Source organism: Bacillus sp. NTK034, from assembly GCF_017303275.1.
In the GTDB taxonomy this organism is placed as follows: Bacteria; Bacillota; Bacilli; order Bacillales; family Cytobacillaceae; genus Cytobacillus.
This window is the reverse complement of sequence record NZ_JAFKOJ010000005.1, coordinates 1-115,343: the sequence shown is the minus strand read 5'-3', so window position 1 is coordinate 115,343 and position 115,343 is coordinate 1. Positions and strand designations below refer to the sequence as shown.

Below are 115,343 nucleotides of genomic sequence, written 5' to 3'. Positions count from 1 at the left end.
ACAGAATGAGTTTTTGCGGATTCAGAAGGAAATGAAAAAAACCATTCTATTTGTAAGCCATGATATAGATGAGGCAATTAAATTAGGCGACAAAGTAGCCATCTTTGATGCCGGGAAATTGAAGCAAATTGGCACGCCTGATGAAATTCTGTCTAATCCGAAGAACGACTTTGTTCGTGATTTCGTTGGAGATGATCGTGCCCTGAAAAGGTTAACTTTGTTAAAAGTAAGAGATTTAATGGTCTTAAGTGACGGATTTAGAAAAAGCCGATTGAACAGCGAGTGGCATGGACAGGTGATTTCTGTAAATGAGAACCTGAAAACAGCTTTATCACACTTATTGTCTGCTCCAAATGGAGAAGTCTGTGTGGTAGATGATCATAATAAGAAGTTAGGTGTACTGTGTGTCTCTGATTTTAATTTATTCACAGAAGTGCACCCAAAAGATATATCAATTGTAAGGTAAGGGGGTGACAGTTTGTCTGGGAAAAAGACCGAAAAAATAGTGAAGGCAGGTCTATACTTAGTCGTAATCTCCATTTTAGGCTGGGCATACTTTACTGGGGCATTTCAATTCATCATCGACAACCCAAAGGACCTTCTGTATTTAACTGGCCAGCATCTTAAACTGGTAGGAATATCCGCAGCACTTGCAATTGCGACCGCAGTACCTCTTGGAATCTTAATAACCAGGCCAAAGTTCAAGAAGCTTGATTGGATCGTATTAAATTTTGCGAATATAGGTCAAACGGTTCCGAGTCTAGCCATATTGGCTTTAGTAATGAGCTACTTTGGATTAGGCTGGCAAACGGCTATTTTTGCATTATGGTTCAATTCTCTTCTGCCTATCCTGAGAAATACGGTTGCAGGAATTGAGAATGTAAATCCGCAAATCATAGATGCTGGAAAAGGGATGGGTATGACATCTAAGCAAATCTTTTTTAAGCTTGAATTACCAAACGCCCTATATGCCATCATGGCTGGTATCCGTACCTCTGTTGTTATTAATGTGGGAACAGGCGCTTTAGCATTTTTAATTGGAGGTGGCGGTTTAGGGGATCTAATATTTACGGGAATTTCATTATATGATACTGGCATAATGCTTTCAGGAGCAGTTCCAGTCATATTATTAGCCGTCCTTCTTGATGTTTTATTGGGGAAGTTAGAAAAAATAATCGTTCCGCGCGGGCTTCAAAGAACACTGGAAGCAGCATAGCGATGAGAGTTAAGGGAGGAAATTCAGTGAAGAGATTTGTCTATTTGCTTCTAGCAATTATTGTGGCGGCAACACTAACCGCTTGTGGAAGTTCATCAGCAAACAGTGAAGACGGTGGAGGTGATTCAAAGGGAAAAGTGGCAGTAGGCGGTAAAGATTTTACTGAGCAGCAGATTCTGTCCAAAATTACGTCAATTTATTTAAAAGAAAACGGTTTTGATGTAGAGGAAGCAAGCAATATGGGAAGTGCTGTTGTCCGGTCTGCTTTGGAAAATGGGCAAATTGATATTTATTGGGAATATACTGGCACTGGATTAGTCGTTTATCAAAAACAGGAAGTAGAAACAGATCCGGACGAAGCATATGAAAAAGTTAAAGAAAATGATAAGGAACACGGAATCACCTGGTTAAATAAAGCGAATTTCAATAATACCTATGCGATCTTGATGAAGAAAGATACTGCAGAAAAAATGGGTGTAAAAACTATTTCGGATCTAGCCAAAATGGTAAATGATGATCCTGATAAATTAAAGTTTGCTTCGAATGCTGAATTTTATGCACGAGAAGATGGAGTGAAAGGCTTACAGAAACTTTACGGATTTAAATTCCCTTCCAAAAATGTTGTGAAAATGGATTCCGGATTGCTATATAACGCACTAAAGGATGGGCAAGTTGATGTATCCGTGGGCTTTGCTACAGATGGCCGCATTAAGGGCTTCGATCTTGTAATTCTAGAAGATGATCAGCAATTTTTCCCGGCATATAATGGGGTTCCTGTTGTGAGACAGGAAGTTGCTGAAAAATCTCCTGAGATTTCTGAACTGATGAACAAATTAGCCGGCCTTCTGGATAATGAAACGATGATGTCTTTAAATTACTCGGTTGATGTGGAACATAAGGATATCACGGAAGTAAGCCGCAGCTGGCTGGAAGAGCAGGGGTTAGTGAAATAAAAACCCACTATATAGGAAGTGATTTCATTGGCGGATTTCTCTGGAAAGCTTGAGGAATATTTGAGGGCTGAATCATTTAGCTCCGTTCATGCAAATAGCAAACAAGCCTTAAAAGAGGCTCTTGCTGACATTATTGCCTGCACTCTTGCAGGGACACAGACTGCTGCATTTGAAATGGTGAAAAAATTTGCGGACAGCCAGTGGGGAACCGGAAGAAGTTCTGTGCTTTCAGTTCCTGAAAAAATGAGTGCATCAGGAGCTGCATTAGTCAATGCTACCGCTGCGAATGCGCTGGACATGGATGACGGTCATCGCCTTGTAAAAGGCCATCCGGGTGCAATTGTTTTTCCAGCTGTTCTTGCAGCCGCAGAGGAGTACAATATTTCCGGTGAAGAATTCATGACTGCACTGCTGATAAGCTATGAAATCGCAATAAGGGCAGGCATTCTTACACATCAGCTCCGTCCTGAATACCATTGTACAGGCTCCTGGGGCGCCATCGGAGCTGCAGCAGGACCAGGGCGGATCATGGGGTTAACAGGAAATGAAATATGCCATGCATTGGGTATTGCCGAATACCAATCAACTTATTCCCCAATGATGCGCTGCATCGAAAACCCTTCTATGCTCAAAGATGGGATTGGATGGGGAAGCATGACAGGAATAAGTGCTGCCTATCTTGCGAAGGAGGGGTTTACCGGTATTCCTTCACTTTTTGAAACAGTGGAGGCGGAGCCTTATTTGCAGGAATTGGGAAAGGTATATCGGGTAGAGGAGCTTTATTATAAGCCTTATGCATGCTGCAGGTGGGCGCAGCCGGGAATAGAGGCTTTGAAGGAGTTAATGCTGAAGCATACGTTAACAAATTCGGAAATTAATAAAGTTAAAATTTATACATTTACTGAAGCAGCCTCTTTAAGCAGAAAGCATCCAAATAATACGGAAGAAGCTCAATATAATCTCACTTTTCCGTTCGCAGCCTATTTAGTAACAGGAGAAGTTGGACCTGACCAGGTATTGAACGAATTAGGCAATCCAGAGATTTTAAATACGATGGACAGGATTGAAATCTATATTAGTGATGTATTAGATCAGCAATTCCCTAAAAAAGCTCTTAGCAGGATAGAAATTGAAGATAGCAGGGGCCATATCTTTTCCTCAAGTGTTCATCAAGCAAAGGGAGACTATGATTTTCCGCTATCATCAATTGAAAAAAAGAATAAGTTTTATAATCTGGTAGAGCCAATTGCAGGACATGAAATTTGTGATGAAATATACCGATGTATACAAGAAATGGAAAACCTTTTGAACATTCATGAGTTAACTTCATTATTAAACATAAATAAAAAATATGGAGGGATTTATCATGCAAGAACGTCAAATTAGCTTTTATAGTGAAGGGTTAAAACTGGATGGGACTATTTATCTGCCAGATGATTATCAGCAGGGTGAGAAACGGCCGGCTATTATTCCGAATTCTGGATATCAGGGCTTTAATCAATTTTACCCCCGGTTATTTGCGCGAAGCCTGACTGAGCTCGGGTATGTATGCCTGGGATTTGACTATCGGGGTTTTGCAGGAAGTGAAGGACAGCAAGGAAGAGTTATTTTGGATGAGCAAATGCAGGATGTAAGGAATGCGATTACATTTTTACAAACCCAGGAAGAAGTAGATCCTGAAAATATCGGGTTAATTGGCTGGGGCATGGGTGCTTCGAACGTTGTCCGAGTTGCAGCAGCAGATAAACGTGTAAAAGCGGTGGCAGCTCTAAACGGTTTTTACAATGGGGAAAGATGGCTGAAGTCCATCCATTCCTATGTTGAATGGATGGAAATCAAAAACATGATCGAAGCAGACCGTATTCTTCGCGTTACAACTGGAAGTTCAAAATATGAGGATCCATTTATTCATTATCCGCTGGATCCTGCCACAAATGATTATGTACAAAAAGAACTTGCACCGCTATCACCATTTGGCAAACAAACTCAATTACAGTTCACCGAATCTATCATTGAGCTGAACGCAGATAAAACAGCCTCTTCTATCGAATGCCCATTATTTATTGGACATGGAAAAGACAATCTTCTTCATCCGGTAGAAGAATCCCTCCATTTTTATGATGCAGCAACAGAACCGAAGCAGCTTTTCATCATCGATGGAAAACACAATGACTTTATGTATCATGAACACCCGATATTCCAGGACTTAATTGGACAGCTTGAACAATTTTTTAAGAAGAGTCTGCAATATGAAAGTTTAGAGAAAATCAGTTAATTTCTCATCTGAGAGAAATTTCTCAAAATAGTAGGGTTTAATTGAAATAATCGAGTAAAAATCCTTAAAGGTTTATACTCGATTATTTCGTTGCCTTTAAATAAGACGAAGTAATTGGAGAAATACAGACTAACAGAGAACCCCTTATGGAATGTCAGTAAAATGAATTTGCGAGATATCAAAAGTAATGTCTAAAAGCATTCGTGAGTTAAGCCTCCTCAGCTAAAATAATCTAATGGTAAAACTTTAAATAATTCCCTGAAATATACAACTCCATGAAAAAAGTCCTTCATTATTTCAACCTAACGGGGATCCCGTTCCTGCCCCGTTTTCAGATCAATAACCATAACCGGGTTTTCCGGAGCATTGACCGTTTTGCTCTCAGGAGCAGCATTTCCGTTTTCCACCCAGTCGATAAGCAGGTCGAATGACTGGTGAGCGTAAGGCAATAGAGGCTGAAGTTCTTTATCCGGATCGGTGGAGCTGTTCCAGACAAGGCTGTCAACATGGTTGCCGTTCTCGATGGTATACATTCGATGCAGATCCTGCTTCCCTGCTTTCTTGACCAGCTTTTGATATCCCTTTGCATGAATCTCCGGGAATATCAGCGAATCAAGGGAACCAGTGAAAGAGATGAGCGGCACATCTATATCTCCAGTATTGGCCACTTCCTTAATATTTTCTTTCACTTCCTTCGGCCGGGTCATATACTTATAATCTTCAAAGATATAATCATAGGATCGGTCTCTCACGCCATTAACAAAGTTCAGGTAATTCCTCCATTGCGTACGGCCTGGGGCTTCCGGATCGAAATGGTCCCGATAGATATTCAGCGATATAAACCAGTATACCTGGTCATGATAGGCCCACAGTTTTTCCGATCCTTTAGGCAATCCTGCTTTGTATAGCTCTTTCATGGCTTTCTGCTGTTTTTTGCCGCTTCCATACAAAGCTTCCTCCGCATGATTCACAACGGTGGTCAGGGAACTGATTAAATTAGGCTTTTTCTCCGTCCATAACACGCCCTCCCAATCAACTCCTCCATCAAAAAGGCGAGGTTCGCCGGTTTTCTCCGGATGGTCATTTTCAAGGGCATAGCGCACGACGTATCCGCCATTGGAAATTCCCATCGCATATGTAGGGATTTTATGCTCTGCCGATACTAAATCGCTCGCCGGGTCAGAAGAATCTGCCGGATCGATCAGCCCATCAGAATGGTGGCTGACTAAGTACTTCTCTGCGGCTTTCGTAACCTGCCGGAACCGCTGATGCCATTCTGCTACACTATCATCTTCATCGGCTAAGGCATTCTTTGCTTTTGCAAATGGATCAGCTGAATCAGCCTCACCCTGTGTACCTTTATCAATCGCTGCAAAAGCATATCCTTTTTCCAGGACATAATCGCTGAAAAGCAGGTCTGTCGACGTTTCATTTCTTGTAGCCGGGATTCCCGAAACAACAAGCCGGCCATTCCAGTGATCTGGAACTCTTATGACAAACTGGGCATCTTCAAAAATACCATTTACCTGAGTTCCCGTTACAGAAGAAGGTTTGTACATTTGATGCCATCCAGTTCCTTCCGCAGCATTTCCCCAAAGATAAGGGGCAAGACCAATGTTGCCGTAAAGGGTTGCCTGCTGATATTGGAGGGGATTCCTGGTGGTAAGCCAGTTGTTGTCTACACCGTCAAAGTATTGTTCCGTTACTGTGTGCGCACCAGGTATTATAGCCTGGTTTTCCGCAGCAGCTTGCTCCGCAAAACTTCTTTCCGGAAAAAGTGAAAAGCTTAAAGCAGATGCCAATGATAACGCAATCAGCTTGTTTTTCAGATAAATCCATCCCTTCTTTATTATCTCTTACAGTTCCATTCTACTTTTACTAATTATGGGAATCATGGGTCTTAGTAATTAATTATTTGAATTTTCAGTATAAGGAAAAGCAGAGCATTGAAAATTGTGATGCCAGACCGGTGCTAGTACTATAGTCTTATAGACGGAACAAGTTGGAAGCAATGAGAATTCAAGGGGAATTGGGCGCTTTAATGAATTCGAGCTAGTAGCGCAACCGGCCAGCACTTACAGGGGACCAGTCCTCTTGTAGGGATATGTTCTGACAATCTTTTTTGAAAAGAGGAAGAGCATGCTAACAACTTATCAGCCTAATCACTTTAAAAGCACACAGGCTTTAGAAAAAGAGGCTGTTTTGGCAGCCATTGAAAATTCTCTGGCCATGATTGAATTTGATGGGAACGGGAAAGTGCTGTGGGCAAATGAAAATTTTGCCCTTACTATGAAATATCGGGCAGAAGAGATGCCAAATATGATGCATAAGCAATTTTGCATCCGTGAATTTGCTGCGAGCAGGGAATATCAGGAGCTTTGGAGAAATCTGCGCAATGGCAAAAGCTTTCAGGAAGCGTGTCACCAAGCAAGGAGATCTTATCTGGCTCGAAGCAACATACACACCGGTATTTGGGAATGATGGCAGAGTAGAAGGTGTTGTAAAGGTTGCTACAGATATTACAGAAAGGGAAACGAATACAGCGCAGGGAGTATTCCAGCTTCAGGCAATGTCAGAAGCCCTTAGTGAAAGAGCAAAGGCTGGAATTGAAAGAAGCGAAGAGGCCGCTCAGGCAATAGGCAAGCTCATTCGTGAGTCCAAAGGGAATCTGGAAATCCTCCATTCTCTCAAATCACAGGCACAATCCATCGGCAGCATCGTAAAAACAATCCGTGAAATAGCGGCACAAACCAACCTGCTGGCATTAAATGCAGCAATTGAAGCTGCGCGTGCCGGCGAACATGGCAGAGGCTTCAGCGTCGTTGCCGGAGAAGTGCGAAAGCTCGCAAACCGGGTACAGGACTCTATACAGGAAGTCAATGCCCACATCGAAGGAATATCAGATGGAATTAACAAAATTAGTGACGCAACTCTGCAATCACAATCAGGCATAACTGAAAACCAGGTTCTTAATGAGCAGGCTGTATCTGCATTTAAAGATATTGGGGAAGCTGTAAGAAAGCTGGATGAGCAGGCGAGGGGTTTTAAGAGTATTTTATAGGAAAATGGATTAAACGGGGGCTGCTTTTTTAGCAGCTCTATTATTTTGATAAAGAACTGGGTGACAGGTACCTGTACCAGTTTATAGACCACTAATCCCTATTCCTATGGCGAAAAACTAATTATTATTTATTGAGATGTTCAATCTTAATGTCTTTTACCATCCATCTACAGTAATTTTGTTTTTGCTTATTTTCGTTTCTTCCTGAAAAAAGTTCAGTTATTGGTTTGAGGTTAAAATAATCAGGAGTTCTTTGCTGTGAGTAATAATAAAAGGGGAAGCTTGACCAGCGGTAGTTTTGAGGAGCATCTGTAATTTTTGCTTCAACAGGATTTAAGTGAATGTAGCGGCTAACCTCCAGCAGCCCATAAAGATCATAAATAGGTTTACTGAAGAAGCGTTTCTCAAATAAATGTCCCTGTACTTGATATTTTTTATTGTAGTAATCAGCATAGTATTTATTAACGTTTCTCATTACCTTTGAAAGGGATGCTTCATGAGTTTTTAGCATGAGATGATAGTGGTTTGACATTAAACAGTAGCTTGCAATTTCGAAGTTGGTAGAACGATGAGTGTAGTGAAGGATATTCAAAAATGAGATAAAATCTAACTCGTCTTCAAACAATTTTGCTCTCCAATTACCACGGCTGACCACATGGTGGTAATGGTTTGGACTCCAAATTCTTTTCGCGCGGGTCATCCTATATTCTCCTTTCCTAATTATCCCTGTATGTATTCTCTTCATAGAGGGAGAATTCCTTTAAATCGACAAAATTCGGGTGGTGCCTGTCACCCGTTTTTATATTTTTTAGAAAACTCTTGAATTAACAAACCATTACAGCTAAACTTATAATATACAGTTTTTTGTATATTGATCAAAGGTAAAGAGGTATTACAATATGAGCCGTATTTGGGAAAGTTTATATTCAAAGAATGGGCTGGCTGCCAAGTTTATTGCAAAGGAGCTCATTCAGTTTTCAGAGGGAGAGAGAATCCCGAGGGTAAGTGATTTTACGGAAAAGCTATCATTGGGCCGCGGGACTGTGCAGGGGGCATTAAGAGTGCTGGAGGATTTGCATGCCATATCTCTTGAATCCAGGGGGCATCTTGGGACCTTTCTGAAAAAAAGGGACATCAACCTGCTGTATGAGATTGCCGGCATCGGACCGGTGATGGGCGTAATGCCGCTGCCTTATTCCCGAAAGTATGAGGGATTGGCGACTGGTATTGTCGAAGGGTTTGAGGAAATCAATAAAAAGTCAGGCCTTGCTTATATGAGAGGGGCGAGAAGGCGCATCGAATCATTAAAAACCCGGCGCTACGATTTTGCGATCATGTCCCAGCTGGCGGCAGAAGAGGCAGTACAGGAATTTGAGGGCCTGGAAATCCTCCATACACTTGGACCGGAGACCTATGTAACATCCCATAAAGTCTTTTTTTCAGATAGCAAAAACAGAGAGATTTCAGATGGCATGAAAATCGGAATTGACTATTCATCTGCCGACCAGGCTAACATTACCCTCCTTGAATGTGAAAAGCACAAGGTTGAACTGATAAAGGTGGACTATATGCAGCTTTTCAACATGCTGAAAAACGGCAGTATTGATGCAGCAGTCTGGAACGCGGATGAAGCGAGGGCACTAAAAACGTTTGCCTCCTCTGACTTTAAATCGAAAAAGGCAAAGGAACTGGCCATAAAAGCAACCAGAGCAGCTATTGTTATAGAAAGTGAAAGAACAAATATCAGGGAACAAATCCAGCTCCTCCAGTTTAATAAAGTGGAAGAGACCCAAAGGCTGGTGGAGGAAGGAAACAAGTATCCTCACTATTAAGAAACTGAAGTTCTAGTTTCTTATCAGCACTAATATACTAAATACTGTATTCTGGAGGGATTTAAATATGGATTTAAATCAATTGAAAGAAAGAATGGACATTCTTTTAGCTTCATCTGTTGTCAGTACCAAAGCAGCTGATATAAGCACGTTAGCATTTATGCAATTACAGTCACACTTGAAAAAAGATGACATAGATGGAGCTGAAATGCTTTTCACCCATTTGCCGACAGCGCTGGCGAGAATTGAAAAGGGTGAACAGGTCGAGGCTCCCCATCCTGCCTTGCTGGATGAAGTTAAACAGTCACCGGAAGCATCCATAGCAATGAAGGAAATCGATTTTGTACAGCAGCAATGGAAGAATCAGCTCCCCCAAGAGGAAATCGATTTTCTGCTCATACATTACACTAATGTACTGCAAATCAACAAAGGAGGAAATTAAGATGAAAATTGTAGTTGGCGGTCAGGTGGATAAAAAAGAGATTGAGGGCTTAATATAAGAGATTGACAGCAGCATAACGACGATGGTCAAGTCAGATCTGGAAGCAGCGATGGCCGTTAAGACAGGACAGGCAGATTATTATGTCGGTGCCTGCCACACAGGAGGCGGCGGAGCTTTAGCCATGGCGATTGCGCTTCTCGGCAAGCCAAATTGCGAGACTGTCTCCATGCCGGGAAAAAAGCCTGTTGAAGAGAAAATTGTAACCGCTGTCAGCGAAGGGAAGAAAGCTTTTGGATTTACAGCTGATCATAAAGAGACTGCAGTGCCTATGATTATCAAAGCTTTAAAGAATAAAAGCTAATCCATTTTAATTGAGGGGGAAATAGAAATGGAAATGACATTAATTATCCTGATTGGTGCCGTTGCTGCTGTTTTGGCCAATATGAACATTGCGGTTTTCAATGATGGGCTTCGTCCAATTGTCTCCGAACACGTGGAGGGACGGATGACGAGACGGGATCTTGCCTTCACTGCCTTTGCGATGAGTTTCGGTCTTGTAATCGGATTTGGAATACCTTTTACACTCTCGGCCAGTATTATCCTCGTTCACAGTATCCTGCTGGGAACAGATATTATCGGTTTGCTGACTCCGAAAAATAAATGGGGAACCCCGCTTGCGGCAGTGATTGGCGGTGCTTATGGAGCAGGACTGTTAATCGGACTCGAAGGATTTGTGAAGCTGTTCGATTATCTGCCGCTTAATTTCCTTGAAGCAATGGGAGCGGTTGGAACACCGGTTGTCGTAACATTTATGGCATTCCCGGCGCTTGCGGTTGCTTTGCAGTTCAGCGTTAAAAAAGGGGTCATAACGTTTATCGTTTCCGCATTGATCCGACAGCTCGCTGTCTGGCTGAATGAAAGCGAAGTCCTTACGATTTCAGGAACGACGGTAACACTGAACCAGGAAGGAATGGCCCTTATTACAGGAATGATCTTCCTTCTTGTATTTGCCATGAAGGAAAAGGCAGAAGAGGGCTCTTCCATCGACCTTGCCGCAGTATTCAGTGACAAAGTGGCTAAAATCAGAAAAAATGTTGTGTTCTTTATGATTATTGGCGGTCTTATTGCTGCTGCTACAAATCTATGGATCATGGCAGGAGATCCGATTTCTCTTAATCTATTAGCGGAAGGCAAAGCAACAGATGCCGGAATTGCTGCGGCTGCCCGTGCGCTCGGTTTTATTCCGCTTGTCGCCAGTACAGCGATCGCAACAGGTGTATACAGCCCGGTCGGATTTACACTCATCTTCGTCGTTGGATTTTTCTCCCCGAATGTTTGGGTAGCCTTAATCGGCGGTGTCATTATTATTTTCATTGAAGTTATGCTATTAAGCTCAATTGCGAGATTCCTTGATAAATATCCCGGTGTCCGTAATTCCGGAGAAAATATCCGCAGTGCGATGACCAAGCTTCTGGAAGTAGCCCTATTAATCGGCGGGGCGAACGCTGCCAATGCGATTGCACCAGGGTTCGGCTTCTTCTTCATTGCCGGCTTCTATTTGCTGAATGAAGCGGCAGGACGCCCGATTGTCCGCATTGCGGTCGGCCCTGTGGGTGCCATTGCAGTCGGAATCATTGCCAATATTCTGGTTGCACTTGGAATCATGAACATTCCTCAGTAAAAAAACAAATAAAGAGAACGGAGCGAACAGCCATGATACAAACCGTACTTGGAAAAATTGCTCCGGAAGAGTTGGGGATTTGCTCGGCTCACGAGCATCTCTCCATTGATCTTTCGCGAGTAAAAAAAGATCCGGATACGATTCTGGATGATGAACAGGGCATGCGTAAGGAACTGGAGGATTTCTATTGTCTCGGCGGAAGGTCAATGGTTGAAGTGACGAATGACGGTATGGGCCGGGATGCTCTTGCCTTAAAAAGGCTGAGCGAGGCAACAGGGGTTCACCTTATTACATGTACAGGCTTCTATAAAGATCCTTATATCCCCCATTTTGCCGACGGCTGGAAAGCAGAGCAGTTTGCACAGCATTTTATCAAAGAAGCCAGGGAAGGGATTGCTGATACGGGCATTCTCCCAGGTGTCATCGGGGAAGTGGGCACAAGCAAAAATGAAATGAAACCAATCGAACGTGAGCTCCTAATTGGTGCCGCTATGGCCGGTGTCGAAACCGGGCTTCCGGTGACCACTCATACAACGCTCGGAACACTCGGGCTTGAACAGGTGCAGCTGCTGACAAAGTATGGACTTCCGGCTGATCAGATCATCATCGGCCATCAGGACCTCAACCCGAATAAAGACGAGGTTCTGGCTGTTTTGGAAACAGGAGCCTATATCGCGTTTGATACGATCGGAAAAAATAATTACCGTCCCGATGAAGAGAGAGCCGCTTTCCTCCTGGATTTCATAAACCGCGGGCTTGAAAAGCAAATTCTTCTTTCAGCAGACTTAACCCGCAAATCGCATTGGAAGAAGCACGGAGGCCCTGGCTACGGTCTTGTGCTTGAGACGTTTATTCCAGAATTGAAGAAGTCCGGAGTTCCGGATAGCGTTCTTCATCAATTCCTGACCGTTAATCCATCCAGAGCTTTTTCAATAAGGGAGCGATCATAGTGTCCACATACAACCGAGCTGAATTAAAGTATGCAAATTCAGTTTTGCCAAGCTTATCCATACAGGAAGCACAGGAAAAACAATTTAAACTGGTAGACAGAATGAGCCGCTATTTCAAGGGCAAGCAATTTCTTTCGATGGGAGACCTTGGTGTTTCTCCGAAATATAAGCGCCCGGAACAGACGTATCTTGTGGAAAGAGTTCTGGCGGATTTCTTTGAAACAGAAGACTGTGCCCTTGTCAGGGGAGCCGGAACAGGTGCAATCCGCAATATTCTAAGCATGCTTCTGACTCCTGGAGATGAAATGTTCATTCACACGGCACCTGTTTATACGACGACAAAGGAAACGTTAAGGATATTGGGCATTAAAACAGTCCAGGCAGATTACAACCATCTTGAGGAAATCAGAACGGCCATCAGAACTAATCAAAATCCTAAAGTATTCTACATTCAGCATGCCCGTCAGCAGCCGACAGATCACTATCAATTGGCCGAAGTCATCAAAGCCGTGAAGGAAGAACGCCCGGATCTTCCAATCGTAGTGGATGACAATTATTGCGCATTGAAGACAAAGGGAATTGGCGTGGAATTAGGAGCGGATTATTCAACCTTTTCCGGGTTCAAGCTTCTCGGGCCGGAAGGGATTGCGGTCATTGCCGGCAAAAAAGACGCCATCGAACGGGTGCATCACTATAACTACTCGGGCGGAGGCCAGGTTCAGGGCTATGAAGCCATGGAGCTTTTAAGAATGATGACCTTTGCACCTGTATCGCTGGCTATTCAAAACGAGCAGGTGGAAGAGCTCTGCCGCCGTCTGAATGAAGGCGCTGTGAACGGAATTCGCGCCGCCTATATGACGAATGCCCAATCCAAAAATGTCATTGTAGAGCTGGAAGATCCGATTGCCCAAAGTGTGATCAGCATCAGTGACGAGCATGGAGCGGCCACCCATCCGGTTGGGGCGGAATCAAAATATGAAATTATCCCGATGATTTACCGCGTTTCCGGCAGCTTTTTGGAAGCACAGCCCGAGCTGAAGGAATATGGACTGCGCATCAATCCGATGAAATCAGGAGCGGACACGATCATCGGCATTCTGGAAAAAGTGATACCTCTTGCAAAAGAAGTGCACCATCGTTGATACCCGTAAATAAAGGGGGAAACTTCAATGTTTTTAGATGTAACAAAGCGCAGAAATCCTAAGCTGATTCAATCAGGTGTCATCTTGCATCAAAGCGGGCAAATACCCCCGAATACGTACGTGATTGACCTCGATATACTCGGAGAAAATGTAGAAGCACTGGCAAAAACGGCGAAAAATCATGACTTTACGCTTTATTTCATGAGCAAGCAGCTTGGGAGGCTTCCTTTTATAGGTCAGCTTATTGCAGAGCACGGCATCGAAAAGGCAGTGGCTGTTGAATTCGACGAAGCCAAAACATTGGCAGAAGGCGGAGTTAAAATCGGAAATGTCGGCCATCTGGTACAGCCGGGGAAAAATCAGTGGCCGGAAGTGCTATCGTGGAATCCGGAAGTCATTACCTTATTTTCCCTTGAACGTGCCAGACAGCTTTCTGAGGCGGCTGTTCAATCAGGAATGGTACAGAATGTACTTCTCAGGGTGTATGCAGAAGGCGATATGATTTATCCCGGTCAGCAGGGTGGTTTTCAATTGGAAAAGCTGGATGAAGAGCTTCTCCAACTGGCCGAGCTTCCAGGGATTAACATAGCAGGTGTCACAACCTTCCCGAACTTTCAGCTATCAAAGGAAAGGAGAAGCATGGAGCCAACTCCTAACTTTAAAACCCTTTTAAAGGCAAAAGAGGTTCTGGAGAAAAAGGGCATAACAGTCAAACAGGTAAACGGTCCAAGTGCGACCAGCTGTGAAACCATTCCGTTCCTGGCAGAACAGGGCGTGACACATGGGGAGCCGGGACATGCCCTCACCGGAACAACCCCGCTGCATGCTTACCGGGATCTCCCCGAGAAACCGGCCATTGTATATGTAACGGAAGTGTCCCACCAGGATCACGAGCATTATTACGTCATTGGCGGCGGCTATTACGGACGCTCCCATTTAACCGGTTGCCTGGTTGGAAGCGATGAAAAAGAAGTATTGAACCAGTATGTAAAAGCATTCGAACCGGCTCCTGAAGCGATTGATTACTATGGTGCGATTGAGAAACCGGAGGGCTTTCAGGTTTCTGAAGGAGATACAGCTGTTTTCTCTTTCCGTACCCAGGTGTTCGTCACAAGGGCCCATATTGCCCTGGTAAAAGGAATTCAAAGTGGAAAGCCGGAACTGGTTCACTTTGAAAGGAAGTGGTAAGGATGGCAAAAGCAATTCTGCTGGTGATTGACAGCTTTGGCATCGGCGCAATGGAGGATTGCGGAGAGTTCAGCCCTTCTGACTGCAGTGCCAATACCTATAAACATATCCGGGAATCGGTGGATTTTTTAAACATACCAACTCTATATAGCCTTGGGCTGGGAACGCTTGTTGATGGCAAGGCTGCCCCTGCCAATGCTTACGGCTTCTCGGCACTTGCCCATCACGGGGCAGATACGTACCTCGGGCATCAGGAAATTGCCGGAAGCTGCCCGAAGCGCTCAAATAAAAGGCTGATGAAAGATATTCATCGAGACCTGGCGCAGGCATTAACAGAAGCGGGCTACGGGGTTGAATACCCATGGAAAGACCGTCCAGTGCTATTAGTAAACGGCGCCTGTGTCATCGGGGATAATCTTGAGTCCTCACTGGGAAACATCATCAATTTAACCGCTGATTTTAATAGAATGCCTTTCAAGGAATTAAAGGAAGTCGGAAAAATTGTCCGCCAGAATGTCGACACCAGCCGGGTCATTGCATTTGGAGGACCCTATACAACCATTGAGCATATCCTGTCAGTTGTCCATGAAAAAAATCCCGGCCAGTGGGGAGTAGATGCCCCGAAGGCGCAGGTATACGGCAAAGGCTATGAAGTCTATCACATGGGCTACGGTGTAAACATAGACGGACAATTTCCGATGATAGCAGCCAGACATGGCCTCAAAGTACATCGGATTGGCAAAACGGCAGATGTTTTGCATGGTGAAGGGCCTGCAGATCCCATTGTGGATACCGAAAAAGTTTTACGAGTTTTAGAGAAGTCTTATTTGGAAGAAAAGGAGGATGCCGCATTTCTGGTAAATGTGCAGGAAACAGACCTGGCAGGACATGCTGAGGATGCCGAATGGTATGCCAGACTGCTGAATACAACGGACCAGTGGCTCACAGAATTCCTGCCCAAGATGGCAGAGGAAGATCTAATAATTATTATGGCCGACCATGGCAACGACCCGACCATCGGCCATTCCAACCATACGAGGGAATACGTTCCAATACTTGCTGCCGGGAAGCGGGTAAATCCGGTTAACATAGGGAAGCGCCATTCGATGGCTGACGTTGGAGCGACATTTAGCGAGTTTTTTGGACTGCCTGCCACTGAGGAAGGCGAGAGTTTTTTGGAAATGATTATAGATTGATAGAGATGCTGGAGCCAAAATGGTTTCAGTATTTTTGTGTATTTCCTGATTTTTCTAGTGCTATTTAACCGGGTTAAAAGTTATAATCCAAATAAGAAATATTTACTAACGGAGTGAAATATATGAAAAAACTCAGCACTAGAATTGCAATGGTTATGGCTATTGGAATGGCAATTGTTTTACTCGGGAATATTGCTATGCTCTACTTAAGTACGAAAAATTCAGTAGAGTCGTCTATTGAAAATTTTAGTCTAAGCATTGCAGACAATATAGCTTCAAAAATGGAAACAGAGAAGTATGAGGATTTTTTGAAGAATCCCGAACAGACTGAGGCTTATTGGGACCTTAGGGAACAGCTGAATGATTTTCGGGAGAAAACGGGTGCGTTCTACGTTTATACTTTAATGGCTGACTCCGAGAAGAAAGAACTCTTTATCATGGTGGATGGCCTGCCGAATGACTCCGATATTGCTGCAGACATTAAAACACCGACAACTGCTGCAACATATGAAGATATTTCTCCTGTTCTGGATGGGAAAGCATCGAGTTCACCGATCGTTCATGATCCGGAATATGGAGACTATCTATCCGCGTTTGTACCAATTAAAGCAGATGGAAAAGTAATCGGGATATTGGGTGTCGACATTAATGCAGAGAATGTTAATAGCATTGCAGATCAAGTACTCCTGGAAGTGCTGCCGATGAACCTGGTGATAAATATACTGTTAATCCTTGCAGTTGTTGCCATTCTGGCCTGGTTCGTCAAAAAAAGACTGCACCCGCTTCAGAATATCAGTTCAGCAGCCCAATTGATGGCTGATGGAGACCTCCGGGGAGCAGAAGAGAAGGCTAATTCCATTAAGGTAAAAGGGAATGACGAAATTGGTCTAGTTACAGAGTCATTCAAAAAGATGACGCATCATACAAAAGTGATGGTTGAAGATATAAAAGCATCTTCAGAAGCACTACTGGTTTCTTCGGGTAAAATAGAAAACAAGATGGAAGAAATCAGCCAGGCAAGCAGCCTGATTGTCAGAGGGATTCAGGAAGTGGCAGGGGCTACTGATACACAGCTGATCAGAAGTGAGGAATCTGCAAAAGCAATAGAAGAAATGGCCATAGGCATACAGCGTATCGCGGAAGCTTCGACAGATGTGAGCGAACAATCCAATACAGTTTCACAGCAGGTAAAAGAAGGATTTGATGAAATCCAATCCATCATCCGGCAGATCAATGAGATTAAAAAGATTGTAAATGAATCTTCCGTATTCATCGAAGAACTGGGAACTCAGGCAATTGAAATTGAGGGTATTGTGAACCTGATTTCAGGCATAGCGGAGCAAACCAATCTGCTTGCGCTAAACGCAGCCATTGAAGCAGCGCGGGCAGGCGAACATGGCAAAGGCTTTGCCGTTGTATCCCAGGAGGTTAAAAAGCTGGCAGAGGGCTCCAAAGCATCTGCTGGACAAATTGCCGAAAAGTTAAATTACTTCAGATTATCCATTGAACAGGCAGTCGGAAATATGCATGCGAGCTCAGGTAAAGTGGAAGAAGGCACTGTACTGGTCAATAGTGCCGGCGAGAAATTCAATCAGATCCTGCATGCGGTTGAAGGAGTTACTGGGGAAATTCAGGAGGTTTCTGCTGTAACAGAAGAGCTCTCAGCCGGGTCAGAAGAGATTTCTGCATCCATTGATGAATTTGCGGGTCTATCTAAAGACACAGCGCAAATTTCCCGCCAGGTCGCAGCCTCAACAGACCAGCAGGAGGATGCGGTAGAAAAGATATCAGAGCTGACCGTTCAGCTGAGCAGTCTTTCTAAACAGCTGGAACAGTCGGTGGAAAAGTTTAAAATATAAAATGTGAGCCGTTCTCTATAGAGAGCGGTTTTTTCCTTTTCCAAAAAGTGAGTTTCAATTGAAAGAAATATTCAAGAAGGGACCTCCAAATGTCCCTTAGTCCCATCTGAGAAAATAAACCATTTGACCGAGTTTTCTAACGGACCATCTAGGGAAACAAGCAAAGGGGAACATATTACCTTATCAAAAGGAGGGCAGCCTGGCACTAAAATAATACATAAAGAGGAGTGTTCAAATGAATTACATAAAGTGGATTGCGGCAGCTGCCGCAATGGTATTTGTGCTGAGCTTCAGCCAGCCCAAAGCAGATGCCGCTGTTCTAAAGAATGGCTCTGAAGGTCCGGAAGTTACATATATTCAATCAGCATTACAAAAGCTTGGTTATTTTAATACAGACAATACAGGGTATTATGGAACGGTAACAGAGAATGCAGTAAGAAACTTTCAATATGATTTTGGTTTAGCAGCTGATGGCATTGTGGGAGTTAACACGGCAGAAATGCTTAGGAATGTGGACATGCTGGCTCATGTGGTTTATGGGGAAGCGCGCGGGGAAAGCTATGAAGGCCAAGTGGCAGTGGCGGCTGTCGTTCTTAATCGTATGGAGTCCAATGAATTCCCGGATACTCTCTCCAATGTTATTTTTCAAAAGAATGCCATTACAGCTGTGAATGACGGTCAGTACTGGCTGCAGCCCGATGCTGAAGCTTATCAGGCAGTAAGAGATGCTTTTGATGGATGGGATCCTACTGGCGGTGCAGTCTATTATTACAATCCTTACACAGCTAAAGATCAATGGATATTTACTAGAACAGTCATTAAACAAATCGGCAGTCACAATTTTGCCTACTAAATTGAGGCACCTTTCCTGTTCAAGCGGGAAAAGGTGCCTTATTTAGTTCTGTTGGAAAGTTAGAATGAAAATCTGGTAATTTATATTACAAATATATTAAATACCATCTAATCTGTAACATAAAAAGAGTTTTACTGAAACCTTTCTGTTATCTTATGGTGTTAATATGTTCCTATCAAGGGACATAAAGGAGATATCATGAAAAAACTAGTAATCTATCTGGTAACAGCTGTTTTTCTATCGTTTGGATTTTCCAATGTCACTTCAGCCGCTGGAAATACGTATACAGTTAAACAAGGAGATACGCTTTGGGCTATCTCTAAAAAACATAAAGTTACTGTACAGCAAATTAAATCATGGAATAAACTAACTTCAGATAATATCAAACCAAAGCAGGTTCTAAAGATTTCCGGAGCTTCCGCAAAAGCTGCAGCACCTAAAAAGACAGCTGTAAAGGCTGCATCAACGAAAGCCTATAAAGAAATTACAGTGAAAGCGACTGCCTACACTGCCAGCTGCAAAGGCTGCAGCGGCATTACTTATACAGGAATCAACCTGAAGAAGAACCCGAATGCAAAAGTTATTTCAGTAGATCCAAAGGTTATTCCACTAGGGTCAAAAGTATATGTGCCTGGCTATGGAGAGGCGATTGCAGGGGACAAAGGCTCAGCAGTAAGAGGAAACAAAATTGATGTTTTTATCCCAAACAAGCAGCGTGCGCTTCAATGGGGAAGCAAGACAGTGACTATAAAGGTTTATAAGTAATAGAATTTAAGAGAATCTCCCAGGTGGAGGTTCTTTTTTTTTTTGGGGGATATTGATTAATTTTTCAGTAATTTATTAATTTAAAGCGTGAATGAGTCGATATACTAAGAGGAGCATATTATTGATATTTGTTATAAAACAGAAGAAAAGGGGACAGTCAGAAAGTGAGGAAATTTAAACACAAGCTATTGCTGGTATTCTTGGCGATTTTTGTGATATTGGCAGGTACAGTCAGCTCGTATAATATCATCACTGCCATCAATAGCAACAGCATCCAGTTAAAGAACTTCAAAGAAAATTTGATTAAGGATTATGATGCCAATGTCAGAAACCAGGTGGAATCTGCTTATTCGCTTTTGAATTATGCGTATGAAAAATATCAATCAGGAGAATTATCAGAAGCTGAAGCGAAATCACTTGGTGGAGAGCTAATAAAAGAACTCAGGTATGGAGAATCGGGTTATTTTTGGATTGATGATACGGAGGGCAATCTTGTGGCACATCCTATTACACCAGATGCTGAAGGATCAAACCGGCTGGAAATCCAGGACCCCGACGGCACCTATTTAATAAAAAATATCCTTTCAGCAGCTGATAACGATGGATTTTCCGAGTATATGTGGGAAAAGCCGGGAACAGAGGGACTGGTAAAAAAGCGTGTTTACTCCAAACTGTTTGAGCCCTGGGACTATGTAGTCAGTACAGGAAACTATTTGGATGATATAGATTCCATAGTAGCGGAAACAGAGCAGTATTATAAACAGGAAATGATTAAAAATGTAAGAAACCAACTCATTATTATTGGCATTTTATTGCTGGCGGCTGGTATTATCGCTTATATATTCAGTAATCGGGTGTCTAAACATATTGAAGCGATTTCAGCACATGTCAAAAGAATCGCTAATAATGATCTCTCTGCTGAAGACCTTGCTATAACAGCAAAGGATGAAATCGGCCAATTAAGCAAGGGTGTTAATGGCATGGCAGCAAATCTCAGAAAGATCATTCAAGATGTTGTAAAAGCATCGGATGAAGTAAGCAGCCACAGCGAAGAGTTGAATCAGTCTTCAAACGAGGTGACAGAGGGAACGAGCCAGGTAGCATCTACAATGCAGGAATTATCATCCGGTTCTGAGACGCAGGCGAGTTCAGCTTCAGATTTATCCGAGGCCATGAATGAATTTGTCGAGTACATAAGAACAGCCAATGAAAACAGCGGACAGGTTTCAAACCTGTCAGAAGAAGTCTTGTGTTTAACATCAGAAGGAAACAAGGCAATGACCACCTCCATACAGCAAATGAATACGATTGATCAAATTGTTAAGAGAGCAGTTGAAAAAGTCCAGGGTCTTGATAAACAGTCACAGGAAATCGCCAAGCTCATCTCCGTCATTAAGGAAATTGCAGATCAAACCAACCTTCTAGCGTTAAATGCGGCCATTGAGGCTGCACGGGCCGGAGAACACGGCAAGGGATTCTCTGTCGTAGCGGAAGAAGTGCGTAAACTGGCTGAGCAAGTATCGCATTCTGTCTCAGATATTACAATGATCGTAACCGGGATAAAAGATGAATCCAATGATGTTGTCATATCACTTCAAAACGGATACGGAGAGGTCACAAAAGGAACAGAACAAATGAGAGTGACAGAAGGAACCTTCCATCAAATTAATGGGGCAGTTACAGATATGGTCAACCGTCTGCAGGCAGTTACACAGCAACTCTCGCAAATTACTGAAAACAGCACGAAGGTCAGCCAATCAATCGAAGACATAGCAGCCATATCAGAGGAATCTGCTGCTGGTATTGAGCAGATTGCAGCATCCATCCAGCAAACGAACAGCTCTATGGAAGAAGTGACAGGAAGTTCGAAACGACTGTCTGAACTTGCTGATGGGCTTAATGATATGGTGAAGGTATTTAAGATATAGGTTAAGCCCCAAAATAAGAAATTGAAACCTTGCTGTTTATCTGCGGCAAGGTTTTAGCTATTTTTAGATAGCTATGTGAGATGCAAGTTTTCTTTTTTGTTTGGGCGATGTTGTTGAGTTGTATATGATGCAAATAGATGAAGAAAACTGCAGTTAGAACACCATGTTTGCAAATAGAATTGAAATCCTGCAATAGACTCCTTCAGTTTTCAAGTATTTCGGAACTCGTAATACTCATAGTAAAAGGGGACTATTATTATCTAATTTTTTCAATTCCCGCCTTAAAATTTCTTTTATTATGATTTGTCTGGAAAAACTCTATAAACATAGTACATATAGAGTGGTGATCTGTTCTTTTAAAGGTCTTTTTTCCTGATTGGAGAGCGTGATAATTTACCCGTTTTTACTTATTTACTCAATTTTTACAAATATCAGATTGTATGCCTAAAAGATGAGTGATTTACTAGAATGGTAGTCTTATGTAAACGTTTAAAATAAGGAAATAGGAGAGGATTACATGATTGGTAAGCAGCGCATAAAGTTACTGAGCTTTATTAGTGTTTTTGCTTTGATTCTTAGTCTATTCAGTCCTTTTGCCACGGCTGGTGCAGAAGAAGTGAAGTCTGTGGCAGAAGCAATAGCCAATAATAACGGTACAGCGACAGTTGAAGGATATATTGTAGGAACGACAGCAAATGGACCGAAATATACACATAATGCTCCATTCGCGGTTGAAACAAATTTGGCAATTGCAGATTCCGCAAGTGAAACAGACCCAAGTAAAATACTTCCGGTTCAATTGCCGAATAATTCTATAAGGGCAGAGCTGAATTTAGCAGATAACCCGGAGAACCTTGGGAAGAAAGTACAAATTACAGGCTCACTTGAAGCATACTTTACAGTTCCAGGTTTAAAAAGCCCAACAGCTTACACGTTTGCAGAAGATACGGGTACACCTCAGGTATCAGCGGTTACAGCTTCCCCTGAAGCAGGACCAGTTAAAGCTGGAACGGCAGTTGAACTATCAACCTCCACTGATGGCGCTGCAATCCATTATACAGTTGATGGATCAGAGCCAACGGCTGAAAGCGAAGTATATTCTAATCCAATCGTCATTAATGATGAGACAACTATTAAAGCCATAGCTGTAAAAGAAGGCTTAACTGACAGCAAGGTGTCTGTATTTCAATACATGATTGGGCTTGAAGGTTTGCACATTCATGATATCCAGGGTGTGGGACACTATTCCCAATATGCCAACCAGCAGGTTTCAGACGTTGAAGGAATTGTCACCAAGGTGGTAGACAGCAGCAATTTCTACATGCAGGATCAGCAGCCTGACGATGATGAGAGAACTTCTGAAGGAATCCTGGTTTATAAAAAGGGACATGGTGTATCTGTTGGAGATGTGGTATCCGTTTCTGGCCAGGTGAAAGAATGGGTGCTTGACGGATATGCTGAAAAACTGGAGACAGATTTGCCAGTCACCGAAATTAATGCTTCAGCAATTAATAAAATTGCTTCAGGCCAGGAGCTTCCTGCTCCAGTCACTCTGAATAATGAGAACCTGCCAACTGAAGTGATCGATGATGACAGCTTTGGGGAGTTTGATCCGGAGCAGGACGGCATTGATTTTTATGAAAGCCTGGAAGGCATGCTTGTTCAAGTGGACAACCCTAAAGTGGTGGCACCGCAAAAATACGGTGAGCTTATAGTCGTTCCGGAAGATGTGGAAACAAACACAACAGCAGGCGGCCTTCGCATCTCGGAAAATGATTTTAACCCTGAGAGGATCACTATTGATATTAATGATGAAAATTTTGCAGCTAAAATGGGCGACAGCTTCAACGGCAGTGTCCAGGGGGTTGTCAGCTACGGCTTCAGCAACTATAAAGTGTTAAGTGATGCAGACTCATTGCCAGAATTTGTAGAAGGCCCTGCAGTAAGAGAGGAAACAAGTCTTATTCCTGAAGAGGATCAATTAACCATCGCATCTTATAATGTTGAAAACTTCTCAACCAAAACGGATGCTGAAAAGGTTACGAGATTAGCAGAAGCTATTGTTGATAATATGAAGCAGCCGGATATCATTGGTCTGACAGAGGTTCAGGATAATGACGGGCCAACGGATAGCGGCACAACAGAAGCAGATCTAAGTGCAGCATTATTAATTGAAAAAATAAAAGAACTGGGCGGTCCAGCTTACACATATACTGACATCGCTCCAGAAGATAAACAGGATGGCGGCCAGCCGGGAGGAAACATCCGTGTGGGCTTCCTTTATAACGCTGAAAGGGTAACATTATCCGAAGGTGAAAAGGGCTCTGCAACTGATGCAGTTGATTTTGAAAATGGCAAATTGACGCTAAACCCGGGACGCATTGATCCAACAAATGAAGCATTTGAAGATAGCCGCAAAGCACTGGCGGCCCAGTTCGAATTCCAGGGGGAAAGCGTAATTGTCGTGGCCAACCATTTTAACTCGAAAGGCGGAGATCTTCCGTTATTCGGAAAAGTGCAGCCCCCTGTCTTAAACAGTGAAATTCAGCGCATGAAAATCGCTAACGTGGTTAACGGTTTTGTAAAGGATGTCAAAGCGGAAGACCCAAATGCCAATATCGTCCTGCTTGGTGACTTTAACGATTTTGAATTCTCCAATCCTTTAAAGGCTTTAAAGGGCGATGAATTAACAAACATGATCGAAAAAGTGCAGCTAGAAGAGCGCTATACGTATAACTACCAGGGAAATGCGCAGGTTCTGGATCACATTTTAGTATCCAACAACCTCGCCAAGAAAACAGAAGTCGATATTCTTCACATCAACTCAGGCTTCATGGAAGAGCATGGCCGGGCAAGTGACCATGACCCTGTCATGATTCAGACAAGCTTAAAGCCGGCAGTTAAACCGGAAGAGCCTAAATATGATCATGTTTTCAATCTAGTAAACTACCATGCGAAGAAATTCGTGGTTGGACCACATAATGCTTTGGTAGTAATGGATGGAACATCCAGCCTCTCGCAAGGTCTATGGCTGAAGAAATCAGCAGCAGTTAAAGGAGAAGGCCTGAAAAATACAAAAGTGGTCATTAGCTCTGCCAACAAAGGAGCAATTGTCGATCTAACAGGATCAGAAATTAAAGAAGTCATGATCGAAAGCAGCAAAGTCTCAGAAATCCGCGGTGCCAAAAATGTACAGAAATGGACACTTGGGAAAAAAGCGAATCCGTCTCATATTATTTTCAAAGATTCGGATGGGGAGGAAATAGAGTCTCCATATGAGGAAGAGGAAGCATCATAGAAGTTGAAGCCGGAGTTTAATACTCCGGCTTTCAATCTCTCACTTTATAAAACAATTCACCCTGAAAGGAGCAGTTTTTATGAAATTGCCTATTAAAGTATTATCTGCTTTAACCTTATCATCAGCATTAACCATCTCTACAGCCGTTCCGGCAGGTTTGGTTTCAGCAAATGAATCATCAGCTGCAGATTTTACACTATCATTAATGCATACCAATGACTCACACGCCAATATGGACAGCGCCGCTAAAAAAGTGACGGCAGTAAAGGAAGTAAGAGAAGCTAATCCGGATGCCCTGCTTGTTGATGCAGGAGATGTTTTTTCCGGAACGTTATATTTTAATAAATTCCTTGGACAAGCTGACCTGGAATTTATGAACCTGATGGGCTATGACATTATGACTTTCGGAAATCATGAATTCGACTTAGGTTCAAGTGCGGAGGGGCACAAAGCGCTGGCTGACTTTGTAAAAGGTGCACAATTCCCATTTGTCAGTTCAAACATAGATTTTTCTGAAGATGCAAGCCTGCAGGGCTTGTTCAGTGATGTTATTTCAAGCGAACCTGCTAATGGAAAAATATATAATGGCATCATCAAAGAGGTTAACGGTGAAAAGGTAGGATTTTTTGGCTTGACTACAGCCGAAACGGCCAGTATTTCCAGTCCGGGTAATGTTACATTCGAAGACTATATCGAAGAAGCAGAAAAAGCAGTAAAAGCTTTCGAGGGCATGGGAATTAATAAAATTGTAGCAGTAACTCATATTGGTTATGATGATAATCCGAATGTGGATAATGATTTAGCCTTGGCTGCTCAGGTAGATGGGATCGATGTGATTGTTGGAGGGCATAGCCATACGCAATTAAATGAGCCAGTGGTTGTGGCAGCTGATGAAACAGGAGCAGCAAAGGCCCCTACTGTCATTGTTCAAGCCGGCCAGTACAATAATTATCTCGGAACACTGGATGTACAATTTGATGAGGCAGGCACAGTAATTGGGCAAGCTGGAGAGCTTGTTAAAATATCGGATAAAGCAGAGGATCCTGATGCCGCAGTGCTTCTTGAAAAATACTCCTCACAAATAGAGGAATTAAAGAACACAGAAATTGGCGCAGAAACGGTGACTGCACTCGAAAATCCGCGGACAAGCGGAGACAGCACAGGACCAAGTGTACGGAAAAATGAAACAGCGCTAGGAAACCTAATTACAGACGGCATGCTTGCAAAAGCCAAGCAGTATAACAGCAATGTCATCATGGCTCTCCAAAATGGAGGAGGTATTCGTGCAGGCATTGATGCAGGGCCAATCACTGTTGGAGAAGTGATTACTGTTCTTCCATTTGGCAACACATTAGCAACTATGGAGCTGACGGGAGCTGAACTAAAAGATGCTTTTGAAATCAGTGTAGGTCAGTATCCAGCGGAAAACGGCGGCTTCCTGCATGTGTCCGGTGCAAAAGCAGAATTTGACTCCACAAAGCCTGCAGGTGAGCGAATAGTTTCGATCGCTTATAAAAATGACCAGGGCACTTACACAGAAATCCAGGATAATCAAACATACACAATCGCTACCAATGCCTTCACTGCCAAAGGCGGAGATGGCTATACAGTCTTCGCAAAAGCTTATCAGGAGGGCAGAGTAACAGATCTTGGACTTTCCGACTGGGAAAACTTTGCCGAACACTTATCCAGCCTGGGCACAATCACACCAGCAGTGGAAGGGCGCATTGTAGATGTTGACAGTCTGCCGCCAGTAACAGAGCTGGATTTTGAAAAGAAATATAATCTTACTGATGATAAAAAGAAGAAGCTAGTAGTTAACAAGGTTTCTTTTATTAATGTAGAAGAATCCGCAGAAATCAGAAACGGCATCTGGCTCAAAAATTCTGCTGTTTTGCAAGGCAATGGCCTTAAGGACGTGAGTGTCCGTGTAACACCAAAGAAAGAGCCGATCATCATAGACTTTAGCGGTGCAGAAGTGAAGGAATTAGTTGTTGAGCAGAGTAAATTGGTAGAACTTAGAGGTATAGAAAATGTTCAGAAGCTTATTGTACAGAACTAGTAATCAATTTTAACCCGTCCTATCTATTCCTCCCAATGATAGTTCAGTTTGGGTCAAACATTTCATTATCAAGGAAACCGCCGGTGTTTTACATCGGCGGTTTTTTTAATGAAAAAAGACACCTGAATCAGGTGCCTAATAAAATCTCTTAAATCCATCAAAATGTTTCTTATAATAAGAATTTTCCAGGCTTGTAATTTCCACGCCATTGGAGCTGGCATGAATAAACTGGTTATTCCCCAGGTAAAAGCCCATATGGGAAATGCCCTGTCTGTATGTATTTTCGAAAAATACTAAATCACCGGGCTGAGGCTGACTAATATAATAAGAGCGGCTGTAGTAGCCGTCTGTTGAATACCTTCCCAGCGAGGATCCGGTTTTATTCAGTACATAATAGATAAATCCGCTGCAGTCAAATCCATCAGGAGCGGTGCCTGCCCACTTGTAAGGGACGCCGATATATTTTTGAGCCTCAGCCAATACAGTTGATACAGAACTATTTTCTTCCTTCACTTCTTCAGTGGGTTTTTCAGTTGAAGGCTTCAGGCCTGCTGCGCTTATTATGAGCTTTTGTCCTATTAAAATTAGGTCTGAACTGAGTTTGTTCCATTCTTTTACCTGCTGAACGGTTATATTATTTCTGCTGGCAATCAGGCTTAGTGTATCACCTTTAACAACGGTATAATTGCCAGAACTTCCAGAAGGTGCAGTGGCTGGCGGAGGTGCAGGGGCAGAAGGCTCCTTATCATTATTGCCTGAAGCTGTTTTTGAAACCTTTAAGACTTGTCCAGGATGAATAATATGATGAGTAAGCTGATTCCAGCTCATTAAATCTTTTAAACTGATTTTATGATTCAGAGCAATTTTAGACAAAGAATCGCCTGATTTGACTATATATGTATTGGCTGCACTTGGAATAGCCGGAGATGGCGGTTTAACAGATGGAACGCTATTTGCAGTGCCGGGCACTTGGAGTGATTGATTAATATATAGGGAATCTGAACTTAATTTGTTAATAGATTTAAGCTCTGTCACAGTGGTTTTGTATTTTATGGCTAATTGGTATAAAGTATCTCCCTTTTTCACCACATGTGTATCAGCCGAAGCCTTAGCTGCAAAACCTGAAGAAAGCATAGCCGCGGCTGCTAATGTGACAATCTGTTTTTTCACTTTTCCGATCCACTCCCGTCGACATATTTTAGATAATTTTACCACAAAAATTGTCCAAAAGAATCATATTTTTACATTCTTATACAATATATTTGTAAAAAACAGTGTCTGTCGACCTATGTCGAATCGCATGCTGTCAACAGATGAGATCTGATGTCGAAATACTGGTGAATATGTATATTAATAGAAACAAAGAGTATTTAAAGTACTAATTTGCTGAAAATTCATTATTTATATTAGTTAGTTATTGAACGAATGTGATATAGTAAATTTAGTAACAGGTCATAATATTTAGTCACAAATTTTGGAATAGCAAACCATTTGTAATGGAGGTCTAAACTTGTTAACAAATCATCTCGATTTTCGACTGGAGCCTAAGGTAAGGGAATTGTATGAAGAGCACAAAAAACGTGCTGAAAAAATAGACTGGGGCTATCACGAATTTCTCCCATGGGATAAAGCGCAGGATTTCCGGCGTGTTCCCTGGGATGAGAGCCAGGTGACACTTCCGGAGTCCGTCATTACGGCAGTGGAGACAGCGCTATTAACAGAAGTGAATCTCCCATGGTTCACCTCTTATTTGGACCAGACATTTAAAGGTTCATTGAGTGTCATTAAGGAATTTGTGCATACCTGGACAGCGGAAGAGGACCAGCACTCCAATCTGCTTGAAACCTATCTATTAATTACGCGCAATGTCCATCCGGGAAGGCTTCACCAGCTTCATAAGCAAACAGTGGAAAATGGCTGGAATCCTGATTTCCATACGCCTTTTGAAACAATGGTTTATACCTCCATGCAGGAGCTGGCCACCATGGTGTTTTACTATAATGTGGCGAAGGTAGCGGGCCCCCATGATAAGGATTTGAGCAGCTTGCTTAGGAGATTGGCTAAGGATGAGACCCTGCATTATGCTTTTTACAGAGACGTTATAAAATATCATCTGCAATTAGAACCTAATTACTGCTATTACCTCGGGAACGTCATCATGAACTTTAAAATGCCAGGTGCTGTTATGCCGGACTTTGAAGATCGAATGGCTATCATTGCAAAAGAGGCCAACTATGGCCCGCTTGAATATTTTGATCAGGTCCTGGATGTCATTATAGAGTATTGGGAGATAGAAAAGCTGAGGCCGATTGCACCTGAGGCAGAGAAAGCAAGACTTGATATTTTAAACTATCATGCTCGCTTGAAAAGAGTTAGGGATCGGTTTTACAGCAAGAAGTAATTTATAGAACCGGCGCGGCTGGTTCTATTTTTGCTGGAAATGAACCGATTTGTGAACGCTGCAAATAAAACCTGTATTTCTGCAAATAGAATAGTTAAACTTGCAAATAGAATAGCTAATCTTGCAAAGAAAATGCAAAATCTGCAAATGACACTCACTATTTCCAATAAAAACTCCTCACCTATAGTTTTGCAGCTCCCTTAATCGGGAAATTACCTCAATAAAACCACTTGGAGGTAAAGATTATGCTTCAATTTATAGAATCCCGCTCTCCCTCTACTATTGCCCTCGCCTTCAATGGCAATGCAACCAAGGAAGATGCAGAAAAACTGGATCAGCACGTGAGAGAAAATTTTAAAGATGGCCAGAAGTTCAATATTCTGGCCATAATGACGGATGTAGACGGGACCACTTTCCAAGGTGCCACGGAAGGACTGGAATTTGATATTAAAAGGTGGAAACAGTTTAATAAATTCGCTGTTGTCAGTGATAAAGACTGGATAGGCACTATATCAAAGCTCACGAACTACCTGCCTGGGATCAAGGTTGAATACTTTGAAGGCCATCAGCTGGAAGAAGCTTGGTTGTGGATTAAAGAATAGTTCCAAGTAGAACCCGAAAGTAATGCGACCCGCATAGTTGAATAAATTGTAAATTTAGAGAGCTGCCCCAAATTATCCGGCAGCTCTGTTTTGTTTTAATATAGTGGTGATGAAACTTCTTACTTAACTCTGTAACCCTCTTATAGCTTGAACGGATGGAACCCTATTACTATTTTCATATTTGCAGTGAAAAGGGTTGCTTCTTTTTACTTATTTTTCCTTTTGGAAAAGGGTGAATAGTTAGTAAGGTAGAATAAAGCCAAATGTAAGTGTTTTCTTTATATTCAGAATAATAAACCTGGCAACGAAAAGGGGGAGTCTTGCTCGGATTAAATTCACTTTGTTTATAGGAATTGATGGGTTTAGGAGAATATTTTAAGGCTGTAATAACTTTTGCAAAAAAAAAATTTTAGGAGGCGTAGGCATGTTCAATAGTAAAACTTTGTTTGTTTTTGTTTTATTGTTAGCCATGTTGATTCCCAGTCTTTCTTTTGCCGATAATATTACACCGCCAAAATCGGGCAACAGCCAGATCATTCATCAAAGCTTTAGTTCTGAAGCCTTGGGGCGGGATTATAATTACAATATCTATTTGCCAGGCGAATATAAAAATTCAGGTGAAGAATATCCTGTTCTGTATCTTCTCCATGGATCTGGAGGAAACGAATATGATTGGGTACAAAACGGGAATGTAAAGAAAACAGCTGATAAATTGATTTCGAAAGGAGTCATACCTCCATCGATTATTGTCATGCCGGGCAGCAAAAGCTGGTGGGTTGATGGCCACAATGAAGCTGCAGAAACTGCATTCATCAATGAATTGATCCCTCATATTGATGAAACCTGGAGAACGATTGAGGAAAAAGAAGGCCGATTGGTTGCGGGTCTATCAGCTGGAGGCTATGGAACCGTTAACTTTGTTTTAAAACATCCTGAAATGTTTGCTGCAGGAGCAGCCTTAAGCCCTGCAGTTTATGTACCTGAGCCTCCAAGCCATTCATCAGGAAGAACGCACCCCACCTTCCAAAAGGATGGACAGTTTGACCCTGAGAAATGGGCTGAATTGAACTATACACAATATATCGATGCCTACAAGCAAAAGGGTATTAAGGTACCTTTATACATCAACTCCGGAGACCATGATACATTTGATATCGCTTACCATGCTGCTGTTCTTTACCAGAATCTAAGAGAGCACCAGCCTGAGCTCGTTGAATTTAGAGTGGTAGATGGCGACCATGAATGGAGGGTCTGGAGAGAAACCTTGCCGGAAGCGATGGAGTACATGTATCAATTTATAGAATAGTATAAAGGAGAATGACAGTGTCATTGTTAAAATATCCATTGATTTACAATTGACACCTGCCTATTTTTCTGAAATAATAATAGATAACTAAATACTGGTACCTTTAAATCAGTCCCGTGAGGCTGACAAGGACAGCGGAAGTATGATGCCAATGGGTGAGGTGCAGCCTGCCCATGGGTTCTTCATGCAGGAAAAGGCTTCTTGTCGGAAAACGGCGAGAAGCCTTTTCTTTTTCCATCCCCTTACTATCGAAAATCCTTCGGTACCAGTCCAAAAAATGAATGGAGGAATTGGTATGAAAAAAGTAGATTTGGATTTTTCGTTAGAGGCGGTACCCCAGGGGCATCGCAACGGTTTTTGGAAAATGCTTGTGGTGATGCTCGGTCTGACCTTCTTCTCAGCCAGTATGTGGTCAGGCGGAACACTTGGAACAGGATTAACGTTTATTCAATTTATCGGGATCGTTCTCGCAGGCAACTTGATTTTAGGTGCTTATACAGGAGCCCTTGCTTATATCGCTGCAAAAACTGGCTTATCAACACACCTGCTTACCCGCTATGCCTTCGGTGAAAAGGGATCTTACCTATCATCCTTTTTGCTGGCTGCGACTCAGGTTGGGTGGTTTGGCGTCGGGGTAGCGATGTTTGCGCTGCCGGTTCAGAAAGTAACAGGAATTGATGCGTATCTCCTGATTGCAGTTGCAGGTCTGCTGATGACAGGCACAGCCTTCTTTGGCATGAAGGCACTGGCAATCCTGAGTTTCGTAGCTGTCCCTTTAATCACTATTCTAGGAAGCTTCTCGGTTTTTAAAGCGACAGAAACAGCAGGCGGTCTGGAAGGGCTTATGCAATATCAGCCAACTGAGGCCATTAGTCTGGCAGCGGCTTTAACCATTTGCGTAGGTTCATTTATCAGTGCAGGTACGCTGACTCCAGACTTCGCGCGATTCTCAAATACAAAGCGTTCAGCAGTAGTATCAACAGTCATCGCCTTCTTCATCGGAAATTCTATCATGTTCCTCTTCGGTGCAATCGGTGCGATCGCAACAGGGCAATCTGATATCTCAGAAGTCATGTTCATCCAAAAGCTGATTTTCCCGGCAATTCTGGTTCTTGGCTTAAATATCTGGACAACGAACGATAACGCTTTATATGCATCAGGCTTAGGGTTTGCGAGCATTTTAAAGATCCGAAAAGGAAAGGTTGTCATCTTCAACGGGATTGTGGGAACAATTGCGGCCATGTGGCTGTACAACAACTTTGTCGGGTTCCTGACGATTCTGGGATCGACGCTGCCGTCCATCGGGGCTATCATCTTAGCAGATTACTTTATCGTGAATCGCGGAGAGTATAAGAAGTTTGCAGATATGAAGTTTAAGGCGGTTAACTGGATTGCCATCTTAGCATGGGCGGCCGGCGTGGCTGCGGCTAATTTTGTGCCGGGAATCCCGCCCATCAACTCACTTTTAGGATCAGCCGTAGTATTTGTCCTAGTATCAAAACTGGCTGCTTCTTTACAAGGCAAAAATTCAGTCAGGGAAGGGGAATTAAGAAGTGATTATTAAAAATGCAAAACTAAGAGGCCGGGAAGGCTTATGGAATATAGCGATACAAGGCGGAAAGATTCATAGCTTATCACAAGGGGAAGTGGAAGCAGGTCAGGGAATCCTTGATGCTGAAGGATCCCTGGTGTCGGCACCCTTCATCGAGCCCCATATTCACCTGGATACTACCCTGACAGCAGGCGAGCCGGAATGGAACCAGAGCGGAACATTATTCGAAGGCATCCAAAGATGGGCACAAAGAAAAGAAACCCTGACACATGAAGATGTAAAAACAAGGGCCAAAACGGCACTGAAATGGCAAATTGCACAGGGTATCCAGCATGTCCGCACACATGTGGATGTAACAGATCCCAGTCTGACTGCTTTAAAAGCACTTTTGGAAGTAAAAGAAGAAATGGCTGACTATGTGGATCTCCAGCTTGTAGCTTTTCCGCAGGAGGGAATCAATTCTTATCCAAGCGGCGCTGAGCTCATGGAGGAAGCGCTGAAAATGGGGGCAGATGTGGTAGGAGGCATTCCTCATTTCGAGTTCACAAGGGAGTACGGCGTTGCTTCTATGAAAACGGCCTTTGATCTTGCTGAAAAGTATGACCGCCTTGTCGATATCCATTGCGATGAAATCGATGATGAACAGTCGCGCTTTGTGGAAGTTGTAGCTGCGGAAGCCTATGAACGCGGATTGGGCAGCCGGGTAACAGCCAGCCATACAACGGCAATGGGCTCGTATAATGATGCTTATACCTACAAGCTGTTCAGACTGTTAAAGCTATCAAACATTAATTTTGTCGCGAACCCGCTCGTAAACATTCATCTGCAGGGGCGCTTTGATACGTATCCGAAGCGCAGGGGAATTACAAGAGTAAAAGAACTGCTCGAAGCAGGACTTAACGTAAGCTTCGGCCATGACGATATCTTCGACCCTTGGTATCCGCTTGGCACCGGCAATATGCTGCAGGTGCTCCACATGGGCATTCATGTGTCACAGCTGATGGGCTATGAGCAAATTGTTAACTCCTTTGATCTGATTACAAATAACAGTGCCAAAACATTAAACATTGAAGAGAAATATGGAATTGCAGCCGGAAAACCGGCTAACCTGATCATTCTTGATGCGGAAAATGAGTATGAAGCGATCAGGCGTCAGGCTGCTGTCAGGTATTCTATAAGAAATGGAAAAGTAATTGCCGAAACGAAACCCAGCCAGACATCTGTGATGTTTGGGGAGGCAAAAGAGAATGTGAACTTTCATAAATGATAGATGAAAGACTGGCTCAGGCTGACTGGGTCAGTCTTTTTATGTTGTGAGGGAAATGAAATTTATTTTTATATTAATAGTTTTCTTTAACTATTAAACGTAAAAAAAATTATTATAAAACACAGGAATTGGATGTAAACGTTTACAAATAGAGTAACAAAGGATAAATCCCGATCCTATATATTTCGACTCTAAAAATATAGTAGAATATTTCGCTAATCTAAGATATACTAATTTTTATTAAAAAATACGAAAAATCTAAAAATAAATTCTAGTCAGTTATTTTGCTTTTTACTAAGGGAAATAGCGGGCTGAACTCCTTCAGCTCCGCTTACATAAAAACACAAGGGGGAAAATACAGATGAAAGGCAAGTCTTCACTAGTTTTAAGCATTTTACTGATTCTTTCATTGCTGCTTTCAGCATGTTCCGGCAGCGGTGAAGAAGCTTCAGGCGGCGGCAGCAGTGAACCAAAAGAGGGAGGTTCATTAATTTATGCCCGCGGTGCTGACGCTATTGGGCTGGACCCAATCAATGTAACAGATGGAGAATCCATCCGTGTAACAAGCAATATCTTTGAAACATTGTTTGTATATGACGAAAATCTTGAAGTCCAGCCAGGATTAGCGGAGTCTTACAAAGTCTCTGATGATGGAATGACCTGGACCATTACCCTTAAAAAGGACATTAAGTTCCAGGATGGAACAGATTTTAATGCAGATGCAGTCGTGTTTAACTTCGACCGGTGGATGGATCCACAAAACCCCTACCATAAAGGGGATTTTCCATACTATCCGTTCTTATATGGGGGCTTTAAAGGCGATCCAAACCATAAAATCGAGTATGTAAAAGCAGTGGATGAATCGACAGTTGAGTTTAAATTAACTGAAAAGACAGCTCCGTTTATCAGCTACTTAGCTATTCCTATGTTTGGAATTGCCAGTCCGGCCGCGATTGAAAAGCACGGTGACAAGTTCTCTGAAAATCCGGTAGGAACAGGTCCTTTCGTATTCGATAGCTGGAAGCACAATGACAAAATAGTACTGAAGAAAAATGAAAATTATGCAGGTGAAGGGCCATATCTTGATGAGCTGATCTTCAGGGTTATCCCTGAGAATTCTTCACGCCTGACTGCACTTCAAGCTGGTGAGGTGGATATCATCGATGGCTTAAACCCCGATGATGCGACAACTATAGAAGCTGATTCACAGCTTAGTCTTGTAAAGCGCCCAAGCTTTAACATTGGCTACATGGTTCTCAATACGCAAATGGAACCTTTCGATGATGTAAAAGTACGTCAGGCAGTCAATATGGCCATTGATAAACAGGCCATTGTGGATGCATTTTATAATGGATATGCCGAAGTAGCAAAAAATCCATTCCCATCTGTGCTTTGGGGCTATAATGACAGCATTGAAGACTACAAATTCAATGTGGAAGAAGCGAAAAAACTATTGGCGGAAGCAGGATATCCAGATGGATTCAAGACCCAGCTTTGGGCGATGAGCAACCCAAGACCGTATATGCCACAGCCAATGAAGGTGGCAGAAGCCATCCAGTCAGATCTGAAGAAAATCGGCATTGAAGCCGAAATCGTTACCTATGAATGGGCAACGTATCTTCAAAAGTCAGGAAACGGGGAGCACCCAATGGGATTATACGGCTGGACAGGTGTAATGGCCGATCCGGATAACTTCCTTTTCCCGAATCTGAGTGCAACCAATACGGATAAACCTGCCAGCAACCGTGCGTTCTATGAGAACGAAGAATTCACGAAGCTTTTGCAGGATGCCCGTGTAACATTTGATCAGGACGAACGTGCAAAGCTTTACCAGCAGGCACAGGAAATTTTCCACAAGGATGCCCCATGGGTGACTCTTGCACATACAACACCGCCAATCGCAATGGCGGGCTATGTCCAGGGATTCACTGCACACCCAATGGAGGATGATGATTTTACAAAGGTTTACCTGACGAATTAACAGGGACGAGGGGACAGGTTCCTTGTCCCAAGGAAGGACTTTGGGGACAGTTAACCTGTCCCTGTGTCCCCGTTTTCAAATCTAAGGGAGGGTTTCGCTGTGTATGAATTATTGAAAGGCCTGTGTGATATTGTGGGTCCCAGCGGTTTTGAACAGGATGTTCAAAGATTTATCTTAAATGAAGTGAAGGATTATGTGGATGAATACCGCGTCGATCCGGTAGGAAACCTGATTGTGAAAAAGAAAGGGAATAACCCGGATTTCCCTTCTTTAGTCATTGCAGCTCACACCGATGAAATTGGGTTTATTGTCAAAAAGATTGAGAACAATGGGTTAATTCGATTTGAAAAATTAGGCGGATTCGATGACCGTATTCTTTTATCATTGCCAGTTAAGGTTCGTTCTGAAAAAGGCACTGTGGATGGAGTGATTGGAACCATTTCAGCCCACTATGTGAAATGGGATGATCCAAAACGCATTTCCAGCCACCGCGATCTTTATATTGATATCGGAGCCCGTACGGCAGAAGAAGCTATTGAAATGGGAATAAAGGTTGGGCAGCCCATCAGCTATGGCACAGAGTTCAAAAAAATAGGAAATAACCGTGTTATTGGCAAAGCCTTGGACGACCGGGCAGGCTGCGCACTATTGATCCGCTTACTTCAAAACATCGGAGGAAATGGGGCACAGCATGGCGACATCTACGGGGCATTTACGGTTCAGGAGGAAGTAGGATTGAGAGGGGCTTCCGTTGTATCTGCTGCCGTAGATCCTGACTTTGCACTGGCACTTGATACTACGCCAACCAGCGACACATTTGATGTCCTGATGACAGGCACGAGAAGCCTTGGCAGCGGACCTTGCATCAAAATCGCTGATAAATCACTAATTGCCCACCCGCTTGTCACGCAGCACCTCGAAAAAGTGGCAGCAGAAGGGAATATTCCGTATCAGCATGAAGTCTTCATGGGAATCGGAACGGATGCCGGAGCCATACATATGACAAATAAAGGCGTCACAACGGGTGTTATCTCAATCCCATCCCGTTATACTCATACTCCTATTGAAGTAGTCGACCTAGATGATATGGAGAACTCCTACAAACTGCTGCATGACTTTGTTGTGACATTGGATAAGCTGAAGGGAAAGACGTTTTTAGATACATAATCATATAAGAGAAGACAGGGGGATCAAGCTCTCTGTCTTTTTTTAATAAAAGCAGCCGTGCGAAACGGCCTATTTGCGAAATTCTCCCCTCTATATGCAGGTTTGGTTATTCTATTTACAGATTCAAGCAATCTATTTGCAAAATGAACTTCTCTATTTACAGGTTTCCCGTTTCTATTAGTAATGTTCACATTCACGGGACAAGGGACAGTCAACCTGTCCCCCAAGCAGCGGCCTGGCAGGGATTGTACTCTCAGTCAATTTGTTAAAATCAATCAAATGTTTGATTGATTTCTCAGCTGAAAACAAATGAATATTTTAACAATTAATAATTTTAAGTTGAAATTACAGCGCTTACATAGTATATTGAATACGTATTCAAAAAGTAGAAATTTCAGAAAGTTGGTGAGCGATTGGAGAGAATAGCTGTATTGGGGTGCGGCACGATGGGCCATTCCATTGCGCTTAATGCGGCCTGGGCCGGACTGAGTGTGAAAATGCAGGGCATCAGCGACGCCGACCTGGAACAGGGCTGGACCAATATGCTGAAAAAGCTCGAGGTTATGCTCGATAACGGTATTTTATCCGATTCGGAAGCTGCCCAAATTCAGGAAAATATTAAAATGACCGTATCTGTTGAAGAAGCGGTCACGGATGCTACTTTTGTAATTGAAGCTGTACCGGAAAACATTCAATTAAAGATTGACTTATTTAAGCGTCTTGACGCTCTTTGTGCTCCCGATGTCATTCTGGCCAGCAATACTTCCGGTCTCAGTCCAACAGAGATTGCTTCTGAGACAGCATATCCTGAACGGACAGTGGTGACACACTTCTGGAATCCGGCTCATCTGATTCCTCTCGTAGAGGTCGTTCCCGGTGAGAAGACTGGCGATGAAGCAGTGGAAAGATCTTTTCAGCTTTTAAAGCAAATGAAGAAAAAGCCGATTGAAGTGAAAAAAGAGGTTCCCGGTTTTGTCGGCAATCGCCTTCAATATGCACTCTTTCGCGAAGCCCAGTATCTTCTGGAGGAAGGCATCGCGAGCAAAGAAGATATTGATGATGCCGTTACTTACGGTATTGGACGCAGGCTGCCGGTTTCAGGCCCATTGATGACGGCCGATATGGGCGGACTGGATGTCTTCTCGGCCATCTCTGATTATCTGTTCCAGCATTTATCAAGTGCTGAGGGATCCCTGCCGATTTTAAAGAAGCTTGTAGAGGAACAGAAGCTCGGCGATAAAACGGGTGAAGGCTACTACAAGTGGGATGAGGCTTTTTCCAGACAGTACAACCAGGAGAGGGAAGCTGAGCTGATCCGCTTTTTAAAGAAGGATTTAGGAATCCAATTAATCTGATGGAGGAACGTTATGAAGAACTTTCCCGATCTGGAGAATAAATCGGTGCTTGTGACAGGCGGAAGCAAAGGAATCGGAAGGGATATCGCCCTTTCCTTTGCGGAAAACGGAGCGAAGGTAGTAATTGTGGGGAGAAATGAAGAGGCTTTACAGCAAACAACCGAAGAACTGAGAAAACTCAATCGCAGCAGCTTCTATGTTTCCGCTGATTTAAATAAAGTTTCAGAGATTCAAAGAATGACAGAAGCGGCCGTAGATTATATGGGCTCAATTGATGTGCTGGTCAATAACGCGGGAATTAACCGGGCCAAGCCTGCCATGGAAGTGACGGAAGAGGATTGGGACCTGACGCTTGACACCAATTTGAAGGCAGCCTTTTTCTGCAGCCAGAAAGCAGCCGAATATATGATCCCGAATCAATCCGGCAAGATTGTCAACATTGCTTCCCAAATGGCATTTGTCGGCTATTTCAAGCGGGCAGCATATTGTGCCAGCAAGGGGGGTATGGTGCAGCTGACAAAAGCGCTTGCAGTGGAATGGGCATCTCATGGCATTAATGTAAACGCAGTGGCTCCAACCTTTATTGAAACGGAGCTGACTTCGAAAATGTTCGAAGACAAGGAATTTGAGAAGGAAGTCTACAGCAGGATTCCGCTTGGAAAGCTTGCGGATGCCGGGGATGTCTCAGCTGCTACACTATTCCTTTCTTCTAATCTATCAAAGTTTATTACAGGCGATACGATAAAAGTAGATGGCGGATGGACAGCCATTTAATTTTTTACAGATTTTTGCATACGTATTCAAAAATAAAAATTTGGAGTGATATCAAATGGCAACTTTCTTAAAGCAGGGAAAAAATGATCAAGAGGTACAGGAAGCAGATGTTAAAGTTAGAGAATCGGTAAGCGAGATTCTTAAAAATATCGAAGAAAACGGAGATGCAGAGGTCCGCAAGCTTTCCGAGCAGTTTGATAAGTGGTCACCGGAACAATTCAGATTATCTGAAGAGCAAATCAAGGAAATTGTGGCATCTGTACCTGAACAAACGATTAATGATATCAAGTTTGCACAGGAACAAATCCGCAATTTCGCTGAACATCAAAAAGCAGCATTGCAGGACATTGAAGTAGAAACATTGCCTGGCGTGTTCCTTGGACACAAGAACATCCCGGTAAACAGTGTCGGCTGCTATATTCCCGGCGGACGCTACCCGATGGTTGCTTCCTCCCACATGAGTGTTTTGACTGCAAAAGTGGCAGGCGTTAAGCGCGTGATTGCCTGCACACCTCCAATTAAAGGGGAGATCCCTTCTGCAACTGTCGCAGCTATGCATCTTGCAGGCGCTGACGAGATTTACCTACTTGGCGGAATCCAGGCGATGGGTGCAATGGCAATCGGAACAGAAACAATCGAACCAGTTGATATGCTGGTTGGACCAGGTAATGCATTTGTTGCGGAAGCAAAGCGCCAATTATACGGCAGAGTGGGAATCGACTTGTTTGCGGGACCGACTGAGGTTCTTGTCATAGCGGATGAAACATCCGATGCTGAAATAATTGCAACGGATTTATTAGGACAGGCTGAGCATGGACCTAACTCTCCGGCATGCCTGATTACAACTTCAGAGAAACTGGCGAACGAAACAGTGGCAGAAATTGAACGCCAGCTTGAGACACTTCCAACAGCAGATGTTGCGGGCGCGGCATGGAAAGATTACGGTTCTATCATTCTTGTTGACAGCCTGGAAGAAGCCGTAGTAGAAGCGGATAAATTGGCTTATGAGCACGTAGAGGTTTTGACTGAGGATCCAAGCTACTTCCTTGAAAACATGACAAACTATGGTGCGCTTTTCCTTGGGCCGGAAACGAACGTTGCTTACGGGGATAAAGTCATTGGCACAAACCATACGCTTCCTACTAAAAAGGCAGCACGCTACACTGGAGGACTATGGGTTGGAAAATTCCTGAAAACGTGCACGTACCAGAGAACAACACCTGAAGCAAGTGCAAAGATTGGTGAATATGCATCCCGTCTATGTGACCTTGAAGGCTTTAAGGGACACCAGGCACAGGCTGATCTTCGCGTGAAGCGCTACAGCAGCCTCGTGAAGTAAGCAAAATCTGTTATAATTTCTCTGTCTAGATTCAGGCAGGAGGAACAAGCGTTGAAAAATAAAAAAGTGACAGCCATGGATGTCGCCCGGCTGGCAGGCGTTTCGCAATCGAGCGTGTCCAGGGCTTTTAGTGAAAATTCAAGTATCTCATCAAAAAAGAAGAAGCTTATTCTGGAGGCTGCTGAACAGCTGGGATATCAGCCGAATGCCATTGCCCGCGGCCTGATCACGAATCAGTCCCGCATCATTGGGATTGTCATGCGGAATATCCAGAACCCTTTTTATCCGGAAATCCTCGATAAGTTTTACAGCAGGCTGGCTGAAAAAGGGTACAAGGTAATGTTTATCAACTCCCAGAATAACGAAATCCAAGAGGATGAAGTGAGCCATTTAATTGAGTACAGCGTTGAGGGAGCCATCATCACAGATGCGCTATTGACCTCTTCGACTGTGCAGAAGTTTACCCGCAATGGCATCTCGGTCGTCCTGTTTAACCGATATGTGAACGATTCCTTAAGCAGTGCTGTTGTGTGTGATAACTTTGCTGCCGGCAAAAGGATAGGGTACTACTTGATAGAAAAAGGACATGAAAATCCCGCCTTTATCTCCGGACCGATGAATACATCAACAACAGTGGATCGGAAAAATGGGTTCCAGGAAGCTTTGAAAGAACACGGCATCTCTTCCTTTTTAACCGAAAACGGCCTTTATTCGTATGATGGAGGATTTGCAGCAGCGGAAAAATTGCTGGAACAGGATAAAAAGATAGATGCCATCTTCTGTGCAAATGATATATCCGCTTTTGGTGCAATGGATTATCTGAAAAAACGGGGTATCAGAATCCCTGAGGATATTTCTGTCATAGGCTTTGACAATGTGGCTATGTCAGATTGGTCTTCTTATGAATTAACCACCTGGCATCAGCCGGTTGATGAAATGGTCGATTATTCGATAAACCTACTTTTGGAGCATATTAACGGGGACACGGACGCCCCTGAAATCCAAAGAATAGAAGGGCATTTGGTGGAAAGAGGATCAGTAGCGGACAGAAGGTGATGAAGTGAAGGCAGGGGTTATAGTAAAACCAATTTTACATCTTTGAAATTCGATAAGTGTCTAGCTCCAGGCGCCATCGGATCTCGGGTCTAAGCCAATCCGTCCAAAAGGTTAAAGAACAACCTTTCAGCCGGCTTGTCTTATGCTTGAGGCCCGCAGGACAAGGAAGGCTTCGTCAGCATTGCATCGCACGACCGAAAGCGGCAGCTTTTGGGAGGATGCGGGTCATGCAGACGTTGCCACAGGACGTGGCGGTTTTAGTCTGCGTTCCTAGATAGGCGGGCGCCTTGCGCTTTTCTGATAGGAGGCTTTTTATGCTAAGTATGATTGGATTGCTTGGGGGTATCGGGCTTCTCATCTATTTAACGATGAGAGGGATGAATCTGCTGCTTGCTGCCCCTCTTGCTGCATTTATTGTTGCAATATTCAGTGGATTACCGATTTTTCCTCAGCTGGCAGGCGAGGGTGAAGTCAACTTTTTAACCAACTATATGAATGGATTTGCCGGGTTTATTACATCCTGGTATTTGATGTTCTTATTTGGTGCCATTTTTGGAAAGCTAATGGAGGACAGCGGAGCTGCTGACAGTGTTTCCAAATGGATTATCGACAAGATTGGCATGAAGCGGGCGGCGTTAGCTGTTGTCATTGCCTGTGCGGTCTTAACCTATGGCGGTGTAAGTCTGTTTGTTGTTGCTTTCTCCGTCTATCCAATGGCCTTGAGCCTATTTAAAGAAGCTAACCTGCCAAGAAGGTTTATACCGGCAGCTCTTGCCTTCGGTTCGACTACATTTACCATGACGTCAGCGGGTTCACCGGAAATCCAGAACTGGATTCCGATTGAATTCCTGGGAACTTCCCCATATGCCGCCTGGGAAGTCAGCTTCATTGTTGCTGTCTTTATGATGGCATTTGGATACTGGTGGCTGAAGAAAATGATTAACAAGGCGATCCGCAATGGAGAAAAATTTGAGGCAAGAGAAACGGATTCTGCTTTGATCCGTGAAAACCTGCCAAGCCCGATGTTAAGTTTGATTCCGCTTTTGGTCGTCCTTGTGATTTCATTTATCTTCCATGATTCATTGGCCCAGTCAGCCCTGATTATCGCGTTATTGAGCGGCTGCTTTGCCACCTATTTTCTTAACCGCAAGTATTTTACAAATGTATGGGGAGCCGTGTCTGAAGGAACAATTGGAGCATTAATTGCCATTGCCAATACATCCGCGGTTGTCGGCTTTGGCGGTGTGGCTAAAGCTACACCTGCCTTTGCAAGTGCAGTAGATGCCATGACAAGCATTCCGGGAAGTCCTTTAATAGGTGGAGCTCTGGCTGTTGCTGTCATTGCAGGTCTGACCGGATCTGCTTCAGGTGGCCAATCCATCGCCCTGCCACTGCTTGCCCCGCATTATCTGGATATGGGAGTCAATGCAAGTGAACTCCATCGTGTTGTGGCGATATCATCCGGATCGATTGATTCCTTGCCGCATGGCGGTTACGTTGTGACAACCATCCGTGCAATCTGCGGTGAATCACATAAGGATGCCTACCCGGCATTTGGTGCATTGACAGTTATTGTTCCGATACTTGGTGTTATTTTAGCGGTCATTTTATTTTCGATTTTCTAAATGGCTTTTGCAGAAAGACAGAGGGGTTAGGCTCTCTGTCTTTCTTTTTATAAAAACTGCTATGTGCAGTGGTCTATTTGCAAAAATTCCGCCTTTATTTGCAGCATTGGCCATTTATTTGCAGGTTCTAACAGTCTATTTGCAAAATTAACATCTTAATTTGCAGGTTACCCGCTTTTATTTGCAAAGTTCACAATCGGCAATACAGAAAGCAACGCTCGTGCGTAGTTCGGAATTGACCTTTCCTCTCTATTTGTCTAAGAGTGTTATAATTTAGAAAATTAAGATATGTGGAGGGATCCTATATGCCTCAAATACATATAGATGAACTGCTAAAAGTGAAAAATTGGATGACCCCGAGCCCTTTTTGTATTCAGCCGGGGCAAACACTGGGAGAAGCTGCAAAAATGATGGTGGATCTTCACCTGGAAAGTCTGCCGGTATTGGATGAGAAGAATGGGTTAGTCGGTATGATCACATCAAGAAAGCTGCTTAACTACTTTGCCCAGGGCAACTCAGGGGACACCTTAATTGGCAGTATCCCTAAATCCAATCTGGCTGCTGTCCGGCCAGATGATTCGATCCTTGATATTTTGTCGCTTCCATATGATCAGCTTCCTGTCATAGGTGAAGATGGAAAACTGCTTGGCATATTGACAACCAGGGATATTCTGGATGGCCTCTCCAAATATCTGTATAAGCTGAAGCAGCAGCATAATTCCGAGGGTGCCCTTGGCGCCATTTTGGAAAGTGCCTATGAGGGAATAGCGGTTGTTGATGAAAATGGCATCCTGCAGGAATTCAATGAAGCATACAGCCGTTTTATCGGAATTAAAAGGGAGGATGCCATTGGCAGGCATGTGACAGAGGTAATCGATAACACTCATCTTCATGAGACCGTCAAGACCGGAATCGCCGAACGCGGGGTTCTCCAGAACATCCAGGGACATGACATGGTGGTTCACCGGATTCCGCTATGGAAGGAAGGCAGGATTGCCGGGGCCATTGGAATGCTGATTTTTGAGGGAGTAACCGAAGTATATAAAATCTATGAAAAGCTGCAGGAAAATCAAACGGCTATGCCGGATCTTTTCACAAAGAAAAAGGAAAGCGATAGCCGGATTACGATTGATCAGATCATTGGGACAAGTGAAGGCATCGCAAATGTAAAGCGGCTGGCACGGAAGGCGGCAAGGACTGCGGCAACTGTTCTGATTACTGGTGAAAGCGGGACGGGAAAAGAGATGTTCGCAAAAAGCATCCACCATCTCAGCCCCTTTTCGACTGGGCCGTTCATCAGTGTGAACTGCGGGGCCATTCCAGAGCACTTATTCGAATCCGAACTGTTTGGCTATGAAGAAGGTGCATTTACCGGCGCGAAAAAGGGCGGCAAGCCCGGAAAATTCGAATTGGCAGACAACGGTACTATTTTTCTCGATGAAATCGGGGAGATGCCGCTTGTCATGCAAACCAAGCTCCTGCGGGTTCTTCAGGAAAAAGAAGCTGAACGGGTCGGGAGCGTTAAAAAATATCAAATCAATGTGAGAGTCATCGCCGCGACAAATCGTGACTTGAAGCAGATGATCGATGACGGAGATTTTCGGGAGGACCTATTCTACCGGCTAAACATCATCCAGCTCCACATCCCTCCGCTGCGCGAGAGAAAAAAAGATATTCCGGTCCTGCTGGTTCATTATCTGAGGGAAATTTGCGGCAAGTACCAGATACCTGGAAAGATATTCACATCTGAAGCAGTGAATGCTTTTGTCCAGCATCCCTGGAGAGGGAATATCCGGGAGATGGTAAATACGGTAGAGCAGCTTGTGACGCTGGCGGACGGGAAGGTCATTGACTATCATCATTTGCCGGATCCGCTGAAAACGGCGGAACCATCCAGTGAAAAAGCAAAGGAAGTACGATCGGCAGCAGGATCTATTGAGGAAGCCAAGGTTCTAGGGAACCAAAGAGAATCGGAATTGATTCTTGATGCCTTAAGAAATGCGGGCGGGAATAAATCGAAGGCGGCTGATTTACTGGGGATCCATCGGACAACCCTCTACCAAAAGCTGAAAAAGCATGGAATAACCTGAACAAAGTGTAGTATTTTCACTACAAAAAATCTACATCTGTAGTGTAGTGGCTACACATTTGCAGAAATAAAACACTGATTTTTCTGGATTTTGAAGTTGGCACGCTCCTTGCAAGTATAGTAGCAACAGAACAAAAGGGGTGGAGTATCCAATGGAGAAACCAGCAGTTTTCCGTGTGCCGGAAGCGATTTTTTATGGAAGGGGATCTTCCGAAAAAGTTGGAAGTGAAGCGGCGCTTAGAGGGAAAAACGCATTAATAATCAGTGACAAGATAATGGATCAGCTTGGTTATGTAAGCGAATGCAGAACCTATCTTCAGGAAGCCGGAGTTAAAAGCGAGGTATACCTTGGGGTAGCATCTGAACCAACTGATGAGTATGTGGCAGAAGCATTGGCGCTTTTTGAAAAAGAACAATGTGACCTGGTTATCTCAGTAGGGGGAGGAAGCTGTATTGATACGGCGAAAGCCATCGCCGTTCTCGCAACAAATGGCGGCTATATCGGCGATTATATGGGAGGAAGGAAACTGGCCCAGAATGCACCTGTACCTCACATTGCCATTCCGACAACAGCTGGGACAGGCTCTGAGGCAACAGATGTAACAGTCATCACGAACTCAGCCAATGATGTAAAAATGATGATTAAGCAGCCTGCCTTCATGCCGAGTGTAGCGATTGTGGATCCTTTACTCACGATATCTTCACCGAAGAATGTTACATCCGCAACAGGGGTGGATGCACTAAGCCATGCCATAGAAGCGTATCTGTCCAAAAAAGCACATCCGATGACCGATACGATGGCCATATCGGCTATGAAATTGATTGTGGAAAATATTTTAACCGCTTACAATGAGGGGCAAAATATCGATGCCCGTGAGGCGATGAGCCTTGGTTCTCTCCAGGCGGGAATGGCATTCTCGAATGCATCCGTATGTCTTGTGCACGGAATGAGCCGTCCCATTGGAGCCCTATTCCATGTGCCGCATGGAATCTCGAATGCCATGCTTTTGCCGGCCGTATTGGAATTCAGCCAGGAAGCATGTGTGGATCGCTTAGCAGATATCGGACGAATTTTTCAGCCTGATAATGAAAGCCTTACCAGAGAAGAGGCAGCTGAAATCGCTGTTCAATCCGTTAAGAATTTGTGCTTGAAATTAAATATTCCTAACTTAAGAGGATGGGGAATTGACGAAGAAGCTTTTAAGGCTGCGGTAGGAAAAATGGCAACAGATGCGATTGACAGCGGCAGCCCTGGCAACAATCCAAGAGTCCCGACTCAGAGCGAGCTGGAAGAGCTATACCATGTTTGCTATGAATATCAGTTTTCCTCTGAAACAGAAAAAGTGTAACAGGAGGACAATCAGATGCTTGGAATGCTGGGCTTAATCGCTTCACTGATTCTATTAATGTATTTAACAATGAAGGGCGTAAATATAATTATTGCCGCCATCATTAGCGCCGTTGTGGTTGCTCTTACAGGAGGACTTAATCTTGAGACCGCCCTGACAGAGCATTATATGACAGGCTTTACAAATTATTTTTACTCCTGGTTCTTAATCTTTCTGCTTGGGGCAGTTTTCGGAAAAATTATGCAGGTAACCAGGGCGGCTGACAGCATTGCGAATTGGGTTAAGGATACACTGGGCCCTTCCAGAGCTGTATTTGCTGTCGTGGCCGCAGCAGCGATTATGACATATGGCGGCGTCAGCTTGTTTGTCGTAGGCTTCGCAGTATACCCAATTGCTGTTTCCTTATTTAAAGTGGCCAATCTGCCGCATCGTTTTATCCCGGCCGCTTTGGTGTTTGGTTCGATTTCGTTTACGATGACAGCACCGGGCTCACCGGAAATCCAAAACCTGATTCCAACTGAGTTTTTCGGAACAAAGCCGACCGCAGGCGGGATCATTGGGGTGTTAATGGCATTAATCATCATGATAACAGGCGGTATTTTACTAAGCCGAATGGTGAAAAAAGCGGTTCAAAATGGAGAGGTATTTTCTTTGCCGAATCAGCCGGCTGGTGCTGCAAATGAGTCGGCGGCAGCTCTGGAAACGGAGCTGTCCATGCAAGGGCCTGATGCTGCTCCTGGAGGGAAGGAATTCCCGCATGTCTTGATGGCAATATTGCCGCTTGCTTCCGTTATTGCCATATTAAACACAGCAGCCAACTTTACGTCGTCAACGGCTTCCGCTTTAATTTCCCTGACGAGCGGAATCATTTTGGCGTGTGTATTGATGATTAAATATCTGATTGGTTTTTGGGAGGCTTTGGCAAAAGGTGCCCAGGATGCTTTAGTCGCCGCGGCTAATACGTGTGCCGTTGTGGGCTTCGGCAGTGTTGCCGCCCAGGTAGCTGCCTTTGATACATTTGTCGATGCCCTGGTCAATATTCCGGGACCTCCCTTAATGGGACTGGCGATAGCTGTTACGCTGATTTGCGGGATTACAGGTTCGGCTTCAGGCGGTTTGGGTATTGCCCTTCCGATTCTGGCTCCCATGTATATGGCCCAAGGCCTGGACCCTGGCGCGATGCACAGGATTTCAGCACTGGCTTCGGGCGGGCTGGACTCACTTCCGCATAATGGCTATGTCGTTACGACAATCCGGGCGATATCCGGGGAAACCCATAAACGCGCCTACTGGCCAATTTTTATTTTGAGTGTAGCGATGCCAACGGCTGTATTATTCCTGGCTGTGATTTTATATTCAATTTTTTAAAATAATAGACTTCTAATTTTGAAAGGGGATTTTACTCATGACAGCGACAACAACAAAGGTATTAAAGAACTTTATCAATGGCGAATGGGTGGATGCAAACACGGATAAATTCGAATTGGTGCCAAACCCGGCAACAGGCGAGGAGCTTGCACGCACACCGATTTCCACCCGCGAAGATGTCGATAAAGCTGTTCAGGCTGCGAAAGAAGCGTTTAAAACCTGGAGCAAAACGCCGGTCCCAAAGAGAGCGAGAATTCTATTTAAATATCAGCAATTATTAGTAGATAACTGGGATGAACTTGCGAAATTGATTACACAGGAAAACGGAAAAAACTATAAAGAAGCATACGGAGAGGTTCAGCGCGGCATTGAATGTGTTGAATTCGCTGCAGGCGCACCATCTCTTATGATGGGCAAGCAGCTTCCTGACATTGCGACGAATATCGAATCGGGCATGTACCGCTACCCGGTTGGCGTTATCGGCGGCATCACGCCTTTCAACTTCCCGATGATGGTTCCGTGCTGGATGTTCCCGCTTGCAATTGCGTGCGGTAATACATTTGTGTTAAAGCCATCTGAAAGAACGCCAATCCTGGCTAACCGCCTGGCAGAGCTGTTCGCTGAAGCCGGACTTCCAGCTGGTGTATTCAATATCGTTCACGGTGCGCATGATGTGGTAAACAGCCTGATTGATCATAAGGATGTACCGGCAATTTCATTTGTGGGCTCCCAGCCTGTTGCCGAGTATATCTACAAATCTGCTACTGCAAACGGTAAACGTGTTCAGGCGCTTGCCGGAGCTAAGAACCACTCAATCGTGATGCCTGATGCAGACCTTGATGGTGCGGTTAAGGAAATTATTGCTGCCGCTTACGGGTCAGCAGGTGAAAGGTGCATGGCCTGCTCTGTGGTAGTAGCCGTGGATTCTGTTGCCGATGAGCTGGTAGCGAAATTAAATGAGCAGGCGGGCCAGCTGACAATCGGAAATGGCCTGGACGAAGAAGTTTTCTTAGGGCCAGTCATCCGGCAGGAAAACAAGGAGCGTACAAGCGGCTATATTGAAATTGGCGAAAAAGAAGGAGCAACCCTTGTCCGCGATGGCCGCAAAGATGAAGCTTACCATGAAAATGGATACTTTATCGGACCGACAATTTTTGATCATGTCAATCCATCAATGAAAATTTGGAAGGAAGAAATCTTCGCACCGGTACTTTCTGTTGTGCGTGTAAAAAATCTTGAAGAAGCGATCGAGCTTACGAACAAATCAGACTTCGGAAATGGAGCATGCCTATTCACTGACAGCGGAAGCAGTGTCCGCTACTTCAGAGAAAACATCGAGGTCGGCATGCTCGGCGTTAACATCGGCGTACCGGCTCCAATGGCCTTCTTCCCATTCTCCGGCTGGAAAAATTCGTTCTACGGAGACCTTCACGCAAACGGAACAGATGGTGTGGAATTCTATACGAGAAGAAAGATGCTGACTGCACGCTGGTAAGTGAAGAATTGACGAAAGAGTGTCCATTTATGGGCACTTTTTTTTATTCATAGTAGATTAGAAAATCGTCTCTTTATTGTGGCTTCACAAAAAAATATTAGATAACCAGTGTTAAAATAATCAACTGATTACATATCCCGTTTTATCCCCCATATCGAAGTAAAACTTTTGCATATATTGTTTGCCATAAGTTCTCTGTAAGCCTGAGTATGTACGGTATTTTCTATGGCGAAAAGAGCTGGAAAATAGGTTTATTTGAAATTTTGCACTGAGATAGAAAAGCCTTACTTTATTAGTTATAGTCTTACTTCTTGAGACTATTGAAGGATATAAATAAGAATGAAAGTAAAATATTATTAAAACATGTTTATGACTTAGTTAAGCGGGTATTAAAATCCTGGAGAATTATTGATTCTTGATTTTTCGGAATATTTTTATTAATAATTATCACCTCTAAAAAATTTAATTTGTTCCGATAAGGTAAATAAAGGGCAAAATTGCTGAAAAGCAATGACGCAAAGCTAGAGGGGCTTCCATCGCAGGTTATCAAAGTTACATACATCTTTCGATAAAGCCAGCCAGCTGCCATCAGATTGTAAAGGAGAATATTGATGTCAAATCAAACTTGGATTACGCCAGAGGAAATCGCAAAAAAGAAACAACTTAAAAGGAAGGTTCTTTATATTTCCTTACCTTTCATTACAATACTTATTAGTGCGCTTGTGACTATTTTGGCTAATCAGATATAAAATAACTACATAAATTTGAGAAATGACTTTGGCAGCCTGGCCAAAGTCATTTTTTGTTTATAATTCTAAAAACTAGCTATATAGAACTATATGTTTATTGGATATTTAAAAAAAGAGTGCAAAAGGTCACAAAATTTCACGTTTTCTGTCGATATAATAAAGGAGTATATAGGAGATGAGGAGATCAATGATGTTCGGAAAAGGAAAGTTGAGGCAGCTCGAGGATGAAAAGCGGGAACTTGAAGCCAAACTGCAGTTTGCTGAAGAAGAGTTTCAGCGCAGGGAAAAATATTATCAGACACTGATCCATTCTTTTAATGAAGATTTGTCGAATACGGTGAGTCAGCATGAAATGGTCAATGGGCAGCATTACATGCTGGGAGACCTGGTTCTAAAAATTAAAGACGGATTTGAAAACGTAAAAAGACATAGTGAAGCCACTTTTACAAACAGCCTCACTTTATCGGATAAAGGGGGAAATCTGATCCAGTCTGCAAAAGAGATGGTGAAAAGCTCGGAGGAAGGCCGCGGATCCGTCAGCAAGTCTGAACAGCTGATTAAGCAGCTGGGAGATCAATTAGAAGTGAATTCGCAGAAGATGGAGGCACTGAGCAAAAGGTCAAAAGAAATTGAGATGATTGTCCAGGTCATTAAAGATATCGCGGAACAAACAAATCTCCTGGCACTAAATGCATCCATCGAAGCAGCGCGCGCAGGCGAGCAGGGAAAAGGATTTGCAGTGGTGGCGGATGAGGTCCGGAAACTGGCTGAAAGTACAGCGACGAGCACCGCTAATATCAGTTCCCTGACGAAAAATATTCAGGATGATATTGAAGCAACATTGAACTCAACAGTCGCAAGCACCGAATTAATTAAAGATGGCATGTCCCTCAGCGGTCAAACTACCAGCAAAATTGATTCAATCACAAACATCATCCATTCGGTGGAAGCTGAAGTCAGTGAAGTGATTGAAATGATAAACATTCAGAAGGGGTATTCCCAAGAGGTGGCCGATGAGATTTCCGAAACAAAGTATGTTTTTGATCAAGTAAACGAACTGATCCAGAGGCATATTGACGATGCGAGGGTCGTTGATGAGAAGCTGGAAGGCGCCATCTCGCAGGTTAAGGCAGTAAACTACTAAGTTTCCAAGAGGGGTCAATTATGAAAAAGAAAAAACAGAAGAAGCAGAGAGAAAAAGGGTCGCTGTTTTCATTTACAATTAGGAAGAAATTATTGCTCTCATTCATTATTATTCTATTAATTCCTTCCATTTCAATCGGATACATATCCTATCAGAAGGCACATGATGAGATTAAAAACCAGATTGAGATGAGTGCAAATGAGAATGTAAAAATCCTTGACCAGTTTATTATGAACTTTATTAAACCCAAGATGGGGGATACAAATTATTTTTCCAAGCAGATCAAGAAGGATTTTTATACAGATGAAGAATTAGATAAAACAACAAATGCCTTTAGCCAGTATAAAGAGCTCCATCCGGAGGCAGTCGCTATTTATGCTGGTTCTGAAGAGGGTGATTTAGTCATCTATCCGCGGGCAGATCTGCCGGCTGACTTTGATGCAACCACACGCCCCTGGTATCAGGGAGCCATGGAGGCAAAGGGAAAAGCCTTTATCACAGAGCCATATGTTGATGCTGTAAGTGGAAATATCCTTATTACAGTAGCCCAAAAGCTTGGCGACAGCTCCGGCGTTATCGGAATTGATTTAAGTCTCTCTGCTCTAAGCGAGCTATCCAATAACATTAAGATTGGGAAAGAAGGCTATCCCGCTATCTTAAGTGCGGAGGGAAGCTTTTTAGTGCACCCTCAGGAGAAGCCAGGCACAGAGGCAGAGGGAAGCTGGCTGCCGGAAGTCCTGGAAAAGGAAAAAGGGCAGGTAGAATACACTCTTGATGGCGAAAAGAAGGAAATGCACTTTACCACCAATGGGCTGACAGGCATGAAGGTGCTTGGCACAATGAATCTGGAAGAAGTAACATCAGCCGTACAGCCTATCTTCATGTCGACGATTATATTCATAGCCATTTTCGTCCTTATAGGTGCACTTATTTCTTATTTTATTGTCCGCTCGATTACACGCCCGCTCAATCAGCTGATTGCAGCAACAGATAAAGTCAGCGAAGGAGATCTGACCCAGAAGTTTGAGGTTAAAAATAACGATGAAATCAGCAAACTGGGTATTAGCTTCAATAAAATGGTCCTTTCACTGCAGCAGCTTATCAACCATGTGAGCGAAAAAGCGGTTCACCTTGCTTCCTCATCAGAACAGCTGACGGCAAGCTCTGAGCAGAATAATATGGCAACAGAACAGGTGGCCAACTCTATTCAGGAAGTAGCATCAGCTACTGAGCAGCAGACAGAAAAAGTGAAAGAAAGCACTTCTGTTGTAAAAGAGATGTCCGGACGCATTCAGCAGATCATGCTGAATACAAACGTTGTGGCCCAAACCGCTAATGAGACAAATGAAGTGGTAGTAAAAGGAAATGAAGCAATCGATCTTTCAACGAATCAGATGAAAAATATTAATTTAACAGTTTCTGAATTAGGTTCCATTGTTCATACGTTAGGAAAGCGCTCGGAGGAAATTGGCCAGATTGTCAATGTTATTTCCGAAATTGCCGCTCAGACGAATTTGCTCGCGCTTAATGCAGCCATTGAAGCAGCAAGAGCAGGCGAGCACGGAAGGGGATTTGCAGTTGTAGCCGATGAAGTCCGCAAGCTGGCAGAACAATCATCCAAATCAACTGAAAGCATCCGCGAACTGATCTCAACGATCCAAACGGATACAGGCAAAGCCATCTCTTCCATGGAAAAAGGAACAGCTGAAGTGGAAAAAGGAATTGACCTGGTTAACAATGCAGGAGATGCCTTCAGCCACATCCAGCAATTTGCCGACACCGTTTCGGGCCAGATTGCAGAAGTTTCCTCATCCATAAAGGACATGGCTGAAGGTGCCGACCAGGTGGTAGAACTCGTAAGCGCAATCGAAGAAATTGCCGCTGTCACCACAGCCGAAAGCCAGGATGTATCCGCTGCTACAGAAGAGCAGCTGGCGTCCATGGAAGAAATTGCGGCATCTGCTGCTTCACTTTCGGGAATGGCGGAGGAGCTGCTGGATTCTATTAAGAAGTTTAAAGTGAGTTAAATAGAAGGACCCGCCGGTTTGGCGGGTCTGTTTTTATGTGGCCGCGGGTTCAGAATGTGAACCCTGCAAAAAGAGCACGGAAACATACAAATAGATGCTTAACCCTGCAAATAGGGCTGGAAAATCTGCAAATAGAATAGGTAATTTACAAATAGTTAGCTGGATTCTGCAAATAGATGAACTGCATAAGAACGGGAAACGGCTCGCTTAGTTGATTGGCAAATAGAACCGGGGATTCTGCAAATAAAACGGAGTATGCTGCAAATAGCAGGATGAATTCGGCAAATAGAACTGGAAAAGTACAAATACCAGGCTGCTACCTGCAAATAGACGAGAAGCAATAGATCGGGGATCAGTCTAGGATTATCAAATTGAAAATAGAATCTTAGATTTTGCAAAAAGAACTCGGAACTCGCAAATAGATTCAGGCTACCTGCAAATAGATATATTCCTCCCAAATAAAAAAAGCTGCAAAAGCGTATCCAGCGCTTTCGCAGCTCCTTTTAAGGAAAATAGATATCAAGACGATTCTTATCTCTCCGCATAATATAGTAATTTTGAAAATCCTCGCCTATCAATTTATTACGATATTTCTTCGAATTGATGGTTACGATCCGTTTTCTGTTTTTGATAAAGTAAATTGTCCCCTGGTAAACGTAAATCTCATTAAAGCTGGTTCCATCCCGATCAATAAGCTCCTCTTCATAATAATAATTCAAAATGACATGCCTGTTCTTATAATCACACAAAATCGTCAGGTCCCTCACTTGTTTTTCCATACCCTCAAAACATACCCCCCGCATCCGCATTGATCGATAAATTGAGGGTCCACTTTATTTCCGAAGTATATGAGCAGTGCTTCAGTCAGATAGTTATCGGGATTACCTAACTCAGCTGGAGTGACTATATTGACATAATATCCTTTAGCTGTCTGGCTGACTGCCGCCATCGCATCGTTGATCAGAAGCTCCAAATCACTAGTGTAATTACCATGCTCCAGTGAAATAGACCAGTTCTTTTCCATATTAGCACCTCAATTCAGCCTGATTATAAATTAAATTATTGGGAAAATTTGTGAGGTTAATCACTGTTTAGGGGATTTTTCGTAAATTCGGTGTCTTTTATTTCTTTTAAAAGAAAGGTTCATCCTGGAGAGTAATCTTGAAGCCGTATAGGGTGAGGGTATATGGGTGAATGAGCGGAATTGCGAGTTGGTAATTGACGGCTTAATAAGCCGGAAGTAGTCTTGGATAGCTGCTTCATGTGCCAGGGGGGAGGAAAACAAACACTTTGGGCAGTGCCATTTCCCCCAATGGAAAATCATCGGAAGGGAAGTGCATTTAGGACAGCTAACACCAGTGAGAATTTCTTCAGCTGAAACATTGAAGTGCTCGAGAATCTCGGATTGTGCAGGGTTATGTTTTTTTAACAAAGTCCGGCATAGCTTCCGTATCTCTTTAGGGTCAGTTTTTTCTTGAGGGTACTTATTTTCAATGCCATTCATTTTGGATAAAAGGTGATGAGAGTGTAAGACTCTCTTAGATATTTGCAGCGGGTCTGTCTCTGCCTTAATAATGGTAGAAGGATGGCTGATTACAACTAAAAATTCCAGTGGAATATCAGGAAATCCATTAAGACCAAGCCAGTTTCTAAACTGATTCGTCTGATGCCGCGCTTGTGAAAGGGGGTCCGGAAATCCTTCCTCTTTATCATTTTGTATGCGGATGACCTGCTGGAAATGAGGGCTGAAAATCAAGGTTCCTGTCCAATTTTTAACTTCCAATATGAGTGCAAAATTTGCAGTGAGCAGCAATGCATCGATTTGAAAAAAATGCGATCCGTTTGATAACCTCAAATCATGAAAAATCCAATACTTTTTAGATTCAAGAAAGCTTAAGTAATAAAATAATCTTTCTTCTCCCTTAAAACCCGCGTTTCTCTTTTTATATTCTGAGATTACTTTCTCACGGGCGGGATGATGTTCGGGGATTCTTCTTAACAACACTTCAAGCTGTAGGTTAATTTCGGGGACTTTCAGGCTTTTAATAATCAAGTGTGTCTCTCCTTTCAATGATAATTAGTTATTTTCGATATAAATGTCTATATACCCTCCTTATAAGGGAGCCTATTTGCAAATTTTCATGCTCTAATTGCAGAACTTCCACTCTATTTGCGAGTGTTAATCATAGGCTTTTCCTCAAATAATCAAGCGGCTAAGTCCCCTTCTATTTGCAAAACCGCCAATCTATTTGCAAGTTCCACTGCCCAATTTGCAAAGTTCGCATTCGACAAGGGACAAAGGGACGTGTTCCATATCCCAAATGTACTTTGGGGACAGTTAACCTGTCCCCATGTCCCGCCCATGTCCCGATCAAAAAGAACAGCCGCATCCGCAGCTGTCCCTAATAAGTTATTCATTTTGACCGTGCTGATCAGGTTCGTGAAAATGCGGTAGCCTCCCGGAACCTGGCCTTGAATTTGGCGATAGAATACCAGGTTGGTATAAAGGTAGGTGCCTTCTCCGTAATCGGCCATGAGAATGCCGCCATCAAATGGCTCCTCGTTAGGATCCCCCATGCGCACGAAGGTTTCAAAGCGGTCATCCCACTGCATTGGATAGTATAATCCTCTTTCCTGTATCCAGTTGGCCCAGTCGTCTTGAGTGATGTTATTTGGATAGTTGAAGAGCGGCGATTCAGGCTGCAGAACGGTAACAGGTGCATTTTCATCGGTTACCCTCCACTTGATGGATGGGTTTCCGATGGTCAGCGGGTATGGAGCAGTGCCTTCCGTCACCCAGCCATCGTTCGGCTTATGGTACTGGACCACCATATGCCCGCCATTTGCGACGTATTCTTTTAAACGTTCATTATTTGCTGTTAAGTCTTCACGTGAAAGGTAGGCACGGATACCAACAATGATTGTATCGTATTGGCTTAAGTCCCCTGAAGCAAGATCGGTCTCAGTAAGCTTTGTCACATCAAGTCCTGCATTGGACAAGTAATCTGCCACTTTATCAAAACCGCTTTCAATGTAGCCGACCTTTAACCCTTCTGGTGCCAGCAATTCAAAGGCTACTCCATTGACCTGGGCTGGATACAGGTAATAAAATGTTCCGATATGGTCATATTGAATTTCTTGAACTGTTGAATCAAAGGTCTTTCCATTTACAGCTGCCTCGGCGGATAGTTTAAAGTCGCCTTCCTGAATATCCGCAGGCGGGCTCAGTGTAAAGGTAACCTCTTTTTCCTCCAATGAAGCTCCGAAGTTAACTTCTGCTTTTTCCGGGCTTACTGACCAGCCTTCCGGAACATTTAAGGATACGGAAGCCTGTGCAGCTCCTTCACGGTAATTTTTCACTTTTACATTGACAGGCACTTCTTCCTGAACGTCAGCGGTATTAATAACCAGATCTTCAGGAGAAAGAGTAAGGCCAACGTCCGGCAGAACGGCAATGGTGCCATCCAGCTCAGAGACAGTCACTGTCTTTGCGCCGGCAGATTCATAGCTGACCTTTGCCTGTATAGCAGGGGTTTCGTATGCGTGATAATACGCTGCATCACCTGGAACTTGAACCTTAAAGGTAACTTCAGCCGTTTTACCGGGTGCAAGGTCAGCTGCCTTGGATTTATTAGAAACCTTCCAGCCCTCAGGAGTGATCAGTTCAACATCAGCTTTCTTCAGCTTCTGACTGCCATTATTGGTTAACGTGACAGTAACAGACGTTTTCTGCCCTTTTGTCAGGATGTTGGACTCCGCCTGTGCATTAATCTCAAGGTCGGAGGATACAAGGCTCACATTCAGCAGCTGTTCTTTTTTCACTTCAAGCTTATGAAGCAGATCTGACTTCAGCTGGGAATCAAGCTTGGATTTCTCCGTTTTCTTTACTAAACGGTCTGCTTCTTTTAATGCTTGCTGCGTTTTGCTGAATACCTGGCTATGGCTGGGATAGCTGGAGATAATTCTGTCCAGGCTTTTTTGGAATTTTGTAAAGTGCACCTGCAATGCTTTTTCTTTCTTAGGGAGTGTTTTTGCCCATTCGTTAAAATCATATGGGATACCGGCAAAAAGATCATTGCTGCCATTTGTTTCTACTGCGCTATCCACTAACTCCAAATCTGTTTGTCTTGGGGCGACAGGGATGTCATTTCCCATTCCCTGGCTTTTGTGCATATAGCGTGATTCCTCGCCGATTTGCGGATAGGACATGCCGTAGATAGGATCAAACATGCCTATTTCAATCGAAGTATCAGCTGTATCTTTACTTTCTGCCGGCAAATAGAACTTTTTAGTCTGCCAGACGGATAATCCTTCTTTTAATTGTTCAGGAAATACGTTAGGATCTGCGGCATCTTTAAAGGCTTCCTGGCTGAGAATGGTCATTGTGCGGTGGTGTCCGTGCTGGGTATCCGAGTCTCTGAAGGATGGCATGATAATATCCGGCTGGTAAGTACGAATAAATCGGATTAATCTTTCATAAGTAAGGTCCTTGCCCCAGTGGCTTAGAGTTTCATCCTTTGTCTTGGAGAAGCCGAAATCATAGATGGTGTCAGAGGTTGTTTCACTCAAATGGTAGGCTTTAACTCCAGTGATTTTCGCTGCTTCAATCATTTCGCGGGAGCGGATAATTCCAAGGCCGTTCCCAAGCTCCTGCCCGATTTCATTCTGGCCGCCCTCGCCGCGGTTGGCTATTAGGCTTGAGGTTTTAACTCCAAGTCCTCGTGATAGGTAAGCAAGAAAGTCACTGCGCTCATCGTCAGGATGTGCGCCTGTATTCAAAAAGCTGACCGTTGTGTCCAGCGGCTTCACTGCACTCCACAGGTCGGGGTCATGCTCTTCTGACTGGGCACTTCCGCTGAGAGGCAGCAGGGAGAGAATTAACAATAGGGACAAAAAGTAAACAAAGATTTTTTTCAATTTGTGTAACCCCTTTCAAAATGGTATGACAGCGCTCCTCTTACACTCCTTTCATCATAGGTCTAAAGCAGGTTAGTTAAACGTCCTAACTAACTACTGGCAACTACCCGCCTAATAAATTTCATAATAGGGTAAAATTGTTAATATTTCAATATTCGAAAAATTAATTTTATTAAAATCGTCCTTTAGTCATAGAAATAATCGCAATTATCATAAAATTAAAAATAATAGGTTGTAAACGGTTACCAGTTAGGTTATATTGAAGTTAATTAGTAATATTTACTAACCAAATCAATTAAGGCCGTGATGTGATGAATTTTAATGGGACACCGATGCAAATGAAATCAATCAATAAAAAGAGAGTACTTCAATGGATTCAGGAAAATTCACCGACTTCAAGGGCCGAGATTGCTGCGAAGATTTCCATAAGCAAGCCGACTGTTTCTTTGCTGGTAGATGAATTGATAGGGGAAAAGTGGGTGTATGAAAAGGGGATAGGCGAATCGTCTTCACAAGGCGGAAGGAGACCGATACATCTTTATTTCAACGAAAAAGCGGCTTATGTAATCGGAACAGATATCGGCGGCACGAAAGTAAAGATAGTCATTAGCGATCTCGGAGGCAACATCGTCCATTCCAGCAGTTTTTCAACCTGTCAATTTTTAGAATCTGGACTTTTAAAACAAATCGGCAAAGATGTACAGTCTATGCTGGATGAATGCCAAATCCCATTGGAACAGGTGCTTGGAATGGGAGCAGGGGTTCCGGGGATTACACAAACATCCAGCGGAGTCGTCCTGGAAGCACCGAGCCTCAACTGGATTCGATACCCGTTCTTAGCGGAAGCAAATAAATACTTCTCTTTCCCGGTTCATGTAGACAATGATGTGAATGTTGCAGCACTTGGGGAGCAATGGCTCGGAAACGCGAAGAATAAACAGAATGTTCTGTTTATGGCGGTCGGAACAGGGGTTGGAAGCGGAATTATTATCAATAATCAGCTGTACCGCGGGTATTCAAATGCTGCTGGCGAGATGGGCTATATGGTGACGGATAAAACAGATATGAAAAGAGACTTTAAGCCAATCTTTCAACGCTACGGTTATTTGGAAAGCGTTGCCGGCGGAAAATCCATCGGGAAAAAACTGACGGAAGTCATTCAGCAGAGTTCGGACCACCCTGCCTACTCTCAGGCAATAAAGGGAGAACTGCCGGGGGAAATGGCCTTTGCGCTTGCAAAAAAAGGCGACAAGTTAGCCATTGAGGTCATTGAAGAAGCCATTGAACATCTGGCCTATGGAATCATTAATGCCGCGAGCTTATTGAATCCTGAAGTCATTATTTTAGGAGGTGGTGTTCTAAAATCATCTGATTACATTTTGCCTAAATTGGACAGGATCGTGAATCACTATCTTCCAAGTTCAGTAGAATTAAAGACTTCAAGATTAGGTGATAATGCGGGAGTCCTTGGAGCTGTTTCACTCTTTTTGCGGGAGCATGAAAGTATTATCAAATTTTCTTAATGAGGGGGATTTTTCAAATGAAAAATAAGAAAAGGGCATCGATTTTAACCACTTTATCCATTTCGGCTGCACTAATGCTTTCAGCTTGCAGTTCTGAACAGGGATCCAGCTCAAGCTCTGAGAATGAGCAGGGAGAGAAAGAGAATAAGCTGGAAGAAAAGGTAGTTATCTATTCACCGCATGGAAAGGATATTCTATCAAAGTTTGAACAGCAATTCGAGGAAAAATATCAGATTGATGTGGAATGGCTTGATATGGGATCACAGGAAATCCTGGACCGGATCCGCTCCGAGAAAAACAATCCACAGGCTGATGTCTGGTGGGGAGCGCCATCTGTAAACTTCGATCAGGCAAAGGATGAAGGACTGTTAAAGCCATATGAGCCTTCATATGCAGGAAGTCTGGCAGAAGGCTTCCACGATCCTGAGTGGCACTGGTCCGGAACAAGCCAAACACCGGAAGTCATTATGTATAACAGCAAAGAATTATCAGAAGATGAAGCGCCTAAAGACTGGGATGAGCTTCTTGATCCGAAGTGGAAGGATGAAATCATCATCCGCTACCCGCTGGCATCGGGAACGATGAGAACGATCTTTTCAGCCATGATTTACCGCGACTTTAAGGACTCCAGCGATACAGCGGCCGGTTACGAATGGCTTGAAAAATTGGATGCCAACACGAAAGAATACGTAGCAAACCCTGAAATGATGTACAACAAGGTAGCCAAAGGGGAAGGAAAGCTATCTGTCTGGGCAATGCCTGATGTTGTCATGTTAAAGGAAAATAAAAATTATCCATTTGAATTCATCATTCCGGAAAGCGGCACACCGGTCCTGACGGAAGGCATTGCTGTTGTGAATGATGCTCCGCATCCAAAGGCGGCTGAAGCATTCTATGAGTTTGTCAACACACCTGAAGCAGCCAAAATCCTTGCTGAGGAATTTTACCGCATTCCAACAAGGGATGATGTGGAAGGGCTCCCTGAATGGATTACAGAAACAGAGATTAAGAGCATGGATATTGACTGGAAGGTATTCCAGGAGAACAGCGACAGCTGGATGAAGTATTGGGATGAAAACATAAAGAGCGGAGAAAAAGAAATTAAAGAATAGGAAGTGTAATAGGTATGGCGTCCATAAACATAGATAATGTCCAAAAAGCCTTTGGAAGGGTTATTGCAGTCGATCATTTAAATCTGGATATAAAGGATGGGGAATTCTTCACCTTCCTTGGACCAAGTGGGTGCGGAAAGACAACCACACTGCGGATGATTGCTGGATTCTATTATCCTACTAAAGGTGTTGTCCGTTTCGGCGATAAGGATATGACGCGTGTACCTCCTGAAAAGAGAAATACGGGCATGGTTTTCCAAAACTATGCCCTTTTTCCTCACATGACGGTGTTTGAGAATGTCGCTTTTGGATTAAGGGTCAGGAAACTTGGCTCCAAGGAGCTCAAAATAAAAGTCAAGGATGTATTGCAAAAGGTGAGGCTTGAGCAATACGCCGATCGTCAGGTGAGCCAGTTAAGCGGAGGTCAGCAGCAGCGTGTCGCGCTGGCAAGGGCATTGGTGATTGAACCGGAGATTTTGCTCCTGGATGAGCCACTCAGCAACCTGGATGCCAAGCTGCGCGATGAAATGAGAAGCGAAATACTGAGATTGCAAAAGGATTATAATATCACCACCATCTATGTTACCCATGATCAGGCAGAAGCTTTATCCATGAGCGATCGGATTGCGGTATTTAACTTTGGGGTCTGCCACCAGGTGGGAACACCCTCAGAAATCTATAATGAACCAGCCAATGATTTCGTAGCGGGTTTTATTGGAGAAATCAATCTGCTGCCTGTGAAGATCAGCAGGATAGAAGATGAACACATTCTGGTACATGTGCAGAACGATGAAAGTGCCAATGGGATTTTCGTCCGAAATGCCCCATTTAATTATAATCAGGAAAACAAAGGGAACCTGGCATTATCCGTTCGTCCTGAATCTATTAAAATACTGGAAAAAGAGATGGAAGGGAAAAATATCTTCAAAGGAATGGTGGAAGAGGTACATTTCTTTGGCTCCCTCATCAATGTTGTGGTCAGGGCTGCAGGCCTTAAGCTTCAGGTGAATGCCCTGAATAGCGGCTTATCCAGAAGCCTGCAGGAGGGTGCAGAGATTTGGGTGGAATTGCCTGAAGAGCAGATGCGGATCATTCCTGTGGTGACAGGTGATGCATCATGATTAAAAATCGGGATACGAGGCTGACCCTGCTCCTCCTTATTCCGGTCCTGCTGGTACTCATAGCTTATGTTCTGTATCCCTCTTTACGGACCATAATGGAGAGCCTTCAAAAAGACGGTAGCATGAACTTCGGGAATTACAGTGACTTCTTTACCCAGGAATCCAAGACCAATCTGGAAGCCCTGTGGAATTCTGTATATATTTCGGTATTAAGTGTCCTGGTCAGTGCCCTGATCGGCATCCCGCTTGCATTCATTTTCAACCGGTATGATTTTCCGGGCAGAGGCTTCTTTGCATCGGCTGCCATCATGCCGATCGTCCTGCCGTCACTGGTAGGAGTAATGGCGTTCATGTTCCTGTATGGGGAAACCGGATTGATTCCCAATGCCATTAAGGACCTGTTCGGGCTGGATGAAGTGCCGTTCAAAATAGGCGGCATATCAGGCATTTTGATAGTCCATGCATATACTATGTATGTGTATTTCTATATGACTGTTTCATCAGCCATTAATAAAATTGATCCATCTCTTGAAGAAGCTGCGTACAATCTGGGGGCCAACCGTTTTAAAGTGTTCTGGAAAGTAACCTTTCCATTATTGACACCGGCTATTGTAGCCGCATCTTTATTGGTGTTTATGATCTCAATGGCATCCTTCAGTGCGCCGTTTCTCCTGGCAGGAGGATTCAGGGTGCTGAGCCTGCAGATTTATTTTTCGAAAATTAATGGCGATATGGAAGTGGCCGCCACACAATCGGTTATTTTATCGGTTGTATCGATCAGCTTCCTGCTGTTTATGCGCTGGTACCAAAACCGCAAGGATTACCGGATGGCATCTAAAGGAATTGGCGCCCATCGCAGTGAAGTCAATAATCCTGTTTTGAAGTGGATACTGGTCTTTACAGGAATCGTGGGAGTCATCATTCTGCTGCTTCCGCACTTCACGATTCTCCTGCTATCGCTCGTGCCGGACGGAACGTGGACATGGCAGACCTATCCATCGGTATTTAATTTTGAAAACTACCGTTTATTGTTCCAGGATCCGAACATATTCAAGCCATTGAAAAATAGCTTGCTCCTGTCGGTTATTGCTACAGCCGGGAATCTGGTCTTTGGGGTATTGGCATCCTATGTACTCGTTAAACGGAAATTTGTCGGAAAAAGCTTTGTGGATATTTTAGTTATGATTCCATGGGCATTGCCGGCTACCGTTATCGGGATGAATTTGATTTTTGCTTTTAATGAGCCGACCATCTTCTCGTTTGGCAACATTCTCGTCGGTACATTCTGGATTTTGCCGCTTGCCTATTTTATCCGCCATATTCCATTAGTCGTCAGATCCACCAATGCTGTATTGGAGCAATTGGATGATTCCATAGAAGAAGCCTCAAGAAGCCTTGGGGCAAAGTGGTTCTATACGTTCAGAAAAGTAATCCTTCCGATTATTATGCCAGGGGTTTTATCAGGGACATTACTGGCTTTTGTGGAGTCTGTCGGTGAATTTCCCACTTCGGTATTGCTGTACACTCTTTCAAACCGCCCTATTTCCATCGAGATTATGAATCAGCTGAGAATGTTCAATATGGGCCAGGCGGCAGCTTACGGTATGATCCAGATTACTTTAATCGCACTGGTTCTGTTCATTTCAAACAAGTTTTTTGGAGTTAAGGCTGAAAAATCATTGTCTTAAAAAGGAGTTGAAAAGATGAGCAAATTAGAAGAGTTTATTAAAAATGAAGGCCATGCCTTTCCCGGCAAAACATATGCAGAAGAACTGCTGATGCCCGTTTTTAATGATCAGCGGGACTATCTGTTCCATGTCATGTTCGATATTCACCGGGCACATGTGATCATGCTGGCGGAAAAGGGGATCATTCCTGAAGAAGAAGCAAAAACCATGCTGGAAGGCATCAATAAAGTGGCCATGTCAGATACCGGTTCAATATCGTATCAGCCTCAATTTGAAGATCTCTTCTTTATGATGGAAGCGAAAATTGGAGAAGTGATCGGCGATGAATTGGCCGGGAAAATCCATATTGCCCGGAGCCGGAATGATATGGGCATTGCCATGTACAGACTGGTCCTAAGAGAACATCTGCTGCAGCTTCTGGGAAGTGCCTATCAGCTTAGTGAGGCATTGCTGGAGCAGGCTGAAGAGCATAATGAAACCTATATGACCGGCTATACCCATACACAGCCGGCCCAGCCGACCACTTTAGGGCATTATCTACTCGCTGTCTATGATGTCCTCCAGAGGGATATTAAACGGCTGTGGGCTGCCTATAAAACCGTTAACAAATCCTCGCTGGGTGCAGCTGCCCTTACTACGACCGGCTTTCCGATTTGCAGGGATCGCACCCGTGACTTACTGGGGTTTGAAGGAATTATTGAAAACTCGTATGACTCGATTGCGGGAGCCGATTACCTGCTGGAGACGTCATCCGCCCTTATGACCTGCATGGTGAATACAGGCAGATGGATTCAGGATTTCCTTCAGCATGTAACAAGAGAGTTTGGCACCTTCCAGGTGGCGGATCCTTACGTGCAGGTGAGCAGCATTATGCCTCAAAAAAGGAACCCGGTTTCCATTGAGCATTCCAGGTCCATTGCGAGCAGCGCCTACGGTGAAGCATATGCAGCCATGAACATGGTTCATAACACGCCATTCGGCGATATCGTTGATACGGAAGACGACCTGCAGCCCCATCTGTACCGTTCTTTTACGAATGCGAATCGGGTATTAAAGCTGATGTATGCCGTGATTGCCACATTAAAAGTCAATAAAGACCATGCGAAAGAAATGGCAAAAAAGTCGTGCATCACGATCACAGAATTGGCCGACACCCTGGCAAGAGACTATAGCATCCCATTCCGGAAGGCCCACTCCATTGCCAGCTATATTTCGAAACAAACCGTGAAAGAACAGAAAGAGCTGTGCGACTGGAAAGTGGAGGATGTAAATGAAGTCATTCGGGGATATGTTCCCGTTTCCCTGACAGAGGAGGAGTGGAAGAAAATCATCTCTCCTGAATACTTTGTGCAGATCCGCAGCCTCCAGGGAGGACCGAATCCGGATGAGGTCTCGAGAATGATCAAGGATCGGAATGAAACCCTCACAGGGGATCTGCTGAGCTATGAGGGGACTGTGAGAGGGCTTAAGGAGAAGCGGGAGAATTTGATTAACTTTAGGTTTTGACTAGTGTTTTTTTTAAAAGCGAAATTCGCCAATTGCGAGTTCGCTTTTTTTATTGTCCCGCTAATATGAGTCCAACTCTTGCAAAAACACCCTTACAGAATTCGGACTTCATTTTCTGTAATACAGGAGTATAATACCTATTAAGCAGACAATTCGATGAATTTAGAGTCTGACTTTTTGCAAACTTACTATTTAGAATCAGTTAAAGGAGGAGCGCTCCCGATGATTCTTGACCAGCGCTGCATGGCGATTTTGACGAAAATGGTCCATGCGCCTTCACATGTTTCTCCGCAGGAGCTAATGGAAGAATTACAGATTTCCAAGCGGACTGTTTATTATGATGTTGAAAAAATTAATAGCTGGCTGAAAAACCAGGGTTTAGATGAGCTGAAGTATGTCCGGGCTGCTGGATTTTTTCTCGATGAAGAAGAAAAGCGGCAGATTAAACAGCGGCTGCATTCATTTGATAAAGCTGCCGGTTATGAGTTTTCACGAAAAGAAAGAATGGCCTGGACTGCCATCCTCATCCTGACCCGCGAGAAAACCATTTATCTGCAGGATCTGATGGATAAGCTGGGTGTCAGCAGGAGTACGCTTCTGGCAGATATCAAGGAATTAAAAAAGCAGCTTAACCAGTTTAAGGTTCAGTTGAATTTCCATAAACCTTCTGGCTACTATATTGCCGGCGATGAGCAGGATAAACGGAAAATGCTGATTTACTGCTTAACACAGGTTTTAACCAATCGAGGGTGGAACGATTTATTATCCGAAGTTCAGTTAACCATCCAGGACACGCCGGGCCTGTCGCCAGAAATGTTTCAGCGTACGGATTTAGAAACGATCTATGAGATTCTGAATGAAAGTGAATCCTATTCCGGTGTTCATTACACAGATGAAGTGATGGAGACGCTAAGCGCCCATATATTTATGCTCATCAAAAGGTTTAACCAGGGGAAATACATTAAGATGGATCCTGTTGAAAAACAGGTCATTAAAGAAACGAAAGAGTACAATGCTGCTCGATTTATTTGCAGGAAAATTGAAAGCGGTTTCCAGCTTGAGGTTCCTGACGATGAAGCCTGCTATCTTGCAACCTACCTGTTAGGTGCGAAAATAAGCGACTATGATACACATGAGCTGGAAAATCAGGACCTTGATATCCTCAAATCAATGGCAGTAAGAATGGTCGATGATTTTCAAAAATATGCCTGTGTGTTTTTTCAAAATCGGAAGGATCTTGAACGGAATTTATTGATTCATTTAAAACCGGCTTATTTCCGAATCAAGTATGGGATTGAACTGGAGAATCCATTATCCAAATCTGTACAGGATTCTTATCAGGATCTGTTTATACTAACCAAAAAAGTGGTTCATCATTTTGAGTACGTACTTGGGAAGAAAGTATCGGATGATGAAGCGGCCTATATTGCGATGCACTTTGGAGGCTGGATTGATAAAGAAGGTGTAAGGGTGGAAGCCCGCAAAAAAGCGGCTGTGGTGTGTGCCAGCGGAATCGGTACGTCCCGAATCCTGCAGAAGCAAATTGAAGATCTCATGCCGTTTGTCGATGTGGCGAATGTATACACCGTCCGTGAATATGAGAAAGCGTCCCTGGCTGATTTGGACTTTGTCATTTCGACCACGCCAGTATCCCGGAAAAATGTACCGGTGTTTATTGTAAATCCGATTCTTAACCCGTCCGAGAAGGAATCTCTGCTTAAGCAGGTTCAGGCATCAGAAAAAAGGCCGAAATCAGAAAACATAGAGGCATTGATGGACATTATCCGGAAGCATGCAGATATAAAAGACGAAAGCATGCTGATCCAGGAATTGAAAGCCTACCATCAATCGAATAAAGAAGCCAAAAGTGAGGTGGACCAAAAGCCAATGTTAAATGAAGTTTTAACCGCCGATAAAATTCAATTTGCAGATTCGGCTGCAAGCTGGCAGGAAGCACTGCAAATGGCGTCACAGCCGTTATTGGCCGATCAATCCATCAGCCGGAATTACATTGATGCCATGATTGAAAACGTAAATGAAATGGGACCATATATCGTCATCGCGCCTGGAATTGCCCTTCCTCATGCCCGCCCTGAAGCTGGCGTGAACAAGCTGGGAATGAGCTTCCTGCAATTAAAGGAAAGCTGTGCTTTTTCGGAAAAGCCGGAGCATCAGGTAAGATTATTCTTTGTGCTGGCAGCCATCGATAATGAAACCCATTTAAAAGCATTATCCCAGCTTTCCAAAATGCTGTCTGACAGCGATAACCTTGAAAAGCTGCAGAATGTGGATACAGCAGCTGGCGTAATAGAAATTATTAATCAATATTCACAAGACTAAGGAGGAAATAAAAATGAAAAAAATTCTGGTAGTATGCGGAAACGGACTTGGAAGCAGCTTTATCGTAGAAATGAATGTGAAAACAGTTTTAAGCCAGCTGGGAGTGGAAGCAGACGTTTCACATACCGATTTAACAACGGCTAAATCTGAAAAAGCGGATATCTATCTGGGATCTAAAGACCTGATTTCCACTTTGGATGACGGAACAAGAACAATCATTGGTCTGACAAACATCCTTGACCAGAACGAGCTAAAAGCCGCATTGGAATCACATTTATCATAATAGAGAAAAAAAGAGCAGGCGATAGACTCGCCCGCTGAAAAATAAAAAGAACAAATACATTATAACCTGTAAACTGGTTAGATGAAAGATAGATACAGAGGATTTAAAAAGGAGGGGTAAACATGTTTGATTTCATCATGAATGATATATTGGGCACGCCCGCCATCCTGGTTGGTTTATTCGCCTTGTTTGGCTTGCTTTTGCAGAAGAAGGGAATTGCTGATGTTATATCAGGCACGCTTAAAACGATCATGGGTTTTCTCATCCTCAATGGAGGAGCAAGCATCTTAATAGGTTCACTTGATATTTTCGGAAAAATGTTTGAAAAAGCCTTTCATATTCAGGGCGTTATTCCGAACAACGAAGCCATCGTTGCGATCGCCCAGCAGACATTTGGGAAGGAAACCGCGATGATCATGCTTTTCGGGATGGTCATGAACATAATAATTGCCCGTTTTACACCGTTTAAATATATTTTCCTAACCGGCCATCATACTTTATTCATGGCCTGCCTGATTTCAGCAGTATTTGCAACCGGCGGAGTGACAGGGCTTCCGCTGATCATTATCGGGTCTATTATTCTGGGACTATTAATGGTATTCATGCCTGCGCTTGTCCAGCCGTATGTACGCGAGATCACTGGCAATGACAGCATAGCGGTCGGCCACTTTGGATCTTTCGGCTACTTTGTTTCCGGCTTTATTGGAAAGCGTGTAGGGGATAAATCCAAATCGACGGAGGATATCAAAGTGCCAAAATCACTTGGATTCCTGCGCGATACTTCGGTTGCGATGTCTCTGACAATGACGATTCTCTTCCTGGTTGTGGCGCCGATCGCCGGAAAAGGCTATGTAGAATCTGAATTGAGCGGCGGAGTTAACTTCCTTGTATTCTCGCTCATGCAGGCCATTACCTTTGCAGCTGGTGTATATGTGGTCCTTGCCGGTGTGCGGATGCTGATTGCAGAAATCGTTCCAGCTTTTAAAGGAATCGCTGATAAGGTGGTAAAAGATGCGAAGCCTGCCCTTGATTGCCCGGCAGTGTTCCCTTTTGCTCCAAATGCAGTTATTATCGGATTCCTATTCAGCTTCGTAGCTGGCTTGCTTTCCATGTTCCTTCTTCCATTATTCGGCCTGAAAATAATTGTGCCAGGCCTGATTCCGCACTTCTTCACAGGTGCGGCGGCAGGGGTATTCGGAAATGCAACTGGGGGCAGACGTGGAGCGATGATCGGTTCATTTGCCAACGGTCTATTAATCTCTTTCCTTCCGGCCTTATTGCTTCCGGTTCTTGGGTCACTTGGATTTGAAGGAACTACCTTTGGAGACTCGGACTTTGGGGTAGTAGGGATTTTATTGAGCTTCCTTATTAAACTATTTTCTTAATTTATAACCTTTTGGGGACTTCACTTAGATGTGAGGTCCCCTTTTGGATTTCGACAAAATTCGGGTGGTACCTGTCACTAGGAAATTTCTCCAATTAAATGATAATATAGTAACAGGGAGGGTGATTTATGAGAAAGGTTCTGTATTTTGTTTTTACTGTCCTGGTTTTGGCCGCTTTGAGCGGATGCAATAAGGAAATTAAGCCGCAGGATCGCTTTTCGCAGTATGTGGAGCACTGGAATAAGCAGGAGTTTGAGAAGATGTATGAATTCCTGTCGAAGGATGCAAAGCAGTCGATCAGTAAAAAGGATTTTGCAGCCCGTTATGAAAAGGTTTATAAGGATTTAGAGATAAATAATCTGAAGGTGGCATACAAGCCGGATATGGAAAAGGAATATAAAAAAGAAGAAAATGCAAGTTTTCCTTTTTCAGCAAGCATGGATAGTGCAGCCGGCAAGATAGAATTTACCCATGATGCCAAGCTTGTGAAGGAAGAAAAGGAAGAGGTAGACAATTGGTTTGTTGCCTGGGATACGACTTATATTTTCCCGGAGCTGGGGCAGGAGGATAAAATCAGTTATTCAACTGTTCCGGCACAGCGCGGGGATATTGTCGACCGGACAGGTGACCCGCTTGCTTTAAATGGCACCCTATACGAAATTGGTGTTGTTCCAGAACAAATGGGTGATCAAAAGGAGCAGACTATCAAAGGTTTGTCTTCAGCCCTGGGAATGTCTGAAGAGCAGATTAATAAAAGCCTGAATGCCAGCTGGGTGCAGCCGGGCTACTTTGTGCCTATTAAAAAGGTATCCCCGGATGATCAGGCAACGCTCAGCAAGGTCTTTGCGCTAAAAGGCGTGCTGAAACAGGATGTAAAAGGCAGAGTCTACCCTATGGGTGAATCAGCAGCCCATCTAATCGGTTATGTTGGACAGATTACAGCAGATGAAATGAAAGAGCGTGAAGGTTATTCAAGCACTGATATAATTGGAAAAAGAGGGCTTGAACAGGTCCTTGAGGAGCGCTTGAAGGGTTCGAACGGAATCAAAATCGGCATCCAAAAGAAAGACGGTTCTGAAGTGGTTCTCGCTGAAAAGCCGGTAGAGAATGGTGAAACTATTCAGCTTACCATCGACATGAACCTGCAGAGGTCACTCTACACAGAGCTGGGAGGAAAGCCGGGAACCGCAGCAGCGATTGATCCGGTTACCGGAAATACACTGGCTCTCGTCAGCAGCCCGAGCTTTGACCCGAACCAGGCTTCACTTGGATTTACCGCGGATGAGTGGAAGGCAATTGAAGGCAATAAGGACATGCCGCTTCTGACGCGATTTAAGCAAACCTATGCGCCAGGTTCAGTGATGAAGCCGCTGACAGGCGCAGTCGGACTGACAGAAGGGACACTAACGCTTGATGAAACGATTAAGGTCAGCGGCCTCCAATGGCAGAAGGACAGTTCATGGGGCGGCTATAAAGTCACCCGTGTCAAAGATCCGGGCGGGCCGGTTAACTTTGAAAAAGCGATGATGTATTCGGATAATATCTATTTTGCCCAGCAGGCCCTTGAGCTGGGAAAAGAAAAGTTTTCAGCCGGGCTCAAGAAATTCGCGTTTGAAGAGGAAATTCCATACGCATTCCCGCTTGAACAATCCAAGATTGGCGGCCTGGACACAGAAATCCTGCTGGCTGATTCCGGCTATGGCCAGGGCCAGGTGGAAATGAGCATTGTCCATCTTGCTGCTTCATATACACCTTTTATCAATAAAGGCTCCATGATCAAGCCTGTTCTCCTGGAAGAAGAGGAAAAAGGACAGGTGCTGAAAGAAGGCGTGATGAGCGAAGAAACTGCGAATACGGTGGCAGCCGCAATGGCTAAAGTCATTCAGGATCCCAGCGGAACCGGCCGTACGGCTTATATGAAAGATTACCCGCTGGCTGGGAAAACCGGAACCGCCGAGCTGAAGAAAAGTGCGGATGAAAAAGGCCAGGAGAATGGTCTGTTCGTTGCCTACAATCCGCAGTCTCCTAAGCTGCTCATTGCGATGATGATGGAGGGCGTTGAAAACAGCGGCGGATCGAAAGTGGTAGTGGAAAAAGTGAAGAAGGTATTTGAGGAGCATAAAGGGCGGTTTTAATAACCAATAAAGAAGTAAGGAAAGTGTCTGTACCCTGATAGAGTGCAGACACTTTTTTGTGGCCTGGGTGGATTGAATAACATATACCATCGTACTAGAAAGTGCTTTGTATAGCAAAATAAAGTAATCCGAACGCAAAAGTCCGGCTCATTTTAAACGGGCCCCCAATTTATCAGTACCCCAATACTCAGCATGACAATAGCGATGACACACCAAATCAGAAAGAGGGGCATCATCCATTTTGCCCATTTGATCCAAGGTACCCCTGCTACGGCAAGGCTGGCCATGAGTGGACCGGATGTCGGAAAGATACTATTAGTGAATCCATCTCCAAACTGGTAGGCTTGGACCGCAACTTGACGAGTGATGCCAATCATATCTGCCAAAGGTGCCAGGATTGGCATGGATATCATTGCTTGCCCGCTTCCGGATGGAACAAGGAAATTTAGAAGAGCATTGGATACAAACATGCCAATTGTCGCCAGTATGGGGGATAATCCTTCCAGAGGAATAGACAGAGCGTGAACAAATGTATCCAGGATGCTGGCGTTTTCCATGACAATAAGAATGGCTCTGGCAACGCCAATAATTAAAGCCCCGTATACAAGCTTTTGGCAGCCTTCCAAAAAGGTTAATGCAACTTGATTATAGTTCATACCCGCAATAACACCTGAAATAAGTCCAATAATAATAAAAAAGGCAGCCATGTGATCAATAGTCCATTTAAATTGAATGGTGGCAAAAATAAAAAATAGCAGTGAGAACCCTACAAAGCTGAGAATCAGTTTATGCCGGGCTGTAAAAGGGGCTTCAAGGTTATCGTCTAAAGAGGATGTTTCAATGGATACTCCGACCAGACTTTTAGATGGATCTGCAAGGACCTTTTTGGCATATCGCCAGGTGTAGAGAATGGTTACACCCACAATCACAGCAAATGCTATAAGCCGTAGGGCCATTCCGGAGAATAAGGGGATATCGGCAATCGATTGCGCGATGCCAACTGTATAAGGATTCAGGAACCCGACATTAAAGCCGGCAAAGGTAGCCCCGAAAGTAATGGAAACTGCCACAAGCGCATCAAGCTTGAGAGCACGTGTGATAATAAGTCCGATGGCGACAAAAGGGATAACCGAATTGGCTACTGCCCCAACGGCTCCTCCCAATGCAAATAAGATAGATACAATAGCAATAAGCCAAAACTCTTTTCCCTGTGTCTTAGTAACGGCACGCAAAATGCCTGCTTTAATAGCGCCTGACCGTTCCACGACCTCAAAGGCTCCGCCTGCAAATAGAACAAGGAAAATCAGCCCTCCAGACTGAACCATTCCTTCCTGAAGTGCCAGGAATATATCCATAAAGCCAGTTGGATTGCCCTCTGTTTCTCCATATGTACCTGGTATGACTCGTTCTACCTCATCGACTAGTTCTCTTTCGAATGCTCCTGCCGGCACGAAGTATGTAGCTGCCACTGCCATTAATAAAACAGCGAAGAGGATGACATAAGTATCCGGCATCTCCCATTTTCTTTGCTGATTAGTTTCTAATCCTGTTTCTTGCGTCGTCTGTGGTTTCAATATTCTTAAATCCCTCCATTCGTTTTTTTCCTTTATACAATTACAGTATTACCATGTAAAAGGAAGTTGCTGTCTATTATAAAGTTATATATATAAAATTTCAAATTGTTAGAATTTATCAGGTTGATCCCATTGTAAATTTCAATCAAAAAGGCTCTGCATTTCTTCTATTAAATGAAATACTGCCGGTGTTAGATTTCGATTTTTCCAAAAGGCAATATAAACAGGCCTTTGGAGAAACCCTGAATTAATAGAGCGGGTCACTAGATTTGGGTTGGAGTAATATTTAACATAGCTTTCCGGAAGGATAGCGATTCCAAGGCCGTGTTCAACCAGGCTGCAGGCTGTTTCTAAACGCTCAATTTCATATTTAATGGTTGGAGTAAGATTTTCATGATGAAATGCATTTAAAACATCATCTCTCGTCTGGAAGCCGGCTGTGCTGATAATAAAATCGTGTTCCGTAAGATCCTTCAATGATATGGAAACCTGATCATTAAGCTTGTCATCTTTATGCATGACCAAGAGCAGTTTTTCAATATAAATGGGAATAACCTCTATTTCATTGTTATGAATCAGCTGGTTTGTGATTGTTATATGCACATCATAATTGGAAAGAGACTCTATAACCTGTTTGTGGCCAAGCAGTTCTTTAAAATGTATTTCTATATTAGGATACCTTTTCTTAAATTGTTTTATGGTTTTTGGTATCCAGTATTTAGAAGACTCAATCAATCCGATTGAGATCATGCCGCTTCCTGTCTGCCTAATTTCCTCGAGATCCTTTAACATATACTCATGCCTTTTGATAAGATCCATGGCACGTGTATAGAATATTTCTCCTGATTCGGTAAGAGTGAGGCTTCTCGTGTTCCTTTCCAAAAGCTGAATCCCAATTTCATTTTCTAATTTCATAATGCTGCTGCTTAAAGAAGGCTGGGAAATATGAAGTATTCCAGCTGCTTTAGAGAAATTTTTTTCCTGTACCACGGTAGTAAAATAACGAAGCTGCCGAAGATCCAATTGTATACACCTCTCATTTATAGCTAAAAACTATTAATATATATAAATTTGATATTGGTAATTATATATTAACTTAAATATACTTTTTATAGGATAAAAATTCAGAATTAATAAACAGCAGGAGGAATTATGTATATTAAGCCTTCGGGGAATCATTGGTGCGGAAGAATTGATAGTGAAACAGACCCTCTAAGTTATCGGGTTCATCAGCAGGTAAAATTGCTAGATCTAACTGCTGAAACTAAGGAAGCGGGAACTGGCAAATCGTTTGGCCTAATTGGCTTTAAGTGTGATGAAGGAGTTAGAAGGAATCAGGGCAGGAGAGGAGCGGCAAAAGCACCGGAAGAAGTTAGGCGGGCTATGGCAAAACTCCCCTGGCACCTGCCGATGAATGCAAAAGTGTTTGATGCAGGAGATATTGAATGTATTGGGGGAAACATGGAAGAGGCTCAGGCTGAGCTCGGAAAAGCCGTTTCCTTTCTATTAAAAAAAGGAGTAACTCCTTTCATTATAGGCGGCGGACATGAGACCTTTTATGGCCACTATCTCGGGGCCAGGGAGTACTTAGGAACTGATGCGCGTATTGGAATCATTAATATTGATGCACATTTTGATATGAGGCAGTACGAGCAGCAGCCTTCCTCCGGTACGATGTTTAAGCAGATTTTGGATCAGGATCAAAATTGCGGATACTTAGCCGCTGGCATTCAAAAGCTGGGAAACACGGCAGCCTTATTTGAGACAGCCCGCAAGTATAATGTGAGTTACATAGTAGAGGAGCAGCTGTCAGCCCCAGATCCTTCTGGTGTCTTAAAGCAGCTGGACGATTTTGCTGCAAAATATGACAATCTTATTCTCACTTTATGTACAGATGTCATTAATTCTTCTTTTGCTCCTGGAGTAAGTGCGCCTTCCCCATTTGGACTTGAACCGAAAAAAGTGCGGGAGTTAGTAAGGTATATTGTTTCAAAGGAGAAAACGATTTCCTTTGATGTGTGTGAAGTGAATCCTGATTTTGATAATGGAAATAAAACAATTGCATTAGCAGCACATTTCATAAAGGAAGGACTAATGAATTTTCATAAATAATCTAGGAGGTATAATATGGAATTGGCATTAAATAATGTTACCACCATCTTTTTGGCGGTTGCTTTACTCATAGGCGGAGGATTCCTGATTAATAAAGTTTCATTATTAAGACGGTTTTGCATTCCTGCACCAGTGGTTGGCGGTTTGTTATTTGCTATTTTAGTAACAATATTAAAACAGACAGGGCTTGTAATAATAACATTAGATACTTCACTGCAGGGTTTATTCATGCTGGCCTTCTTCACGACGGTCGGGCTGGGAGCGAGCTTTCAGTTGGTAAAGCTCGGCGGGAAACTGCTGGTTATATATTGGCTTGCATGCGGGGTATTGGCATTATGCCAGAGTGTTATTGGAATTTCTCTGGCCAGTGTGTTGGGGCTTGACCCTTTATTAGGAGTAATGGTTGGTGCTGTGTCCATGGAAGGGGGGCATGGAGCTGCCACTGCATTTGGCGGAACCATTGAGGAATTAGGAGTAAACTCTGCTCTTTCAGTGGGCCTTGCAGCAGCTACATTTGGGTTAATTGCTGGGGGCTTGGTCGGAGGACCTACAGTTAAATTTCTTATTACGAAGTACAAATTAAATCCATCAGAAGCTGATGCATCAGTAGAGGCTGCAGCGGCTAATGAAGACGCAACGAGGAGATCTGCCTTTGACTTCAATTCCCAACAATTTATGGTGCAGATCTTAATCATAACTTTTTGTATGGCTGCAGGTTCCTATTTGGGTGAGCTATTCTCCAGCGTTACTGGCTTTGTACTTCCCAGCTATGTTGGGGCAATGTTTGTAGCCGTTATCGTCAGGAATATTCTGGATAGCTTTAATAAAAGCATTGTGGATATGAAAGGTATTAGCTTAATTGGTGATGTAACGCTTGGCATTTTCCTTTCCATGGCATTAATGAGCATTAAGCTTTGGGAAGTGGCGGGTTTAGCACTTCCAATGTTAATTATTGTGTTAATCCAAGTTGTATTCATTGTGGCTGCAGGAGTATTTGTTCTATTTAAGTTACTGGGTAAAGATTATGATGCTGCTGTTATGGTGGGAGGCTTCACTGGTCATGGCCTAGGAGCTACTCCGAATGCAATGGCCAATATGGGTGCCATTACTGAACGCTTTGGTCCATCCCCAAAAGCCTTTCTAATTGTGCCAATTGTTGGAGCGTTCCTTATCGATGTATTCGCCATGCCAATCATTATTACAAGCATTAATTTATTAAAATAATAAAAACTGGGGGCTGAAGCAAATTCAGCTCCTGGTTTATTTTTTCGACAAAAATTGAAGGAATAAAAAAGATATAATTTTGGGAAAATTCACATATAATTTACCGCATAAAAGCATAAAAGGTGTTATAATTGCCTGTATATTCTAATATTTTTAAAAATAAAGGGGGATTTAGAGAGATGAGAAAAAGATTTTTGTGGTTAGTGCCAATGCTGGTACTTAGTCTGATTTTGTCAGCTTGCGGAGGAGGTGGTTCCAGTTCGGCCGGAGCTGATGGCGAATCAGCAGAAAAAGATGATGGAAAAACATTTAGTTTGAAAGCGGGCCACTCTTTAACAGAGGATCATCCGTATCATATTGGATTAATGGAGCTTGCTAAGAATGTCGAGAAGCGCACGGAAGGCAAGGTAAAGATTGAAGTGTTCCCGCTGTCACAGCTTGGAGCAGAGAGAGAACTGACTGAGGCCCTTACCCTTGGAACTGCTGATATGTCTGTTTCATCCACAGCACCAATTGCAAACTTCTATCCGGAAATTGGTATCGTGGACATGCCTTTTTTATTTGAATCACGTGAACACGCTTACAAGATTCTTGATGGGGAAATTGGGCAGGAGCTTTTAAAAGGGATGGAAGATGTAGGGATTGTTGGCCTGGCGTGGGGTGAAAATGGTTTCCGCCATATTACAAATGCCAAGAAGCCAATCAATAAGCCTGAAGATCTAAAAGGCTTAAAGATCCGTACGCAGGAGAATCCTATCCACCTTGACGCGTTTAATGCATTGGGTGCAAAGCCGACTCCAATGGCGTGGACTGAAGCATTAACAGCTCTTCAGCAAGGGGTGGTTGACGCTCAGGAAAACCCAATCGTCGTAGCTGATACGTACAAGCTTTATGAAGCAAACCAGAAATACATGACATTAACCGGCCACCTGTATTCACCGGCTGTAATTATGTTCAGTAAATCTGTATGGGATACGCTTCCAGCGGAATATCAAGATATCCTGCGGGAGGAATCGAAAAAGGCCGGTGACCAAATCCGTGATCTGATCACAAAGTCTGATGAAGAATCCTTAAAGGTTTTGAAAGAGCAGGGAATGGAAATCGTTGAGGAAGTGGACGTCACTCCTTTCCGCGAAGCCATCCAGCCTGTATATGAAAAATATGAATCCCAATTTGGCAAGGAAAAGCTTGACGCCATTTTAAACACAAAATAATAAAAGGAGAACTTGGCGAGTGCCGGATTAGAGATGCCGGCACAGACCAGGTTTTTTACACATAAGGGGAATCTATGGTGGTTAAAAAATTAGTAGATTCATTGAATGCTTTCATTAAATGGGTACTGATCCTTCTATTTTTCTTTATGGTTATTGTGGTTTTCCTGCAGGTGCTTTTCCGGTTTGTGCTTGATCAGCCGCTTGCATGGACAGAGGAATTGTCGCGTTACCTGCTTGTTTGGATCACCTTTTTGGGCGCTGGCTATGCCGTTAGTGTCAAAGCGCATCCAAGCATCGAGCTGCTTTTTGAAAAAGCCAATCAGGCGGTGAGAAAAGTGATGCTGCTTTTATCGACAGTTTTAGTTGTGTTCTTCTTTTATCAGATAATCGTCAACTCATTCGTTTTTATCGAGCGAAGCATGATGCAGACCTCTCCGGCCCTGCAGCTGCCAATGGGGATTGTTTATACGGTCATACCGATTTCAAGTGTTTTATTTGTCATTAATCTGCTTTACATAACCGTTTCAGAATGGGGAAAGGAGGCGAGCAGCTGATGGCATGGCTATTATTCGGATTGCTGCTGGTGCTTTTCCTGATTAATGTTCCGGTTGCGGTAGCTCTAGGGCTCGCTTCCATGCTTGTGTTAATGATTCAGGACAATGTTCCATTAATGGTTATCGTGCAAAAGATGTTTACTTCAACTGATTCCTTTACACTCATGGCTGTTCCGTTTTTCATACTGGCTGGGAAGCTGATGGAATCTGGCGGGATTTCAAAGCGCTTAATTAATTTTTCCAGTACACTGGTTGGCAGCCTGCATGGCGGTTTGGCAATGGTATCGATTGTAACGTGTATGTTTTTCGCAGCTATTTCCGGATCTGCAGCGGCCACTACAGCTGCTGTCGGAAGCATTTTGATTCCGGCAATGGTGAAGCGCGGCTACGATAAGAGCTTTTCAACCGCTATTCAGGCTGCCGGCGGTACCATTGGAGTTATGATTCCGCCTAGTGTTCCGCTGATTTTATTCGGAGTTATCGCAGGGGCTTCAATAGGCGACCTGTTTATTGCAGGTATTATGCCAGGGATCTTCGTTGGGATTTCTCTTATTCTCGTAGCATATTTTATCTCTCGTAAAAGAGGCTACGGCAAGGAAGAAAAGAGCTCTTTGAAAGAAGTGGCTTCTGCTTTCAAGAGCGCAATTTTAGCTATTTTAATGCCGGTGATCATACTTGGCGGCATATACGGCGGTATTTTTACACCAACAGAAGGATCTGTTGTTGCCGTAGTGTATGGCTTAATCGTCGGTCTCTTAATCTATCGGGAAATCAAGTGGAAGGACCTGCCGGAAATTTTCATTTCCTCAGCCGTCACTTCCTCGGTTATATTATTCATCATTTCCTGTGCGTCAATCTTCGGATTCCTGTTAACCAGGGAGCAAATTCCTGCACAAATCTCGGAAGGGATGCTCGGGATTACAACGAATTCTGTCATGATTTTAATCATTATTAATGTCATTCTCCTGATTGTCGGAACATTCCTGGAGACATCCGCCGCAATAGTTATCATGGCGCCAATTCTTGTGCCGATTGCATCAGCGGCTGGAATGGACCTGGTGCATTTCGGGGTCATCATGGTTGTCAACCTGGCGATTGGCATGATTACGCCGCCAGTCGGGATTAACCTGTTTGTTGCATCCAATATAGCCAAAATCAGACTGGAGCATATTGTCCGGGCGATTATGCCATTCATTATTGTGCTGATTATTGATGTCCTAATTTTAAGCTTTATGCCTTCCATCAGCTTATTTTTACTGGATAAATAATGGCGAAATAGAGGCAGTAACATTTGGAATAAATATAGATTGTGAAATGGAAGAGGTGCTTAGTTAATGGCAATACATCGTATAGCAGTACTGCCTGGTGACGGAATCGGACCTGAGGTCGTAAATGAAGCCGTTAAGGTATTAGGAATATTGAAAAATTTGGATCCTAACTTTGATCTGGAGTTTGAAACCTTTGACTGGGGCAGTGAGTACTATCTGCAGCATGGAAAAATGATGCCGGAAAACTCATTGGAAACGCTGAAAAGATATGATGCAATTCTTTTCGGTGCGATTGGAGATAAAAGGGTTCCGGACGATGTAACCGTCTGGGAACTGATCATGCCAATCCGGAAGCAATTCAGACAGTACATAAATTTGAGGCCGGTCAAAATGCTGAAGGGAGTGCCTTCCCGCTTTGTGGGAGAAGACATTGATTTTGTCATCGTCCGTGAAAATGCGGAGGGAGAATACTCCAATAGCGGCGGCCGGCTATATCCGGGGCTTGAAGAGGAAGTGGCGGTTCAGAACACGATTATTACGCGTACCGGGACAGCGAAAGCAGCGAAGTTCGCGTTTGAATACGCAAAAAAGCACGGAAAAAAATCCGTTACAAGTGCTACAAAGTCGAATGCGATCATCCATTCCATGAAGCTATGGGATGAGGCAGTTCGTACGGCAGCAGAAGAGTATCCTTCTATTAGTCTGGATAGTTATTATATTGATGCTCTGGCTGCTTACTTTGTTGCAAGGCCAGCGGACTTTGAAGTTGTGGTGGCTTCCAACTTGTTCGGCGATATTTTAAGCGACCTCGGATCTGCAGTAGTTGGCGGACTTGGTCTGTCTCCATCAGCCAACCTGAATCCGGAAGGAGACTTCCCATCGATGTTTGAGCCGGTTCATGGATCGGCACCTGATATTGCCGGACAGGGAATTGCTAACCCTATTGCGCAAATCTGGTCGGCAGCATTGACGCTGGAGCATCTTGGAAGAGCGGATCTGGCTGAGGCTATCATCGAAGCCATTGAACAAGTTCTGCTTGAAGGCGCTGTGCGGACACCTGATTTAGGCGGAACTTCTACAACAAGTGAAATGGGATCTGCCATTAGCGAGGCTTTACAGCAGAAACTACTAGTGAAAGAAGGCTTATAAAAATGAGATTACAAGATGAAGTATTTGTTGTTACCGGTGCAAAAGGCGGCATGGGTAAAGAAACGGTGAAACGTTTTTTGGAAGAAGGCGCCTATGTGGCAGCTGTCGATTTAAATGTAGACGGAATTGAAAAGACGGACCGTCTTCTGCCAGTTGCAGGTGATTTAACAAAGGAAGAAGATGTGGAAAGAATATTTTCAGAAGCAAATGAATCCTTCGGAAAAATCAGCGGTCTCGTCAATATTGCAGGCATTGCCCAGCCGGCAGCGCCAATTGAAGAAGTGACTTTGGCCGATTGGGAAAAAATCATGGGAGTCAACGCAACATCTCTGTTCCTCACATGCCGTGAAGCAGTCCCATATATGAAAAAACAGGGAGAGGGTGTCATTGTTAATATCGCATCAATCTCCATGGTGCGTCCACGGCCGGGCTTGAATGCCTATATCGCGTCTAAAGGGGCAGCGGTTTCTTTTTCCCAGGCACTCGCAATTGAGCTTGCTGGATATGGCATTCGCGTCAACGTTGTCAATCCAGGTCCGGCTGACACAGGGATGCTCGGCCAGTTTACGGCAAAGGATGCAGACATTGAAGCAACGAAGGATACCGTATTTAAAAAGAGTGTTCCATTAGGCAGGCTGATCCAGCCAATTGATATCGCGAATTCACTTGTTTACTTATGTTCAAATGAGTCTGCGATTGTGACAGGTTCTGTCCTGAATGTCGATGGAGGAAGGGGTATTTAAATGAGGGAAGCAACTGATGTACAGATCCAAGGCTGCTATATTGATGGGGAATGGCATGTTCCGGATGAAAACAAGTTAATAGAAGTGAAAAATCCGGCAGACGGTTCCATTCTGGCTTTGGTGCCGCGCGGGGGTCAGAAGGAAGTGGACCAGGCGGTCGAAGCGGCAAAAAAGGCATTTCGTTCGGAAGAGTGGAAGTCCCTGCAGGCTTATAACCGGGGAAGGCTGCTATTTAAAGTCGCTGATATCATTCGCGGGAATAAAGACGAACTAGCCAGGCTGGAAACGCTGAATGTTGGAAAACCGCTTGCCCAGGCTGAAATAGACGTTGAAATTGCTGCCCGCTATTTTGAATTTTACGCAGGGGTGGCAGATAAAATCATGGGCGAAACAATTCCTGTAGAGCGGGGCATCATTGACTACACTGTGCGCGAACCGATAGGAGTTGCAGGCCACATAATTCCATGGAATTATCCTCTGCAAATTGCAGCACGAAGCATTGCGGTTTCGATTGCAACCGGCAATGCGGCGGTGTTGAAGCCGGCTGAGGATACGCCGCTATCCACTTTGAAACTCGTTGAATTAATGGAGAGTCTTAGTGTGCCGAAAGGGATTATTAATGTCGTAACAGGCTATGGCCATGAAGCTGGTGCCGCCTTATCCGCCCACCCTGGTGTGAACCATGTGACGTTCACGGGTTCTGTTGAAACCGGTAAGAGAGTCATGGAGACTGCCGCCAAAAATATCATACCAGTTACGCTGGAACTTGGGGGCAAATCACCGAATGTGGTTTTCGCTGACTGTGATGAAGAAAAAGCACTGGAATGGGTGCTGAAATCCATTGTTCAAAATGCAGGCCAGACCTGTTCCGCCGGCTCACGTCTGGTCATCGAAAAATCAATCAAGGATAAATTTGTGCAAAAGCTGGCAGCTGCGATGGAAAAGCTGACTATTGGGCAGGGGCTCGGCAATCCGGATTTGGGGCCGGTCTTAAATCAAAAGCAGTATGAACGGATTCAAGGATTCCTGCAGCTGGCTGAGGACGATGGAATTCGAGTGGCAACAGGAGGAAAACGCCAGCAGGTCGATGGCTGCGAATCAGGATATTACCTGCAGCCAACTATTTTCGATAATGTTCCGGCAGACCACTGCCTCGCCCAGGAGGAAATCTTCGGGCCGGTTCTCACGGTCACCACATTTGAAACCGAAGAAGAAGCCATCGAAATCGCCAACGGCACGCCATATGGCCTTGTGGCAGGCGTCTGGACAGAAAATGCCGGACGCGCCCACCGTGTTGCCAGCTTGCTGGAATGCGGCCAGGTCTTTATTAATCACTACGGAGCTGGCGGGGGCATCACTCAGCCATTTGGCGGGTACAAGCATAGCGGATTTGGCAGGGAAAAAGGATTGGAGGCTCTGCGTAATTATACGCAAGTGAAGAATGTTGCGCTGAAATATTAATCTGTTTTTTAAGGGTACGGACGAATCTCGTCTGTATCCTTTTTTTTCAGCATGATTGTAGAGGAGTTAACTTTCGGCAGGTAATGAGTCTTAATAACTATTGTTAGTGGAATTTAATAAAAAATATTGAATTAACTAGAATAAAAGTCTTATTATTAAAGTAACAAAACTGGATAATCGGCAAACTTATTGAAAAGTAAGGACGCAAAGCCACGAGTCTAAGGTCATGGACTATGATAGTCGGGTTGCAGGTGTAATTGGGAGCTATAAATAGATCTCAAACTCATTGTAACCAAGCATCAGGTCTGCCCTTTGGCAGGCCTCTTTCTGTTTAGAGGTTTGTTAATGTTTAGATAGGGAAACGGAATAATGACTGAAAAATCTAATAATAGGAGGAGAATTTATTGAGTGTAATATTTGGAACGGTGGAATACTTTGAAAAGGAGATTAAAGCGTATCTGGCAAATAATCGCTTAAAGAAGTCTAAACGTGAAAAGCTGAAAATGATTACATCCAAGCTTGAAAATGAATTGCTGTATGACTTCTCTTGCCATGAAAGATTAAGGCAGGAATGCCTGAAGAACCTTTCTGAAGCATGTGGCAGGATGACACGGGGAAAGGCAGCCGCTGTGTAATGAGGTTTACTTCTAACGCTCCAGTTTTATCTTCCTGAAAGCTTCAGCAGAACAATCCCTCCCTGCATGTTTTCAATCAAAAAACAGTGCATCTCCTATCAGGAATGCACTGTTTATTATTTATTGCGGTAATCCTAAATGTCCCTTCAGTTCACCTTGAACCCGCTGCCTTTCTTCATCAGGCACAATCAGATACCAGATGTCTCCGATATACTGGCCATCGCCTTCTATGGTCAGCTGCTGAATGTTATTTCTAGTGTCTTTATAATTCTTTTGAATATCCATCATTTCTTTAAAGGTAATATCTGTTTTGACGTTTTTGCCCAGCGCTGCGAAGATGTCATCAAAACGAGTCAGGGAGCTGAAGCTCGCCCCTTTGTTAATAACACCCTGGATTACCTGCCGCTGTCTTTGCTGGCGGCCAAAATCACCATTCGGGTCATCCTTTCTCATCCGCACATAAGATAATGCTTCGCTTCCATTAAGGTGAATGCTTCCCTCGTTAAAATGGAACTTCCCCATGTTAAAGTCTGTTTCGTTAGTTACATCTATCCCATTGACAGCATCCACAATATCCTTGAAGCCAGCCATATTCATTTTAATGTAGTAATCAATCGGGATATCTAAGAAATCTTCTACTGTATTGATGGCCATCTCGACATCGCCAAAAGCATAGGCATGATTTATTTTATCTTCTGTTCCGTGTCCGATAATGCCGGTCCGTGTATCTCTGGGGATGCTTAGCATTTTTACAGATTTCAGATCGGGATTAACAGTCAGCACAATCATCGTGTCGGATCGGCCCTTGTCTCCCTGGCGCTCGTCCACTCCAAGCAGTAGGACCGAAAACGGCTCTCTTTCTTTTAAGGTGATCGTTTCTTCACGCTTCCCGGATTTCTCCCGCTGAATCGGCTCCTGCATCGTATCAACTGCAGAAGTCAGAGAGTTATATACATAAAATGCGTACGCCCCTGCACCCAATAGCAATAAGTTAAAAATCAGTACTGCAGCAAGCGTCCACTTCTTCCGTCCCTTTTTTTCAGCCAATGATTTCACCCCAATTAAAAATTCCTAGCTCGATAATATCATACTTATAATGAAAAAGAACTATTCTGAATGTCCCGCTGCCGGAAGAGTTTTTCGGGCATGGATTTGTCTTTATTTACCTATAGAATTTAAGGGGATCCGGGAATATAATCGAATGGAATTTATTATCAGTTCAGTTAAAAGGAGGAGGGTTATATGAAAATTGGCAGAACGGTGATCTCGTGTCTGGCAGGAGCGTGCATCTTTTCAGCAGTGCTTTTTTCAACCGGAGCAGAGCCGGCTAATGCCGCAGCTTCACCGGCATATGCTGAAACCCTGGTAAAACAATCAGAAAGTTATGCAGGGTCTCTTAAGTGGGCCATTTCTATTGAAGGAACAGGTGATGGCAAGACAATACCCTGGGGCTATTACAATGGGACAAAAACAGCTTATGCCAATGCAATAAAAGCAGTTGGAAGCCTTCCTAATAGTGCGAAAAAGACAGAGCTTCTAAATCGGCTGGAGCAGAATGTCAATCTATACATCAGTGTTCAGCCTGGCAAGGTGGGGCGGGCAGTGGCTTATATTGATGCAATCAATGCAGGTGTCAAAATTGAGAAGGCGAAACTTTCCCTTAAAAACCAGCTCGAAAAAAACATCGTAAACGATGAGACAGAAAAGTTATATCATAATTTGTCATGGGAGCTTAAAAAGCAGTCGTATCTGCTGGACCGGGTATACGGCAAGACCACCCGTGACTTAATCCGCCAGCATTTTAAAAAATCGGCCGAACAGGTTCGCTGCCAGGCACTATACCCTGTTTCCATTAAAATGGCTTTAGATAAAATGAAAACCCATATGGACAGCGGAAACCTATCCGAATCCAAAAGATATCTGGATGAAACATATGCTTTATTTGTAAATGGTGAAAAGACAGGCAATCTGCTGCCTTCTTCAGTCATCTATAAGACTTTAATGCAAGCATACAAAGAATATAAAGCGCTTATCAGCGAATGGGAGCAGGAAGAAGTAACGCTGGAGTCGGCATTTGTACGTTATTCAGGCAGTGAAGGAACCCACCTGACTATCAGTAAAAATCATACAATGATGCTGAGTTTAACAGATGCCTATCCGCTCGAATCATTGGAATTAAATTTGTCTGCACCAGCCAAAAAAGCAGATGTTTATGTTACCAGGGAGATGAATGGGGAGGAAGCTACTGAAAAAATTCACTCAGTGGAAAAAGCTGACCGGCTTTCAGTAGATTTATCTCAATCTGAGCTTTTCAAGCTGCCCGACCCAGCTCTGAAAGAGAATGATGGAGCTCCTGGCCGCACTTTCCGCTTCAAAGTGGATGTTACAAACCTCTCCGGTGAAACAAAATCTTATTACGCGAATCTGGGAATAGGTGCATTCAAATACGGAAGCGGCTTTAAAAGTGGAACCTATTACACTGACTATGGCTACTCAATCGATGTGGCAGGTCCGTTTACACTCTTTGACCATGGGAATGGCTTAGTCTACATCCCAAGTGATGAAAGCTGTTTAATTGATGACCCAATAGAGGGAACAGTGATTTGTGACCCGACCGGACACTTAAGTCTAAGAACGCTTGAACAGGGAACAGACATTGATGCCATGAAGCTTGAGGCGCTGCAATCATACGGCACACCAGTGAAAGATGTGGAGGACGAACTGCTTCCTGGAACCCTCTATCATGTTCATACTGCCGCGAATGATTTTTACATGTATGAGATGGTCATCAGCCATAACGGCCAGCTGCTTCAGATTAATTATTCCATTGAGCGCAATGCGGAATATGTGAGAGATGGAATTGAATCTATGTTAAAGAGCATTAAATAATTTGCACTAGGAGAGTGTACGGGTGAAACGCATATTTACCTCCATAATGATAGTAATCTTACTTTTTACAGCTTTTCCTTTCCAAAAAACAGAAGCCGCCTATACATACAGCCAGGCGGAAAAGCTGGTGGTCCAGGCAGAAAAATTGGCTGGAGCGCTAAAATGGCAAATTTCTGTTGAATACAATAAAACACTCGCAATGCCTGATATGAAATTGTTCAACAGTACAAAAGCTGCATTTAGCACAGCGCAAACAGCTGTTAATTCATTAAAGGATTCAAGAAAAGCGGCGCTTCAGTACCGTCTTGACCAAAATGTGAAGCTCCACATTAACCGGGCCGTTGCCTATATTGACGCCCTGAATGGCGGCAAAAAAATCGAAAAGCTGTCCAATGAGCTTAGGTATCTGATTAAAGAAGAAATCTATATGATCCGCATGGATGACCTGTACCATGAGCTTTCCTATGAAATCCGCAAACAGGCAATTCTTCTGTACAGAGTATATGGCAAGTCCACCCGTGAAGCGATCTTGGCCAAATACAAGCTTCCGGCTGAACAGCTGAAAAGCAAGGTCGCCTATTTTGTAACAGTCAAAGATCTCGTGGACAAAGCAAAGCTGGAAATATCGAAGGATGAAGTGGATATCTACTTGATGATCAATTATCTGGATAAAGCCAACAGCATGCTCGAAAAAATCACCCCTGAGCATGCGATGAGGGCACTGCAGTCGGATATTGTAAATCTTTCTTCTGAATTGAGCTTAATAAGTGAATACTATTTTGAAGGCCCGATGATTGAAGGATTGAACACAGAAGACGGTTTTCAGGAAACAATGATTGTGATTTTTGACATGGCCGACTATCTTCAGGAGGAACTCTACCTCCTTGAGGAACCGCTTAAATACCAGGAAACAAGAATGGTAACCTTTGAGTTTGAAGGCTTTGAATACACGGTCCTCCTTTATAAAACGGATGAAAATCCCTGGGTGAGGCCGGACTATTACACGCTGGATATAACTGAGATTTAGCAAAGCAGCTCTCCGATATGGAGAGTTTTTTAGCGGGTAAATGTGAACAATGCGAATAGAGAACTTCATTCTGCAAATATACTTAGGTTTTTGCAAATAAAGTGTCAGTACCTGCAAATAGGGAATGAAAACTTGCAAATAGATAATGTGATTCTGCAAATAGTTATTTTTAACTAAAAACAATTAAAGTAAATTATGAAAACAAGACTATATACTCAACTTTACGAATCTATAACCTTAAAATTACCTGCGCCTAAATATTTACAGTATAATAACTTTGATAAAAAATGGAAGGATGGTACAAAAAAGTGAATAAATGGTTGGTTGTTATTCTATCTTTCTTAATGCTGTTCGGCTTTACAGCACCTGCAGCAAGTGCGGCAGAGAGCAATACGTTCTGCGATCAGTACAAAGGGGTGAAGAAGATCTGGTGGGACGGAGTGGAATTAAAGTCCGGCCAGATTGGCCGTTTGACGGTTTTAAAAGACACTACACTATACAAACTTCAGGGAGAGAAAAAGGTCCCTTCCCGCACTTTGAAGAAAGGCGAGTTTTACCGTATTTATGCCTTTAAGCCAGGGAAGCTCAGTGTGGGCGGCGGCTATTATGTGGACCGCGACACAAAGGTGAAATATGAAACGCCAAGCAAAACAAAATTAAGAGCAGCTCAATGCATCCATAACCCTTATGGGAAAAAGGGCAACCCAACAACTGTGGGTGTAACCTGGGACATGACGGTTAATGACTGGCTGGATGGCAAAAAGAAATACCAGATTACCATGACAGAAGCAGTGACGGATGCCAATCAGGCATGGCAGATGATTGAACAGGCAAATATGTTCAACTCCCCTCCGCCTGCAGGAAAGAAATATATTCTTGCTAAATTCAAAATTAAATTAATTGAGTTTGAAGGAAAAACATTTGATTCCTGGGCGGTCAGCCAGGCTATGTTTGATACGGTAACACAAAAAGGCGCACTGAATGACCATTACATCGGCATTGTTCCGCCAGGCCCTGAACTCCAGGAGCTTTATAAAGGCGGCCAGACCGAAGGGTGGGTTCCGTTTGTCGTTGATGCCAATGACAATCCTTATATCGTGTGGAACCGCGGCTGGGATGATGAATTGTGGTTCAAAGTACAATAATGAATTGATTTGGCCTTCTCCTCCGAGAGGGCTTTTTTCACTGCAAAAGTCCGCCCTCTCATCCGATAAGATAAGTAGAATTTAATAAAGAGAGGACGGACAAGCATGCTAAGAAAAAAATACTATACTGCTTTAATGGCTCTAATTCTATTCTTCAATATCACTGCTGCATCAGCATCTGCGGAGCCGGTGGAAGAAGCGAGGGAGCTCATCAAAGAGTATTACGTGGAAGAGCTGCCGGACTGGGTTTTGGCAAAACCATCGATTAAGGAAATGGTCCGCTATCTTGATCAATACTCGGTTTACATGTCAGCTGAAGAGTTTGCCGATTTTACAAATGCCATTGAACAGCAGCTGGTTGGCATCGGTGTTGTTTTAGAGGAGAGCGAAAGCGGGATCCGAATCATGTCCGTACTACCGGAGGGGTCTGCCGCAGCAGCCGGGCTGAAACCAGGGGATATCCTGGTGATGGCAGATGGAACGAGCCTTTCAGGTGAGTCTGTACAGACGGCAATTTCGCTGATAAGCGGTAAAGAAAATACCAGTGTCACGCTCACTTATATCAATAGTGAAACAGGGAGCCTGCACACAATATCCGTTCCGCGAAAGGTAATCCAGCTTCCAAACGTGGAGGCCCGAATGCTCGGAGGGAATATTGGCTATATCCGTTTAAACAGCTTTGCCATGAATGCTTCAAAGGATATTGCATCGGCCATCCAGAAGCTTGGACCGGCAAATGGCTGGATCTTTGATATTACCAATAATGGCGGCGGTTATGTTTCCGCTGCCCAGGAGACGGCAGGCTTTTTTCCGGGAGTAACGAAAGCATTCCAACTGAGGTATAAAGGAAATCAGGCTCAGGTTTATCATGCAATCCGGCAGCAAGTGGGCTTTACCTCTCCCGTACATATATTAATCAATGAAAACAGTGCCAGTGCATCCGAAATGGTCTCTGCTTCCGTTAAGGAACAAAAAGGAGCTATTTTTTATGGGCAGAACACATATGGGAAAGGCTCCATGCAATCACTGTTTACCTTAAGTGATCAGAGCGTTCTCAAACTGACCACCGCCAAATTTTTCTCCCCAAAGGGATCTCCGGTACATGAAATTGGCGTTGCTCCGGATATTGAAACAGCTGCCGGCGATGAACTGTTCATCTCACACCGTGATCAGCTGGTAAGCGGGTTAAAGGGATACAGGAAGCTTCCCATGTTAAAAGATGTTCCCGTAACCAAGACATTCACAGTAAAAATGAATGCCGGCATGCAATGGAGCGGTTTAAAGAATGGCGATGTTCAGCTGATCAAGCTTGGCGGCAGTGAAGTAGTCATAGAGGTGGAGATCACCGATGAAAAAACAATTAAAATCATTCCGCAGAAACTTCTCGATTCAAAAGGAAAATACATGCTGATCATCCATCCAAACTGGAAAGGAAAAAATGATCGGAAGATGAATCAAGGTATCTTCTTAGAAGTAACAGTTAAATAATAAAATTTCCAATATTATCATGATGAAATTAGCAACATTTCAAATTATGATAAAGATATTCTGGCAGAAAATAAAAATTCTGGAAGATTAACAAATTCATAGAAAAGGTGGAATAAACAAGTGGGCAAAAAAATCAGTAAAGCAGTCAAATTGGCAGGGGCAGCGGCCATTGCAGCTTCAGCTTTCGCAGCCGTTAACCCGGCTCAGACAGAAGCAGCTTCAGCAGTCGAGAATCTGGTATTAAAGGCAGAACAGAATAAAGTGCCTCTTATCCGTGCAACTTCGGTAGACTATGATGCAGATGCAGTCACACAGCCATGGGCTTTATACAACAAAGCCAAGAAGGATTACGCAGCAGCTAAAGCAGCAGTCAATAAATTATCAGGAAAGCAAAAAGTGCAGCTGAGTGCCAGACTGGATACAGTAAAGCTGTATATCGACCGCACAGCCGCTTATATTGATGCCATCTCTTCAGGGAAGAAGCTTCTAAAAGGCACAGCGGAAATGGAAAAATACCTGGATGAAGGAAAAATGGCAGAAGCAACAGCGGCTTATCATAAACTTTCGTATGAAATAAAGAAGCAGGCGATTATTCTTTACCGAGTGTATGGACAATCTACAAGACAGGCAATCCTTGATACATACAAAGCGCCTGCAGAGGATGCGAAGTTCCAGGCGCTTTACCCTGTAAGCATTCATATTGAACTGGATCGATATGAAGCGGCGCTCGAGAAGGAAGATTTTGACCAGGTGATCATTCATGATCAAAATGTAAATGAATGGCTGGAGTATGTGGATAATCAAGAGCTCTATGACTTGCTTGAAGACCGTTACAGAGAGATCATCGCTTCTTACACGGATGGCCTTGAAGACGTTGCGGAAATTGGATTTTATGATGATGCTTTTTATGTAACAGGCCTGCCTGGAATGACTGCCTACGATATGATTGGCTTCTTTGACAGTGAAGGAAATGAGCTGTTCATCGATGGTGTGGAAAATGCATTTATTATTAAAGATGACAAGGGATACTTCACAGACCTTGGATCGCTGGCGCCGGCATATGCAAAAGAAGGCCTTAAAGAAACGGGATCTGTCAAAATCCAGCTGTTTGACCGTGAGACAAATGAATTGATCCTGGAAGAAACGATCGAAGTGAAGGATGGAAATCAGCTTTACAGCCTCGAAGAAGGAAAGATTGTCAATGCGGACGGCAAGGATGCAGCCTATACAGTAACAGGTCAAACCTACCAGTTCACACCAGCTGCAGCCATGACGTTTAACGGAGATATTATCGGCGATGAAGAGGGAGAAGAGCTAAATTTAAGCCAGTTCCCTGGCATTGTGTTTAAGTCTTCAGATGTAACAAAGTTCGTCGTGAATGCTGCCGGGAAAATTACTCCAGTGGCACCGGGGAAGGCTAATTTAATCGTGACATGGAATGAAATGGAGTATAAGCTTCCAATCGAAGTGAAATCCGCTTCTGCTGTTGCAGAATTTGGACTGGCTTCCGGAAAAACTAAGATTCTATTGAGCGGAAACACCAATTTTGATGCCTTAATCGACGCTGGCTACTTCACAGCAAAGGATCAATACGGCAATGAAGCGGATTTGAAAAATGTCAATGCCCAGCTGTTTACCAGCCAGGAATCAGTCTTCACAGCCAGCGGTGAAAACATTACCGTTACCGGTAAAGACGGTGATACAGCATCACTGATTGTAAAAATAAACGGCATTGTGAAATCCATCCCGGTTGCACTTGATAAAACGGCTCCTGTTTTAGAGGGAGCTGCAGATCAATCCGCTGTCAATCAGGCAGTAACTGTATCCACGAAAGCGGCGGATGTAGCCTCTGTTGCTGCTGCCAAAAATGGTGCAGCAATAGCAGGATATACCTTAGCCACACCTTTAACAGATGAAGGAGTTTATGAGGTAACCGCAACAGATTTTGCAGGCAACAAGAGTGTTCTTAAGTTTGAAATTGATAAAACAGTACCAGTATTAACGGTTTCGGGAACTGCAGGCGCACCTGTGATTACAGCATCTGAAGCACTTTACTATAAAGACTCTGCTGGAAAGCTTATCGCCATCCAGAGCGCAGAGCTTGACCAGAATCAGGCCAACGCCCTGTTTACTTACACAGGAACTGGAAAGCTGAAATCCGCAACTGTCAACTCGGAGCAGAATAAGTGGTCTTTTGTAACAGAAGGTACGGCAGCGGGCGATACGGTTCTTTACAATGATGAGGAATTATTTGATAAGGCAGGGAATAAGCTCGCCGGATCTGTTAAAGCTGCTTTTAATGGAAGTGCGTGGGTATTAAGTACACAATAAAATAGTAAAAAATGGCCGGACTCTCATTGCGAGTGTCCGGCCATTTTTTATTTCTTGAATTCTGCTATTCTTTCCAAGTAAACAGCTTTTACAGAAGCATCAGGAATCTGGCTGACCAGATTTTCTATTTCTGCGACTCTAGTATTATATTCCTCATCAGAAATCGGCTGTTTGCTCAATAGGTCGAGCTCGTCAATTTTCATTTTGGCGGTAATCGCAAATCGGAGTTTTTCAATTTCCTTTTCAGCAGGTGCCTTATAAGCAGCCAGGATGGCTTCTCTGGTTGATTGCCCATAAACTCTGTAAAGAAGCACGGCATTCTTTTTAATTTCATAGGAAAGCTTATGGAATAGGCTTTCTCCTGCATCGGACAGCGGATCAGCACTCATGGTGTTCTGAAGTTCATTCGTCATTGCCAGCAGCTTCTTTCCTGATGTGACAGCATCAATATACCCCTGTGCACGTTTATAATGAAGGACGACATTCGCATTAAGAGACGCCTGCAATTCATTTTTCTTCGCCGCGTCAGAAATGCGGATAATGGCTGTCTGAGCGGAATTCATATACTTTTTCGTACCGTTAAAGTATGTCATGTTCGGGTAATCCGTCACTTTTCCTGGATATTTATCCTTCCGGTAATCAATATGAATTTCCCATTTAAGACTGCCTGCATAAGAAATCGCTGTTTTTAAATCCCGTTCGGCAAAGCCAATGTTGGCTTTATTCAATACGGCAGATGATGGGGTCTCGTAGCGGATATACCCGCTCATATTTGTGACATAACCACCGCTGCAGATTTTATACTGCCCGCCATGCTTGCTGTCATATCCGCAAACCTTTAACCCTTCCAATGGCTGGAGCACTCTTGCTGCGGAAAGGCCGCTGCTTGTCCGGTTCCAAAGTGTAATCGGCTTAAGCACTGTCAGCTTCCCGGTCTGTCCTGGAATTAACTCCGCATCCCAATTCGTTTTCGGCACAACGGAGATGGCCTGCCGCCCCATTTGGACCCAGGATCCCTCAAAATTCTTGCGTGACACCTTTCGATGCTTTCCGTAGTAAAGAGGATCATTGATATAGACATATTGGCTGTCATAGCCTGTTACTAATACGGAATGCTCTTTATATGTAATGCGAAGCGGCCCGCTTGATGTCTGCCACGTCTGGAAGTAGCTGCTGGAGAGCGGCTTGAACAGTGTGTTTGTAATAACCCAAACCGGACTGCTATTATCCAGAGCCCGATAAATAGCGCTGGCATTGGATCCAGTCAGATTTACCACTCTGCCAGGCAGATACTTGTTAGCCAGATCATAGATCGGTCCATGATAAACGCCAAGCCCAGGCTGGCTGTATGTATACATATTGCCGACAAACCCGTCATACGGATTGCCGTGAAGGCCATTCTGCTTAAATGGCACCTTGCGAACCTCTTTGGCAAGCGTCATTTTAGGTGCATTGACACCCTGGCTTTCCAAAAGCATGGCTAGGCTCGTTACCTCACACCCTCTCGGCAGCTCAGGCATCTGCCTGATATGCGGTGCATCCACAAGTGTTTTAGCAGAAGCTTCCCCTGTACCAGCACAGATGAAGAGGATAAATAGAAAACTAATAAAATACCACTTTGACTTCAAAAGAACATAACCCTCCTTATGGTTCATCAGACAAATATTATTCTACCTTAATTTGGGTTAGTCTTTATTCCTTTTTTAAAATAAGGAATAAATGCATATGTATTCAAATTTCAGAAAAATAAACTGAGCCGAACTATATCTTTTCGGCTGATAAAAGATAAATATTTCCTTGAATACGCTAACATTAAAGTGAAATAGGTAAAAAGAATCACCGGTAATATAGCAATATTCTAAATAAGGCAGTTGTGTTACAAAAAAATTACTTAAAAACGGTGTAAAACCTTGATATGAAGCTATTTGTGATAATTATAAAACAAAAATGACATAATCATAGTCCGGAAGAATATAATCTTAAAGTGTGCTTTTATTGTTAATTGTGGTTTTAGAGGAAATAATTACTAAGTTTTATCTGCAAATAAACACAAGAAAATCCTAGAATTTCCTCTAAAAATGTATTATTATAGGAAATGTGAGAGGGGATGGAAATTAAACCAGTTATATAGTCCTCTGACACAATTCTACTAATTTTTTAGCAGGAAATAGACATATAGGTTGATATTTCCATAAAAGATTAGTATAATTCTCGTTAAGTTTGCTAGGCAATGATTAGCATTAGCCGAAAAGCTTAAAAACAGGTGTAAAGCCTGGCGATCATTGTACTACTTTTTATAATTGAAGGGAGAAAGACGAAACATGGCTAAAAAGAAAGCTATCAAACTAGCCGCTGCATCCGCAGTTGCTGCATCTGCATTCGTTGCTGCTGCTCCAGCTCAAACTGACGCTGCTAGCAATGTCGCTGTTGAAGTAAGTAAAGCTGTAACACAAATGAAGAAGGCATATCACACATACAGTGATGTAACTCAAAATGGTGAGTTTGCTCCAATCGCAGACGTTTACAAAGAGTACAACGCTGCAAAAGCTGCATACAAGAACGCTAAGGCTCTTGCAACAAAGGCTGGCGGAGAGCACAAAGAAGCTTACCTCGCTCAATTAGATGCTACATATAACGAGTACATCGCTAAGCGCGTTGTAACTTACATTGATGCATTCAACTATGCAACTGCTCTAGAAGACAAGAAAGAAGCTCTAGAAGCTGCTCTAGAAGGAAAAGAGTGGGATAAAGCTGAAGAGCTATACCATGAAATTTCTTACGAACTAAAAACTCGTACAGTGATCCTTCACCGTGTATACGGACAAACAGCTCGTGAACTTCTGGTTGAAGCATTCAAATTAGAAGCTCAAGATACTCGTGACAGCATCACGAACGAAGTATCTGTAAAAATGTACTATGACAATGCTGAAAAACTAGTTGCGGAAGATAAATTAGTAGAAGCAAAAGCTGCTATGGATCACGTTGCTGATTTCGTTGCTAAGCTTGACAAAGATACAGACTTCGGTGCTGCTCTTTTAACAAAAGTATCTAACGTGAAAGCGGCTTACGAAGCAAAATTAGCTCCAGTTGTAGAGAGTGTATCTTCAGTAAGTGCTACTCAAGTTGAAGTTAAATTTAATGTTCCTGTAGATAAAGCATCAGTTTTAGATGCAAACGGAGCAATTAAGTCATCTGCAACGTTTACACTTTCTGCACTTGATGGTCAGGGGCCTGTAAGTGTAACAGGTGCTAAGCTAAGTGCTGATGGTAAAGTTTTAACTCTTACAACTTCTGCAGCAGTTTCAAAACGTTATGATGTTGTAGTTAATGGCCTTAAGGCTGCTAACGGGAAAGATGTTGCTAAGTTCCAGAAAGTAGTTGCTTTTGATGCTGATACTACAGCTCCAGCTATCCTTTCTACTACTAAGAACTCTGCTAGCTCTTTCACAGTTAAGTTCTCTGAGCCACTTAACTCTTTAGGAACTGTATCTTACAAGCTTGCTAATGGAGCAACAGTAGCAGCTGGAAGCAATGGCGTAACTAATAACTTCCAATCTGGTGCACAAGAGGTTACATTCACAATCGGATCTGATGTAGCAGCTGGTAAAGAAGTGCTGGCAACATTCGTTGGCACACAAGACAAAGCTGGTAACCTATTAACTCCAAACCCTGCAACTGTTTCTTTCGTTAAAGGTTCTGCTGACGGAGTTGCTCCAACTGTTTCTGCAATTAGCCAAACAGGAGCAAAGACATTTACAGTTAAATTCTCTGAAGAATTAATCTCTGTTCCAACAGTAACTGTAAGTGGAACATCAGTTACTAATGTAGAGAAAGATGCTAATGATCCTACTCTATACAAAGTAACAACTGCTGGTGCCTTAAATGGTGCTCAAACTGTTGCTGTATCTGCATTCGCTGACCTTAGCGGGGAAGCTGGAACTGCTACAAGCAAAGTTGTAACATTTGTAAAAGATACAGCGGCACCTAAAGTAGCATCTAGTGCTGTAGTTGCAGATGCAACAACTAACAAAGAGTACTTAGAAGTTACATTTGACAAGGATGTTGTTTTAAATGCAAATCCAACTGTAAATGGAACTGGTTCATATGTTAAAGATTATGTAACAACAAATGTTAGCGCTGTTCAAACACCGGTTTCTCTTAAAGCAAATACTAAGAATGTAGTACGAGTAGAATTAGATGCATTCTTAGGTACTTCAACTGATGTTGAGGGAGCTGTGTATAATTTAACACTTTCATTCGCGAATGTTGACAGTGCTGCTGGTGTAGCCGCAGATACTGCTAAAGTTTCATTCACTCGCGGAAAAGATGGCGTACCAGCTAATACTGCTGTTGTGGGTGTAACAGGTGTAGCTCAAAGCCTAACTGATAACAACAAAGTTGAAGTTACATTTGATAAAGCTGTTGATGGAGCGTCTGCAACAAATGTTGCTAACTATCGCATCGATGGAGCCGTAGTTTCTTCAGTTACTCTAAAGCCTGCTGTAACAGCTAACGGAGTTACAACTCAAGTTGCTGTTCTGAACCTTCAAGCTGGTTCAAATAACTTCACAGGTGTTCGTAACATCAATATTAGTGGAGTAAAAGCACTAGGATCTTCTAAAGTAATGGATCCTTACTTTACTAACCAAGTGTCACTTAAAGAGAACATTGCTCCTACAGTGACGTCTGCAAAATTAACTGCTGTTGATACAATTACATTAACTTTCTCTGAAGTTGTAACTTCTGGCATTGCTGATGACTTTGAAATCCTAATTGGCGGAAAGTCTCAAGCTACTCCAGATACAGCTAATGTAGTTATCAATAACGGAGTTGCTACTATGACTATCAGCTCAATTGATGCTACAGAATTGGCAGCTGGAATCTCCTTGAAGACAGTATCAGCTTTGGATATTACAGATGCAGCTGGAAACAAACTTTCTGTACCAGCTAATGTTACTGTATCTCAGTAATAGATGTAGATAATAAGTGTAATAGGTAGTAAGATACCAATACACTTTCCTTCATAAGAGACATTGGAGAAATAGTTGAACTATTTTTCCAGTGTCTCTTTTTGTCTAATGGCATAAGAAAACTTCATATTGAAAATATGATCCTGTAACTGAAAGGAAAATAAGTATGCGGGAAAACCGGAAAAAAGGAATTTGCATTCCTACTCTTTTGCTAATACTTTATAACTTTTCGACCCATTCACGTATTTCATAAAGGCATTATGTTTAAATCCTCTGAATAGCTATTAAAATATTTTCCATTTTATATATAAAAAAATCCCCTCCAAGCATCATTCTTTCCTTCATGGTCAACATGAAGGTTTTTTTGAATGTCTACTTAAAGGGGACATTAACAAACCAATGGTTTTTATTCAGCTATTCTATTTCTTTTCTATAAGATACTCCACCAAATATTCCGCCCAAACTTCATGTCCTCTCTCACTTGGCTGACTGTTGTCACTTGTTAAGTACTCGGTGAGTTCCTGATTATCCTGTTCTGGCCATGCTGACCAGTGATCCAGGTACGTTATATTATTTTCTTCAGCAAATTTCTTTAGATTTTGTACTTGGATCGGGTAAAATTGCGAGTTGTATAAGGGATGAGCAGGCTGAATGATAAATGATGTTTCTGGATTGGCCTTCTTAACATCTTCGATAATGTTTTTGGTGTTTGCCAGGGAGCCTTCGATGCCGACAGCACCGTTGTCGTTTAGAATAAATGGCTCAAGGATGACAAGGTCAGGTTTTGTCTTAATGATATCTTGCTGCTTATTTTCCTTTATATAAGATAAAGAATTTAGATCATAGCTGTTAACAGATACTTCTAGTACTGAGTTTTTAAATTCCTTCTGTAATTCTGTTTTCAGGATTTCTGGCCAAGAAGTTTGGCCTTCTCCCAGTGCTCCTGAACCTACAATTTGTAATTTAAAAGGTTTACCTTCAGCCAGACGTTTTTTGAATACTTCCTTGCTTTCTTCAGGCCAATTGGCAGTCAGTTCTAGATCTTTAGAAGAGTTGTCTGCAGGGGGGGGTGGCAGCTTCTGTTTTCGTTTCAGCGGCTTTAGGCTTTATGACGGAAGTCTTTTCTTTCCAGTGCAAATTACCTGCTATTAAAATTACTACACAGCCAATGGCTAATATAGTAGTAAAAAATGCTTTCAAATTATTGCCTCCTATAATAATAGAATAAAGGTATCGTATTCTTAAATTATGACAAGAATCGGGCTTTATGACAACATTTTTTGACAAGTTACCTGGTAATTCCTTAATTTCTTCTATTAGTAGAAAGAGGTCAATAGTAACGGGTGTGAAAATAGGATTTGGGAGGATTTTCTCACTTTGTAAATCATGGGATATTTTGGTTTAGGACAAAAAAATAAGGGTATGAAGGTATAAGTAGAGTTGTGGATGCTGTAGGCTGCACATCAATAATTATATTTTTCAGAGTACAAAGATTTTTCTTTAGCTCTTTTAATACGTTAAAGAGATTGATATATTTAACTATTGTGTTTCTTTGATTTGAATTTCTATCGAAATCACAAAAGTAAATTATTCCAAATACAAATTTTGTCTATTGCATTGTAATATATTTGTTACAATAAGACAGATTGCTAATGTTACATTATATCTCGTTTTTTGACAAAATCGACCAAAAATATCGCGTTTTTGTGCTATAATACTATGAGCATTTTACCCTTTAAAATCAGGAGGAAACCATGGAGGAAACAATTAGTTTAAAAGAATTAATGGCAACACTTAGGAAAAGGATTCTTTTAATTCTTTCAATTACATTTGTTGCAATTTTAACAAGCGGCATTATTAGCTTTTATTTCTTAACTCCTATCTATCAGACTTCGACACAACTTCTAGTCAACCAAGCCAAAAACGAACAGCCTGTCTATAACCCGGGCGAAATCCAAACGAACCTGCAGCTGATTAATACTTATAACGTTATTATTACCAGTCCGGCTATTTTGGATAAAGTTATTAATGAGCTAGGTCTTGATTTAACAACAGAGCAGCTGAACTCAAAGATTACGGTTGGAAGCCAAAAGGACTCCCAGGTGGTAGGGATCACTGTAGAAGATGAAGATCCACAGCTTGCAGCTGATATTGCCAATACAACAGCCAGTGTGTTCCAGCGTGAAATTTCTAAGATCATGAATGTAGACAATGTAAGTATATTGGCAAAAGCTGAAGTGAAAGAGAATATGGCTCCAGTTAAACCACAGCCATTATTAAACATAGCCATCGCTTTAGTAGTAGGGTTAATGGCAGGAGTAGGTCTGGCGTTCTTACTAGAGTATTTTGACAACAGTATTAAGGATGAGCACGATGTCGAAAAACATTTGAACTTGCCGATACTTGGTGTCATTTCAAATATTGAAGATTCAAAAAACCCAACAAGACGCAGTGAAAGAGCTAAAAGTGTGACAAGGGCAGGTGGCGAGAATGCTGTTTAAAAAGAAGCAAAAGAAAATGTTAAGAGACAATAACAAACGTAAGCTAGTAACCATCTCCAGCCCCAAGTCGCCAGTTTCTGAACAATACAGAACAGTCAGAACGAATATTCAGTTTTCATCTGTTGATCAGGATTTGAGATCAATTCTAGTCACTTCTGCGGGTCCTGGTGAAGGGAAATCAACTACAGTTTCCAACCTGGCAGTTGTATTTGCAAATCAAGGAAAAAGAGTACTGCTAGTTGATGCCGATCTAAGGAAACCAACAGCACACTACACTTTTGATGTTAATAACATTACAGGCTTAACAAATATTCTTACGAAAAGTGCGACATTCGACAAAGCTGTATCATCAACAAGAGAACCTAATTTATACGTGCTTACAAGCGGACCGGTTCCTCCAAACCCGGCTGAGCTTCTTGGATCTAAAGCAATGGAAGAGTTTCTTGTACAGGCATACAAGGAATATGATCTTGTTCTGTTTGATACACCGCCAGTATTAGCTGTCGCTGATGCCCAAATTCTTGCAAACCAATGTGATGGCACAATTCTGGTTGCCCGAAGTGGAGAAACAGAAATTGATCAGGCTGTTAAAGCAAGAGAACTGCTGAACACTACGAAGAGTAAACTTCTCGGAGCGGTTTTAAATAACAAAAAACTCGAAAGTTCGCAGTATTATTATTATTACGGTCAAAAATGACGAATTTCGACAAATTATCCTGCTTTACCCTACTGGTGTAATAGTATATAGTGATAATAGTCCTGTAAAATTGGTATTAAAATGGAAGGGGTGTTTGCGATGATTGATATACATTGTCACATTTTGCCTGGTATCGATGACGGAGCCAAGCATATGAGTGAAACCATAGCCATGGCGAAAATAGCCGTTCAAGAAGGAATCGACACAATCATAGCAACCCCTCACCATAGAAACGAGAGATACGAGAATGAAAAGAAAGATATTCTTGTAAAAGTGGATGAAGTTAACAGGGTTCTAAGCAAAGAGAGGATATCGTTAAAGGTTTTAGCAGGCCAGGAAACACGTATCTTTGGAGAGTTTCTGGAAGAATATGAAGCAGGGAAAATAGTAACCCTGGCAGAATCTAACTACGTGTTCATCGAACTGCCATCTGGACATGTGCCCAGATACACAGAAAAGCTGCTTTATGATATCCAGCTAGAAGGGTTAACTCCCATTATTGTGCACCCTGAGCGCAACTCAGAAATAGCAGAGCGCCCCGAGCTAGTGTATCAGCTGGTAAAGTCAGGAGCACTAACCCAAGTGACAGCTGCAAGTCTTTGCGGCCAGTTTGGTAAAAAGATTAAAACTTTCTCACAACAGCTGATTGAAGCAAACTTAACACACTTTATCGCATCTGATGCCCACAACAACAAGAACCGCATATTCAAAATGGCCGAAGCATTTGATCTTATCGAATCCAGGTATGGGGTAGATATGGTGTATCTATTCACTGAAAATGCAGAGCTATTGGTTGAGGGGCAGAATGTAATGAGGGAAATACCTGAAAAAATTAAGAAGAAGAAGTTTCTTGGTATTTTTTAAAAAAGCCAATTGCTGCAGAAAATATTATGAATTTAAGAGTTTCGTTTGCCTTTTCAAATTTTTGAACACCCTTAACTTTATAATAAAGATGTAGTGATACTACAACAACAGGCGATGTCTCCTTGCCTTTATCAATGGGGACACTCGATGATGCTGTGGGAGGATATTCCTCCTTAGCCCCTGTGGCCAATTAGCATTAAGTGAGGACGGGTTCGATGCCCAAATGACTATTAGCAAATAAATACTTAATGAAAGTATAGGTGTCATGACACATGTATTTCCATTAGGTATTTATTTTTGTGAAAAATTACTCCGGCAGGTATTTGCGATAAATATAGTCCTTAAAAGGAAGGGGATATTTAATTGACGTATCAAAAGAGACTGACCTTTTTGGTGCTATTGGATTCATTAATTGTTTTATCAGCTATTTATGTAAGTGTGATGACACTTCACCCTACGCTTGCCTGGCTGCAATCAGAATTTGTGCTGGTTAGTGCGATTACGCTCCTGCTCAGTCATCATTTATATGCTTCTATGTATCGGCTATACAATAAGGCCTGGGAATATGCGAGTGTTGGAGAGCTTGTAGCAATTGTTAAGGCAGTGAGTCTATCAATCATGACAACAGGGATCATCCAGCAGCTGTTAATTGGAGACATTTACTTCAGGGCGTTGATGCTCGCGTTGATGATGCATGTGCTATTAATCGGCGGGTCCCGCTTTTCCTGGAGAGTGTATAGGGATCGATATATTAAAGGCACTGTAGAACAAAAGCGTACACTCATTATTGGTGCGGGTGCTGCAGGAACGATGCTGGCAAGACAGCTTTTAAAAAATGGCGATTCAGAAATTAAACCGGTTGCGTTTATCGATGATGACCCGAAAAAGTATAAATTACATATACTTGGGCTGCCTGTAGTGGGTGATTCGAAACATATTGCAAAGTCGGTTGAGACGCTGAATATTGATAAAATCGTCATTGCCATTCCTTCCCTTAGCAAGGTAGAAATGCAACGGATTTTTGAGGAATGTTCTGGTACGAATGCAAAAACAGTCATCATGCCGATGATTGAGGATGTCATGATTGGCAAGGTTTCTGTTAATCAGTTCAGGGATGTACAGGTGGAAGACCTGTTGGGGCGTGAACCTGTTAAGTTGGATATTGATAGTATTTCAGAAAAATTGACTGGAAAAACGGTTCTAGTCACGGGTGCAGGCGGATCGATTGGTTCGGAAATTTGCCGGCAGGTATCCGAGTTCCGACCGAAGAAGATTCTTCTGTTAGGGCATGGGGAGAACTCAATCTATCTGATTGATATGGAGCTTCGAAATAAACATAAAAGTGAAATAGAGATTGTGCCAGTGATTGCGGATATTCAGGATCGAAATCGCATTTTTGAAGTGATGGAGACTCATAGACCTGATGTTGTGTATCATGCAGCGGCTCATAAGCATGTTCCTTTAATGGAGTACAACCCTAAAGAGGCAGTGAAGAACAATGTTCTTGGAACAAAGAATGTGGCGGAGGCTGCTGATACCTTCGGTGTTGGGACGTTTGTGCTGGTTTCTTCGGATAAGGCGGTTAACCCTACGAATGTGATGGGGTCAACGAAGCGGATTGCGGAGATGGTTATTCAGGAGTTGGATAAGCATAGTGCTACGAACTTTGTGGCTGTACGGTTTGGGAATGTGCTTGGCAGTCGGGGGAGTGTTATTCCGCTATTTAAGAAGCAGATTCTGGCTGGTGGGCCGGTGACGGTTACACATCCGGATATGACGAGATATTTTATGACGATACCGGAGGCCTCGAGGCTTGTAATGCAAGCGGGTGCGTTGGCACGTGGTGGAGAGATCTTTGTGCTTGATATGGGTGAGCCGGTTAAGATTGTTGATTTGGCTAAGAACCTTATAACCCTTTCGGGTTATTCCGAGGAAGAGATTGGTATCAGATTTTCAGGAATTCGTCCTGGGGAGAAAATGTACGAGGAACTGCTTGGGGAGAATGAAGTTCATAAAGAAGCTGTGTTTCCGAAAATATTTATTGGTAAGGCAGTGCTTGAACAAGAGGATGAGGTTCACTCTCTAATTAATAAATTTGATGAAATGACAACTAGTGAGATTAGTGAGTTTGTGTTGAATTTGGCTAATAAAAGGAAAAATAAAATATTTTCAGTTACTAAATGAGCAAAAGGCTAATAATAGGTACATTTAGTTAACATAGGCTCTTGCTCATATTTCTAACAATTATGAGAAGGGGTTTATATTTTGAAGTGATATTTAGAACTTTAATTGTTATTGGTTATGCACAAAGACTCTTAAGTTGATAATCAGGAAGGAAGTCTGTGGTATGGGAGAAAGAATATTCCTATCTTCGCCACATATGAGCGATGAAGGCTATGAATTGCAATATGTAAAGGAAGCTTTTGATACAAACTGGATAGCGCCCCTTGGTGAAAACGTAAACGGGTTTGAAAAAGAGTTAGCTGAAAAGGTTGGCTCTAAAGCTGCAGCAGCACTATCATCAGGAACAGCTGCTATTCATTTGGCTTTAAAAGCAGCTGGTGTTGGTGAAGGGGATATTGTTTTTTGTCCCACGCTTACATTTTCTGCTACAGCAAATCCAATCATCTATCAAAATGCGATTCCAGTATTTATTGATAGTGATTATGAAACTTGGAATATGAGTCCAACGGCTTTAGAAGAGGCATTTGAAAAATATCCAGAGGTAAAGGCAGTGCTGGTTGTTCATTTATATGGCTTGTCTGCTGATATGGATAAAATTATGGACATTTGTCAAAAACGTAATGTACCAGTAATTGAGGATGCTGCAGAATCTTTAGGTACCTATTATAAAGGAAAGCATACTGGAACATTTGGTGATTACGGTATCTTCTCTTTTAATGGAAACAAGATTATTACAACTTCTGGTGGTGGTATGCTAGTTTCTGATTATGAAGAAAGAATTGCCAAGGCTCGATTCTGGGCTACTCAGAGTAGGGATCAGGCTAAACACTACCAACATAGTGAATTAGGCTTTAACTATCGAATGAGTAATGTCGTTGCTGGAATTGGAAGAGGACAGCTTAAGGTATTAGAACAGAGAGTAGAAAAGAAAAGGTATATTTTCAACTTCTACAAACGAGAATTAGGTGGGCTTGATGGTGTTGAGTTCATGCCAAGCAATGAGTGGAACGAACCGAATTACTGGCTAAGCTCAATGATCCTAACTGGACATGTGAGACCTACTGATATTATGGAGGCTCTTGAACAAGAGAATATCGAGTCAAGACCAGTTTGGAAGCCAATGCACATGCAGCCTTTCTTCGAACAGTATGCTTTTGTTGGAGAGGATGTTTCGAAGAAACTTTTTGAGAATGGTGTTTGCTTGCCGTCTGATACGAAGATGGCGAATGAGGATTTAGAAAAAGTTTGTAAGATTATTAAGGGGCTGTGGATAAGGTAATGAGTCATTCCAAAGGTGGTATTTATAGAAGATTTATAAAAAGGCCGATGGATTTTATCCTATCTTTGATTGCTATTATCATTCTTTGTCCAGTATTTCTGATTGTTGCAATATTAGTAAGGATAAAACTTGGTAGCCCCATTATTTTTAAGCAAAATAGACCTGGGCTTAATGAAAAAATTTTTATGATGTATAAGTTTAGGACAATGACAGATGAGAGAGATGAGAATGGTGATTTGCTTCATGATAGTATTAGATTAACCAGGTTTGGAAGTTTTCTTCGTTCGACTTCACTTGATGAGCTACCGGAGCTTATAAATATTTTAAAAGGGGATATGTCAATTATAGGTCCAAGACCATTATTGGTTCAGTATCTCCCACTTTATAATGAACATCATAAACGCCGCCATGAGGTAAGACCTGGATTATCAGGCTTGGCACAGGCCAATGGAAGAAATGCAATTAGTTGGGAAGAAAAATTCGACCTTGATGTTCGTTATGTAGATAATGTGAATTTCGTTGAAGATTGGAAGATCATCTTTATGACGATAAAAAAAGTGTTAATTAGAGAGGGAATTAGTTCAGAAACAACAGTTACAATGGAGCCGTTTAAAGGTAGTAAAAAGGAAAGTGCTAATTATGAAAGATAAACTTCTTATTATCGGTGCTAGTGGCCATGGAAAAGTTGTTGCAGATATTGCGTTGAAAATGAATAAATGGAGCGTATTAGCCTTCTTAGATGATGACAAAAGTTTAAAATCATCAATGGGGCTCGAGATACTTGGAACATCAACAGATGTAAAAAAGTATATTGATCAATACCAGATATTCGTAGGAATTGGTAATAATATAACGAGAAAAAAAATTTTTTTGCAGCTTGAAGGAGCAGGTGCAAGTATTCCGGCTCTAATTCACCCGAAATCAACAATTGGAGAACAAGTTGAAATTGGGCTTGGAACTGCTATTATGGCTGGATCAATAATAAACTGCTGTACCAAAATAGGTAAAGGGTGCATTATTAATACCGGATCAACAATTGACCATGACAATTTAATAGAAGATTTTGTTCATATATCACCAGGAGTTCACCTTGCAGGGACGGTTAAAGTGGAACAAGGAACATGGTTGGGTATTGGGAGTACAGTAATCAATAATATAAATATTGCAAAGGGATGTTTAATAGGTGCAGGGGCAGTAGTTGTAAAAGATATAACTGTATCTGGAACTTACACTGGTGTTCCGGCAAGGAGAATAAAATAGGATGAATATTCTTTTTCTGACACTTTTAGATTTTTCGACAATTAAGACAAGTGGTATATATACTGATTTAATGCGAGAGTTTTTAAAAGAGGAACACAATGTCTATATTATTTCTCCAACGGAGAAAAGGAAACAACAACCAACTAATATTATAGATAAAGGTAATTATAAAATACTGAAATTACAGATTGGTAATATCCAAAAGACCAATTTTATTGAGAAAGGCATATCAACCATTACTTTAGAATCACAATTTTTAAAAGGTATAAAAAAATATTTCTCCAATGTTAAGTTCGATTTGGTTATTTATTCTACGCCTCCTATTACTTTACAAAAAGCGGTAGCTTACGTAAAATTTCGGGATAACGCAAAAGCTTATTTGCTTCTAAAGGATATTTTTCCTCAAAATGCAGTTGATCTTGGGTTGCTAACAACGACTGGTATCAAAAGTGTACTTTACAACTATTTTAGGAATAAAGAAAAGGAATTATATAAACTTTCAGATTATATAGGGTGTATGTCAAAAGCAAATGTAGATTTTTTGTTAACACATAACCCGGGGATACCCCCTGAAATTGTTGAGATATGTCCAAATAGTATTGAACCTTTAACCATAAAAAAGGATGAGAAAAGAATAGCAGAAGTTAAGGAAAAGTATAACATTCCTTTAGATAAAACTGTTTTCATATATGGTGGAAATCTTGGTAAACCCCAGGGGATTGACTTTTTAATGGAGTGCTTAAAGGCAAATAAAGAAAATCAACATGTTTATTTTATCATTGCTGGGTCAGGGACTGAGTTTAATAAACTAAAGACATTTTTTAAAAAAGAAAATCTAAAAAATGCACAGTTATTCGCTCAGCTACCTAAGGATGACTATGAAAGCCTAGCTAATTCATGTGATGTGGGACTTATATTTCTTGATAAAAGATTTACAATACCTAATTTCCCATCAAGACTACTGTCTTATATGCAGGCTTCAATGCCTGTAATAGCAGCGACAGATAATAATACTGATTTAGGTAAAGTGATAGAAAAAGGAGACTTTGGTTATTGGTGTCAGAGTGGTGATTTAAGAGCATTTAATCAGCATGTGGAGTTGCTATGCGATACTGATATGAGAAAACGAATGGGCGAAAATGCTAAGGCGTATTTAAACAATAATTATACCGCAAAACACTCATATGAAATAATAATGCGACACTTTTAATAAGGAAAAGAGGTTCAATAAATGTTTAAAGATAAAACCTTACTTATTACCGGCGGCACAGGTTCATTTGGCAATGCTGTTATGAATAGGTTTTTAGATACAGATATAAAAGAAATTAGAATTTTTTCAAGAGATGAGAAAAAACAAGATGATATGCGTAAGCTCTATAAAAATGACAAACTTAAGTTTTACTTAGGAGATGTAAGAGACCTTGGCAGTGTTAAAAATGCGATGCACGGTGTTGATTATATTTTTCATGCTGCTGCACTTAAGCAAGTACCATCTTGTGAATTTTTTCCTTTAGAAGCAGTAAAAACAAATATAATTGGAACAGATAATGTTCTTACTGGTGCTATTGAAAGCGGCGTAAAAAAAGTGATTTGCTTGTCTACAGATAAAGCTGCTTATCCTATTAATGCGATGGGGATCTCAAAAGCTATGATGGAAAAAGTTTTTGTAGCGAAGGCTAAAACTGTAAATCCAGACAGAACATTAATATGTGGCACTCGTTATGGTAATGTAATGGCTTCTAGAGGTTCTGTTATTCCGCTATTTATTGAGCAGATTAAGAGTGGACAACCTATTACGGTTACTGATCCAAACATGACTAGATTCTTGATGAGCCTTGAAGAGGCGGTAGAACTAGTAGTGTTTGCATTTGAAAATGCAGAGGCAGGAGACATCATGGTGCAAAAGGCACCAGCATCGACAATAGGGGATCTTGCCCAAGCAATCAAGGAATTATTTAATGCTGACAATGAAATAAAGACCATTGGTACTCGTCATGGAGAAAAGCTATATGAAACTCTTCTTACTAGAGAGGAACATGTGGTTTCTGAAGATATGGGTGGTTTTTATAGAGTACCTGCTGATAAAAGAGATTTAAACTATGATAAGTATTTTGTAGAAGGTGATAAAAAGTTATCATCTGAAGATGAGTATAATTCTCATAACACTCAAAGATTAAACATTGAGCAAATTAAAGATAAGTTATTAATGCTGGATTATGTCCGGGAAGAATTGAAAGGTTGGAATCAGTAATGAAGATATTAGTGACCGGTGCAAAGGGGTTTATCGGTAAAAACCTTGTGTCAGAATTAAGAAACAGGGGCTATACTGATATCTATGAATTCAGTAAGGAAACCGATCGATCCTCACTGGATCAGTATTGTAAAGAAGCTGATTTTGTATTTCATCTAGCTGGTGTAAATCGCCCTAAGGACCAATCTGAATTCATGGATGGTAATTATGGGTTAACTTCAATGTTACTCGAAACCTTAGAAAAACACCAAAATATTTGTCCAGTAATGGTTTCTTCATCTATCCAAGCAGAACTAAATAACCCATATGGTATTAGTAAAAAAGCAGGTGAAGATTTACTTTTCAAATATGGCAAGGAAACGGGAGCAAAGGTATTGGTTTATCGCTTCCCTAATGTTTTTGGGAAATGGTGTAGACCTAATTATAACAGTGCAATTGCAACTTTTTGCCATAATATTGCTCATGGGATACCAATTAGCATAAATGATTCAAGTGTTGTTATGAACATAGTGTATATTGATGATGTAGTTGAAGAGCTGATTAATGCATTGAAGGGTAATGAAAACTCCAATGGAGATTTTTGTGAAGTTCCAGTAGTTTACTCTATCGCTCTTGGAAAAATTGCTGAATTAATTTATTCCTTCAAAGAGAGTCGTATAGAACGCTCAATTCCTAATATGTCTAACCAGTTAACAAAAAAGCTATATAGTACTTATCTTAGTTACTTGCCTGAAAATCAATTTAGTTATGACCTTAAAATGAATGTAGATCAAAGAGGTTCGTTTACTGAATTTATAAAGACACCGGATAGGGGACAAGTTTCTGTAAATATTTCTAAACCTGGTATAACAAAAGGAAATCATTGGCACCATACAAAAAATGAAAAGTTTCTTGTGGTAAGTGGAATGGGAGTTATCCGATTTAGAAAGATTGACTCAGATGAAGTCATTGAATATTTTGTTAGTGGAGAAAAATTAGAAGTAGTTGATATCCCAACTGGTTACACTCATAATATTGAAAATTTAGGGGAAACCGATATGGTCACTATTATGTGGGCAAATGAATATTTTGACCCTGAAAAGCCAGACACCTATTTCTTGGAGGTATAATACGTGAAAAAATTAAAAGTTATGACAGTTGTAGGTACTAGACCAGAGATTATAAGACTGTCAGCTGTTATAAATAAATTAGAAGAATCAAGTGCAATAGACCATATTCTAATCCACACAGGACAAAATTATGATTATGAATTAAATGAAGTATTTTTTAAGGATTTTAATTTAAAAAAACCTGATTATTTCCTAAATGCTGCAACTGGAACAGCAGTAGAAACAATAGGGAATATCTTAGTTAAAATAGATCCTATTATGGAAGAAGTAAAACCTGATGCTTTTTTGGTATTAGGAGACACCAATAGTTGTTTATGTGCAATTGCAGCAAAGAGAAGACATATTCCAATTTTTCATATGGAAGCAGGTAATAGATGCTTCGATCAAAGAGTACCTGAAGAAACAAACAGAAAAATAGTTGACCACACAGCTGATATCAACCTAACTTATAGTGATATTGCAAGAGAATATTTATTAAGTGAAGGCTTACCTGCTGATCGAATAATTAAAACTGGTAGTCCTATGTTTGAAGTTCTAAACTCAAGAAAGAAAGACATTGAAAAATCTGATGTCCTACAGAGACTTGAACTAGAAGAAGGAAAGTATTTTGTCGTATCAGCTCATAGAGAAGAAAATATCAACTCGGAAGCCAATTTTTTAGATCTTGTTGATAGTCTAAATGCCGTTGCTGAAAAGTACAATATTCCTGTAATTATAAGTACGCACCCGAGAACTAGAAATATGATTGATGCTAAAGGCATTGAGTTTAACCCTTTGGTAATAACGATGAAGCCTTTAGGCTTTAATGATTATAATAAACTTCAATTAAATGCTAAAGCGGTTCTAAGTGATAGTGGAACGATTAGTGAAGAGTCTTCTATTCTTGGTTTTAAAGCACTTAATATTAGACAAGCCCATGAAAGACCAGAGGCAATGGAAGAGGCTTCGGTTATGATGGTGGGGTTAAAGAAGGATAGAGTCTTACAAGGATTAGAAATTCTGGAGGCACAAGGTGAAGGTGTACTAAGAATTGTTAATGATTATAGTATGCCAAATGTTTCAGATAAAGTTCTTAGAATTATATTATCATATACAGATTATGTGAATAGAGTTGTATGGGGGAAAGTTAAATAATATTAATGTATATGAAGCTATAAAAGAAAAAATAGGGATGTAGTTTTAATAGATGTCAAAGGAATTTTTGATTGAAAAGGCAGAAGAATTGAGATATTTATATTGGAGTTTGTAGAAAAGATACCAGGCTACCGAGGCTTTTACTTTGTATGAGTATAGCCTTTAGCAATGGAAATTAATGCTTAAGGATGTTTTGGAATGAAAAAAAATATCTTAATCATTGGACCGTATTTGCCAGGAAAAGAATATGGTGGCCCTGTAAAGTCACTTTTAAATTTAGTAGAAAGATTAAGTGATGATTATAATTTTTATGTTATTACTAATGATCGTGATTTAAATGCAGTAAAACCATATACTGATGTGCAAATTGGTTCTTGGAATACTGTTGGTAAAGCAAAGGTCTATTATATACCTCAAGGAAAAGAGTTTAGTTCTGTAAAATCTCTTCTTAAAGAACAGGATTTTGATTTAATATATATCAGCAGCTTCTTTTCGAAATTGTCTGTATTTGTACTTTGGCTTAAAAGGTTGAATTATACGAAAGAGCCTGTAATAGTTGCTCCAAGAGGAGAATTCTCAAAGGGAGCATTATCAATTAAAACCGATAAAAAGAAATTATATATTAATATATTTAAATTCATTAATTTACACAAAAAAATTACCTTTACATGTACTTCAAATTCGGATAAACAAGATATAATTAACTTATTTGGAAGCCAGGTTAAAGTCAATATAGCTGGTAATATAGTGAATAGTGATATAGATCCCTTCACCTATCCTATAAATAAAAAGAGTGGCCAATTAAGAATAGCTACTGTATCTAGAATCTCTAGAATAAAAAACTTAGACTTTTCTTTACAAATTCTAAGAGAAGTAGATAAAAGTGATCAAAAATTTAATGAAATTGTATTTGACATATATGGGCCTTTAGAGGATAAAGAGTACTGGAAAGAATGTTTAATAATTTCTGAAGACTTGAGCGATAGAGTGAAAGTAAATTATAAGGGAGCATTAAGTTATACTGAAGTACCCAAAGTACTATCCCTATATCATACATTTTTGTTTCCAACGAAGGGGGAGAATTTTGGTCATGTCATACAAGAGTCCCTTCTGTCAGGGTGTCCAGTTATAACAAGTGATCAAACCCCATGGAAAAACTTAAACGAACTTGGGATAGGGTTCGATATTCCACTAGATATGCAATTTAAATTTATAGATGCCATTAGTCATTATTTATATATGGATAATGATAATTATAAGTTAGTGTCTAAAAAGGCATATGAATACGGAAAGTATAAAGTTGATAACCAGTTAGCTTTAAAGGAACATATTAATATGTTTAATAATGTATTGAGATAAAAGATATGAAGTGATATTGGTACTCATAGAAAGAACCAGAATACCATACTTGATTAACGTGATCTAATACAACAACATCAATAATATAACACTGTAATTTTAAAAAAGGAATTTATATTTAATGAGGAATATACTGTTTTATACTTTAGCAAAGTTTGTCCCAGTTTTGGTTGGAATTTTGTTAGTACCGTTACTTGTTAAGTCCTTAGATCCTACTGAATATGGAGCATATTATTCTCTTAATCAATTATTTAATATGTTAAATACAATTTTATTAGCAAGTACAATGTATTTACAAAATCACTATTTAGAGAAACCCCAACTTTTAAGTGTAATTCAAATGAGTACTTTATTAATAGCATCAGGACTCGCAATAATAGGAAGCTTTTTATTTTATATTTTCTTTCAAGATTTCGGTTTGAACATTACTGTTTTATTGTTATTTAATTTAGTATTGTTTGGAATTTACCAGAATAAGATGATTATATTAAACGTTTCGGGAAATGCTCTACATTATTCTGGAGGGCAAATTATATTTTCCTTGTTAAAACTTTTATTTATAGTTTTATTCTTCGCATTTCTTCCTAAGAACTTTGAGTTTGTATTTATAGGTCAATTTATTAGTCTATTTATAATTATTTGTTATCTTGAATTTCTGAATAAATCTTTTAAAAGAATCCCATTTAAGGAAGTTAGGTATTATACAATTAAGGTTTTAGGTTTTGGTATAATTCTATCCATTATAGCTTCTTCAGATATGGTACTTAATTTTATAAATATACTTTTCGCAAACCAAAATTTTAATAAGACTCAATTAGGGATATATAGTGCTAACTTTAGCATTTTAAATATGTTAGTTGTACTACCACCTTCCATCTTGTATTTACCATTTATCTCAAAAATATATACTGAAAAAAAGAGAAATAATTACCAAGGTGTGAAGATCTTATTTAAACAACTTTATATTTTTAGTTTTATTTTAATAATAAGCATATTAGTATTTCTTTATTACTTTGGAGAGATAATAATACACGTTGCTGCATCCAAAAGTCATACAGAAAATTATATAGACTATTATTTATTAACATTTGGTTTTGCACTGTTTTCTTTTTCAAAAATAGAAATGTTAAAATCTCAAATTTTTAATACTAATAAAAAGTTTCTACTTTTTATTTTTCTATTTGTATTAATTTTTACAATAGTAGTTTCAGCTTTTTTATTTGGACTCTACCAATTAAGAGGGGCTGTAATATCAAATAGTTTGGGTTATTTGATTTTATATTTATTACTAGTATTAGTAAATAAAAATATTATTTATACGAGGGGTAAGTCCCGTGAAAATAATTAAGTTGTTCTTTACTGTTACTTTTATTATTCTAACTATTACTCAGTACCGAGTACTTGAAAATATTTCCGTATTATTCATGTTAAGATTTGTTAGTATTTTTGCAAGTATTTTTATTTTAACTATGTACTTATATGGGAATAATAAATTACTAGTAAAAAAAATAGATATAGTAAAATTTATGTTAATAGCAGTGGCTTCCCTATTGAACTTATTTATTTATGAGGGAACTAGTATATTGTTTAATAGCTCTTTTATAACTATGTGTTTATTTATATTGGCTGTTGTTATTTTTGTTTTTCCATCAATTGAAGATTCGGTGTTGGATAATATAATTAAATTACTATTTTGGGTACTAGTTATCTTTGTGTTTCTTCCTAACTTTGTACTAACCTTTGATCCTAGTAAATATTATGTTCAAGGTGAAAGAATAAGATTTGTTGGAATGTTTAACAATGCCAATAGTTTAGGTGCTCACTTGTATTTACTCATAATAATATCAGTAAAGTTAAGTAGTAACCAAAATATGATAAGATATAAATGGGTTTATTTTGTAATAATATTTGGTAGTATTTATACAATAATATTGGCGAACTCTAGAACACCATTAATTGCAACTCTAATATTATTTTTTATTGGTTTTTATTTATGGGTTTTTAGAAAAATTGAAAGTAAAACAAAGGTAATTTTTGTACAACTCATGATTATTATTTGTTTTTTGTTAGTGGTTTTATTCTCGAATAAATATCTTCCTGGAGTTAGTTTTAGTGAATTAGATAAACTTTCAAGCAGCAGATTATCAATCTGGAATAGTGTTTTGACAGAAAGATCTATCGTAAATCAATTCTTTGGTAATGGATCTACTAGGGATGGTTTATATTCCAACTTAGTTATAACAAATGGGTATGTTGAATTGTTATATTATTTTGGTATAATCGGTTTTTTGTTTTGGATAATATTAATATTCACTTCACCGATGTTTAAAGAATCAGCTAAAAGTAAAAACAAAAATATAACCAAATATGCAATTATTATATCTATGTTTATCTACTTTATCGGTGAGGGAGGAATTGTTTCCTTTTCAAACGTTATAAGCCTCTATTTTTGGATAGAATTATCGAATAGAAGCAGTGTTTATAGTTCTGCTTAGCAATAAAGACGGTATTTGACCCACTTGCAGTGCATAGATGTATTTCATTTGAATTAATTCAAAAAAGTGGCCTGACCCCGGATACGGTGAAGTTTTTAAGTGTGAAAAAAGCAAAACCTTGCTGCTAGTTGGCAGCAAGGTTTTCGCTTTATTCGTTCTCGTAAGCTTTTTGTAAAAGCGTGTCTAGTATAATAAATAGATTAAAATTATAAAAAAACTACCGTAATCTGTGTTGCCAAGAAATGTGCATATGTGCATTCTAAGATAGCAGTCCTGTGATTACCACTTAAATGCCGGTGTATACCCCCTAAAGTGTGGTCAACTGATAAAATGGAATTCAGATAGTATTTTATAGAAAGAACCTAGCCTTATTGTTAGGTCTTTTTTACATTTCCCATAGTTAATTATAATTTCTCTATTTGCGATAAGTGTTTCTTTGTATAAGCTCTTGTCTTCTATCAAGATTTATTAAAGAAAACAATAAGTCATTATAAAAACTATTGTCAGTTTTAGCTGAGAAAAGCGTGCCTGATCCCACATACAGTGAAGCATTAAAAATCGACTAGCTTGGTGGTAACTGAGTTAGCTTGCTTCACTCAATTGCAAAAAGCAGAAGAACTATAAGAGGAAGCAATTGTTTTAGTTTTGCTTCCAGAAAACCTATTATCAGATAGTATTGCTTTATTAAATTTCCTTCTGAATTCCTTCTAAGATTGCTTTGATGTATCTTTCTCCCTCTAATACAAGATCAAACTGGTCAAATAATTGCCAATCATATAATGTCCCCCGCATGCAGCGCGTGATTAACATGGTTAATTCACTCGGAGACCGATCTACTTTTATCTCCCCAACCATCTGCCCTTCCTCTACTAATTTGTAAACAATCTTATAGAGATGTCTTTTCATATTCGAGAAGTAATCGGATTTATTAGGGATTAAAGCACTGACATAAACCGTTCTGAGCAGGTCCTTGTAAACGCTAGAATAAAGTTGACAGTTTTTGCTCGATAAGATTTTACACTTTTGCTCAATCAACCTACTACTTTAGTAAAATAAATCGTGACGTTAT

General features: G+C 42.1%; 91 protein-coding genes, 3 pseudogenes and 3 riboswitches (1 of these 97 running past the window's edge). Of the genes and pseudogenes, 80 read left to right on the top strand and 14 right to left on the bottom strand.

Going from position 1 to position 115,343, the window contains the following annotated elements; all coding sequences use genetic code 11:
- The 5 genes in view from JI665_RS15520 to JI665_RS15500 are tightly spaced (at most 27 nt apart) and all read left to right on the top strand, a layout consistent with a single transcriptional unit that may run on beyond the window.
- Nucleotides 1-466, top strand: partial view of an ABC transporter ATP-binding protein gene (locus JI665_RS15520; RefSeq protein WP_206840615.1) — the 3' end only. It extends 533 nt beyond the left edge of the window; the window shows 466 of its 999 coding nt (coding positions 534-999); its start codon lies beyond the left edge, outside the window; it ends in the stop codon at nucleotides 464-466.
- Between the two features lie 12 nt (nucleotides 467-478).
- Nucleotides 479-1,216: an ABC transporter permease gene (locus JI665_RS15515; RefSeq protein ID WP_206840613.1), complete on the top strand. Its 738-nt coding sequence runs from the start codon at nucleotides 479-481 to the stop codon at nucleotides 1,214-1,216.
- A 26-nt stretch (nucleotides 1,217-1,242) separates the two neighbouring features.
- Complete coding sequence (locus JI665_RS15510; RefSeq protein WP_312886219.1) at nucleotides 1,243-2,169, top strand: glycine betaine ABC transporter substrate-binding protein; 927 nt, start codon at nucleotides 1,243-1,245, stop codon at nucleotides 2,167-2,169.
- 27 nt (nucleotides 2,170-2,196) lie between these two features.
- Nucleotides 2,197-3,555, top strand: a complete 1,359-nt coding sequence (locus tag JI665_RS15505) for an MmgE/PrpD family protein (protein ID WP_206840608.1) — start codon at nucleotides 2,197-2,199, stop codon at nucleotides 3,553-3,555.
- Nucleotides 3,536-4,444, top strand: a complete 909-nt coding sequence (locus JI665_RS15500) for an alpha/beta hydrolase (protein ID WP_206840606.1) — start codon at nucleotides 3,536-3,538, stop codon at nucleotides 4,442-4,444. The genes JI665_RS15505 and JI665_RS15500 overlap by 20 nt, the downstream gene beginning before the upstream one ends.
- Nucleotides 4,445-4,746: 302 nt before the next feature.
- Here JI665_RS15500 and JI665_RS15495 read toward each other — a convergent pair whose 3' ends face one another.
- Nucleotides 4,747-6,273: an alpha/beta hydrolase gene (locus JI665_RS15495; protein ID WP_206841064.1), complete on the bottom strand. Its 1,527-nt coding sequence runs from the start codon at nucleotides 6,271-6,273 to the stop codon at nucleotides 4,747-4,749.
- Between the two features lie 166 nt (nucleotides 6,274-6,439).
- Nucleotides 6,440-6,523: riboswitch (cyclic di-GMP riboswitch) on the top strand.
- Nucleotides 6,524-6,839: 316 nt separating this feature from the next.
- On the opposite strand from JI665_RS15495, the pseudogene JI665_RS29240 reads away from it, so the two are divergent.
- Both JI665_RS29240 and JI665_RS29235 read left to right on the top strand, forming a co-directional pair.
- Nucleotides 6,840-6,929 (top strand): annotated as a pseudogene (locus tag JI665_RS29240) (hypothetical protein); the annotation flags it as partial.
- Between the two features lie 84 nt (nucleotides 6,930-7,013).
- Nucleotides 7,014-7,505, top strand: a complete 492-nt coding sequence (locus JI665_RS29235) for a methyl-accepting chemotaxis protein (RefSeq protein WP_244671227.1) — start codon at nucleotides 7,014-7,016, stop codon at nucleotides 7,503-7,505.
- 124 nt (nucleotides 7,506-7,629) lie between these two features.
- Here JI665_RS29235 and JI665_RS15485 read toward each other — a convergent pair whose 3' ends face one another.
- Nucleotides 7,630-8,205 (bottom strand): transposase, encoded by a 576-nt coding sequence (locus JI665_RS15485; RefSeq protein ID WP_206840604.1) that lies wholly within the window; start codon nucleotides 8,203-8,205, stop codon nucleotides 7,630-7,632.
- Nucleotides 8,206-8,404: 199 nt separating this feature from the next.
- On the opposite strand from JI665_RS15485, the gene yhfZ reads away from it, so the two are divergent.
- The 15 genes and pseudogenes from yhfZ to JI665_RS15415 all read left to right on the top strand — a co-directional run bounded on the left by yhfZ (nucleotide 8,405) and on the right by JI665_RS15415 (nucleotide 26,701).
- A complete protein-coding gene (gene yhfZ, locus JI665_RS15480; RefSeq protein ID WP_206840602.1) occupies nucleotides 8,405-9,337 on the top strand; it encodes a GntR family transcriptional regulator YhfZ in 933 nt (310 codons plus the stop codon).
- Nucleotides 9,338-9,404: 67 nt separating this feature from the next.
- Nucleotides 9,405-9,779 carry a PRD domain-containing protein gene (locus JI665_RS15475; protein WP_206840600.1) on the top strand — a complete coding sequence of 125 codons (375 nt, stop codon included), beginning with the start codon at nucleotides 9,405-9,407 and terminating at the stop codon, nucleotides 9,777-9,779.
- 82 nt (nucleotides 9,780-9,861) lie between these two features.
- Nucleotides 9,862-10,140 carry a DUF2620 domain-containing protein gene (locus JI665_RS15470; protein WP_244671216.1) on the top strand — a complete coding sequence of 93 codons (279 nt, stop codon included), beginning with the start codon at nucleotides 9,862-9,864 and terminating at the stop codon, nucleotides 10,138-10,140.
- A 27-nt stretch (nucleotides 10,141-10,167) separates the two neighbouring features.
- Complete coding sequence (locus JI665_RS15465; RefSeq protein WP_206840598.1) at nucleotides 10,168-11,460, top strand: YhfT family protein; 1,293 nt, start codon at nucleotides 10,168-10,170, stop codon at nucleotides 11,458-11,460.
- Between the two features lie 32 nt (nucleotides 11,461-11,492).
- The gene (locus tag JI665_RS15460; RefSeq protein WP_206840596.1) at nucleotides 11,493-12,410 is read left to right on the top strand and encodes a phosphotriesterase family protein; all 918 of its coding nucleotides are present in this window, start codon (nucleotides 11,493-11,495) and stop codon (nucleotides 12,408-12,410) included.
- Entirely contained in the window at nucleotides 12,410-13,552 is a 1,143-nt protein-coding gene (locus JI665_RS15455; RefSeq protein WP_206840594.1) for an aminotransferase class V-fold PLP-dependent enzyme, read from the top strand. Before JI665_RS15460 ends, JI665_RS15455 begins: the two co-directional genes overlap by 1 nt.
- Before the next feature lie 27 nt (nucleotides 13,553-13,579).
- Nucleotides 13,580-14,740, top strand: a complete 1,161-nt coding sequence (locus JI665_RS15450; RefSeq protein ID WP_206840592.1) for a YhfX family PLP-dependent enzyme — start codon at nucleotides 13,580-13,582, stop codon at nucleotides 14,738-14,740.
- 2 nt (nucleotides 14,741-14,742) lie between these two features.
- Complete coding sequence (locus JI665_RS15445) at nucleotides 14,743-15,936, top strand: phosphopentomutase (protein ID WP_206840590.1); 1,194 nt, start codon at nucleotides 14,743-14,745, stop codon at nucleotides 15,934-15,936.
- Between the two features lie 122 nt (nucleotides 15,937-16,058).
- A complete protein-coding gene (locus JI665_RS15440; protein ID WP_206840588.1) occupies nucleotides 16,059-17,795 on the top strand; it encodes a methyl-accepting chemotaxis protein in 1,737 nt (578 codons plus the stop codon).
- A 235-nt stretch (nucleotides 17,796-18,030) separates the two neighbouring features.
- A complete protein-coding gene (locus JI665_RS15435; RefSeq protein ID WP_206840586.1) occupies nucleotides 18,031-18,648 on the top strand; it encodes a cell wall hydrolase in 618 nt (205 codons plus the stop codon).
- Nucleotides 18,649-18,846: 198 nt separating this feature from the next.
- Nucleotides 18,847-19,413 carry a LysM peptidoglycan-binding domain-containing protein gene (locus tag JI665_RS15430; protein WP_206840584.1) on the top strand — a complete coding sequence of 189 codons (567 nt, stop codon included), beginning with the start codon at nucleotides 18,847-18,849 and terminating at the stop codon, nucleotides 19,411-19,413.
- A 164-nt stretch (nucleotides 19,414-19,577) separates the two neighbouring features.
- Nucleotides 19,578-20,399: pseudogene (locus JI665_RS29230) on the top strand (cache domain-containing protein); the annotation flags it as partial.
- The gene (locus tag JI665_RS29225) at nucleotides 20,394-21,341 is read left to right on the top strand and encodes a methyl-accepting chemotaxis protein (RefSeq protein ID WP_414635275.1); all 948 of its coding nucleotides are present in this window, start codon (nucleotides 20,394-20,396) and stop codon (nucleotides 21,339-21,341) included. The pseudogene JI665_RS29230 and the gene JI665_RS29225, both read left to right, overlap by 6 nt.
- A 517-nt stretch (nucleotides 21,342-21,858) precedes the next feature.
- Nucleotides 21,859-24,639, top strand: a complete 2,781-nt coding sequence (locus JI665_RS15420) for a DUF6359 domain-containing protein (protein WP_206840580.1) — start codon at nucleotides 21,859-21,861, stop codon at nucleotides 24,637-24,639.
- Between the two features lie 79 nt (nucleotides 24,640-24,718).
- Complete coding sequence (locus JI665_RS15415; RefSeq protein WP_206840578.1) at nucleotides 24,719-26,701, top strand: bifunctional metallophosphatase/5'-nucleotidase; 1,983 nt, start codon at nucleotides 24,719-24,721, stop codon at nucleotides 26,699-26,701.
- Nucleotides 26,702-26,836: 135 nt separating this feature from the next.
- Here JI665_RS15415 and JI665_RS15410 read toward each other — a convergent pair whose 3' ends face one another.
- A complete protein-coding gene (locus JI665_RS15410; protein ID WP_206840576.1) occupies nucleotides 26,837-27,871 on the bottom strand; it encodes a LysM peptidoglycan-binding domain-containing protein in 1,035 nt (344 codons plus the stop codon).
- 340 nt (nucleotides 27,872-28,211) lie between these two features.
- On the opposite strand from JI665_RS15410, the gene JI665_RS15405 reads away from it, so the two are divergent.
- From JI665_RS15405 to JI665_RS29215, 20 genes and pseudogenes are all read left to right on the top strand, one after another.
- The gene (locus JI665_RS15405) at nucleotides 28,212-29,102 is read left to right on the top strand and encodes an acyl-ACP desaturase (protein WP_206840574.1); all 891 of its coding nucleotides are present in this window, start codon (nucleotides 28,212-28,214) and stop codon (nucleotides 29,100-29,102) included.
- Between the two features lie 245 nt (nucleotides 29,103-29,347).
- A complete protein-coding gene (locus JI665_RS15400) occupies nucleotides 29,348-29,704 on the top strand; it encodes an STAS/SEC14 domain-containing protein (RefSeq protein WP_206840573.1) in 357 nt (118 codons plus the stop codon).
- A gap of 424 nt (nucleotides 29,705-30,128) precedes the next feature.
- Nucleotides 30,129-31,010, top strand: a complete 882-nt coding sequence (locus tag JI665_RS15395) for an alpha/beta hydrolase (RefSeq protein WP_206840571.1) — start codon at nucleotides 30,129-30,131, stop codon at nucleotides 31,008-31,010.
- Between the two features lie 295 nt (nucleotides 31,011-31,305).
- A complete protein-coding gene (gene codB / locus JI665_RS15390) occupies nucleotides 31,306-32,574 on the top strand; it encodes a cytosine permease (protein ID WP_206840569.1) in 1,269 nt (422 codons plus the stop codon).
- Entirely contained in the window at nucleotides 32,564-33,829 is a 1,266-nt protein-coding gene (locus tag JI665_RS15385; protein ID WP_206840567.1) for a cytosine deaminase, read from the top strand. The genes codB and JI665_RS15385 overlap by 11 nt, the downstream gene beginning before the upstream one ends.
- A gap of 361 nt (nucleotides 33,830-34,190) precedes the next feature.
- A complete protein-coding gene (locus JI665_RS15380; protein WP_206840565.1) occupies nucleotides 34,191-35,810 on the top strand; it encodes an ABC transporter substrate-binding protein in 1,620 nt (539 codons plus the stop codon).
- A 99-nt stretch (nucleotides 35,811-35,909) separates the two neighbouring features.
- Nucleotides 35,910-36,977, top strand: coding sequence for a M42 family metallopeptidase (locus JI665_RS15375; RefSeq protein ID WP_206840564.1), 1,068 nt, complete (start codon nucleotides 35,910-35,912; stop codon nucleotides 36,975-36,977).
- Nucleotides 36,978-37,390: 413 nt separating this feature from the next.
- On the top strand, nucleotides 37,391-38,332 hold the full coding sequence (locus tag JI665_RS15370) for a 3-hydroxyacyl-CoA dehydrogenase family protein (protein ID WP_206840562.1): 942 nt from the start codon (nucleotides 37,391-37,393) through the stop codon (nucleotides 38,330-38,332).
- A 12-nt stretch (nucleotides 38,333-38,344) separates the two neighbouring features.
- Nucleotides 38,345-39,106: an SDR family NAD(P)-dependent oxidoreductase gene (locus tag JI665_RS15365; RefSeq protein WP_206840560.1), complete on the top strand. Its 762-nt coding sequence runs from the start codon at nucleotides 38,345-38,347 to the stop codon at nucleotides 39,104-39,106.
- A 55-nt stretch (nucleotides 39,107-39,161) separates the two neighbouring features.
- The gene (gene hisD, locus JI665_RS15360) at nucleotides 39,162-40,445 is read left to right on the top strand and encodes a histidinol dehydrogenase (RefSeq protein ID WP_206840559.1); all 1,284 of its coding nucleotides are present in this window, start codon (nucleotides 39,162-39,164) and stop codon (nucleotides 40,443-40,445) included.
- 51 nt (nucleotides 40,446-40,496) lie between these two features.
- Entirely contained in the window at nucleotides 40,497-41,501 is a 1,005-nt protein-coding gene (locus JI665_RS15355; RefSeq protein WP_206840558.1) for a LacI family DNA-binding transcriptional regulator, read from the top strand.
- Nucleotides 41,502-41,815: 314 nt separating this feature from the next.
- Nucleotides 41,816-43,126, top strand: coding sequence for a GntP family permease (locus JI665_RS15350; RefSeq protein ID WP_206840556.1), 1,311 nt, complete (start codon nucleotides 41,816-41,818; stop codon nucleotides 43,124-43,126).
- A gap of 305 nt (nucleotides 43,127-43,431) precedes the next feature.
- Nucleotides 43,432-45,216: a sigma-54-dependent Fis family transcriptional regulator gene (locus JI665_RS15345; protein ID WP_206840553.1), complete on the top strand. Its 1,785-nt coding sequence runs from the start codon at nucleotides 43,432-43,434 to the stop codon at nucleotides 45,214-45,216.
- Nucleotides 45,217-45,367: 151 nt separating this feature from the next.
- Complete coding sequence (locus JI665_RS15340) at nucleotides 45,368-46,564, top strand: iron-containing alcohol dehydrogenase (RefSeq protein WP_206840550.1); 1,197 nt, start codon at nucleotides 45,368-45,370, stop codon at nucleotides 46,562-46,564.
- 15 nt (nucleotides 46,565-46,579) lie between these two features.
- Nucleotides 46,580-47,932 carry a GntP family permease gene (locus JI665_RS15335; RefSeq protein WP_206840548.1) on the top strand — a complete coding sequence of 451 codons (1,353 nt, stop codon included), beginning with the start codon at nucleotides 46,580-46,582 and terminating at the stop codon, nucleotides 47,930-47,932.
- A gap of 37 nt (nucleotides 47,933-47,969) precedes the next feature.
- Entirely contained in the window at nucleotides 47,970-49,427 is a 1,458-nt protein-coding gene (locus tag JI665_RS15330; protein WP_206840546.1) for a CoA-acylating methylmalonate-semialdehyde dehydrogenase, read from the top strand.
- 480 nt (nucleotides 49,428-49,907) lie between these two features.
- Nucleotides 49,908-50,017, top strand: a riboswitch (cyclic di-GMP riboswitch).
- A gap of 21 nt (nucleotides 50,018-50,038) precedes the next feature.
- Complete coding sequence (locus tag JI665_RS15325; RefSeq protein ID WP_206840544.1) at nucleotides 50,039-50,176, top strand: hypothetical protein; 138 nt, start codon at nucleotides 50,039-50,041, stop codon at nucleotides 50,174-50,176.
- A 175-nt stretch (nucleotides 50,177-50,351) separates the two neighbouring features.
- Nucleotides 50,352-51,320, top strand: a complete 969-nt coding sequence (locus JI665_RS28980; RefSeq protein WP_280516099.1) for a methyl-accepting chemotaxis protein — start codon at nucleotides 50,352-50,354, stop codon at nucleotides 51,318-51,320.
- Between the two features lie 20 nt (nucleotides 51,321-51,340).
- Nucleotides 51,341-52,405, top strand: a pseudogene (locus JI665_RS29220) (cache domain-containing protein); the annotation flags it as partial.
- The gene (locus JI665_RS29215) at nucleotides 52,397-53,347 is read left to right on the top strand and encodes a methyl-accepting chemotaxis protein (RefSeq protein ID WP_414635274.1); all 951 of its coding nucleotides are present in this window, start codon (nucleotides 52,397-52,399) and stop codon (nucleotides 53,345-53,347) included. The pseudogene JI665_RS29220 and the gene JI665_RS29215, both read left to right, overlap by 9 nt.
- A gap of 503 nt (nucleotides 53,348-53,850) precedes the next feature.
- On the opposite strand, the gene JI665_RS15310 is transcribed toward JI665_RS29215, so the two are convergent.
- The 4 genes from JI665_RS15310 to JI665_RS15295 form a co-directional block, all read right to left on the bottom strand.
- Nucleotides 53,851-54,126, bottom strand: a complete 276-nt coding sequence (locus JI665_RS15310; RefSeq protein WP_206840540.1) for a hypothetical protein — start codon at nucleotides 54,124-54,126, stop codon at nucleotides 53,851-53,853.
- On the bottom strand, nucleotides 54,111-54,371 hold the full coding sequence (locus tag JI665_RS15305; protein ID WP_206840538.1) for a CGCGG family rSAM-modified RiPP protein: 261 nt from the start codon (nucleotides 54,369-54,371) through the stop codon (nucleotides 54,111-54,113). Before JI665_RS15305 ends, JI665_RS15310 begins: the two co-directional genes overlap by 16 nt.
- Nucleotides 54,372-54,431: 60 nt before the next feature.
- Complete coding sequence (locus JI665_RS15300) at nucleotides 54,432-55,400, bottom strand: nuclease-related domain-containing protein (protein ID WP_206840536.1); 969 nt, start codon at nucleotides 55,398-55,400, stop codon at nucleotides 54,432-54,434.
- Nucleotides 55,401-55,552: 152 nt separating this feature from the next.
- Nucleotides 55,553-58,264 carry an NEW3 domain-containing protein gene (locus JI665_RS15295; protein ID WP_244671215.1) on the bottom strand — a complete coding sequence of 904 codons (2,712 nt, stop codon included), beginning with the start codon at nucleotides 58,262-58,264 and terminating at the stop codon, nucleotides 55,553-55,555.
- A 311-nt stretch (nucleotides 58,265-58,575) separates the two neighbouring features.
- Between JI665_RS15295 and JI665_RS15290 the strand changes: the two genes are divergently transcribed.
- The 9 genes from JI665_RS15290 to JI665_RS15250 all read left to right on the top strand — a co-directional run bounded on the left by JI665_RS15290 (nucleotide 58,576) and on the right by JI665_RS15250 (nucleotide 71,357).
- Complete coding sequence (locus JI665_RS15290) at nucleotides 58,576-59,787, top strand: ROK family transcriptional regulator (RefSeq protein ID WP_244671214.1); 1,212 nt, start codon at nucleotides 58,576-58,578, stop codon at nucleotides 59,785-59,787.
- 17 nt (nucleotides 59,788-59,804) lie between these two features.
- Entirely contained in the window at nucleotides 59,805-60,899 is a 1,095-nt protein-coding gene (locus tag JI665_RS15285; protein ID WP_206840534.1) for an extracellular solute-binding protein, read from the top strand.
- A 14-nt stretch (nucleotides 60,900-60,913) separates the two neighbouring features.
- Nucleotides 60,914-62,020, top strand: coding sequence for an ABC transporter ATP-binding protein (locus JI665_RS15280; protein WP_206840532.1), 1,107 nt, complete (start codon nucleotides 60,914-60,916; stop codon nucleotides 62,018-62,020).
- On the top strand, nucleotides 62,017-63,708 hold the full coding sequence (locus tag JI665_RS15275) for an ABC transporter permease (RefSeq protein WP_206840530.1): 1,692 nt from the start codon (nucleotides 62,017-62,019) through the stop codon (nucleotides 63,706-63,708). Before JI665_RS15280 ends, JI665_RS15275 begins: the two co-directional genes overlap by 4 nt.
- Before the next feature lie 15 nt (nucleotides 63,709-63,723).
- Entirely contained in the window at nucleotides 63,724-65,214 is a 1,491-nt protein-coding gene (gene argH / locus JI665_RS15270) for an argininosuccinate lyase (protein WP_206840528.1), read from the top strand.
- Nucleotides 65,215-65,436: 222 nt separating this feature from the next.
- Complete coding sequence (locus tag JI665_RS15265; RefSeq protein WP_206840525.1) at nucleotides 65,437-67,554, top strand: BglG family transcription antiterminator; 2,118 nt, start codon at nucleotides 65,437-65,439, stop codon at nucleotides 67,552-67,554.
- Nucleotides 67,555-67,567: 13 nt separating this feature from the next.
- Nucleotides 67,568-67,837, top strand: coding sequence for a PTS sugar transporter subunit IIB (locus JI665_RS15260; RefSeq protein WP_009332100.1), 270 nt, complete (start codon nucleotides 67,568-67,570; stop codon nucleotides 67,835-67,837).
- 122 nt (nucleotides 67,838-67,959) lie between these two features.
- A complete protein-coding gene (locus JI665_RS15255; RefSeq protein ID WP_048009154.1) occupies nucleotides 67,960-69,222 on the top strand; it encodes a PTS ascorbate transporter subunit IIC in 1,263 nt (420 codons plus the stop codon).
- A 128-nt stretch (nucleotides 69,223-69,350) separates the two neighbouring features.
- Nucleotides 69,351-71,357: a penicillin-binding transpeptidase domain-containing protein gene (locus JI665_RS15250; protein ID WP_206840523.1), complete on the top strand. Its 2,007-nt coding sequence runs from the start codon at nucleotides 69,351-69,353 to the stop codon at nucleotides 71,355-71,357.
- Nucleotides 71,358-71,509: 152 nt separating this feature from the next.
- On the opposite strand, the gene JI665_RS15245 is transcribed toward JI665_RS15250, so the two are convergent.
- Complete coding sequence (locus JI665_RS15245; RefSeq protein WP_244671213.1) at nucleotides 71,510-72,931, bottom strand: YfcC family protein; 1,422 nt, start codon at nucleotides 72,929-72,931, stop codon at nucleotides 71,510-71,512.
- A 141-nt stretch (nucleotides 72,932-73,072) separates the two neighbouring features.
- Entirely contained in the window at nucleotides 73,073-73,954 is an 882-nt protein-coding gene (locus tag JI665_RS15240) for a LysR family transcriptional regulator (protein WP_206840522.1), read from the bottom strand.
- Between the two features lie 129 nt (nucleotides 73,955-74,083).
- On the opposite strand from JI665_RS15240, the gene hutG reads away from it, so the two are divergent.
- The 9 genes from hutG (at nucleotide 74,084) to JI665_RS15195 (ending at nucleotide 83,291) form a co-directional block, all read left to right on the top strand.
- Nucleotides 74,084-75,043 (top strand): formimidoylglutamase, encoded by a 960-nt coding sequence (hutG, locus tag JI665_RS15235; protein WP_206840520.1) that lies wholly within the window; start codon nucleotides 74,084-74,086, stop codon nucleotides 75,041-75,043.
- 15 nt (nucleotides 75,044-75,058) lie between these two features.
- The gene (gene gltS, locus JI665_RS15230) at nucleotides 75,059-76,267 is read left to right on the top strand and encodes a sodium/glutamate symporter (RefSeq protein ID WP_206840518.1); all 1,209 of its coding nucleotides are present in this window, start codon (nucleotides 75,059-75,061) and stop codon (nucleotides 76,265-76,267) included.
- 179 nt (nucleotides 76,268-76,446) lie between these two features.
- Complete coding sequence (locus JI665_RS15225; protein WP_206840516.1) at nucleotides 76,447-77,481, top strand: TRAP transporter substrate-binding protein; 1,035 nt, start codon at nucleotides 76,447-76,449, stop codon at nucleotides 77,479-77,481.
- Nucleotides 77,482-77,555: 74 nt separating this feature from the next.
- Complete coding sequence (locus tag JI665_RS15220; RefSeq protein WP_206840514.1) at nucleotides 77,556-78,035, top strand: TRAP transporter small permease; 480 nt, start codon at nucleotides 77,556-77,558, stop codon at nucleotides 78,033-78,035.
- Nucleotides 78,035-79,303: a TRAP transporter large permease gene (locus JI665_RS15215; protein ID WP_206840513.1), complete on the top strand. Its 1,269-nt coding sequence runs from the start codon at nucleotides 78,035-78,037 to the stop codon at nucleotides 79,301-79,303. The genes JI665_RS15220 and JI665_RS15215 overlap by 1 nt, the downstream gene beginning before the upstream one ends.
- 66 nt (nucleotides 79,304-79,369) lie before the next feature.
- Complete coding sequence (locus JI665_RS15210; protein ID WP_206840511.1) at nucleotides 79,370-80,452, top strand: tartrate dehydrogenase; 1,083 nt, start codon at nucleotides 79,370-79,372, stop codon at nucleotides 80,450-80,452.
- A gap of 2 nt (nucleotides 80,453-80,454) precedes the next feature.
- On the top strand, nucleotides 80,455-81,195 hold the full coding sequence (locus tag JI665_RS15205; RefSeq protein ID WP_206840509.1) for an SDR family NAD(P)-dependent oxidoreductase: 741 nt from the start codon (nucleotides 80,455-80,457) through the stop codon (nucleotides 81,193-81,195).
- Entirely contained in the window at nucleotides 81,196-82,656 is a 1,461-nt protein-coding gene (locus JI665_RS15200; RefSeq protein WP_206840508.1) for an aldehyde dehydrogenase family protein, read from the top strand. It begins immediately after the preceding gene.
- 169 nt (nucleotides 82,657-82,825) lie between these two features.
- A riboswitch (cyclic di-GMP riboswitch) is annotated at nucleotides 82,826-82,909 on the top strand.
- Between the two features lie 151 nt (nucleotides 82,910-83,060).
- Nucleotides 83,061-83,291, top strand: coding sequence for a hypothetical protein (locus tag JI665_RS15195; protein WP_206840506.1), 231 nt, complete (start codon nucleotides 83,061-83,063; stop codon nucleotides 83,289-83,291).
- Nucleotides 83,292-83,411: 120 nt separating this feature from the next.
- Here JI665_RS15195 and JI665_RS15190 read toward each other — a convergent pair whose 3' ends face one another.
- Nucleotides 83,412-84,338 carry a LytR family transcriptional regulator gene (locus JI665_RS15190; protein ID WP_206840504.1) on the bottom strand — a complete coding sequence of 309 codons (927 nt, stop codon included), beginning with the start codon at nucleotides 84,336-84,338 and terminating at the stop codon, nucleotides 83,412-83,414.
- 195 nt (nucleotides 84,339-84,533) lie between these two features.
- Between JI665_RS15190 and JI665_RS15185 the strand changes: the two genes are divergently transcribed.
- The 5 genes from JI665_RS15185 to JI665_RS15165 all read left to right on the top strand — a co-directional run bounded on the left by JI665_RS15185 (nucleotide 84,534) and on the right by JI665_RS15165 (nucleotide 92,171).
- A complete protein-coding gene (locus tag JI665_RS15185) occupies nucleotides 84,534-86,180 on the top strand; it encodes a hypothetical protein (protein ID WP_206840503.1) in 1,647 nt (548 codons plus the stop codon).
- Between the two features lie 22 nt (nucleotides 86,181-86,202).
- The gene (locus tag JI665_RS15180) at nucleotides 86,203-87,207 is read left to right on the top strand and encodes a hypothetical protein (RefSeq protein ID WP_206840501.1); all 1,005 of its coding nucleotides are present in this window, start codon (nucleotides 86,203-86,205) and stop codon (nucleotides 87,205-87,207) included.
- A gap of 308 nt (nucleotides 87,208-87,515) precedes the next feature.
- Nucleotides 87,516-88,352 carry a hypothetical protein gene (locus tag JI665_RS15175; RefSeq protein ID WP_206840498.1) on the top strand — a complete coding sequence of 279 codons (837 nt, stop codon included), beginning with the start codon at nucleotides 87,516-87,518 and terminating at the stop codon, nucleotides 88,350-88,352.
- Nucleotides 88,353-88,457: 105 nt separating this feature from the next.
- Nucleotides 88,458-89,840 (top strand): S41 family peptidase, encoded by a 1,383-nt coding sequence (locus tag JI665_RS15170; protein ID WP_206840496.1) that lies wholly within the window; start codon nucleotides 88,458-88,460, stop codon nucleotides 89,838-89,840.
- Between the two features lie 120 nt (nucleotides 89,841-89,960).
- Nucleotides 89,961-92,171 carry a cell surface protein gene (locus tag JI665_RS15165; protein WP_206840494.1) on the top strand — a complete coding sequence of 737 codons (2,211 nt, stop codon included), beginning with the start codon at nucleotides 89,961-89,963 and terminating at the stop codon, nucleotides 92,169-92,171.
- Nucleotides 92,172-92,218: 47 nt separating this feature from the next.
- On the opposite strand, the gene JI665_RS15160 is transcribed toward JI665_RS15165, so the two are convergent.
- Nucleotides 92,219-93,799 (bottom strand): C39 family peptidase, encoded by a 1,581-nt coding sequence (locus JI665_RS15160; RefSeq protein ID WP_244671212.1) that lies wholly within the window; start codon nucleotides 93,797-93,799, stop codon nucleotides 92,219-92,221.
- A 693-nt stretch (nucleotides 93,800-94,492) separates the two neighbouring features.
- On the opposite strand from JI665_RS15160, the gene JI665_RS15155 reads away from it, so the two are divergent.
- Entirely contained in the window at nucleotides 94,493-97,141 is a 2,649-nt protein-coding gene (locus tag JI665_RS15155; RefSeq protein WP_206840490.1) for an S-layer protein, read from the top strand.
- Between the two features lie 419 nt (nucleotides 97,142-97,560).
- On the opposite strand, the gene JI665_RS29210 is transcribed toward JI665_RS15155, so the two are convergent.
- Together JI665_RS29210 and JI665_RS15145 are read right to left on the bottom strand one after the other, a co-directional pair.
- Entirely contained in the window at nucleotides 97,561-98,079 is a 519-nt protein-coding gene (locus tag JI665_RS29210; RefSeq protein WP_414635273.1) for an SGNH/GDSL hydrolase family protein, read from the bottom strand.
- Nucleotides 98,080-98,185: 106 nt separating this feature from the next.
- Entirely contained in the window at nucleotides 98,186-98,341 is a 156-nt protein-coding gene (locus JI665_RS15145) for a hypothetical protein (protein WP_206840488.1), read from the bottom strand.
- Between the two features lie 554 nt (nucleotides 98,342-98,895).
- On the opposite strand from JI665_RS15145, the gene JI665_RS15140 reads away from it, so the two are divergent.
- From JI665_RS15140 to JI665_RS15075, 14 genes are all read left to right on the top strand, one after another.
- A complete protein-coding gene (locus JI665_RS15140; protein WP_206840486.1) occupies nucleotides 98,896-99,642 on the top strand; it encodes a YveK family protein in 747 nt (248 codons plus the stop codon).
- Nucleotides 99,632-100,339 (top strand): CpsD/CapB family tyrosine-protein kinase, encoded by a 708-nt coding sequence (locus JI665_RS15135; protein WP_206840484.1) that lies wholly within the window; start codon nucleotides 99,632-99,634, stop codon nucleotides 100,337-100,339. The genes JI665_RS15140 and JI665_RS15135 overlap by 11 nt, the downstream gene beginning before the upstream one ends.
- A gap of 99 nt (nucleotides 100,340-100,438) precedes the next feature.
- Nucleotides 100,439-101,203: a tyrosine-protein phosphatase gene (locus JI665_RS15130; protein ID WP_206840482.1), complete on the top strand. Its 765-nt coding sequence runs from the start codon at nucleotides 100,439-100,441 to the stop codon at nucleotides 101,201-101,203.
- Nucleotides 101,204-101,566: 363 nt separating this feature from the next.
- Complete coding sequence (locus tag JI665_RS15125; RefSeq protein WP_206840480.1) at nucleotides 101,567-103,387, top strand: polysaccharide biosynthesis protein; 1,821 nt, start codon at nucleotides 101,567-101,569, stop codon at nucleotides 103,385-103,387.
- 163 nt (nucleotides 103,388-103,550) lie between these two features.
- Complete coding sequence (locus JI665_RS15120; RefSeq protein ID WP_206840479.1) at nucleotides 103,551-104,666, top strand: DegT/DnrJ/EryC1/StrS family aminotransferase; 1,116 nt, start codon at nucleotides 103,551-103,553, stop codon at nucleotides 104,664-104,666.
- Nucleotides 104,666-105,316, top strand: coding sequence for a sugar transferase (locus tag JI665_RS15115; RefSeq protein WP_211202596.1), 651 nt, complete (start codon nucleotides 104,666-104,668; stop codon nucleotides 105,314-105,316). The genes JI665_RS15120 and JI665_RS15115 overlap by 1 nt, the downstream gene beginning before the upstream one ends.
- Entirely contained in the window at nucleotides 105,306-105,926 is a 621-nt protein-coding gene (locus JI665_RS15110) for an acetyltransferase (protein ID WP_206840477.1), read from the top strand. Before JI665_RS15115 ends, JI665_RS15110 begins: the two co-directional genes overlap by 11 nt.
- Nucleotide 105,927: 1 nt before the next feature.
- Entirely contained in the window at nucleotides 105,928-107,136 is a 1,209-nt protein-coding gene (locus JI665_RS15105; RefSeq protein WP_206840475.1) for a glycosyltransferase family 4 protein, read from the top strand.
- Nucleotides 107,137-107,157: 21 nt separating this feature from the next.
- Nucleotides 107,158-108,177: a polysaccharide biosynthesis protein gene (locus tag JI665_RS15100; protein WP_206840472.1), complete on the top strand. Its 1,020-nt coding sequence runs from the start codon at nucleotides 107,158-107,160 to the stop codon at nucleotides 108,175-108,177.
- Nucleotides 108,177-109,286: a capsular polysaccharide biosynthesis protein CapF gene (locus tag JI665_RS15095; RefSeq protein ID WP_206840470.1), complete on the top strand. Its 1,110-nt coding sequence runs from the start codon at nucleotides 108,177-108,179 to the stop codon at nucleotides 109,284-109,286. The genes JI665_RS15100 and JI665_RS15095 overlap by 1 nt, the downstream gene beginning before the upstream one ends.
- Before the next feature lie 3 nt (nucleotides 109,287-109,289).
- On the top strand, nucleotides 109,290-110,420 hold the full coding sequence (gene wecB, locus JI665_RS15090; RefSeq protein WP_206840468.1) for a non-hydrolyzing UDP-N-acetylglucosamine 2-epimerase: 1,131 nt from the start codon (nucleotides 109,290-109,292) through the stop codon (nucleotides 110,418-110,420).
- A 198-nt stretch (nucleotides 110,421-110,618) separates the two neighbouring features.
- Nucleotides 110,619-111,779, top strand: a complete 1,161-nt coding sequence (locus tag JI665_RS15085) for a glycosyltransferase family 4 protein (RefSeq protein WP_206840467.1) — start codon at nucleotides 110,619-110,621, stop codon at nucleotides 111,777-111,779.
- A 121-nt stretch (nucleotides 111,780-111,900) separates the two neighbouring features.
- Nucleotides 111,901-113,127, top strand: coding sequence for a hypothetical protein (locus JI665_RS15080; RefSeq protein ID WP_206840465.1), 1,227 nt, complete (start codon nucleotides 111,901-111,903; stop codon nucleotides 113,125-113,127).
- Nucleotides 113,114-114,274 (top strand): O-antigen ligase family protein, encoded by a 1,161-nt coding sequence (locus JI665_RS15075; protein ID WP_206840462.1) that lies wholly within the window; start codon nucleotides 113,114-113,116, stop codon nucleotides 114,272-114,274. Before JI665_RS15080 ends, JI665_RS15075 begins: the two co-directional genes overlap by 14 nt.
- 684 nt (nucleotides 114,275-114,958) lie before the next feature.
- Here JI665_RS15075 and JI665_RS15070 read toward each other — a convergent pair.
- Nucleotides 114,959-115,129, bottom strand: coding sequence for a hypothetical protein (locus JI665_RS15070; protein ID WP_206840461.1), 171 nt, complete (start codon nucleotides 115,127-115,129; stop codon nucleotides 114,959-114,961).
- Between the last annotated feature and the right edge of the window lie 214 nt (nucleotides 115,130-115,343).

Bases quoted from the DNA above. Each gene is read 5' to 3' on its own strand.
- JI665_RS15210 (WP_206840511.1), top strand. From the start codon at position 79,370: ATGGCAATACATCGTATAGCAGTACTGCCTGGTGACGGAATCGGACCT.
- JI665_RS15105 (WP_206840475.1), top strand. From the start codon at position 105,928: ATGAATATTCTTTTTCTGACACTTTTAGATTTTTCGACAATTAAGACA.
- JI665_RS15250 (WP_206840523.1), top strand. From the start codon at position 69,351: ATGAGAAAGGTTCTGTATTTTGTTTTTACTGTCCTGGTTTTGGCCGCT.
- JI665_RS29235 (WP_244671227.1), top strand. From the start codon at position 7,014: ATGTCAGAAGCCCTTAGTGAAAGAGCAAAGGCTGGAATTGAAAGAAGC.
- JI665_RS15420 (WP_206840580.1), top strand. From the start codon at position 21,859: ATGATTGGTAAGCAGCGCATAAAGTTACTGAGCTTTATTAGTGTTTTT.
- JI665_RS15395 (WP_206840571.1), top strand. From the start codon at position 30,129: ATGTTCAATAGTAAAACTTTGTTTGTTTTTGTTTTATTGTTAGCCATG.
- JI665_RS15305 (WP_206840538.1), bottom strand. From the start codon at position 54,371: ATGGAAAAGAACTGGTCTATTTCACTGGAGCATGGTAATTACACTAGT.
- codB (WP_206840569.1), top strand. From the start codon at position 31,306: ATGAAAAAAGTAGATTTGGATTTTTCGTTAGAGGCGGTACCCCAGGGG.
- JI665_RS15260 (WP_009332100.1), top strand. From the start codon at position 67,568: ATGAAAAAAATTCTGGTAGTATGCGGAAACGGACTTGGAAGCAGCTTT.
- hutG (WP_206840520.1), top strand. From the start codon at position 74,084: ATGTATATTAAGCCTTCGGGGAATCATTGGTGCGGAAGAATTGATAGT.
- JI665_RS15130 (WP_206840482.1), top strand. From the start codon at position 100,439: ATGATTGATATACATTGTCACATTTTGCCTGGTATCGATGACGGAGCC.
- hisD (WP_206840559.1), top strand. From the start codon at position 39,162: ATGGCAACTTTCTTAAAGCAGGGAAAAAATGATCAAGAGGTACAGGAA.
- JI665_RS29215 (WP_414635274.1), top strand. From the start codon at position 52,397: ATGGTCCTTTCACTGCAGCAGCTTATCAACCATGTGAGCGAAAAAGCG.
- JI665_RS15215 (WP_206840513.1), top strand. From the start codon at position 78,035: ATGGCATGGCTATTATTCGGATTGCTGCTGGTGCTTTTCCTGATTAAT.
- JI665_RS15070 (WP_206840461.1), bottom strand. From the start codon at position 115,129: ATGGTTGGGGAGATAAAAGTAGATCGGTCTCCGAGTGAATTAACCATG.
- JI665_RS15185 (WP_206840503.1), top strand. From the start codon at position 84,534: ATGAAAATTGGCAGAACGGTGATCTCGTGTCTGGCAGGAGCGTGCATC.
- JI665_RS15440 (WP_206840588.1), top strand. From the start codon at position 16,059: ATGAAAAAACTCAGCACTAGAATTGCAATGGTTATGGCTATTGGAATG.
- JI665_RS15290 (WP_244671214.1), top strand. From the start codon at position 58,576: ATGAATTTTAATGGGACACCGATGCAAATGAAATCAATCAATAAAAAG.
- argH (WP_206840528.1), top strand. From the start codon at position 63,724: ATGAGCAAATTAGAAGAGTTTATTAAAAATGAAGGCCATGCCTTTCCC.
- yhfZ (WP_206840602.1), top strand. From the start codon at position 8,405: ATGAGCCGTATTTGGGAAAGTTTATATTCAAAGAATGGGCTGGCTGCC.
- JI665_RS15365 (WP_206840560.1), top strand. From the start codon at position 38,345: ATGAAGAACTTTCCCGATCTGGAGAATAAATCGGTGCTTGTGACAGGC.
- JI665_RS15265 (WP_206840525.1), top strand. From the start codon at position 65,437: ATGATTCTTGACCAGCGCTGCATGGCGATTTTGACGAAAATGGTCCAT.
- JI665_RS15340 (WP_206840550.1), top strand. From the start codon at position 45,368: ATGGAGAAACCAGCAGTTTTCCGTGTGCCGGAAGCGATTTTTTATGGA.
- JI665_RS15345 (WP_206840553.1), top strand. From the start codon at position 43,432: ATGCCTCAAATACATATAGATGAACTGCTAAAAGTGAAAAATTGGATG.
- JI665_RS15350 (WP_206840556.1), top strand. From the start codon at position 41,816: ATGCTAAGTATGATTGGATTGCTTGGGGGTATCGGGCTTCTCATCTAT.
- JI665_RS15120 (WP_206840479.1), top strand. From the start codon at position 103,551: ATGGGAGAAAGAATATTCCTATCTTCGCCACATATGAGCGATGAAGGC.
- JI665_RS15155 (WP_206840490.1), top strand. From the start codon at position 94,493: ATGGCTAAAAAGAAAGCTATCAAACTAGCCGCTGCATCCGCAGTTGCT.
- JI665_RS15335 (WP_206840548.1), top strand. From the start codon at position 46,580: ATGCTTGGAATGCTGGGCTTAATCGCTTCACTGATTCTATTAATGTAT.
- JI665_RS15110 (WP_206840477.1), top strand. From the start codon at position 105,306: ATGAAAGATAAACTTCTTATTATCGGTGCTAGTGGCCATGGAAAAGTT.
- JI665_RS15170 (WP_206840496.1), top strand. From the start codon at position 88,458: ATGCTAAGAAAAAAATACTATACTGCTTTAATGGCTCTAATTCTATTC.
- JI665_RS15255 (WP_048009154.1), top strand. From the start codon at position 67,960: ATGTTTGATTTCATCATGAATGATATATTGGGCACGCCCGCCATCCTG.
- JI665_RS29225 (WP_414635275.1), top strand. From the start codon at position 20,394: ATGGCAGCAAATCTCAGAAAGATCATTCAAGATGTTGTAAAAGCATCG.
- JI665_RS15200 (WP_206840508.1), top strand. From the start codon at position 81,196: ATGAGGGAAGCAACTGATGTACAGATCCAAGGCTGCTATATTGATGGG.
- JI665_RS15470 (WP_244671216.1), top strand. From the start codon at position 9,862: ATGGTCAAGTCAGATCTGGAAGCAGCGATGGCCGTTAAGACAGGACAG.
- JI665_RS15485 (WP_206840604.1), bottom strand. From the start codon at position 8,205: ATGACCCGCGCGAAAAGAATTTGGAGTCCAAACCATTACCACCATGTG.
- JI665_RS15475 (WP_206840600.1), top strand. From the start codon at position 9,405: ATGGATTTAAATCAATTGAAAGAAAGAATGGACATTCTTTTAGCTTCA.
- JI665_RS15380 (WP_206840565.1), top strand. From the start codon at position 34,191: ATGAAAGGCAAGTCTTCACTAGTTTTAAGCATTTTACTGATTCTTTCA.
- JI665_RS15325 (WP_206840544.1), top strand. From the start codon at position 50,039: ATGTCAAATCAAACTTGGATTACGCCAGAGGAAATCGCAAAAAAGAAA.
- gltS (WP_206840518.1), top strand. From the start codon at position 75,059: ATGGAATTGGCATTAAATAATGTTACCACCATCTTTTTGGCGGTTGCT.
- JI665_RS15220 (WP_206840514.1), top strand. From the start codon at position 77,556: ATGGTGGTTAAAAAATTAGTAGATTCATTGAATGCTTTCATTAAATGG.
- JI665_RS15330 (WP_206840546.1), top strand. From the start codon at position 47,970: ATGACAGCGACAACAACAAAGGTATTAAAGAACTTTATCAATGGCGAA.
- JI665_RS15115 (WP_211202596.1), top strand. From the start codon at position 104,666: ATGAGTCATTCCAAAGGTGGTATTTATAGAAGATTTATAAAAAGGCCG.
- JI665_RS15085 (WP_206840467.1), top strand. From the start codon at position 110,619: ATGAAAAAAAATATCTTAATCATTGGACCGTATTTGCCAGGAAAAGAA.
- JI665_RS15100 (WP_206840472.1), top strand. From the start codon at position 107,158: ATGTTTAAAGATAAAACCTTACTTATTACCGGCGGCACAGGTTCATTT.
- JI665_RS15095 (WP_206840470.1), top strand. From the start codon at position 108,177: ATGAAGATATTAGTGACCGGTGCAAAGGGGTTTATCGGTAAAAACCTT.
- JI665_RS15280 (WP_206840532.1), top strand. From the start codon at position 60,914: ATGGCGTCCATAAACATAGATAATGTCCAAAAAGCCTTTGGAAGGGTT.
- JI665_RS15080 (WP_206840465.1), top strand. From the start codon at position 111,901: ATGAGGAATATACTGTTTTATACTTTAGCAAAGTTTGTCCCAGTTTTG.
- JI665_RS15285 (WP_206840534.1), top strand. From the start codon at position 59,805: ATGAAAAATAAGAAAAGGGCATCGATTTTAACCACTTTATCCATTTCG.
- JI665_RS15460 (WP_206840596.1), top strand. From the start codon at position 11,493: ATGATACAAACCGTACTTGGAAAAATTGCTCCGGAAGAGTTGGGGATT.
- JI665_RS28980 (WP_280516099.1), top strand. From the start codon at position 50,352: ATGAGGAGATCAATGATGTTCGGAAAAGGAAAGTTGAGGCAGCTCGAG.
- JI665_RS15445 (WP_206840590.1), top strand. From the start codon at position 14,743: ATGGCAAAAGCAATTCTGCTGGTGATTGACAGCTTTGGCATCGGCGCA.
- JI665_RS15135 (WP_206840484.1), top strand. From the start codon at position 99,632: ATGCTGTTTAAAAAGAAGCAAAAGAAAATGTTAAGAGACAATAACAAA.
- JI665_RS15400 (WP_206840573.1), top strand. From the start codon at position 29,348: ATGCTTCAATTTATAGAATCCCGCTCTCCCTCTACTATTGCCCTCGCC.
- JI665_RS15205 (WP_206840509.1), top strand. From the start codon at position 80,455: ATGAGATTACAAGATGAAGTATTTGTTGTTACCGGTGCAAAAGGCGGC.
- JI665_RS15465 (WP_206840598.1), top strand. From the start codon at position 10,168: ATGGAAATGACATTAATTATCCTGATTGGTGCCGTTGCTGCTGTTTTG.
- JI665_RS15450 (WP_206840592.1), top strand. From the start codon at position 13,580: ATGTTTTTAGATGTAACAAAGCGCAGAAATCCTAAGCTGATTCAATCA.
- JI665_RS15415 (WP_206840578.1), top strand. From the start codon at position 24,719: ATGAAATTGCCTATTAAAGTATTATCTGCTTTAACCTTATCATCAGCA.
- JI665_RS15430 (WP_206840584.1), top strand. From the start codon at position 18,847: ATGAAAAAACTAGTAATCTATCTGGTAACAGCTGTTTTTCTATCGTTT.
- JI665_RS15140 (WP_206840486.1), top strand. From the start codon at position 98,896: ATGGAGGAAACAATTAGTTTAAAAGAATTAATGGCAACACTTAGGAAA.
- JI665_RS15310 (WP_206840540.1), bottom strand. From the start codon at position 54,126: ATGGAAAAACAAGTGAGGGACCTGACGATTTTGTGTGATTATAAGAAC.
- JI665_RS15435 (WP_206840586.1), top strand. From the start codon at position 18,031: ATGAATTACATAAAGTGGATTGCGGCAGCTGCCGCAATGGTATTTGTG.
- JI665_RS15275 (WP_206840530.1), top strand. From the start codon at position 62,017: ATGATTAAAAATCGGGATACGAGGCTGACCCTGCTCCTCCTTATTCCG.
- JI665_RS15500 (WP_206840606.1), top strand. From the start codon at position 3,536: ATGCAAGAACGTCAAATTAGCTTTTATAGTGAAGGGTTAAAACTGGAT.
- JI665_RS15225 (WP_206840516.1), top strand. From the start codon at position 76,447: ATGAGAAAAAGATTTTTGTGGTTAGTGCCAATGCTGGTACTTAGTCTG.